Source organism: Aquibium pacificum (assembly GCF_040839445.1).
GTDB classification, from domain to species: Bacteria; Pseudomonadota; Alphaproteobacteria; order Rhizobiales; family Rhizobiaceae; genus Aquibium; species Aquibium pacificus.
Genome location: NZ_JBDPGJ010000006.1, coordinates 1 through 112,481, shown reverse-complemented (window position 1 = coordinate 112,481; position 112,481 = coordinate 1). Strand labels below are relative to the sequence as shown.

Genomic DNA, 112,481 nt, shown 5'->3' with positions numbered 1-112,481 from the left:
GTCTCCGGCGCCTGCCGAATATGTGACCTGGCAGCAATACGCCATGTCCGCCCGCCACGGCATGTGGGCGACCTACGTGTTGGACATGCCGGAATGGCGAGCCAAGGCAGTAGACCGCACGCTGTCACGACGGCCGATCGCCGACTTCAATCTGCTCGCCGAACGCGAGAGCGAGATTTCGCCGCCGTTCAAGGATGCACGCAAGCGTCCGAGACGAACAGATCGATAGGCTCGTTTGAGGAGACATCCCATGAACCCTGTCAGGCGTATCGCGCTTGCAGCGGCCCTGTCCGCAGCCACGTGGTTTTGGCTCGGCGATCGCGCCGAAGCGAGCGAGTGGGGCTGCGAAGTGCTTCTATGCGCGTCGTCCTCCGATCCATCCTGGCGGGGCGTGCCGGCGTGCCACCCACCGATGAATCGGTTGATCTCGGCAATGCGAGGCTGGGGATTTTCGTGGCCGACCTGCCCGGAAGCCGGGACCGGAAAGCCGGGCTATGAAGCGTACGACGAATGCCCTGCTGGATGGAGCGTTGGATCAAGCAACCAGGACCACGGCGCTGGACAACCCGACCTCTGCGTACAGGTTCGAAATACGTGCCCCTTAGGCTTCGGTGGGCGCGATGGTTGCGAGCAGACCCTCACCATGTCTAGGCCAATGCGTGAGGATCCGTATTACTTCGACATCACCCATGACGATGGCAACGTCACGCGGCATTGGTTCAATCTGAAGCGATAGCTCCCGGCGTGCGATGCCTCCTGGATCCGACTACCTGCCAGCGGCCAGTGCTGCGCCTATCTTATGGACGAGGCCGCTGACTTCCTGAGACAGTCGGATAGGCTGTCCCGATGAGGTCGCAGAGTGTCGACAACTTTGGCGACGTCATCCGATTGAATGGGCGTCCCGTCCGCAATCATAGTGGCCATGAGATAGACCAGTTTACAGCGAGCGTCATCCCGGGTTGCGGGAACAACCAGAATCACCTTCGACAAAGCCCGTTGCTCTCGCCATCGCATGAAGATCAAATTCAGATAACGCAGAAGTGACCAGCCTGGCCATGTCAGCCCTTCGAGCGCTGTCCGTTGCGCGCGCGCTCGTCGATGACCGGCGATTGCCGGCGAAATTGCCCTTCTTGACCGATCGAAACGTCCGCTCATCTTCTCTCAACCAAGAAGATTCCGGAATGTGATTCCCGGATCACCAAGCCGCCCTGGGCTCCTCGACAGTTCCTGACATCCTGCGCGATGGTGCGCTAGGGATGGGTGTCTCCCGTTTTTCACCGAGGGGGATGGGACCATCCCTATCAATTTCTGATCGAATGTCGTTTGTTGAGTCACGGCATGGGCAGGGCACAACGAGGATCGAACTCGGAGTTCTCCTATGCGCAAAGCCTTGGTCGTCGAAGATCAGAATCTGATGCGCCAAGCCCTTATGGCCGAACTGCAGGCCGGCTTGGACGATTGCTTCATCTCAGGCGCACAAACGTTCGCGATGGCCCAACGCTTGCTGGCCGAAGATCATTTCGATCTCGTCGTGACCGACCCAGGCCTGCCCGGCTTCGATCCAACGTCACGTCGGGACCGTCTTTTGGTTGTCGAGACGGTGATCCGATCCGCACCGACGGCTATCCATATTGTCGTCACTGGGTCCGACAGCAACGATGAAGCGATCGCGTGTCGTGCCCTTGGGGCTTCAGCCTATGTTGCGAAAACAGGTTTGTCGCCCGGAACGTTGTGCGAGATTCTTGGCGAGGTAGCGCACGATGCGTTCCCGTTGCGCTATTCGGTATCCGACGCCCAAACTCTGGAAGTCAATATTTCAGGGCTTACACCTCGTGAAGGGCGCGTCATCGAGCTGTTGCTCGGGCGAAGGCCAGAGGAAACAAGGCGAGAGATATTTGAGAAGATGGCGAAAGAGTTCAATATCGATCCGTCGAGTGCCGAAAGATATTACAAACAGGCACGTGCAAAGCTCTTGAAGCTTGGTCCCTTGCCGAAGGGGCTTTGATAACATGAGTCTTGACGTACACGGTATTCAACTCCCTATCGACGCGGCGGAAGTATCGTCGGAAATCTGGTCTGCTCTGACGACCGGACAGTACGAGGCCAACGAGGCCCGGAGAGTCCGACGCGCGATCCAACCAAACGACCGCGTCTTGGAACTAGGCGCCGGCTTGGGGGTGATCACGTCAATCATCGCTTCGATAGAAGGCGTTCGGGTTTGGAGCTTTGAAGCAGATCCTCGAACGGCGCGATTGGCACAACGCGTAATCGATTTGAACTGCAGCGACAACGTCACGCTGACAAATGGCATCTTGGCCGCCGGATCGCCAACGAAGGTTGAGTTCTTCCAGCGGAGCGACTTCTGGATGTCCTCTCGGTTTGCCGAGCAGGGCCCATACGAGCAAGTCATCCAGGTCCCCTCTTCCGACATCGACACCTTTCTCCAGGCGCACGGTATCAATGTCCTGGTCATGGATATCGAAGGTTCCGAACTCGAGCTGGTGCAGCATGCAAAGCTCGCCGGCGTCGAACGCATTTTCCTCGAACTACACGATCATCTTTACGGCCTGGCTGGAGTCCAGGCGATCGGCGACGCACTTGCACGCAAAGGGCTCATCTACGACCCGCGAGGATCAAGCGGGCCTTGTGTGCTCTATTCTGTTGACGACGGTGAAAGACAGTTCGATGCGGAGATTGCACATGCGACTTAGAACTCTCGCTGTATCCGCCTGTGGCGCCGTCGCATCCATTACACTGGCTTTCGCCGCCTACACGGATCCAAACGTGCTCACCATCGAGGACGCCACACGCGGACCCGCAGCTCGGCACAACGTCGAGCAGCTGAGGACTGAATACGAAAACGTGGCGATCGAGACGCGCACGCCGTGGACCAAGGAGGGAGAAACCGTCACGTTCCGGGGACCGAGAATCCTCGACGTTCTCCGTAAGCACGAACTTGATGCGAACGCGTCGGTCCAATTCATCGCTTACGACAATTTCACGTCGGAGATCACGCTGGACGAGATCCGCTCCTACGGTCCGATTTTCGCGATCGATCGCGGCTGCACCGATGCGGACCGTGAATCGAAGAGGTGTTCGCAGGACCAGGCTTTCACGCCCCTCGCCCCTGAAGAACAGGGTCCAATTTTCCTGGTATGGCCCTATGAAGAACTTCCGACGGCATACGTGCCGGCCCGCAATTCCATTTGGGTCTGGTTCGTCGTCGCGGTTCGACCGGTGCAATGACACCCCTGACCGGCATCAAAGCTGCCCTACCCTTCATCGCCATAGGTGCAGCGCTACTCCTCTCGGTTTGGGCCTTCTTTCGCTCCGAGCACTACCGAGCAGAGTCAGATCTGAATTATAGCCAGAACTATGAGATCCAATGGCGAACAACTCAAATCAGGGAGCATCTTGCTCGCATCCATGGTGATTTGAAACTATCGGCCGCTACAGGACAACTGGCAAGCGACCTGTCGCGCCAGACCTTCTTGCTCGATGCGAACGTCGGCCAGCTGCTGAAGCTCGACTATGCCCCGAAATTCCTGCGCGATCGCGATATGCAGCTATTGAACGAGCTTCACACGATCGCTCAGACCCACCTCGATCCCTTAGTGAAAGGCTCTACCAATTTCGGCGCTGCACTGAAGGTTATGCCCGGTTTGGAGCAGCGCATGTTCGAGGTCTCGGGCACGGCAGTCGCGCACGCAGAGGCGCTGAACGCGGCCTCGCACATTGGTGCGGCCGCCTCAAGGAACAGGTTCTTATTTGCTGCTGCGCTTACGCTCGCGGCCGCTTGCTACACCGTTCTTCATCTACGAAATGCATTTGCCCGGCGCCGGGACCAGCAACTCAGTTCGTTCTCGACGCTTTTCGCGCACATGACACGGTCACGCGTCACTGCCCTAAGGTTTTTTCTCGACTACCAAAGTGAAGAAACTGTCCGATATCCCGAAATGCTCGCTGCAGCACGCGAGGCCGTCAAGCAGCTCGACACCATTACGACTGGTCTGAACACTGTAGCCTACGCTGACGCTGAGGTGCGTCGCAAAAGGCTTTCGGAAACGCTCGAGGACCTGAAGGCCAGCCGACACACGGCGCTGGAGCTTCGGATCGCGCATGATGCTGGCGCTGCAAGTCTTCCCGCAGCGCAAATGTGGCTTGTCCTCGATGAGATCCTCCAGAACGCCGAAGCCGCACTTGGCGAAAATCCTGATGGGTTGGTCAAGATCGTTGCGAGAATTGCGGACAGGCCGATAAAGCGGCAACGGCGGCTGCTTCTTGATATCATCGACAATGGACCGGGTATGCCGCCAGATGTATTGGCTCGTGCAAAGATGCCGTTCTTCTCGACGAAGGCCGGAAGGCACACTGGGCTCGGTCTGGCGGGGTGCGCGCAGATGGTTTCTGCCTTGCGCGGGACACTCACAATTGCGTCGCGGCCTGGACATGGAACGGCGGTGCAGATTTCACTCCCGATCTAGCACCGCCGGCGCCGAGCACGCCGCTGACTCTTCGAAGAGTCCTCAAGGATGACGATGCGGTCCTCAGGTGCAGGCTCGACGATTTCCGAGATCACCGCGTTGGCGAGCGTGGTCTTGCCCCGATCTCGTCCCGCCGGAGGATCACGATGTTGAGCCGGGATTCAATCGCGTTGCGAATGACGTCGGCTGACGCTCCGTCATGATGTTGGAAGACACATAGTCATCGAGAGGGATCAGCCTCGACGCATGTCCGCGGATCGTGAAGGTCGGCCGAGAGACGATGGGCGGCAGCAATCCCTCAAACCGATGCCCGCCGATCGGCAGTTCGTCCTGATGATGGGCTGCTCGTCATCTGCCCCAGGATTGCAGCTGATGACGATCTCGCCCGCGGCCGAGCTCATCTCGCCAACGGTGACAAGCCCGTGGCCGAGACATTCGATGAACAGCTGGCCATCTGTGGATTGAGCAAGATCTTGACGACACGTGCGTCGTCAAAGCGCAACACAAATCTGATCACCAAGCGTCCGGTTCCGTTGGACGGGGGCAAGGGGCCTGATTTCGGCTAAGGTCGCGACTAGTGAAACTATGAGTGATTCTACGGTGAGAGGGTTCCGAGTCGGCCGATTTCGCCCTTAGCGCGCGACCAGCATGCGCCGAGCAGCCGCTTGAGCCTAGTAGAAGTGTTAGCGACAGCTTGGTACTCTCGCGCCCAAAGCGGATCGGTAACACATTGAAAAGACAGAGAGAAAATGCGGAGCAGCCTCTCCGTCCCTCACTCTGTCGGCGGTTCGTGTTAAGGTATCGTTAACCATTAAGTTCTTGCGCCGGCATGGTTTGTTGGTATCGTCACGGCAAAATGGCGATTGCGTCAAAAAATCCGTGATGAAAGAAACGAAGCGTGAGCTTGGCAACTCGACTTGATAGAACATTTCTTGCAAGCGTGGACGAGACGATCGGCGCGCAGGCGGAATTGCTGAGTTCTCAACTGCAAGCGATGAGCGAGGCGCTCTTCCCCCCGTCATCGCAGAAGGTGTTGCGCAGGTTCACGTCGGGAGAGGCCGCCAAACTCGTCGGCGTGTCAGATTCGACGCTGCGGAAAATGACGTTGGCTGGCGAAGGGCCGCAACCCCAAACGACGAGCAACGGGCGTCGTCTCTATACTCTGTCGGATATCAACGCGATCCGCCGATATCTCGCCCAATCGACGCGCGGACGCGATGCGCTCGAGTTTGTTCCGCACCGCCGTCCGCATGAGCATCTCCAGGTGCTCGCGATAACGAATTTCAAAGGCGGGTCCGGGAAAACGACGACCTCCGCGCACCTCGCTCAGTATCTGGCATTACATGGATATCGGGTCCTGGCGATCGATCTTGATCCGCAGGCGTCGCTTTCGGCCCTGCTGGGTGTGCTGCCGGAGGTTGATGTCGGCGCGAACCAGACACTCTATGCGGCGATCCGATACGATGACGACAAGCGTCCGCTCGCCGAGGTCATTCGTCCAACCTATTTCGACGGGCTTGATCTGGTTCCTGGCAATCTCGAACTGATGGAGTTCGAGCACACCACGCCAAGGGCGCTCACTTCAGCAAACAGCGCGGGAGGAACGATCTTTTTTGCGCGGGTCGCTGCGGCTCTCGACGAGGTGGCGGAGCGGTATGATGTGGTCGTTATCGATTGCCCTCCTCAGCTCGGTTTCCTGACGCTGAGTGGACTGTGCGCGTCGACAAGTATGGTCGTCACAGTACATCCGCAGATGCTGGACGTCTCGTCGATGAGCCAGTTCCTACTTATGACGCGCGATTTGCTTGGCGTGGTGAAAGATGCCGGAGGCGATCTGAAGTTCGACTTCATCCGCTATCTCCTGACACGTTTCGAACCCCAGGACGCGCCGCAGACAAAAGTGGCCGCCCTGCTCCGAAACCTTTTTGATGACCATGTGATGACGAACCCGATGGTGAAATCGGCGGCGGTCTCCGACGCCGGACTGACCAAACAGACGCTCTATGAAATTGGTCGGGAAAACCTCACACGATCGACGTACGACCGGGCGATGGAGTCGCTGGATGCCGTCAATGCAGAGATCGAGGCGCTGGTGAGGCAGGCATGGGGGCGGCGATGACAGCAAGGAGCAGCAATCGCCGAGACGATGCAGCGGCAGCCAGTTTGTTGGGAGCTCCCAACAACCGAACGGCCCGGGCCTTGGCGGCGCCTGAGACTATGCGTGTTGGGAGCTCCCAACAGGCTCGCCGGCCCCTCCCCCTTGCTTCCGCGCGGAGAATGCCATGAGCCGCAAGGACGCAATCAACAACCTCTTCCTGAAGCGGCCGGAAGCTTCCGGCACAGCGACGCCACGGGGCAGCGAGAGAGTGCGCACCGGCGCCATCTCCGCAATGGGGGCATCGCTTCAGGAAATGTCGGAAAACGCAAAACAGGCGGCCCAACTTCAGAAGCAACTCGCCGAAGGGGACGCGATCGTCTCGATCGACCCGAAGAAGATCGATCACTCACGTATCACCGACCGAATTCCGACGGAGGTCGATCTCGCCTTTGATCAGCTCGTAACAAGCATCGCCGAGAATGGCCAGCAAGTGCCGGTTCTCGTTCGGCCAAGCCCGGATACTCCAGGACGCTACCAGATAGCCTACGGGCGTCGCCGGCTTCGTGCCGCCGAGAAGCTGGGTCTCGGGGTCAAGGCAATCGTTCGAAACCTCTCGGACAGCGAGCTCATCGTCGCGCAAGGACGAGAGAACCTAGATCGCAAGGATCTCTCGTTTATCGAAAAGGCGTTCTTCGCGCGAAATCTCGAGGATGACGGCTGCGACCGACATACGATCATCTCGGCGCTAGCGACGGACAAGGCAGACATCAGCCGTTACATCGCAGTAGCGCGTCGCATGCCGGACGTTCTCGTGAAGAAGATCGGACCGGCACCGAAGTCGGGCAGGGCACGTTGGCTTGCCCTGGCCGACAAGCTTGAGCAACAGGCAGCTCTGGCTACGGCCGAGCGCGCGCTGGACGATCCGTCGCTCCGTAGCGCGGACAGCGACACCAGGTTCGATGCGGTCCTCAATGCTCTCCAGAGCCGGAAGCCGAAAGCTCGGCCGAGTATAGGCGTCTGGAAAGCCCCCGGTGGCAAGCGCGGCGCTCGCATCGAGGCGAAGGACGGTCGCACAGCGCTCGTTTTCGAGGAGAAGACCGTTCCCGAGTTCGCGCACTTTGTTGCGGGCAAGCTTGACGATCTCTTCACCGAGTTTCAGGCGAATGGGTCCGGAGGTGAAAAGCCATGAGATAAGCGCCGCGAGATGACCGTCTCATCCGTAAAACCGGCGGCAAAGAAAAAGGCCCCCGAAACAGGTTCCGGAAGCCCTTCTCGTAGTGTGGTAGCTAGAGAATCGCATTTCCCGGAATCACCGTCAAGAGTCTTTGTACTCTGCGCCGTTTCGGCGGGCGGATTTCTTTTGCCTAACAAAAGGTAAAGGGAAATGCAGACCCATATTGCAACGACGCCCTTCGGGCGGCGGCCGATGACGCTCGGCCTGATTTCAAGCCAGGTGACGGCGAGGAATATCGATCAGGGGGCCAAGGTCTCCAAATGGCAGGTGTTCAGGGACATACGCGACGCCAAGGAGGTCCTCGGGGCGACAGATCGCGCTCTCTCGATCCTCGATGCCCTACTGACGTTCCATCGCGGCGAGGAACTCAGCGGGGAAGGCAACTTGGTTGTCTTCCCCTCGAACGAGCAACTCATCCGTCGGGCGAACGGCATGTCCCCGGCGACGCTGCGGCGTCATCTGGCTAATCTGGTGATCTCAGGCCTGATCATCCGCAGGGACAGCCCTAACGGCAAGCGCTTCGCCCGGAAAGGGCAGGGCGGAGCGATCGAGCAGGCTTATGGCTTCGATCTGTCCCCTATCCTGGCACGTGCCGCGGAGTTTCGGGAGCTGGCCGAAGCCGTCGCGGCCGAGCGCAAGGCGTTCCGAGTGGTCAAGGAGCGGCTGACTATCTGCAGGCGCGACGTGTCCAAGATGATCGATGCCGGCATCAACGAGAGCGTGCCCGGCAACTGGCGTGGCTTTCAGCGCCGCTATGAGGCGATCATCGCTCGGCTGCCGCGGACGGCGCCTCGCCAGGTGCTCGAGGTGCTTGCCGACGAACTGGAAGATCTCTGGGCCGATGTCCATCAGACGTTGGAATCATTCGTCAAATCACAAGATTCGAGCGCCAATGAGTCTCATACCGAGCGCCACATACAAAATTCAAACTCAGACTTTAATCCTACCGGTGAAACTGAATATGGCTTAGGAAAAAAAGAGGAACCCAGCGGCACCGCCGAGCATACCGACAACGTGCGGAGCCTGCCAAGACGGGATCTGCCATTGGGGATGGTGCTGAGCGCCTGCCCGGATATTTTGCCCTACGCCGAGGGTGGCCAAATCCGGACCTGGCGAGATCTTGCCGCCGCCGCCGATCGAGCCCGGCCAAGCATGGGGATCAGCCCAAGCGCCTGGCAGGAGGCGGCCGAGGTCATGGGTCCGCAGCATGCGGCGATTGCGCTGGCCGCGATCCTACAAAGGGCCGAGCACATCCGCAGCCGTGGCGGCTATCTGCGCGATCTGGTGGAGCGTGCCCGGCAACAAAAATTCTCGGTCTGGCCGATGATTACAGCGTTGCTCAACGCCAGAATGGGAGCGCTGGAGAAGGCCGCGGCGTCAGGGGTCGCTGGAGGTACGCAGGGAGGGCAGGTCGCTGAAACTAGGGCCGGCGCCAGTTCGCTGGAGATCAGCAGCGCGCTACGTGACAGCATGAAGAAAAAGGGCTGGTGACGATGTCTCGGCTACCCAACGGATGCGCCTACGATCGACTTCGCGACCGCGTCGGCGATGAGCCCAGAGCGGCGAGCTCGGTCGATCAGGTTCTTGATGGAGGAGGGCGACCATTTCGAGCCGCCGCGGGGCGTCCGTTCATGCAAGCGTTCGAGCTGGCCGGCGATCTCGCGCAACGTCAGGTCCGGGTTCGAGGCATGGATGCCGGCCACCAGGGTCATCAGCCGGTCTTCGGGCAGGCGGGGAGGAGACTTTCTGAGCAGGCCGGCATCGGCGAGATGCTCGGCGACGAGCCACTTCACCGCGCGGCGGAGGCGTTCCGGCGTCCAGTCAACACCGCGCTGCTGCAGCACGCGAGCTATGTCGTCCCAGGTGTGGTCGGGGCGCATCCGCCGCACCGTCGGGAGCCACTGGCTGGCCGTGGCCTGGATGCGTGCGCCAAAGGCGGCTTTTTGTGCGGCCGTCACCTTCGCAAGGGCTTCCGGCCGGCGCTCGCGGATTCCAGGGTTGCCGGGCAGCTTGCCTTTGGATTTCGCCGCTTTGATCCCGGCCTTGGTGCGTTCCGAGATCAGCGCGCGCTCGAGTTGCGCGACGGCGCCGAGGACCTGCAGCGAGAACATGCCCTGCGGCGTCGTGGTGTCGATCGGATCCCGTAGCGACCGAAAATGAGCGTTCCTGCAGGTCAGATCCTCGATCACCTCAAGCAGGTGGCTGACCGATCGCGCCAGGCGGTCCAGACGCACAACGACGAGAGTGTCGCCGGCGCCGATCTCGCGGACAAGCTTGGAGAGGGCAGGGCGGACACGAGAAGCGCCGGAGCCGTGCTCCTGGATGACGGTGTCGCAGCCGGCGGCGCGCAGCTCGATCTCCTGCGCTTCGGTTGCCTGCTCGTCTGTTGAGACGCGCGCATAGCCGATTTGCCGTCCCTGTGGTCGACGGGAAGAGCGATATTGGGTGTCGGCGGCCATCCGGAGCGCCTCAGAGTGCGTTTTGAGTGCAGTTTTCCAGATGCAGAGGATAAGGATAACCGATCAGTTGAAGACGTCGCTGCGCCGAGGGCGCCATTGACTTTTTTCGTCTGCATCTCATATATACCCCATTGGGTTATAGGAAGCGCATGCAGACCGTCGCTGAGACACCATTGTTCATCAAGCAGGCGGCGGAGCTGTTCAGCGACGATGAACGGAAGGAACTGATCGACTTTCTCGCGGCCAATCCGCAGGTGGGTGACGAGATTCCAGGCACCGGCGGCGTCCGCAAGATGCGGTTCGGCGCCAAAGGTAGAGGCAAACGCGGCGGTGCGAGGGTCATCTACTACTGGTACAGCGATGACGCACCTATCTATGCGCTGCTGGCGTATGGCAAAAATGAGAAGGTCGATCTGAAACCTGATGAGGCGAAAGCGGTTGCCGCGTTCGCCAAGGCGATCAAGGCTGCGCATAGGAGCAGGACATGAGCGAGATGACAAAATTCGGCACCGATCTGATCCAGGCCATGTCTGAAGCTTTGGCGCATGCACAGGGCAAGGATGTTCCGGGTATTAAGGCCCACACTGTCGATGTCGGTGCGGTCGATGCAAAGGCTATCCGCAAGAAGCTTGATCTGACCCAGGATGAGATGGCGACCGTGCTAGGAACCAGCCCTTCCGGCTACAAAAAGTGGGAGCAGGGTGCGCGGCAGCCAAGCGGTGCAGCACGAACCTTGCTTCGCATCATGGATAGGGAACCTGAGGCGGTGCTACGCGCCTTGTCATCCAAAGACAGCGAGACCAACGAACCGACCTCTGCGATTGCACACTGATTGGGGCAGGGGAGGGCCGCTACAGTCCCGATGCTTTCGTGAGATTTATCCGGAATCGATCGCGGCGGCGCTGGTATTTGCGCGTCATCTCCGCTGAAGCATGGCCGAGCTGCTTCTGCACATAACGCTCGTCGACCTCAGCCGAGGAGGCCAGGCCAGATCGCAACGAGTGTCCGGCAAACAGCTTTCCGCGTTCGCCCTCCGACAAATCGCCACGGACACCGGCGGCGAGTGCCGCGCGCTTGACCAGGCGTGCCACTTCCTGATCCTTCAGCCGCTCGGCGCCGACTTTTTTGCCTTGCCCTGTCACCCTTCGAAACAGCGGGCCGTGGCTGATTTTTGCGAATTTCAGCCAGGTTTCGAGCGCCACGACCGGGCAGGTCGCGTCGGACGAACCGCGGCCGATCTCGACCTCGCGCCAGCCGGTTTTGCCGCGCAGGGTGATCAGAATGCCCTTGTCGGGGAAAAATTCGATCCAACCTGAAGAATCTTCGGTTTGATCGCGCAAAACGTCGAGGCCGACGATTTCGGAGCGGCGCAGGCCGCCGGCGAAGCCGAGCAGCAGCATGGCGCGGTCGCGCAGGCCGCGCAGGGTGCCGCGCTCGAGCGTTTCCAGCATGGCGATCAGGTCTTCGGGGAGAATGGCTTCCTTCTGCACCGGCGGTTTTGCGTGGCTGTTGCGAATGCCGGCCATGACGGTGGCGATGTGGCGGTCCTTCCTGTCCAGGGGTTGGCCGCGCTGGGAAAAATTCCAGGACAGGGAGGAAAGCCGCCGTTCGATGGTCGCCACCGATTTTTTGTCTCCGGAGGCCGTGCCTGCGGCACTGCCGGAGGCGAGGGCGGTGATGTAGAGTCCGACGGTTTGCGGGTCAGGCGGAAACATCTCGACGCCCTGCCGGCGGCACCAGCTCGAAAAATGCTTCCAGTCCGACGCGTAGGCACGCCGCGTGTTGGCCGAACTCGCCGCCTCGACATAGTCACGAGCGCGCCCGGCGAGGTCTTGCAGATGCGCCGGCAGGCGCGGGTCCGAGATGACCGGAAGAGAAGGGGAGGGCGCCTGGGGTCCGGCCGGCGGCTCCTCTGGCATCTTGCCCATCTCCATGACGACGTCGATGATGTCAGGAAGATCCTCCGCGCCAGCCGCCGCGCGCTCGGACGACGGCTGCGCCGCAGAAACATCGTCCGCCGCCGCCGTGCTGTGGGACGGTCCGGAGGGTTGCGCGACGCGATTTTTGGGCTTTTGATCGTCGAAAACGGCCATTTCCTCTATAAAGAGCAAAACGAACGATAATGCAACATTATCATTCGTTTTGTGTTGTCGACAGGCGCGGCGGTTTTTTGCATACCCGGTTGCTAAAAGCGCCGCCATGATTCATCGTGTCCAAGATGATTCTGCGTCCCAACTCCTCTCCGCGCCACCACGCCACGCTTGCCGAAGTCCCTTCGACCGCGTCGATGGCAACGGTGCCGGCGTGGCTGCGCCGCGCCGTCCCAGATGCGCAAAGCCTTGCGGGGAAGGACGTTGCGGACATGGCCCTCGTCGCCGGGGCCGCCATCGCCGCGCTCGATGCGGTGGTCCGCCGGCAGGAGCGGTGGGCCGGCGCCTGGCGGCAGCGCCTGGCGCTTTCGGCGGCCGCAGTCGCGGCACGGCAGGCCGGCCGCGTCGAGGATGAAAGCGCGCTGCGCGATGCCGTGCTGCTCACGCGGCCGAGCGATTTTTTGTCCGTCGGTCCCGCCGGGCTTTTGCTGCTCGCCTGGCGCCGGCTGGCAGCCCGGCCCGGGGACGAATTGCTGACGGAGAAAAACCTCGCTGCGGTGCTGGAAGAGTTCGGCTACGCCCCCGACGATGAGGTGCTCGGCGATCTGGCGAATGATCTCCGGCGACTCGGCGCCGGCGCCGGAATGGTCGCAACGCTAACGGGCGCCATCGCGATCGCCGAACGGCACGGCTTTGGGCGCTCCGTCAGCGCCTGGCTCGCCGACGCTCTTGTCGCGCAGCGCCTGGGCTGGGCACATGCTGTGCCGCTGCTGGGGGCAGAGGTGATTGCGGGTTTCGGTGCCAGTCGGCCGCGCCGATCAGGAACCGTCCTTGCGGTGGTGAGCATCGAGGATGAAGGAACCCGGACGAAAAGTCTGCTTGTCGCGCAGGCGCGCGCCGCGCTGCGGGCGATCGATCTTTCCGCTGAACTCGAGCGCCGCGCGGATCGGCTGCTCGGCGTCGCGCCGAAACTCCGGGCCAAGGCGGCGGACATCGTCGTCGACAAGCTGCTGACCGACGACGCGATCGTCGCCTCGAAAAAGATCGCCGGGATGAGCGACCGTGGTCTGCGCCGTCTGTTCGACCGACTGGTCGAGCTTGGCGCTGTGCGCGAACTGTCCGGTCGCCCGACCTTCCGCATCTACGGGCTATGATCGATGGCGGCGCGTTCGACGAAGGCTCGCCGAGAAGATGGGGATGGGCAACGACCGTTGCTTGATCGCGAGTTGGATCACCTGCCGCCGGAAGCGCGCTGGCGCGAATGGATGAACCGCGTCGAGGCGACCATCTTCGCCGCCAGCGAACCGGTCGACCGGGAGACGCTGGCGCGGATCGTCGGTAAGGGCTGCAGCATCGACCTTTTGATTGACGACATCCGCGAGGAACTGCGCGGCCGGCCGTATGACCTGGTTTCGGTCGCCGGCGGCTGGAAGCACCTGACCCGGCCGGCCTATGCCGATGCCATACGCGTCGCCGTTGGCAGCAATGAAAAGGCTGCGAACCTGACGCAGTCGGACGTGCTGGTGCTGATGTGCATCGCCTATTTCCAGCCCATCACTCGGGCCGAATTGTCGAGCTTCTTCGGCAAGGAGATCAGCCGCGATCTGATCGGCAATATGCGCGGCGCCGGTCTGATCGCCTCCGGTCCACGCAGCCCGACGCCTGGCGCGCCCTACACCTACGTCACGACCAAGAACTTCCTGTTGGAGTTTGGCCTCGACACATTGCGCGACCTGCCGGATTTCGAGGCGCTCGAGGACGCGGGGTTGCTGTCGAAGGAGAAGTTACTGGCCGGGGATATTCCGGTCGGGTTGGCGAGCGGAGAGGACGACGGTGAAGAGGCCGAGGACGGTGTCACTGAGGGCCAATTGTCTTAAGCAGAGATCGTTGCCTCGTTGCGCACTCAGCGACAGTCGCGAACTCACGGCCACGATGACTGGTCCTGCGGCAGCCGGTGATCGGGATCATGAACCGCGACCTTGTCTCCTTCGACAAGGTTGGCCGGAAAGATCACCAGATTGGTACCGCCGGCGTGACGGAGCGACGGAAACAGAATACCGCGCAACCCTGCGGTGATGACTTCGTCCGCCAGCTTCCAGGACGGCGGAATTCTCTTTTCGATACGGGCGATCTGCCGCCAGGCACAATCCCATTGCTGCCAGGAGCCGTCCCAGACATTCGGGTCGAACCCTCGGGAAAGGTCGGTGACGTCGCCAAGCGTGATCTTGTAGGCGGCAAGCGTCGCCGGCGGGACGATGCTGGCGCCCTGCCTGTATTCCTCGAGCGCCGTCTGAGGCGCCCGTGACAGATAGAGCGCTTCGACACCCGGGCGATTGAAGCGTCCGCCGTCGACCGCCGCGCCCGCTCCACTGATTGGCAGGAAAGCCCATTTCGGCGTCAGATAGCGATGGAAGATCTCGTCCGGGCCGACGCGGGCGATCTTCACCCGCGCGCCCCGTTCTCGAGATCCCGGATGAAGGCCAGAACCGCCTCGACCTTGCCGTCGGCGACAAGCTCGGCCGCGGTGCGGTGGCCATAGTCTGCGATCGGCTCGTTGCGATACCAGTAGATCGCCTTGTCGACGTCGCCGGTGAGTTCCGTGGCGGCCGAGATTACCTTGACCATCTCGCGCATCCGGCCCTGCAGGCGCTCCGATGAAGGATTGCGGAGCGTGTTGCGATGGACACCGGTCAACTGCGCCAGATTGGCCACCTTCACGCCCAGCGCCTGCGACAGGCGCTTCGGCGAGATGTAAGGTGTGCGCGGCTCCTGCAGACTATCGACAAAACCTGAGATCGCCGCGGAATGTGCGAGCTGCGCGTGGGTCATGGTAATCTCCGACCTCTCATCCGCACAATATATGCACATTTTGGCGCATAGCAAGGGAGGTCCAACGCCTGCTGGCGGTGCGCTTCCTTTTCATCTTCGGAGGCCAGCGGCAGCAACGCGCCTCATGCGGTCGTTCAGGCGAGCTTGGTCACCGCCTGGAAGCGGACCCTACTCAAATTCCGCTTTTCTGGAGCGACACCTCATGATCGCGCCGGGTGCGTCAGCTTTGGGCCGCCTCGTCATAATCCTGTAATCGTACATGGGTGTACTGACACCGGTCGCGCGGCTCCTTTCGGGCCGGAAGCTGGAGGCGGGAATGGCGGCATTCGTCACAGAAACAGGTGGGGAGGCGATATCTTTTCGCCGCCTGGTGGCGTTCGACGGCGTGGCGAACTTCCGCGACCTTGGCGGTTACATGACCGCGGCCAGCCGATCCGTGCGCTGGGGCCGAGTTTACCGCTCTTCTGCCCTCGACAAGATGACAGAGGACGACGGCAGCCTATTCCTCTCGCTTGGCATTCGTACCATTTGCGACCTGCGCAGCGCACGTGAGCGTGAACAGGCGCCAACAATGCTGCCGCCCGCCTGCAAAGCGGACATTCATCCGATGGAGATCGTCTCATCCGCCGGACACCGTCTCAAGGATCTGGTTGCATCCGAAAGTCCGACCACTGAGGCCTATCGTGCGATCATGGTGGATGGCTACCGGTCTTATGTACGCGAGCACGCGGAACAGTTTCGGCGGCTTTTCGAACTGCTGGGCGACGAGGGGTCCTACCCGCTGCTGTTCCACTGCGCCGCCGGCAAGGATCGCACGGGTGTCGCGGCGGCCCTGCTGCTCGCCGTGCTTGGTGTTGGCCGCGACGAGATTTTCGACGACTATTTGCTTACCAACAGCCACTGGCATGGCAATTCGCCTTTCGCGCGTTCGGCGCCTCCGGACTTGCTCCCGACGATCATCAGCGCCCACCGGTCCTATCTCTCCGCCGCGCTTGACGCGATCGGCGAGGATCATGATTCCATCGAGCAATTCTGTGATGCGCGGCTGGGCCTGGGCGCAGCAGCCGTGGACCGGCTGCGGCAGTTGATGCTGGAGCCGCAAACCCGATCACCCACAATGTCAAACCAAAGAGGCTGAGCATGAAAAGCTGGCTCAAGGCAGCTGCGACGACGGTCCTCCTCTCGCTATCGACGGTTATCGCGTCGGCGCAGGATGAGGTCGTTTTGTACTATTATTCCATCAGCCCGGCGCAGACCGCGGCGATGGACACGCTGATCGGCAAGTTCGAGGCCGAGAATCCCGATATCACGGTCAGGGCGGCGGTGAAGAACTACCGGACCCTGAACGCCGAGATCAAGACGGCGTTGGTGGCCAACCAGCCGCCGGATATCGGCATGATCGTCACCCAGTCGATCGCCGACATGGTCGAAAACGCCAAGGCCGTGCCGTTCGACGCACAGCCGTCGAGCACACAGTTCATGGATGGCTTCTTCCCGACCCTGCGCGTGCTCGGCGACTATAAGGGCAAGACCTATCTCATGCCGTTCGCGCATGGTCTGGCGCTGCTCTATTACAACAAGGACCTGATGACCGAGGCCCGGCTCGACCCGAATGCGCCGCCCAGGAACTGGAACGAGCTGACCGAGGCGGCGCGTGCCATCCAGGACAAGACGGGCAAGTATGGCATGTTCGCGTTCCATTCGGACTCCGACTGGAATGCGCAGACCCTGCTGATCGCGGGCGGCGCGAAGATCTATGACGAGGCCACCAAGCGCTTCGTCTTCGATTCGCCGGAGGGCATCCAGGCGATGCAGGCCTGGCAGGACGGCATCGTGAAGCACAAGCTTCAGCCGGCCCTGACCTCGGGTCAGTCGAACGCCGCATTCGCCAATGGCGAACTCGGCTTCCTGGTCACCACGAGCGGCATGCTGGGCTCGCTGAGCGACGACAACAAGCCGTCCTTCGATCTTGGCGTGACGACCATGCCCACACTTGGCTCCGATCCGCTGCGCGTGCCCAATAGCGGCTCCGGTCTGATGGTCTTCGCGCAGGACCCGGAACGCCAGCAGCGCGCCTTCAAGTTCCTCGAATTCATGTCACGTACCGAAAACAGCAATTTCTGGTCGATGAGCACCGGCTACATGCCGACGGCGCTCGACCCGATGGCCGATCCGGCAATGCAAGAGCATCTGAAGGTCAGTCCGCTCTATGGGGTCCTCATCAAGGCCATGCCCACGATTGTCCCCAAGGCGCCATACCCGGGCGACCGTTCGGCCGATCTGCAGAACCTCATCACCACGCTTCTGGCCGACATCATCGCCAACAAGGGCACGGCTGCGGAGCTGGTGACGGGGACCGTCAAGCAGATGAACGACATCCTCGCGCAGAGCAATATATAAGACTTCGCAAGGCCGGATCGGGCGATGAGCACTTCAACGGAAATCCTTGTTGCCCGACCCGTTTCCGGAATCGGCATCGCCCGCCTGCCGAGAGGGAGGTGGGCGGCGCGGCTGGTGCCGTTCGGCTATCTCATGCCGGCGGCGGCGCTGCTGATCCTCTTCACCTACTGGCCGCTCCTCTACACGATCGTGCTCAGCCTCTTTCGGTGGAACCTGGTCTCGCCGGACATGGAGTTCGTCGGGCTCGGCAATTTCATCGGCCTCACCCAAAGTCCGATGTTCGATGCGGCGATGCGCAACACCGTCATCTATGTCGTCGGCTCGATCCCGCTCAAAGTGCTGCTGCCGCTTCCCATCGCTGCCTTCCTGTGGGCCTTGGGCGGCCGCCGCAGCGCAATCTACAAGGCGATCCTCTTCCTGCCCACGATATTGAGCTTCGTCGTCGTGGCGCTGATCTGGATGTGGATGCTCAATCCCATAGGCGGCATCGTGTCGGCGCTGGCCTCGGGCCTCGGCTACCGCTTGCCGCCGCTTCTCGGCACGAGCGAAACCGCGCTCTGGACAATATTGGGAATTTCCACCTGGAAGATCATCGGCTTCAACACGATGCTCTATCTTGCGGGGCTCTCGGCCATCAATCGCGATCATATCGATGCGATGCGGCTCGACGGCGCTAATGACATCCATCTGCTGCGCTATCTTATCTGGCCGCTGCTGACCCCCACCACGCTGTTCGTGCTGATCGCGACGGTCGTGTTTTCATTGCAGCAGGTGTTCACGCCCATCGACGTGCTGACGCGCGGCGGACCCGCCAACGCCACGACCAACCTGTTCTACATGGTCTATGTCTACACGTTCGAGAGCTTCAATGTCGGGTTCGGGGCTGCCGGGACGACCTTTCTGTTCTTCCTCATCCTCTTCGTGACCGTGGTGAAGCTCAAGCTCCTCGAGCGCTGGGTCCACTATCAATGAGCGCGCCGCTGAAACTTCATCCGCTGGCCCAGTTGGTCGGCGAGCTTGTGGTGCTCCTGCTGTGCATCTCCATCCTGCTGCCGCTGCTGGTGATGGTGGGAACGGCATTTAAACCCGGCCCGGAGATCTATTCCTACGTGCCATGGCCGAAAAATCCGACCTTCGCCAATTTCGAGAAGCTTTTCGACCAACTGCCTTTCGCGATCCAGCTGTGGAATTCGACGGCGACCTCGCTGCTTCGCGTCTTCGGCCAGATCGTTACATCGGTACTCGCCGCCTATGCCTTTGCGCGGTGGAATTTCCCCGGGCGAGACATCCTGTTCATGGCCGTGCTTGGCGCGATGATGGTGCCGCACCAGCTCACTATGGTGCCGATTTATCTGCTGATCGTCGATCTCGGCTGGTACGACACTTTTGCCGCCCTCATCATTCCCAATCTGGTCGCGCCTTTCGGCATCTTCCTGCTGCGTCAGCATTTCCTGTCATTGCCGCGCGAACTGTTCGATGCCGCTGCGGTCGATGGCGCAGGTAGCCTGCAGGCGCTCTGGTACATTGCATTGCCGATCCTGCGTCCGGCGATCGGGGCCTTGTCGATCGTGCTCTTCATCGAGTCCTGGAACGAATATTTCTGGCCGCTGCTGGTCACCGAGACAACCGCCTCCACGACGGTGCAGATGGGGCTTCGCCAGTATATCGACCTTGAATCGAGTTCCGATTTCGGTCCGCTGATGGCCGGCATGATGATCGCCAGCCTGCCGGTGCTGGCCGTGTTCTTCTTCTTCCAGCGCCAAGTCTTCGAAACCTTCGCACAGAGCGGCCTTCGCGGCTGATCCCTATCGGAAAGCTCAATCCCATGTCGTTGCGCATTGCTCTCGTATCCGACCTGCATCTGACCCGCCGCCCGTCGCTATTCCAGTACAATTGGGAAATCGTCGTCGACATGATCCGGGAATGGTCGCCGGATCTCGTGGTCTGCGCCGGCGATATCGCGGTCGACGGACCGCGCAATCCCGATGATCTAATCTATGGCAAGGAGCAGCTCGGCAGGCTCGGCGTCGACGTGCTTTCCATTCCCGGCAACCACGATGTCGGCGATGCGTTCCTCGGCCACGATCCGGTCGAGGAAGCGACGATGGAGCGCTACCGTTTGGTCTTCGGTCCGGACCATTGGGTGGTCGAGCGGGGCGGCTGGATTTTGGTCGGCTTGAATGCGCAATTGATCGGCACCGGCCTTGGCGGTGAGGCGGAACAGATGGCGGCGCTGGAAAGGGTGATCGCCAATGCCGCCGGCAAGCCGGTCGCCGTGTTCGGTCACAAGACGCTGCATCTTGGCGATCCCGAAGCTGAGATCCCGACTGGGTGGACGCTGCCGCGGCCTCAGGGAGACCTGCTGCGGAAAATGATGCAGGACGGCGGCGTGCGTTTTTATGCTTCGGGCCATTTCCATCGCTACCGCGAGATAGACGACAATGGTCTTCGGCTCCTGTGGGCGCCGTCGCCGGCGTTCGTGACCAACCATCCGTCATTTGCCGCCAGGGGCGGCCTGTCGAAAGCAGGCTTCGTGTGCCTGGAGCTCGATCCGGACGGGACATTCACGAGCCGGTTCGCCGAGGACAATGCGATGATCCAGTTCGACATCCAGAATGCCATCACGGATGGCAGCAAATCGAGGAAGCGCTGGAGCGAGAAGCTGTCGATCAATGTCGTGCGCAGGGACCAGCCGGTCGCGGCAGAGGCAGAATAGGCATGGCCTCCCTCGCGATCCGCAATGTCGAGAAATCCTTCGGGTCGGTGCCGGTGCTTCACGGTGTGTCGCTCGATATCGCCGATGGCGCCTTCGTCAGCCTTGTGGGGCCATCGGGCTGTGGGAAATCCACCCTTCTGCGCATGGTCGCGGGGCTGGACGAGATCAGTTCCGGGGAGATTCTCGTCGGCGAGCGCGTCGTCAACAGTATTTCGCCGAAGGACCGCGACGTCGCCATGGTGTTCCAGAACTATGCGCTCTATCCGCACATGACAGTGGCGGAGAATATGAGCTTTTCGCTGAAGCTGCGACGAGCGCCGAAATCCGCAATCGAGCAGCGGGTAAAGAGTGCCGCAGAGATACTCGGCCTGCACGAACTGCTCACACGCTATCCGCGTCAGCTATCGGGCGGGCAGCGCCAGCGCGTCGCCATGGGACGCGCCATCGTGCGTGATCCGCAGGTGTTCCTGTTCGACGAGCCGCTCAGTAATCTCGACGCCAAGCTTCGCGTGCAGATGCGCAGCGAGATCAAGGAACTGCATCGACGCCTTGGCACCACGACGGTCTACGTCACGCATGACCAGATCGAGGCAATGACCATGTCCGACACGATCGTCGTCATGAACAAGGGCCGAATCGAGCAGATCGGATCGCCGCTTCATCTCTACGATAAGCCGCACAATCTCTTCGTCGCCGGATTTATCGGCTCACCGGCCATGAACATGCTCAAGGGCGGGATTGTTATCGACAGGTGTCCATTCTTCGTGACGGATGACGGCGTCCGCCTGCCGATCGAAAGGGCTCCTACGGCCTCGGACGGCAGGCAGGTGACGTTAGGAATCCGGCCCGAACATCTGGAGATATCCGACGAGGGTATCGAGACGACGGTCGCCCTCGTGGAACCTACCGGCTCTTCGACGCAGATCACGGCGAAGCTCGCGACGCAGGAAGTCGTTGGCATTTTCCGAGAGCGCTTGCAGGTTGCGCCTGGCGAGATGTTACGGATGAAGCCCTCGCCCGCGCATATCCATCTCTTCGATCGGGAAACCGGCAAGCGTGTTGACTGCTGAATTATGGACTACTCCGATCGCCAGCATTCTTGGCGGCGGGCCGTGGCGTTGCGCACCCATGGCTTCGGTCCGATTTCTGGCGCCGTTGGTAGCCGTGCGCCCGGCTTGGATTGAGTGGGTAGGTGCAGCATTCCGGGCGGATCGGCTGACTACAGGATATGGGAGCCTCGCCATCGTAGCTAAGCTGTGTTGGATTCAGGCAAACACACGCCTATTTCAGCCGGCGCCGTCCATCAGCCGCGTCTTCACGCGCGTCAGCAGGTCGACCAGTATTTTCTCCTCGCTTTCGGTGAGGTCGGCCAGGACCGATTCATACATTTCGCGGCTCTCGCGTCGCACCTGCTGGAAGGTGGAAGCGATCTCGTCGGTTAGGAAGAGCCGCAGGATCCGGCGATCTTGCGGATCGGCCCGGCGTTCGATCCAACGGCTTTCGAGCATGCGCTCTATCATGGGGCTCAGCGCGGTCTTGCGCATATCGAGTATGGCTGCCAGTCCTGTCTGCGTCAGGCCGGGCTGGCGAACCAGATAGGCTGCTATGCGCCATTGCGCCTGTGTCAGGTTGACCCGCCGCGCGCGACTATCGATTCGAGCCCTCAAGATGCGAGCTATGTCCTGCACCAGGAACCCGAAGTCCCGATGAAGGGCGTAGTTCGGATCGCTCTGCATTTCGTCGTTGAGCTCCCTCAAGCTGGGCCGGGCGGGCGCGCCTTCCAACTGGTCGCCGAACGGAACAAGCTCAAGCGAATCGTCTTCGACTGCTGACGCACTGTCCAGACTCGACATTTCGCAGGCACCGTTCGCGATTGCTTTTGGTCATCAGATGCTTTTCGACCATCCTGAGTCAAGGGAACATCGGGCAAGAGTGCGGATCCGTTCAGCCCGCTCAAGCCTTCATTCGTTCCTCCCAACCAGCTGAACAGCCAATTCGCGTTAGCCCATCGACCCGCTCGCCGACTGTTGCAGAATGTCTTGTCAGGCCAATGACCATGACTCAATTGGAAGAAGCGGCGCCAAGCCCATTCCCAAGGGGCGTCGGAGCTGTTGGCAGTCCTGGCGTGCGGATGAAGAAGACGCGCGCCGGCTATGTCTTCGAGGACAGGCCCGAGCAGATCGAGCGCATGAAGATGCGCGGCGACAATCGAGCCAGATTGTTGTCGCTCCCGTCTCATCTTGATCGTCGCGCTGATGTGGCCACGGAGCCGTACAGCGTCTCCTCACACCCGGTATCTGGTTGCGCCGCTTCGAACGCAACCATCAACGCCGGTCGCTGAACCGCCGTCTGGGGCGGGAGATTGGGTTGTCTGTCAACTGGAACTCCAGGCCATGGCAAAGGAGCGCCTACGGTGCAGTAATTCCTCCCGCTCATGACTGCCGGCGGCTCGGTCATCCTGAACACCGCCACCTCGAGTACACAGAGGCGTCCTTTCGCGAGCGTCTATCTGCTGCGTGCGTCGCCCTGCGGACAGCAGACGGCGAAGCCTCCACGGCCGCGAAAATCTCGCGACGGCGGCTCGACTCCCGGGCCGGCCCGCCACTTTTGGGAAGTCATCAGTGCCGGTGTCTGGCCCGGACTGTGCCCTCTGTCTCCTGACCGCATTAATGCCATCGCCCTCTTTCGGCCGGCGGGCCTCCCGATCGTCGCGTCGATGACGATGATCCCTCTGAAGAATAGTCTCTCTTGAAAGCGCGACGGTCTGCGCCGCCTGCATCGTGTTTCCAGCCTTGGCCATAGCCTGCTGCCATTCCCGGTGCCGCACCTCACGCGGGAAGGATGTCGTCAAACGCTGATCCCGAGGTGCAAACGTCACAGCGGCAAGACAGAACGCAAAGTCGGCACGACGGCATCCCGCCAGCTGGTTTGTCAGGCGAAATGAGAAACTGACATGGTTTTCTGGCCGATTTTTAGTATCGAGCATTTGCTCAGCACGCCGGTTCGATTCCAGCCGGCTCTCTCCGCTCCCACTTGGTGAACCATGGCCGCGAAACCGGACCCCAAAGGAAAAAGCCCGCTGCTGTGTTTCGGCGTGCAAATTTGGCTCTGACGCAGTCTCGATGATCAAGCGGCGCCGATCAGCCTTGCTTGCAGGAGATCGAGCTTCCCGCGACCGTACATCTGGCGCTTCATCAGCTTGAGCCTCGTGATCTGCCCTTCCGTCTGGCCGTTTGACCACGGCTCCGTGATAGCGGCATGGACCGCGACGCGGTCGTGCAGGATGCCGCTGGCGAAAGACGCGGCCAGGCTCTTGCTGGCCTCCGTGATCCAAGCGTCCAAGTCGCTCGCGGACCTCGTCCGGATCATCGCCTGGAACCTGTTCACGAGACTTCGGGCCTCGACCAGCATAGGCACGCCCGCTTCAATGGCGGCTATGGTCACCGTGTCGGATTTGCTGAGGTGATCGCGGGCCGTCGTCATCAAATGCGCGATGGTCCGGGCCGACGGCACCTTCCGAAGATGCTGGTCGGATGCGCCCTCGGCGCGCCGGCGGCGGGTCGCCCACTCGCCGACCACACGCAGCGAGCCGCGAAAGCCCTTGGCCTTCAGGTGTCGCCAGAGTTCGGCACCGTTGCGGCAACCCGCGTTCCACATTTCGTCGAGCACCGGCAGGTGCGCTTCGAGGGAACTCTGCCGGATGCGGAAGACATCCGTTCTCTCGCCGCGGATCACCTGGCGGACCAGTTTGCGGCTTTGGCCGGTGCGGCGCACGATCTCCTTGATGGGAACGCCGTCGTTGGCGAGCCTCGCGATGATGACATTCATCTCCTCGCGTCGCAGGTAGCCTTCGTACTGCAGCTTCTCGGCGCAGGTCAGCAGGTCGGGATTGATCGTGGCCGCCCCGAGCGCGGCTCGGATCGAGCGCATCGACTTGCGCACCGCGTCCAGGAAGGCGGAACTTGCATTCTCCATCAGATGCTAGCGGTCGGCGACCTGCACCGCATCGGGCAGCGCCTTCGTCACCGCCTCGCCATAGCCGCCGCCACGGTCGCGCGACACAACTGCAATATGGGGATGCTCGGCCAGCCAGGCATGGACGGTCGCGATCTCGCGGTCGGGCAGGAGAGCGACGATCCGGCGCCGCTCCAGATCGCACACGATGCTGCCGTAGCGATGATTTCGGCGCCACGCCCAGTCGTCGATGCCGATGACGTTCAGCGGCGCCTCAGGCAGCTTCGACCGTCTGCGGACGACGCGCAGGAGCGTATCATTGCTGACCGGCACCATCAGTCGTTTGGCAAAGCCGGCGGCCGGTCTGCCACCCAGCGCCAGCCCGAGATGATGAACGAGACATTCGAGACGCGAGGTCCGCCGGGAACGCTCGGCCACCACCTTGTCCTCAAACCGCTCCGCGAAGATGCGTCGCCGACAGGACGTCGCCTCGCAGACGAAACGGCGGGCCGTAAGCCGAAGTCGGACTTTCCTGCCGGCACACGGCAGATCGGCGATCGTCCTGACGTATCGGCTGTGGACGCGGCCGGAGGAGCGACCGCAGAGCGGGCACGGCCGACGCTCGGCAGCCGACCGTGCAGAAACGACCATCATCCCATCGTCCTCGGCGGCACTCTCGACAACCAATCCGGCCGGGATCAGGGACGACAAACGCAAGATGTTCGCCATGGCGCTGATTCCCTTCGTGAAACAGCGCCAGTCGGGCACGCAAAATCATCAGATGTGAGTCAGAGCCCAAATTTGACCCCCTAAATCGGGGTGATCGGCGTCCAATATTGACCCCCAATGATTGGTTTGAGCAGACTGCCCGTCCCGGAGTGAGGATGGGAGGCGGGGATGAAGTGCGTGGATACGATTGCGCGGATCCGGCGCGAGTTTTTCGTGGCCGACAAGACGATCAAGCAGATCGTTCGCGAGCTGCATGTGTCGCGCAATACGGTGCGCAAGGTGGTGCGGACGGGCGCCACGGTGTTCGAGTATGAGCGCGAGCACCAGCCGCGGCCGCGGATCGGCCCCTGGAAGATCGAGCTGGATCGGCTGCTGGCGTCGAACGAGAACAAGGCGGCGCGGGAACGGCTGACGTTGATCCGGCTGTTCGAGGAGCTCCGTGGCCTGGGCTACGATGGTGGCTATGATGCGGTCCGTCGTTATGCCCGCACCTGGCGCAAGGCCGATGCCGCGTCATCGGCAGCAGCGTTCGTGCCGCTGAGCTTTGCCCCGGGCGAGACCTACCAGTTCGACTGGAACCACGATGTGGTGCTGATCAACGGCACTACGGTGACGGTCAAGGTTGCCCATGTTCGGCTCTGCCACAGCCGGATGCTGTTCGTGCGGGCCTATCCTCGCGAGACCCAGGAGATGGTGTTCGACGCCCACGACCGGGCCTTCGCCTTCTTCAAGGGCACCTGCATGCGCGGCATCTACGACAACATGAAGACGGCAGTCGATACCATCCTGGTGGGCAAGGTGCGGACCTACAACCGCCGGTTCCTGCAGATGTGCGGGCATTATCTGATCAACCCCGTCGCCTGCACGCCGGCCTCGGGTTGGGAGAAGGGTCAGGTCGAGAACCAGGTCGGGCTGGTGCGGGAGCGCTTCTTCACCCCCCGCCTGCGGGTGACCAGCTATGAGGAGCTCAATGCCCTGCTGCTGGACAAGGCGGTTGCCTATGCCCGGGCGCATCGCCATCCCGAGTTCCGCGACCAGACCATCTGGGAGGCCTTCGAGGCCGAGCGCGGCAGTCTGGTGCCTTATGCCGGCCGGTTCGACGGCTTCCATGCGGTGACGGCCTCGGTCTCCAAGACCTGCCTGGTCCGCTTCGACAACAACAAGTACTCGGTGATGGCTAGTGCCGTGGGGCGCCCGGTCGAGATCCGGGCCTATGCCGATCGGATCGAGCTGCGACAGGACGGCAGGGTGGTCGGAGAGCATCCGCGCAACTTCGGCCGCGACCAGACCGTGTACGCCCCTTGGCACTACGTGCCGGTGCTGGCCCGCAAGCCCGGTGCACTGCGCAATGGGGCTCCCTTCAAGGACTGGGTGCTACCCGCCGGCATCGCCCGCGTCAGGCGCAAGCTTGCCGGGGTCGAAGACGGCGACCGGCAGATGGTGAGCATCCTTGGCGCCGTGCTGCATGATGGACTGCCCGCCGTTGAAGCAGCCTGCAGCCAGGCGGGGACTGTCAGGAATTCTGTGCCTGAGGCCGGTTTCGTCACTGGCTGACGAACCTTTCGCCGAAGAGGACGGCGAACTGGGTCCCTCGAACCACTCTCTAGGCGGTCGCTTCCACTCCTCGGCCACGTGGTTCAGGACCAAATATAGCAGTTTCATGGCGGCATCGTCATTGGGAAAGTGCCCGCGCGTTCGAACTGCGCGGCGCAGTTTTGAGTTCAGCGCTTCAATTTGGTTCGTGGTGTAGATGATCCGGCGCACGCTTTCGGGGAAAGCAAAGAAGGGCACGACGTGATCCCAATTGCGCCGCCAGCACTGCGTGATCGCCGGATATTTCTGGCCCCAGTAGCCGGCTTCGAATTCCTCCAGAGCCTTCATACCTGCTTCGGCGTCCTTGGCACGATAGATCGCACGCAGCGCCGGCACGACGAGTTTGCGGTCCTTCCAGGAGACGAACTCTAGGGAATGGCGGATCAGGTGCACGATGCAGGTCTGTACGACGGTCTGGGGAAAGACGGCGCTGATCGAGACTGCGTCGAGCGGCCCGTTCTGCCACTCGGCCACTTCCTCCAGGACGGCGTCGGTGACGGCCGAAATCAGGTCCGGCGACACGTCGATGCCGTAGAGCTCCTCCAGATGGCCGCGGGTCTCGCGCACCGTCATGCCGCGCGCGTACATGGAGATGATCTTGTCGTCGAAATCGGGAAAGCGCCGCTGGTATTTGGCGATCAGCTTCGGATCGAAGGTCCCGGCCCGGTCGCGCGGGATCGAAAGCGTCATCTTCGACGTACCCGTCAGAACCGATTTCTTCGAATGGCCGTTGCGGCGATTGGCAGCGCCGCCGGCGCGTTCGTCCTCGAGATGCTGGTCGAGTTCGGCGTCCAGAATGCGCTCCGAAAGCGCCTTCTTCAGGTCGTCGAGCAGCCCGTCCTTGGCGAACACCTCGTTGGGATCACGCCCCGCAAGCAGCTGGTCCAGAAGTTCCTTGTCGATAGCCATGTGATGATTCTCTCCTTTCCATCATCATGGCCTCAGGCACAGAATTCCGGACAGTCCCCGGGTGACAGGCTGTCTATGATGAAACCGGGCAAAATGCCCGTGAGGAGACACAGAACGGCGAGGCTGGCAATCGCCGCCAAAGAGTAGCGATCCACCTCACGCGCGCTGTTCACGACTTCTGTCTGCGGGCGGCCGAGAAAGGTTATTCCGAACGCCTTGACAAAACAGGCCGCGGCCAGTGCCGCCGACAGCGCCAAAAGCCCCCCAATACCCGGCACCATCACCTTCAGCCCCCATTGCGGCAGATCGGGGCTTTGCAATATGGCCTGGAAAGCCAGCCACTCGGAGACGAAGCCGTTGAAGGGTGGCAGCGCGGAAATCGCAACGCAGCCGGCGAGGAAGACAAAGCTGGTGACGGGCATGCGGTGGATCAGTCCACCGAGTTTTTCCATGTCCCGTTCGCCGGTAGCCGTGAGGACGGCGCCGGCGCCAAAAAACAGCAGGCTCTTGAAAAAGGAGTGGTTGAGAACGTGAAAGAGCGCCGCGGCCCACCCCATCCCGTTCGCCTTGAAGGCAAGCGCGAGCCCGAGGCTGACAAAGACGACGCCGATGTTCTCGATCGTGCTGTAGGCAAGGAGGCGCTTTAGATCCTTTTCCATCAATGCATGGAGGATGCCCAAGACGGCCGTCAGGCCTCCGAGGAAGAGCACGACAACGCTCGACCACCAAGTAGGCTCGCCGAGCAGGTCGAACATGACACGTATGAAGCCGTAGACGGCGACCTTCGTCATCACGCCACTCATCAGGGCGGAGACATGGCTCGGCGCCGCCGGATGTGCGAGGGGCAGCCAGACGTGCAAAGGGACGGGGCCCGCTTTCGAGCCCGCCCCGAGCAGCATGAGGATCAGGACAACCGTTGCGATCAAGGGCGCGGCCTCGGTCGACCTGTCGCTTGGCACTTAAACGCAAGAATGCGGCGGTTTTGTCCGGATTGGGCACCTAATCGTGAGAATCCTCGCAGCCAGATTCTCAAATTAACTGCATTTGCCCAGAAGCTCGCAACTTGCCGGCCCGAGCGATCATGTTCTCGGCGGCGTCGGTGAATCGGACCTTGTTGTCACCCATCATGTGACCACGCAGCATCCGGAGCATTTCCGGACCGGCACGCTCGACGATGGCAACGCCTGCAAGCAGAGCCGGCCGCAAGTGAAGCGGCAGGATGGGCTTTGCAGGGGTCGGCAGGTTCACCTGTTCTGCGGCAACGACATGGTCGAGATCGGGAACGATTGCACCGAGCACCCTGTAGCGCCAAAGCTCATGCTCGCGCGGAAGGGGCCAGATCACTCGCCGCATCAGGAGAAGCCGGGCGATTTCGGCTGGCGATGTCCACGTTCGGATGCCACGTTCGGCTTCATCGTCGAGCAGCTTTTCGCCGCGCAGTGCCGCAACGCGATATTGCGGGAAGGGGGAGGGGAGTTCGCGCCGGTTTTCAGCTCGAAGCAGGTCACCGCACAGCGGACATGTGATGCGCCATCCCAGCAGTTGGCTTCGCAGGACCGGCGACGGTCCCGGGCCACCAGGGCTGCAGCTCGTGCAGAACTGCGCTGGTCTCGCGGCGAGGAGCCGATGCGACGACTTCGGCACATCGATGAAGGTCATTCGACGCAAGACGGCCGGTTCGATGGCGAACATGCTGGCGAGGCGGATTTCCTGATCACTGCTCAGATGGAGATCGGCTGATCGCAATGAGGAAACCTCCGGTAGGAAGTGCCGAAGCATGACGAGGGGTGGAACCACGTAAAAGGCAGCGTGCCGGCTAATCCAGGACGACAACAACTCGTCGGTATAGGGCGGCAACCACACCGGCAACTGCCGGGGCGGCGTGTTCTCCGTCATGCGAATGCCGCCTCGGCATCGAATTCCGGCTCCCAGTTCTCGATCGCTGCGTCGGTGATGTGCTCGCGGCCGCTTTCGACGGCCTCGATGGCGAGGCTATTGATCATGTGGAAGATGTTGGCGGTGATCCCCTCGGTGATCTGTAGGATCCGGCGTAAGGATTTCGGCGTGAGCACCGAGGGCCGACGCAGCGGTGTGTTGCGCAGGATCGACACCACCAACGTCTCGAACTGCTCGTTCGCAGCCCATCTGCTCAGTGTGAGTTGGTCGAATCGCCGCGCAAGCTGAACGTCGCCGCTGATCGCCTCGCGCGCATCGTTGACGCCGAAGCAGACCAGCGAGATCTGCAGACGATTGCTGAGGAAGCGAAGAGTGTTCAGAACAATGCGCTGCTCGCGATAGGATCCAGCGAGAATGTTGTGCACCTCGTCGATGACCAGCACCTGCACGCCGATGGCCTCCATGATACGCAGCGCAGCCTGTTCCATCTGGGCGATGTCGGCGCGCGGCCGCTGCGGCGCGCCGAGAAGGGTGAGCAGCTCGGCGTAGAAGCGCCGTTCACCGGGGCGGCTGGTCATTTCCATAGCAAGGACCGGCGTCTTCAGGGTGCCCGTCGCCGGATTGAAGCTCGGCGGGTGTTCGTCCCGGAACCGCTTCATGATCATAGTCTTCCCCATGCCGCTGTCGCCATAGATCGCGACCGAGGGCATGCGCGTGCCTCGCGGATGGTCGAGGAGCGCGCTCAGCCGGTCGAGCGCCTGTTTGGCGCGAGGGTAAAGCACCCAGCGGCGCGATCGTATCGCGCGAATGCGCCGCTCGTCGGTTTCGGCAAGCAGCGCGGCGGCGCCGGTGGTCAGGTGGGAGATTTCATCGCTCATGTTCACTCCAGCTCAATCTGTATCCTCAACAAAGGGTACAGGTTTGCTGGAGTCGACGCCGCGGAGCGAGCCCAATCCCCGATCATCCACCTTCGATTTCGAAGGTGCCTTCCCGCGTCGCGCAGCCGCCGTCTTATTGGTTGCCACCTCGACCAATTCTCGCTGTGCGACGGCGGTGCGGACGATGGCGCGCGTGTCCACTTCACGGCGGCCTTTGGCCAGCAAGCTGCGTCGGGCGGTCACCGCCTCGTGCAGGGTGATCGAAGGCAACGTCACGTCGGCATAGCGGGCTTCCACGAAGTTTCCTGAAGGCCGCCGGACGAAGATGCGCGCCATGTCACGCGGATCGTATTTGACAAGCAAGCGCCGTTCAGAACGCCCGACGTCGGCGCTGAGCGCCGCGGACCAATAACGCAGGCCAAACAGGTGAATACCGGTCGGCCGCAAGGTGCGCTCCTGCTCCGGCAGGAACGCCAGCCAGAAGCGCATTCGATCTTGTGGCAACCGAAGCGGGATTTCGCCCTCGTGCTCCCGCCATATCGCGATCGGCGGTCGACCCAGACTGCCGTGGATCGATTGATGGTAGGCGCCGACGATGTCGAGAGCGATGTAGCGCTCGAGCTCCCTCAGAGTCAGGGCCGCATGGCGCTTGGAGTTGTAGTCGCCCAACTCCTGTTCGTTGCTGAACGTTGTTCCGGGCAGGAGATGCAGCCTCCCCATCTGCGTGCCGATCAGGCGCTCGATATGACCGCCGAAACGCGGCTCACCCGGTGGCCGCCACTCGATCGCGATGCCGGCGTCCTGGCATCCTCGCTTGAAGGCCCGGCTGCGGAAGTCAGGGCCATTGTCGACGTGCACCGTGTCCGGCAGGCCGGCGACGGGCCAAGGCTCCGTTATCTCGCGTTCCCGCAGCCATGCCGATTTGTCGAACACGGAGTGTAGCAGGCACAGGCTGGTCGACAGGCGGGACGGCGCCTCCATCGTGAGATAGAAGCCGGTCACCATCCGGCTGCAGACATCCATCGCTAGCGTCAGCCATGGTCGTCCGATCGGCTGCCGCGTCTCTTCGTCAACGACGAAGATGTCGGCCTTGGTATGGTCGATCTGCACCACTGCCAGGGGACGAGAGGCCTCAAACGATCCGGGAACGGCCGTTGTCGCCTTGAAGATCTTCTGTTCGCCGCGGCGCTTGGCTCGTTTCTGGAGGTCGATGTCCTTGAGGCGGGTCACTATCGTTCGGCGATGCGGCGGCTTCAGTCCAACCGAGATGCAGTTTGTCTGCACGTCCCGCACCAACTGCGAGATCGTCGGTCGGGTCCGCTTCAGGTAGAACCTTTTGATAGTCTTGCTAACGATCTCCTCCCGCTTCTCGTCCAGCGTACGATGACCCTCAGGCCGTCCGCGCTTACGATCGACAAGAGACAGAACGGTCCCGCCGGCGCGGAACAGCTTGATCAGCCGGTAGGCCGTCGCCTGGCTGACATTCATCTCGGCAGCGAGCCCGGAAACGTCTGCCGCGGTCGCACCGTCAGGATTGCGCTTCAGGAATTCACGGATCGCATCCGCCCGCCGGCAAGCTTCATCCCAAAGCGCTTCGTCAATCTCGTCAGGAAATGGATCGTTCATGGCAGGCTCGCGAGGAAACATCGCGAACCTCATTCTCACATTAAGTGACAAAAACCAATGCGCATTATCGAATTAACTGCCCATTCGCAAATTAAGTGCCAGCGTAAGCATCTGAAATCATTGAGGCATGATTCTCATAATTAAGTGCCAAGCGACACGACCGCATCGCATCGAAGGTATAATTCCCCACTGGGCCTGACATCAGACCGAAGGCGAGCAGCAGTGCGAGCGTTCCGGAGCTCGCCATGACTAGGTAGATGTATCCCGCTCGAGCACTGTCCTGCTCGCGATGATGCGCCATGACGAGCGCCCAGGAGGCAAGCGACCTGAATTCCCAGGGAAGCAGGAACGCGAAGGCGTCATCCGCCAGCACAACAAGATTCATGCCGGCGAGAAAAGCTGCGAAGAACGGCAACACGCGGTGCGGCGCAGGCTCGTGACGACCGTAGCCAAGTCCATAGAGGCTGGCTACGGCACCCCCGAAATTCACGACGATAAGGAAAAACGTCGAGAGCGCGTCCAACCGGAAGTGGGCCCCGATCCAGGGTAGCCCAAGCGGCAAGACGGTAGCGGACACTTGGGGCGGATTGGCCATCAGGCGGCCCGCGACAAGCACGAATATGGCAGATGAAATGCCGAGCGTTATGGCATAGACCAGACGAGTTGCCGAGCCACGCCGACTGACGGCAATGCTCAGCACAGACGCTCCCAAAAGCGCGGCGACGCCCCAAAGTACGATCGCAAGATCCGAAATCACGCGACGTTCCTCACTCCAAACCTTGCCTCTGTACTTTCACCCCCAGAAATCCTGGCAGGGTTGAAGTCCGCCTTCAAACGCACGCCGCGCCCGCCGGCCTGGCTCGGAGCGCCTCCAGCGATCAATTCGATCCCTGCAGCTTCGAGGGCGCCGATCAGCTTCATCAGGGAATCGACGTTGCCCCGGATCATCGCCTCGCTGGCTTCCATCCGCTGGATCGTTGGCACCGAAAGCCCGGATAGTTCGGCGAGCTTTCGCTGATCAATGCCGAGGAGAAGAGGTGGTTGTCGCCGCCGCTCGCTCTGGCATATCGGCGCGCGCCTGTCCGCTTTGCCGCAGGAAGTCGGACCGCGTCCACAGTCGCTATGTCCGGCGGGTTGCGGATCTGCCCTGCAGCGGACGGAAGGTCGAGCTTCGCCTTTGTGCTCTTGCGCGTTCTTGGCCGTGCGCTGGCGCGAACCGCCAGTTTGAGCGCGCTCCGTAGGCCTGGCGCGTTGAATCTTCCGCGTAGTCCGCGCCATCTGGTCAGCGTCGACCAGCTCGACAACCGCCGGCGAACGGTGGACGGCGCATGCGGGCGATTTGCGCGCAGCAGTCCGTCTGCTCGGAGTACCGCGGCCACCTTATCGGGCATGCCGTGCGAAGAATCGGTCTCCCGATTTGCCGGAGGCCCGCGAGCCCCGCAAAATTTCCGGCTATCCGGTTCAGTGCGATATCAGCACTGGAACCGTCGTATTTTTCAGAACCGCCCGTGTCACGCTTCCGAAGAGCAACTGCCTGGAGCGACCGTGACTGTAAACACCCATGACAATCAGGTCGGCATTGTGACGAATGGCGGCATTCACGACGGCGTCGGCGATAGATGCGCCGTCGGACTCAAGTTGTTCAACGTCCACCGGGGCTCCATGGCGTGCCAGATGGAGAGCGATGTTGGCCCCGGGTTCTTCTCCATGCCGGCCGGGATTTCTGTTCGGATCGACAACGAGGATTTTGACGAGTTCGGCCTCTGAGAGGAGCGGCAACGCATCTGTGGCGGCCCTGCGCGCTTCCTTGCTGGCATTCCAGGCAATCAGGATTCGGGTGCCAACGCTGTCCGACGTCCAGTTGTTCGGCACAATCAGCATCGGAACGCCGGTTGCAAGCAGAAGATGCTCGGGAAGCCAATGTTCTGGCAACCCACGCGGCTCCGTCTGACCTACGATCACCAGATCAGCATAAAAAGAATTGAGAAGAACATTCCGGTCACTCTCAGTATTCCATACCAGCCGCAACTCTGCCTGAATGCCTTTATCACCCACCAGATCGGCAAATTGCCGCCCCGCTTGCAAAATGGCCCGTTCCTGCGACGAACGGTGACGTTCGAGTACCTGCCGGACAGCGCGCTGGCCACGGGCAAAGCCGTCGTGTGAATGATGATCGATGTTGTCCGGGACGACGTAGATGCCGATCAGATGAGCCATGCTCCGCCGCGCGAGATCAGCCGCAATGCGCAGCCGGTGCATGCTTGCTGATGGTGCATCGACGAAGACGATAATATCCTTGTATGCCATGTGGCTTCCGCTTTGGAGATTTTGGTCAAACCGAAATGATGCTGAACGGCGCCTAGAGACGCTTCTCTATGCTCCCCTATGTTGCCGTAACATTGCGTCGAGGTTGTTTATGACGGCGGCCGTGATCATTGCTGACTCGCGGGGACCGACCGCCTGCCAGTTCATCCGCCGCATCACCACCTCGCGACCGATACGAAAATAGAGCACCTGGCCTATCAGCGTGAAGACTGTGATGCGTGTTGTCTCTTCCTCGGCGGGCTCGCCCGTCGCCGCTTCCCACAACTGGCACAGGTGGCGGTGAACCGGTTCTACGACGCCTGTATAGATCCGGTCCAGCGCGGAGGTCGGATGCGCCATCTCGCGGAGTATGAACTGGACAATCGACAACATTTCCGGCCGGCTCGTTACGAAAATGGCCATGGTTTCCAGCGCCACGCGCAATTCCTCAGCTGCACTGTCCGGGTCAGCGGCAGTGACCGGATCATGACCGTCGAAGGAGAATGCGCGTGCGGCTGCGCCTCGGATCGTCTCGACGATGAAGTCCGCGCAGGCATTCCGGAGGCCTTCCTTGCCGCCGAAATGATAGGCGATGCTGGCGATATTGGCTTTCGCTTTCGCGGCGATTTCACGGGTCGAGGTACCGTCAAAACCCTTGCCGCCGAACAGCTCAAGTGCGGCGCGGATCAACGCCTGCCGGGTCTGCTCGGAAGAGCCGGCGTGATGGGGTCGGGTTTGCATGGGTTCGTTTCCAAGTCACTGACGCCCGAATTCGCGCGAGGCACGGCTCGATGCCGCCGCGTTGATGCGGCTGGCCGCCCGACCGAAGAGGGCCGTGCCCGACATCGTCAGTCGGTCGCGCCGACAGGGGCGCTGTGCGCGTCGAGTCTGTGACGGGTTTCGGCGCGATACAGCAGCCATGTCGGCAACAGCGCAATCGCAAAGACGATCGCCACAACAATGAAGCCATCGCCGAACGCGGCCGTATTCGCCTGAATGACGATGCTTTGCGCGAGAAAGGACATCGCCGCCGGCAGTTGTTGGAAATCCGGTATGCCGGCCGCCTTGACCATTCCGGCAACCTGATTCAGCAGCGAAATTGTCGCGGTGTTGTCGCTGGTCTGGGTCGCGGCGAACGCGTCGGCGTGCATCACGGTCCGTCGCTCGAGGAAGACGGCAAGCAGGTTGACGCCGAAGGCGCCGCCGAGCTGTCGTATGAAATTTATTGCTCCCGACCCCTGGGCGACCAGCTTCGCGGGAAGCACCTTCAGCGAACTCGCGGTCAGCGACGGGAAAATGAGGCCCAGACCAACCCGCGACAGCACGGTGAGCCAAGCAAGCACCCAGAAGCTTGTATTGATGTCGATGTCCGCCGTGAGATAGGAGGAATAGGCGAAGATCGCGAGACCGGAGCCGATCAGCCAGCCTGACGGGAGGCGATCGGACATGCGCCCGGCGATGGGGAACACGAGCACCAGAACAAAGCCCGAGGGCATCAGCAGCAGGCCCGCCTGTGTCGGCGTCAATCCCTGGATCGTCTGCACGAACAGCGGGACCAGATAGGTCGAGCCGAAGAGGCCCGCGCCCATGATGAAGCCGACCAGGCAGGCGGAAGCGAAGGGCAACTGCGCGAAGAGCCGCATGTCGAGCATCGGCTTTTCGGTCCTGATCTCCCAAAGGACGAACCCCGACGCTGCAAGCGCGGCAATCGCGAACTGTGCCAGGATCGGATCCGAGGTCCAGCCCTCGCGCTGGGCGTTGGTCAGTGCGTTCAACAGAAAACCGAGAAAGACGCAAAGAAGGATCATGCCGGTCCAGTCGAATCCCGGGCGCGGCCCACTTTCGGCCCGCGACGGCAGAAAAAGGTTCGACAGGACAATGGCTAGCGCGGCGAAGGGAAGACCGAGATAAAAGACATACCGCCAGTTGAACGCGTCGATCAGGATACCGCCGATCCACGGGCCGAGCGCCGGTGCGAGCACGACGCCAATGCCGAATATCCCCATGGCGGCGCCGCGCTGGTTTGCAGGAAAGACCTGGAAGAGCAAAACCATTGCAAGTGGCTGTATTATTCCGGCTGCCGCCCCCTGGATCACCCGCGCAATGGTCAGCACGGTTTCGTTGGGAGCAAGCCCGCCCAGGACCGATCCTGCAGCGAACAGGACGAGCGCGGTGATCATGCTTAGCCGTTGGCCGAAGGCCCTGTTGGCCCAGTCGGCCAGCAGCATCGTGGCGGTCATCGCAGCGAGGAATCCGGTCGAAATCCATTGCGCCTCGACCTGGCTGATGCCGAACGTCCCCATGACCCCGGGAATTGCAACGTTGACGATCGTGGTCGAGAGCACGACCGCAATCGCGGCGATCATCACGGTTCCCGTCGCCAGCCAACGGTAGGCCGGACCATAACGGTCGAAGAGATTATCGATCGACGACATCGATGCTGACTTCCACCATCATTCCGGGACGCAGCAGGCCATCCTGCCTTCCGATGGAAACCCGCACCGGCAGGCGTTGGGTCACCTTGGTGAAATTGCCGCTCGGATTGGGGCTGGGCAGCAGGGCGAACTGGCTTGTAGCCGCTGCGCCGAGCCGCACGACCTCGCCGTGGAATTCCCGTCCGGGATAGGCGTCGACGGTGATCCGAGCGGGTGCGCCAATTTGAACATTCCGGAAATCCGTCTCCTTTACGTTCGCATCGACCCATACGTTCTCGGGATCGTGATAGATAAGCAGCCTGGCGCCGGGCGAGACGTATTCACCGGCGTCAACAAAGGTGCTGTCGATCACCCCGTCGAACTCCGCTCGGATTTCGCGCTTCGTCAGGTCGATACGCTTCTGTTCGATCTGCGCGGCCAATGCTTCGATCTGTGTGTCAAGCGTGGCGATCTGCCGTTCAAGCACGCCGATCTGGGCCTTCTCCGCCTCGACCACCTGCAGATTTGCCTTGGCGGTCTCAATGCCTGCCGCGGTCGAACGCTCCTGTTGCGTAGCGGCCGAGAGCTGGGCTTCTGCATCCTCGAGCTGCTGGATTGACAGAACATTTCGCCCCGCAAGAGCCGTGACCCGGTCGAACTGGGACTGCGCGTTCTCGAGCGTCGCCTCGGCAGATGCGTGCGCGGCTTCCGCAGCGGTAATTTGGGCGCGGGCCGCGTCAAGCTTGGCGGCGACCTGGGTTCGTATAAAGTCCTGCTGCGCGCGCAACTGGTTCTGCTGGGACTTGACGCCGGATACTTGAGCCTCCAAGCCTTTCAACTCTTGCGTGACGGAGGCCGAATCCAGCGTCGCAAGAACCTGGCCCCTTGCGACCCTGTCGCCCGCAATGACGGAAAGCGTCGCGATCCTGCCGGAGACCTCGCTGCTGACGGCTACCAGATTGCCGGCGATGCGGGCATCGTCGAGGAAGACATGGGTCCACCGCGCCTCCAGCCAAGGATAGGTGAAATAGGCTGCAACACCAAGCGCCGCCAGTATCACCACCGTTCGGACGAGCCGGCGGACTCTTCCGTCCCGCCGCCCTGGTGAGGCGGTTGTTTCGACGGCGTCCCCCGAAGGCTCGGCTTCGGCGATGTCCAGCTCCCTCGCCTTCACGTAGTGCGAGGGCTTTGCTTCCATATTCATTCTAAAATCCTTCAAGTCGGCTGCCGATGAGACGCAGCACCCGATGCGCGGTCGCCAGATCGTCCGGGTGAATGCCTTCCATCACTTCTTTCCTGAAGGCATCCGCAATGCGATCTATCTCGTCGATGACCGGCCTGGCGCTCTCGGTGAGGTGGATTTTCTTGACGCGCCTGTCATCGCCAGCCTCGAGGCGCTCGATCAGTCCCCGCTCCTGGAGTGCGTCCAGCAGACGCACCAAGGTCGGCCCCTCCACGCCGATCTTGTCGGCAAGGTCCCTTTGCGCAAGGCAGCCTGAGTGACGCAGATGCAGAAGTGCAATCCATCGCGCCTGCGTCAGCCCCAGATGCTTCACGCGCGCGTTAAGGAGCGTTCGCCAACGGCGTGCGACCCGGCCAAGTTCCACGGCAAACTCTTTGCTTGGATCCAAGTCTTAGCTTTCTTATTGATAGTGTGCTATTGAATAGCTTAGTCTCGATCATGAGGCAAGGGCTACTGATATGTACCGCAAGATGCTGCTGGCATATGATGGGTCTGTCGACGGGCGTCTTGCCCTTCGCGAGGGAGCGCGACTCGCGCAGCTATGCGGATCGCAGGTCTGCCTGCTGGCGGTGGTGCAGATTTCCACGGGCATCGTGTTTGCGGAGGGCGTGCATCCGGGAATTGTCGGCGACCAGAGCGAGGTCTACCGAAACATCCTGGCCGAAGGCGAGCGGCGCCTGCGCGACATGGGCCTCCGACCCGAAGCCCGCCTCAATATGGGTGACCCCGGACCCGAGATTTGCGCCGTCGCAAGGGAGATCGATGCCGATCTCGTTGTCATTGGACACCGCCAGCATGGAATCCTGGCAAGGTGGTGGTCAGGGTCGGTGGCCACATATCTCGCCGACCATCTGGCCTGCAGCCTGCTGATCGGGCGGATGGAGATGTCCAACCCGCACTCCGACAGGCCCAAGGTCCGATCAAAGGCTCTTTGACAATCCATGCCCGACAGAGTCCCGAGAAACCAAGTCGCTGTCCAAATGGATCAAGTCCGTGTTTGCTTGCCGGCAGAGGTCGCCCTTGCCCTTGAAGGGCTCGCCTTTGCCAAGTCGTTCCACCGACAGCTTTCGTTCGAATTCGAGGTCGCGGGGCTTGCAGTGACGCGTGCCGAGGCGCGCGTGCTCTTGACCGTGGCGCAAAATGAAGGCCTCCGCCAGACGCAGTTGGCCCAATTGCTTTCCTGCGAGGCGATGACCCTCGTCGGCGCGCTCGATCGCTTGCAGGCTGCGGGCCTGGTCAAGCGGGAGCCCGACGAAAGCGACCGCCGAGCGAAGCGGGTTCTATTGCGGCCCGCGGCGATTCCGCTCGTCAGAAGAATCAAGAAAGTCTTCACCGAACTCTGCGTTGCCACTTGCAACGGATTGGACGATGAAGCGGCGAAACAATCACGGGATACCCTTTCGCGAATGCGTGGGAATCTGGCGGAGCTGGCGGCAGGCGCGTATCCGGCGAGCAGAATTGATCAGCCGGCGGAGGAGAGTTCCGGCCACGACCGGGAATGCACGATGGAGCACAACCAAAATGGTCGTCTTTCTCCGTCTCAGTGCCGGATGGCCAGAGCGGGGCTGGGACTTTCCGTCCGTGAGCTTGCGAAACAGGCAAAAGTCTCTGGACTTGCGGTTACCCGCTTCGAGAACGGCAACGTCTCGTGCCCGGACGAAGTGGTAGACGCTCTGAAACAGGTCTTGGAATCAAGCGGCGCGGAGTTCATCAACGAGAATGGAGGCGGTCCGGGTGTGCGGATCCAAGGGAAAAATTGCCGGTAGAGACGGCGTGTCTCTTGGCATGAAGAGAAATTGGGTATCAAAGGCCATGCGGTCAGCGCGATCGGTGTCATTCAGTTCACCTGTGGTGAAGCATGTTCATGGAAGGCGAGAGGGAGAACGGGCAGCTCCGGAGTTCACCTGAGCCCCACTTCCCTCCAGCTATAGGAGAGTCCTGGATTTCGTTGGACCGCTCTCCGATGCGCCCTCAGCTGTCGCTAGAGTTTTCCGGCCCTTGATCAGCAACACGGGCTGGCTGCGTGTGCCGATTTCATGAGCGCGGCCGGGACCTTTCCCGATCGCGCCGTGTGGCCGTTGCTCATTATATAACCCGACGACGGAACGCCCACCGGTTTTGAGCGCGAGCTTCTTTACCCATGGCATCCCTGGACTGGACGGCAGTCTTTATCCCACGAGGTGATCGAGAAGGAGGATGCAGCGGTTTTCCGCTACACCCTTTGACCCTTTCTGGATAGTCGTTGCATCGTTGGCTGGAGATTCCGGCATGTGTCATTATGCATGAGAAGATTAGGCCGCATCATTTGGAGCGGAAGGCAATCCTGCATGTGCGCCAGTCGTCCGCCCATCAGGTGCTGCACAATCACGAGAGCGGCACACTTCAATATGCCCGTCCACGGTCGTCTGACGGCGCTCGGTTGGTTTCGCATCGACACGATCGACGACGATCTCGGCCGCTCTGCCGCCGGCGGCGTCGCACGCGCTGGGTTCGACCGGATGGTCGCGGAAGTCTGCCTCGGCAAGGTTGGAGCGGTGCGGCACGAGGGGTGTCGCGGTTTGCCCGCAACAGTCGTGACTGGCAGCAGCTCATCGAGATGTGCCGCGTCGTCGGCACCGTGCTGATCGACCAGGAGACGATCTATGCGCCGCGCCAGGGCAACGACCGGCTGCTGTTGGAGCTGAAGGGAAGTCTCAATGAGTACGAGCTCGAACTTTTGCGCCGGCGTTTGCTCTCGGCCCGCTATGAGAAGGCCCGCCGTGGCGAATTCGTGAAGGTCGGGGACCGGATTGAGAAGGACCCCAACCACCGCGTGCAGGAGGCGATCATCACAGTGTTCGACAAGGTCGCGGAACTCGGTAGCGCCCGCCAGGCCCTGATGTGGTTCCTCGAGTATGGACTGGATTTGCCTGCCAAGCGCAACAATGGCGATGTCGTCTGGCGCAGGCCGAACTGTGCAACCATCCACCGAATGATCGAGAACCCGATCTACGGCGGCGCCTACGCCTATGGGAAGTCTGGTGTCGCACCGGGATTTGGCCCGTCTCACATTCGGCCGGGCGCTCGCCGCAAGCCGCGCGAGGAATGGCTGGCGCTGATCCCGGGCAGCCATGAAGGCTGTCAGTTGGGAAGGGCAGAGGCGATCCACACGATGTGAGCGACAATGTGCCACAGGCAGGCATCACGGGGCGCCCAAGCATGGAGATCTGTTGCTGGCGGGCCTTGTTCGCTGCCGGCGCTGCGGCCGCAAGCTCACGGTGCGATACACGGGCGCAAAGCACAACATCCCACGCTATTCCTGCTGGCGCGGGCTGCTCGACAATGGTGAGCCGCGTTGCATCGCTTTCGGCGGACTGCGCGTCGACGATGCGATCGAGGAAGCGCTTCTGCGTGTCGTGCAGCCGGGGGCGATTGTTGCGGCTGCAGAACCTGAGGCGCAGGCTGCCAGCGAAGTGGCGTTTGATACGCCGGCGGTCGCGCTCGGCCAATTCATCTTCGGCAAGGGCGGCGAGGAAGCGGGCGGCCCGCCAACCTTCTTGTCGGCCTGTTCGGCGAATTGCGGCCAGATCACCTTGGTAGCGGGAAGACGCAGTTCGTTGAGCAGCAGGCTGAGCTTGGCGTGGTCGATTGTCTTGTCCTTCATGCCGCATCTCCCGTCACGCCGGCGCTAATCTAATCGGGGCTTCATCGGTGTCCAGGGACGCAAGCTGCCCGACGATGTTCGGCATCTTTGCCGGGTCGGGCGCGAAACGCGCTCGAATGGCGGCCATGTCGGGCAGCTTGTGCTTCCTGAGGTGGGCAGCCAGTTCATCGGCCAGTTCACTCTCGCAACAGCGCTCATGAGCAATGGTGAGAACTTCAACCATGGTGCGGCAGGCCTGGCGCTCCGGCAGCCGCGCGACAAGAAGATCGAACATTTGCTTGTAGGCCTGTGTAGGCCTCACGCGGAAACGGAAACAGCTCGATCGCGGTAAACGACGTTCATCAGCGCCATGGGCCAATTGGAAAGCGACAGCGGACATTACGGTCTAATGCTCGTCACCGTTAAGGGCGGGTCGCTTCGCAAATGGCCTGCGGCTCACTTGACCGTCACTGCGCGCGGCGGCGATGTCCGAAGTCAGGTCGGGACGAGGAGATGGCCGCCAGTTGGCCAAGCAGGGAGATGAAAGATGATAGCAGATCAAACCTTGGCAATCATCGCCCCTACAAGTGCCAAGCGACACAGACCTTTGTGTCTTGTTCCGGTTAAGCCACCCGGCGCGTGACAAGTCCTGACCGAATCACCCGACCGTATAATTCACGGCCGAGCGCGTTCTCCACGCCCTGCGCCGTCTCGATCAGGCGGTCCAAATCAATTCCCGTGTCGTAACCCATCTGTTCGAGGACTGCGACCAAATCCTCGGTCACCACATTTCCTGTATGGCCTTCGGCATATTTGATTGCTGCCGGGTGTCCACCCAGTCCTCCGAAGGATGAATCGAGATAGTCCACGCCGGTCTCCACCGCGGCAAGCGCATTTGCCAGCCCGGTGCCGCGCGTGTCGTGAAAATGTGCGATCCACACGATGTCCGGAAATCGATCCAGCAACGCTCCAAACCGCTCACGTACGAGTTTTGGGTCCGCCATTCCCGTAGTGTCGCCGAGAGTAATCATTTCGATTCCCATCTCCGAGAAGAAGGTCGCCCATTCTTCGACCGCGGACAGCGGCACGTCACCGGTAAACGGGCAGCCGAACGCGGTGCCGATCGTGCCGACGATCCGCAGCCCGCTCTCTTGCGCGGCTTCGACCATGCCCCCGAATCCGCTTCGAACTTCGGCGTGGTTACGGCGGGTGTTTCTCAGTTGATGCGTTTCGCTCGCCGAAACGACCATGCTGATTTCGGACGGTCCGGCGCCGTCGACGACTGCCTGGACCGCGCGCTCCACGGCGCGGGCGTTTACGCAGGTCGCCTTGTACGAAACGCCAGCGCGCCGGCTGATGCGCTTCAGAACATCCTCGGCGTCGGCAAATTGTGGAACGTATTTGGGATGGGAGAACGACGTTGCTTCGATGCGCCGAAAGCCGAGCTCCGTGAAGCTGTTGATCAGAGCCACCTTCGTATTCGTGGGCAGGAACTCCGTCTCGTGCTGCAGACCGTCCCTGGCTGCACACTCGCAAATCGTGATCTGGCGTGACATGCGACTGTATCCCTAGAGCAACTGAAGCGTTTCCTTGCCAGACCGCAGCGTGCTCGCATCATAGGTCTGGCTGATCGTTCCAAGCCTTACGACCAGCACCCGGTCGGCGATGCGGATACCCGCATTCACGTTCTGCTCCACGAGCAGAATCGTTGTGTTCCAGTTGTCGCGAAGCGTCTGCAATTGGTCCAGCACCTGGGTCGTGAGACTGGGCGCCAGGCCCGCCGATGGTTCGTCGACGAGCAGCACGCGAGGTTCGAGCATCAGAGCTATTCCCATCGACAGCATTTTCTGCTCGCCGCCGCTCAGCAGTCTCGCCGCCGAATCGCGTCGTTCCGCCAGCTGCGGAAAGAACTCCAGTATGCGTGCCATTCGCTCGTCAACGAGCGATGCCGACTCCAGCAGATAGCCTCCGAGGCGGAGATTGTTGCTCACTGAGAAGTTCGGGAAAAACCCCTGGTGTTGCAGTACGATGCTGAGGCCGGTCTCTACGTTGAGCCGGACGTTTGGAGTGCCTATCGGCTCGCCGTCCACCGATATCTCGCCCTCGCACCACGGAAGCAGTCCCGTGATAGCACGCAGGATGGTTGATTTGCCCGCTCCGTTGTGCCCGACGAACAGCACGATCTCCCCCGGAGCCACGGCGAAATTTATGTCGTGCAGAATGCGATTATTGGCGTACCCGCCGTCGAGATTTTTCACCTCGAGAATTGGCGCCTGTCCGCTTTGTGCGCTCATGACTCATACTCCCAGGTACAGGCGGTTGAGGTCTTTGTCCGCCATGATCTCGTCGAAGCCGGCAACCTTCGCCACCGTGCCTTCCGCCATGAAAACCACGCGGTCAACCAGACCTTCGAGGAAGTCCATATTATGTTCGACGATCAGCATGGTGACCCCGAGATCCTCGCGCACGCGAAGGATCGTGCGGCGGATGTCCTGGCGCATCTGCGGGTCGATGCCCGCGGCGGGCTCGTCAAGCAGCCAGACGGAAGCGCCTTGCGCCAGCAGCCGTGCGAAGCCGACCAGCTTCTGCTGGCCGAAACTCAACTCGCCCACCTTTTCGTTCGCGTGCCCCTCAAGGCCCATGTAGCGCAGAAGATCGAACGCCTTTTCACGGCGCGCCGCCTCACCTGAGCGGTCTATGGGAAGCCAGGCGAACAAGGGGTTTTCGCGCAGTGATCGCGGGAACGACACCAGCACGTTGTCGAGCGCCGTCATGTTGCTGAACGGGCGCACATGTTGAAACAGACGTCCGATCCCGGCTTGCGCGATCCGGTGCGGTTTCAGCGTCGAGAGGTTTTGTCCGCGATAGCTTATCTTGCCCGCGTTCGGCCGGATGCTGCCACCTATGAGGTCGAATAGTGTCGTCTTGCCCGCACCGTTGGGTCCGACGATGCCAATGATGTCACCGGCGTCGACAGAGATGCTGGTGTCATGTACCGCAACAAGCCCGCCATAGGATTTGGTGACATTGTCGATCCTCAGCAATGGTCCTTGCGCGTCCGCGGCGAACGCATTTGGATTGACATGTTCCAGCTTTACCGCCTGACGCTGTCCGCGCCCCTCCAGTCCCGCGCTGTCGGCTACAAGAGTGCTCGTTGCATGTTCCGGCAGCAGTCCCTGCGGTCTCCGCATGATGACGCCGACCAGGATCAGGCCGAACAGGACCATGGCGAGATGCGCTCCCGCCGCCGTCGGCATGATGACGCGGAGCGCCTCCTCCAGCGTGATCAGGACGGCCGCGCCGGCGATCCCCCCGAACGGATTTGCGAGTCCGCCCAGCAGCACCATAATCACGACCGTGAATGAGACATAGATGACGAAGCTGTCGGGGTTGATGAAAGTGATTACGGTGGCGAACAGGCCGCCGGCGACTCCGGCAAATCCACATCCGATGAAGAAGACCGCGATCTTGAACCAGAGCGTGTTCTTGCCGAGCGCGGCGATGCCGATCTCGTCTTCGCGGATTGCCTTCATGACACGGCCGAACGGAGATCGCGTCGTCTCATACATCATCCACCAGCACAGAGTCGAAACGGCCAGCGTGATCAGAAAGACCTGTCCGTTTGTCTGAAACACATAGCCGAACAGGTCTGCATGCGGGATGTCGCGTATTCCGGCTGGGCCGCCGGTGATGTCGAGATTGAGGAACAGCGACGTGCCGAGGACCTGTACCGCGAAGGTGGCGAGAAGCAGATATTCGCCAGACACCCGCAGTGACGGGATCGACAACGCGAGGCTCGCGGCGGCCGCTGTTGCAAAGGCAACGACCAGGGCGAGCGGAAACGGCACGCCATACTCGATCCGCACGATCGTGAACGCGTAGGCGCCGATGCCGAAGAAGACTGCATGGGCGACCGAGAACAGGCCCCCGTAACCCTTGATGAGGTTCAGCGACGTCGCCAGAAGCGCGTATACGCAGATGAGCGTGAGCACGAGAAACAGATAGTCCATCGTCAGCCACCGTCCGCTGTGTGCATGGCTTGCAGGGTTTTCGCGAAATCGGTCATCTGGCGGCTCTTGCGGCGCCGATGTTGCCGAGCAGTCCGCTTGGTCGCCACACCACCACCACCATCATGATGAGGAACGCGATCGTGTCGGACCAGAAGGCCGGCAGCTGCAGACTGATCATCGCCGCGAGCAGGCCGAGCATGAAAGCGCCCAGGAAGGCGCCGACCGTGCTGCCGATGCCGCCTACGACGACCGCGGCGACAGCGTAAAGCAGTGGCGTAAGGCCCATCGTCGGCACGAGGCTTGAATACCAGCCGGTGGCGATGGCAGCGGGAACCACAAGCAGCGAGGCGATGGAAATGGCGACGGCGCTAACGAGCGTCGGATTGATCCCGACGACCTCCGCCATCGTTGGATTGTCCGCATAAGCCATCATGGCGCGGCCGATCCGCGTGGCTTTCAGAAAGAGCATTGTCGCGCCGAAGCCTGCGATCGCCACGGTGAGCGTCACGATATCGGTCAACGATATGATCACCGTGCCAATCTGGTAGAAAACGCCACCGAAGGGATTTTCGAGATACCGTCCGCCGGTGCCCCATCCCAGCGCAATGAGATTTTCGATCGCAAACTGCATGCCGATCGATGCGAGCACGAGCGCGAAAGTGCCGGAGTTCCGTCGCTTCAAGGGGGCGTATATGTAGAGCTGTATCAGGAGCCCAGCCGCCACGGTCAGGATAGCTGTCAAGACGAATCCCAGCCAGAACGGCAGGCCCAGTTGCATGATGAACGCGTAGGCGAGAAAGCCCGCCAGGGCGAAGATCGCAGCGTGAGCGAAATGAAAGATGTGCGATACCGCAAGCACGAGGCCGAACCCGGTCGCCACCATCGAATATATGGCGGCTTGTGAAAGTCCGACCACCAGTAGCTGCAAGGCGAGATCCATTCCGAGCTCCGCTTGGATTTACTTGAGATGCTTGCCGAACGAATAGGGATGGTGGGCAAACAGCATGCGCAAATGCGCGGCCGCCGCTTCATCGGCCGCCGCCGCTGTGATTTGCCGATCATTTATCGGGCATGAGCTGATTTATTTCGCGCACCTGGTCAGCCGTATAGACGGTGACAGGAGAGAATTCCCCATTTTTGAGCTGATAGATGGCGATCGAGGTAAGTGCGTTGCGCTGTTCATCGAACGACATTCCGCCAGTCACCGTATCCTCGAACACGGCATCATCCATCAGATCGCGCATGTTGGCCGGAGTAACCTCCTCGCCCGCCTCCTTGAGACGTTTGATCAGCTCTGCATAGAGGCGCGTTCCCATGTAGAATTGCGAAGCGACATAGTCGAGGTCGTCGGTCGAGCCGTATTCCGCTTCCCATGCCTCCATCATTCTTTGATAGGCCGGAAACGGCTCCAGGTCCGGTCCAAAATTCGACGGGTTCGTGTAGACGCCGCCGTTGGCGGCTTGGCCGCCCAATTCGATGGTCGATTTGTGGTTGTAGGCGCCGTAACTTGCCCAGCGCGGCGTAAGGCCAAGGCTGGTGCCCTGAGCGATGATGGCGCCCACTTCGGTCGCGACGCCGCCGATATAGACGACATCCGGATCGGCCGCGCGGATGCGGGAAAGCTGGAGCCGGAAATCGTGAGCACCGGGCAGGAACGCTTCTTCGGCTACCACTTCGCCGCCGAAGGCTTCCATCGCTGGCGCGAGCACTTGCTGAAGACCCCGGCCAAGGTCGTCATCACGGTAGATGAGAGCGGCTTTCCTCTCGCCAAGGTCCTCGACGAGGTAGCGCGCAAGCACCGGTGCCTGGAGATGCGTCAGGGGAATGGCGTTGAAGAACCACGGCGACAGGTCCGACAGAGCAGGCGAGGCGCCGCCGACATTGACCAGTAGCCGCTCGTTCCTCTCGGCAACCGGCGCCTGGGCACGCGATACGCCGCTGTAGCCTGTAAGAGCATACGGCACGTCCTCGATCGAAATCGCTTGCTGCAGGGCGCGAACGCCAGTATCCGGCTTTGCCTGCGAATCGAAGAAGAACGGCTCCATACGGGCGCCATCGCCCAGCATTCCACTCTCGTTGATTTCCTTCACGGCAAGATTGACTGCCTTGGATGCGACCTCACCCTGCGAGGCGGCGATGCCCGTGAGTGGAAAGGTGATTGCGATCTTGTGCACGGTCTCTTGCGCTACCGCAAAATTCGAAACCGCCATCGCGGCGGCGAAGACCGCGCCTGCCACCACTCCCTGTGCTTTTCGTCTTTCGAAGAACATGATGCCTTCCTCCGGTTCGTCCCGATTGCTTGTCATCCGGCCGCAGGGACGGGCGTCGGCCGGATGCCGGTTCGCAGCGGTATCCGTCAGTCGGCCGACGCCGCCAGCACGTAGCGCCCCCGCGAAGCACCCGCTTCCATCAGCGCATGCGCTTCCGATCCCTTTTCGAGGGGAAGCATTCTGTCCACATGCACCCGCACCGCACCGGACACGAGAAGATCGTAAACCTCTTGCAATTCGGCCTTGGTGCAGGTGCGCGTCCCGATGAGGCTTATTTCCTTGAGTATGAAATGGGCGGGCGTGATCTGCGCCTTCTTACCTGTTATGTTTCCCGCGAGCACGGCCCGGCCGCCCTTTCGGAGCGCGCGAACAGACTGATCCAGGGTCCGCTCTCCAACGACCTCGATGACGAGGTCGCAACCACGCCCGCCAGTAAGCGCCTTCACTTGATCGGCGAAAACCAGATTGTCCGAGACGATAACTTCGTCGGCGCCTGCCTGGCGAAGCAGCTCTGATTTTTCATCGCTGGAGGTCACAGCAATGCATCTGCAACCGAAATGGCGCAACAGTTCGAGCGCATGCAGTCCGGCGCCGCCGCTGGCGCCGGTCACGACGACGGTTTCACCAGGTTGCGCCTGACCGCGCGTCCGGATTGCGTGATAGGCGGTTCCGAAGGTGCAGCTTGCAACGGCAGCGGTTTCCAGTGGCAACCCGTCGGGAAGCGGTATCACCGCGTGATCGGGAACCTTCACGAATTCAGCGTAACCTCCGTCCAGATCCTCACCGAGGAATCGGGCGCGAAAGGTTTCGCAGTATGCCTCGTTGCCGGCGCGGCATTGTTCGCAGTCTCCGCAGCCGATGCGTATGAGGGAGGATACACGCTGACCCGTCTCGACGCCGGTAACGTCCGGACCAAGCGAAACGACCGTCCCACCTATCTGGTGACCGGGAATGACCGGAAGCGGCGTCTTTGCGAATGCGCCGGAGCGCGTCAGCAGATCATGCCGGCAGATGCCGCAATAGGCGACGCGGATCAGGACTTCGCCCGGCCCCGGTGTCGGCACGGGGCGAACGCTCGGCACCAATTGCTCGGGCCCGCCGAAACGGCTCAGCAACAGCGCATTCATCGATTCCGGTATGGCGGGGCGCGGGCTCACGACCCTCTCCCGGACGGCAGACGGATGGTCGACGCGGATATACCTGAAACCCGCTCGTAACCGACCGTCGCAACAGTGAATTCGGATAGGAAATTCGCCACAACAAGCCTCGCAATTCCAACATGATTGGAATTCTCACGAGCCTTGTGTCCTCCGTAAAGACCAGCTGCTTTTCCGCAGCTCTTTCCGGATTTTGGCTAGTCGCGTACGCAAACAGGCCAGAAAACTGTACCCTGTCGCGTAATTAAATCCTATTGACGGCCGGTAGGCCTGTCAAGCTTGCCGCGCCACTTGCGGCTGAAACGCAGAGCGCAATTCTCTAACGCGCGTAGTCGTTTGCGGTCCGCGCAACGAGGCGGTTCGGGGGTCTCCGCAAGCCAGGCGCTTGAGCCCCTCTTCGTAGCGCTGACCGATCATCTTCAAGCAGGCGATCAGAGAGTCGGTAGACGATGTCCAGTAGCGCGCGCGCACCTTCTCGCACAGCTTCTCGACACCGTTGGAGAGTTCGTAGCCGACGGCGACACGCCTAAAAAAATCCTTCGACAGGTCGGTGACGCCCGGAACGTCCGCGCCGACGATCCTGCCGTTGCGCATTTCGACTTCCAGCACCACGCCGAACAGGCGCTGCTTCTCCTGCATTACCGTTCCCTTGGGTGCTGGCGCATATCCGGTCAGCAGAATGGTCGGTTCTTTATTGGCCATTGGCTTTCCACCCTTTTCGGATTTTTGTCGTTTCGCTACATGTTAGTCGCAACCGGGCGCGGCGCAATATGTGACGTCATCGCCGCCGGCGGATCGAGATCGTGCCCATTGCCGTGGCTACGTGCTTGCCATTCTCGTCATAGGCGTCGCCAAGGGCGACACCGAGGCTACCGCCGACACGCACGGCGCGTCCTTTGAAAACCAGCCGGGGCGGGTGTGCGCCTTCGAGAAAATTCACTTTCAGTTCCACGGTGGTCAACCGGTCTCCGTCAGAGCAGCGCGAGCGCACCGATTGAAGGATCGCTGAATCGAGACCCGCGGTTATCACGCCGCCATGAATGACCCCGATGCCGTTGACGAACTCGGGCTTGGCCGCCAGCACCACCGTGACCTCGCCATCGCCGACTTCCTCCATGGTGAAGCCCATATAAGCGTGGATCGGGGAGGCGCCATAGAGTTGCCGCATCTTGTCCGGCCAGGAGCCACCTATTGAGCTAGCTGTCATTCCCGTCATTGCTCCCTTGGTTGAATCACATCGCCCAGCGCGGCTTTCGCTTGTCCCGGAACGCGGCGAAACCTTCCTTCGCGTCTTCGGTCTGGCGGCCGACAAGGACTGCGTCGACGCCCGCCGCAATTCGGGATTTCGGCGTTAGCGATAGCATTTCGCGCAGGAGTCTCTTGGATGCGCGCATGGCCATCGGACTGCCGCGGCTCAGGCGTTGAGTCCAGTCATCCAGCATGCTCTGCCCGTCGCTGGCCGGAACCACTTGGTTCACAAGCCCGTATTGCATGGCTTTGCTCGCGTCGAACCGCTCGCCAAATAGGATGATTTCACCTGCTGTGAGGATGTTCACACGCTCTGCAAGCAGCGCCATCGTCACCCCCGGCACAAGTCCATGATGGACCTCCGGAAATCCGAACTGGGCTTCGTCCGTGGCAAGGACCAGATCCGCGGCCATCGCGAGTGAAGCGCCCAGGCCAAGTGCATATCCATGGACATAGGAAACGAGCGGGCAGGGCAGCTGCTGCACTCCTTCCAACAGGGTGACGATGCGGTCGATCCAGGCTTCGGCAGCGGCGGGGTCGTCCTTGTTGCCGCCGCCGAGATCGGCGCCGACGCAGAAGGCCCGCCCGCGGCCCCGAATGACTGCGCAGCGCGCGCCCTGTGTAGCGATTTCTTCGACGGCCGCTTCCAGCGCGTCGGCGAGTTCCTGACCGACAGCGTTGAGCTTTTCCGGACGGTTGAGTTCAACGGTGGCGACATCGTTCGAAAATTTAAGGACGACTTGCTTGCTCATGACCGCCTCAGCCGGTTTTCTTGACTACGACATCCACCGCGACCACAGCGTCGGCGGTGGCGATAACTGGATTGAGGTCCACGCCGGCAATCTCCGGTGTCTCGGCCACGAGCCGTGACACCGTCTCGACCAATGCAGCGAATGGCTCGAGATTGACAGGCTTCCTGCCCCTGAAACCCGCCAGCAGCGGCCAGCCCTTCAACCTGCGCATGGCGTCCAGGGCGTTGTCCCTGCTGCATGGCGCCAGCAGAGTAACCGTGTCCTCGAAAACCTCTACGAAGATGCCGCCGAGACCGAACGTAACGGTGGGGCCGAACACCGCGTCCCGGCTCGCTCCCACAAAGAGTTCAAGTCCCGCATGGTGGCGCTGCGCCAGGATTTCGCCGGCCATCCCCGCCTTTTCCAGGGCCGACAGCAGGGCCTCATATGCATCCTCGGCCTCCGCTTTCGACCGGATGCCCAGCCGCACCAGCCCGAGGTCGGACTTGTGCGCCAGCCCCGGCACCTCGGCCTTGAAAACCGCGGGCGCTTCGACGGTACGCAGTATATCTCCTGCCGCTTCGCGATCAGCGACTACATATTGTTGGGCGAATGGGACGCCCGGAAGCAAGACTTCCGCTTCGGAGCCGGTGACGACCTGCTCCTCGCCCGCCGCCATGGGGGCGAAGGCAGCTCGACACGGCTCTTGGGGAAGGGGCTGCCGGAGGCAATCCGCGAGTACCTCGACGACCGCCGTCGGGTAAGGCGCCAGCGCCACGCTGGACTTGGTCAGCTGCTCGGTCAGTTCGGGCGTCGCCATGCCGCATACGATGACCGGCTTGTCAGACCGTGACGCAGCGTTGGTCACGCCCTTCGCCATGACCGGCCCCAGCACATCCGACAGCAGGGCGTAGGCCAGCCAGACCACAACGACATCTACGCTGTCTTGCCCGAGCATATAGTCGATCAGCGGCTCGAGGGCGTCGGGCGTATTTGCCATCTGCCCGGAGGCGTCGAGCGGATTGGAAAATCCGACCAGCGGCAACCGTGCCTTCAGATCGGGGGGCGGAGGACCGACCGGCGGAACCGCGATGTCACAACGCTCGGCTGCGTCGAGCAGAACGGTGGCAACACCGCCCGACAACGTGACGATGCCCAAGTTGGAACCAGCCGGTTTCTTCGGCATGTCGAGGACCCGCACGAGATCGATGAAATGTGCCTCGTCGCGCGCCCGTATCGCGCCGGCGGTGGCAAGCGCCGCGTCCCATACGGCGTCCCGACCCGACAGTGCGCCGGTGTGAAGCTGGACCGACTGTGCTCCGGCTTCCGAACGGCCGATTTTCAGCACCACCACAGGAATCCCGCGATGGCGGGCGGTAGCGACGGATTCCAGCAACAGGGTGGAGTCGCGGCAGCCTTCGATGATGAGCCCGATCACGCTTATTCCGGGCTCGCGGGAAAGAAACTCCACGCATTCCGCGCAATCGATGTCGGCCTCGTTGCCGGTATCGATCATCCAGCGGGTTCCGATTCCCAGATCCCGGAGCTGTGCTGCGCCCAGATATCCGCCCAGCCCGCCGCTTTGCGCGACGACGGCCACGTTTCCGGGTCGCACGCCGCTGTCGATATCGGTACCGAACGTGGCGTAAACGGAAGTGTTGTGATTGCGAAAACCGATCGTGTTCGGGCCTATAAGGCGTACGCCGCATTCTGCGGCAACGCTGGCAAGCTCCTCCTGCCGTAGGCGCCCTTCAGGTCCCGCCTCGGCGAAGCCCGCCGCTGTCACGACGCAACCGGCTATGCCCTTCGCGCCGCATGCGCGGACCGCGTCGATTACATGGGCGCTCGCCAGCATCAGCACCGCGAGATCGATACCGTCGGGCAGACTTGCAATGTCCGGGAAACAGGGGCGCCCCTGTACCTCGTCATACTTTGGATTGACACCGTAGACGTCGCCGTCGAAACCATGGTCACGCAAATAGCGGAGTGGGCGACCGCCGATCCGGCGCGGATCATTGCTTGCGCCAACCACGACGATCGATTTCGGGGCGAAGATACGGTCCAGACTGCGGCTGGCGTTCAGCATGCGATTATTCCTCAAGCCGGTGCGACGTCACCGGTGACGTTTCGGAGTACGGCCACGGCATTGTCTGCCCTGCCGATGACGGTCAGCGCTTCGAGCCTGGCGACCGCCAGATCCTCGCGGAGCCCGGCGATGCCGCAGCACCGAATGAATTTGTCGCGCAGGATGCGATCGATGTTCGGGTCGCCAGATCCGCCGCTCGGGCGGTCCACCGTCCTGGTGATTTCGCGGCCGTCCGCGGTCAGCAGCGTCAACCTCGCGGGCGACACCGAGCGGGTCTGATCGCTGGACCAGTCGTCGCCGATGTCGACCGACACCTTGGCCGCCACGTCCAGCAGGTCCGCCCGCGCGATCGCGGTTTCCGTGAAATGCTCCAGACCTACCTGTCCGTCGACCAGTGCGGCGGCAACTGCGAACGGAATGGAAAATTGCGCGTCCACAACGTTGCGCGGCTTCCGTTTCACCGCGATCGGGTCTCCGGTGCTGTTATAGGCCTGTCGGTTCACCGAGACGTGGATCGATTCCAAATTGGCGGGCGATGCGTTTTCGGCGCGTGCCGCGAGCGCGGCTTCCAATGCGGCGTGTGTCCAGCGGCAACATGGATAGGGCTTGAAGCTCAGCTTCTCGATCTCGAATTGCTCTCCGAGACCGCGGGCGATTTTCGAACGGTCGTAGTCACTCGCCTGATAGACCGCGTAGAACCCGCGCTTGCCCTCGAACACCTGCCGCGCTCCCGTTATGCCGGCGGCGGCCATGATTGCGGCAAGCGTGCCCGCCTTTGCCGCCAGCCCCGCCTGCAGGCGTTTGGCAAGCGCGCCATCAATCGTCGCCTGGCCGTTACCCGCGGCCTGCGCATAGGCCAGCCCGAGCGCGTTGAGCGTCTGCTCCGCATCGAGTCCGAGCGCGCGAGCCGCGCCTGCCGCGGCCCCGAAGGTGCCGCACAGGGGTGTAAGCAGCCAGCCGGTCTCGCCCGGTCCGCAGTTTGTGGCGAGCGCCAGCCGGCAGGCGACATCGACCCCGACGGCAATGCTTGCGATCAGTTCCGAACCCGGAATGTTGCCGCGCCTTTCGGCGGCGGCTGCCACTGCCGGAATGACGGTGATGCCCGCGTGAAGAATCGCGCGGTCATGTGTATCGTCGAACTCAACGGCATGAGAGGCGATACCGTTATAGAGCGCCGCCCAGGGGGCGGGGGCCGCCTCGGCGTTGAACCACAGTCGCGCTTCAGGCTTGCCTGACCAATCCGATAAGATGCCGCGGATTTCACCAACGCCGCCGGAGCCCAGTCCCGCCGCGGCGCAGGCCAGCGTATCGATGAGATCGTTCAAGGTCGACGCTTGCGCCTGAACCGGAAGGTCCGCTGCGCCAGACGCAAACTCGGCGAGGTCTTCGGCAACATCCCGTGTCATTCTTCACTCGCCCGTGTAGCGGGGTTTCCGCTTTTCCCGGAACGCGGCGAGACCCTCGTCGCGATCCTTCGAGGCAAGACATGCCTGGTACGCTTCCGCTTCGAACTGAAGGCCTATGTCGAGACCGATGTTCATGGAGGCGTTGACCGCCTTCTTTGCCTGGGTGAGCGCCATCGGCGCGCTCTGTTTCATCTCCTCGGCGATCTCGCGTGCCACCCGCTCCGCTTCGCCCTCGGGCGTCAGCCTGTTGAGGATGCCAAGATCGAAGATCTGCCGCGCCGTCATCTTGCGGCCGGTCAGAATGACCTCCTTCGCCTTGTGGACGCCGATCATTCGCGAAAGACGCTGGGTCGCGCCGCCGGCGGGTATCACACCAAGCCTCGTCTCCGGTAATGAGAATTCCGCGTTTTCGGACGCCACCAGGACATCGCAGGCGAGGGCGAGTTCAAAACCGCCGCCGAACGCAAAGCCGTTGATTGCGGCAATGACCGGGCAGCGGGCCGCGCTCATCGCGCCGAACATCAGGGGGGCCAGCCGACGTCGGCGCTGGACGTCGGCTTTCGTCATCGTCTGGCGCTCCTTCAGGTCGGCGCCGACAGAAAACGCCCTGCCGTTGCCGGTCAGGATGGCCACCCACGCGGAGGTGTCGTCATTGATGTTTCGGAAGGCCTGAAAGATATCCTCGTAGAGCACGATGTTGATCGCGTTGAGATTATCCGGACGATTGATGGCGACGCGGGCGATATGGTCCTCGACAGTGACGTCGAGGGTTTCAAAACTGCCGTAGGATTGGGCCATGCCTATTTCCCCTTGCCGTCTTTTTCGAAGAAAGCCGCCGCGCCGCGCATGCCGGCGTCGGTCATGCGCATTCTCAGGTTGACGTCACGCGCCCGCGCCAGCGCGGAGTCGAAAGGAAGCTCGGCCACCTCGTAGAACAGGCTCTTTGTGAAGCTGACTGCAGTCGTCGGATGGCCGCCGATTTCGGCCGCGAGTGCAAGTGCCCGCGCCATCAGCTCCGCCTTCCCCACGACTTCGTTGATCATCCCCAATTCCCGTGCGCGATCGGCGGTGGTCCGACGGCCGGTAAGCAGAAGTTCGAGCGCGGTGCGCCGGCCGACGAGCCGCGTCAGGTTCACCATCACCAGTGCCGCGACCAGACCGCGGGGCGTCTCCGGATAGCCGAATTGTGCGGTGTCGGCGGCCACGACCAGGTCGCACGCCAGTGCCAGGCCGCAACCGCCGGCCAGGGCGTGCCCGTTGACGGCTGCGATTACCGGTTTGCGGAGCCGAGGCAGCAGGCGATGCAATTCCATCGACGCTTCGGCTCGCGCGAACGCCGCTTCCACGCCGACCGGGGCGATTTCCTTCAGGTCCGCGCCGGCGCAGAAAACGGGATCAGCGCCGGTAATGACGATCGCCTTGATGGCTGGGTCACTATCGAGCCGTCGCAGACGCCTCTTCAGATCATCTACAAGCGCGCGGTTGAGCGCGTTGCGCGCGTCGGGCCGATTGAGCGTCAGGACAGCGGTGCCGCCTTCGACGCGTTCAAGCACCGGTTCACCCATTGCTCCGATTTTCCTCTTTCATGCTACACCACCCCGGATTCGCGCATTCGCAGGATGTCTTCCGGACTGCGCCCAAGGCTTTTGAGAATCTCGTCGGTATGTTCACCAAGGTCGGGGGGCACGCGGTTCATCCGGACCGGTGAGGCGCTCATGCGAAACGGAAGGTTGAGGGCCTTCACCGGGCCGCCGGTCGGGTGGTCGTATTTGAAGACCATTTCGCGCGCGACGACCTGGGGATTCTGGAACAGTTCGTCGAGCAGCAGGATGGGTCCGGCCGGTATGCCGGCTGCCAGAAGCTTGTCTTCCCATTCTGCCGATGTGCGGGTGCGGAAAATCGCGCACAGGCGCGAGTAAAGCGCGTCTTGGTTGTCGATCCTCGCCAAATTGTCGATGAACCGCGGATCGTCGGCGAGTTCCGGCGCGCCCACGACGTCGCAGAAGGATTTCCATTGGCGCTGGTTGGGAACGAGTTGCAGGTACTTTCCGTCGCTGCACTCGAACGCCGCAGACGGTACCCGCACCGGGTTTTCCGTTCCCGAGCGGGGCGGCACGCGCCCTCCGTTGAGGACTGCCGTGCCCAGAATGGTCGTGAGCGAAACCATCACGTCCATCATCGATATGTCGAGATACTGGCCTTCGCCGGTCTTTTCGCGATGAACGATTGCGGCGAATATCGCATTCGATGCCGCGAGCCCCGCGGCGATGTCGGCGACGGGAATCATGGACTTGATCGGCCCGCCGCCTTTCTCTCCGGTGACGCCCATCAGGCCGCCCATCGCCTGCAGGATGGGGTCGTAGCCTTTGCGGTCGCGGTAGGGGCCGTTCTGGCCGAAGCCGGAGATCGAACAGTAGATCACGTCGGGCCGCTTGCTGCGGATGGCTTCGTAGCCGACACCGAGGCGGTCCGCGACGCCGGGCGTGAAGTTCTCTACGAAGATGCCGCTGCGCCCGGCAAGTTCCAGCGCTACGGCACGGCCCTCATCTGACTTCAGATTGAGCGTGACAGACTGCTTGTTGCGATTGAGCGTCGCGAAATAGGTGCTGAGGCCCGCTCCCAGTTTCACCGGCCACGTGCGTGTTTCATCGCCGGAGGAGGGTTCTTCCACCTTGATGACTTCGGCGCCCATCTCGCCCAGCATCATTGTGCATAAAGGCCCCCCAAACGCGCGTGTGAGGTCCAGAACGCTTTCGCCGAACAGCGGGCCATGCGCGCTCATGCTGGCAGGCTCCGGCCGCTGGGGTGCGGGAAAATCTGGAAAACGCCGCAAGACAATGCCAACGCTCGCTCCGTGGACATACGGTTTGGAGAGTGTCAGCTTGGGCTTCCGGCGGAACTGAGCGCTTGAAGGCGCTCCACCTGATCCGGTGCGGCTTTGACAATGACCAGTGATGCTTCGCAGACGATTGGCACCCGGTCGTCATGAAAAGGCTAGACCGCCTCTCCAACATTGTCAAACCCGACATCCTGTCCGGGCTCCCTGCGCCCGCGACGAGCGTTTAGCCGCTACCAGGCCTCTTCGAGAATGGCGAGCACGGGCTCGACCGTATCGGTTCGGCTGGGATTGAAATAGAGGCTGCGGTCGCCCATGACATGTCGTGCGATGGCTGGAAACAGTTCCTTGGAAAGACCAACCTCACGCAGGCGCGTCGGTACGCCGAGCTCGACCTGCAGCGCCTTTACCGCGTCGATCGAAGCAGCCGCTTTCGCAATGTTCATCTCCCCGGTGGCTGCGCCATCGGTGGCGCATTTGCCGGGCCAGCTTCTGATACTCGCGCTGGAAGGTCGGCAGATTGAGGGTTTTGAGATAGTGGGAAAGCAGGATGTCGGGTGCTTCAGTGCTCATGCCGCTTCCTCCCCTTCAGTGCCGGCAAGCAGGCGCATGTAGGCCTTGACCGGGGTCTTCTCGACATTCGCCCTTGGCAGGTACGGGTAGATGGACAGGTCCAGTCTGGTGGCCGGCGCTCCACCCGGCACAGGATGAGATGTTTGACCGCGTCGAAGCCGATCGCCCCGATCTGAATGGGCTGCTTCACCGCCGCATGCAGATCGGCGAGCCCGAAGCTTTCCAGCAGACGCAACACGTGCACATACTCGCGCCGGCCATGCTTTGCCATGGGCGCCTCCATCAGGCGACGCAGCGTGGCGAATTCCCCGGGCAGGTCCCAGCCTTGTAATGGTGCGGCCTGGTCCAACGCGTTGATCCTCTGCTCGATCAGCGGCAGGTAATGCAGCGGGTCGAAGATGACATCTTGTCGCTTGGCAGTTAATTGTAAGAATGCGCCGGTTTGGTTCAGGCGTGGCATTTAAGTGCCAAGTGACAGTTCCCGACAACGCCAAGGTGGCGGTGATCAAGGCCTGCCTCTACGACCCGCAGGTCAACCGCTCCTATGCCGAGATGGCGGCGCATTACGGCAGCTCGGTGCTGCCGACGCGCCCGCGGCGGCCGCGCGACGAGGCCAAGGTCGAGGCTGCGGTGCGGATTGTGGAGCGCTGGCTTCTGGGCCGGCTGCGCCACCGCGTCTTCTACAGCCTGGCCGAAGTCAACGCCGCGATCGGCGCGCTGATGGCCGATCTGAACGATCGCCGGGTGCTGCGCCGCGTCGGCCGGACCCGGCGGCAATTGTTCGAGGAGGTCGACCGCCCGGCATTACGTGCACTGCCGGCCGAGCGCTATGTCTACGCCGAATGGCGCGTCCGCCGGGCCGGCCTCGACTATCATGTCGAGATTGACCGCCACTATCACTCGGTCCCCTGGCGCTTCGCGCGCGAACAGGTCGAAGCGCGCATCACAGCCAATACCATCGAGCTGTTCCGCAAGGGCGAGCGGATCGCTGTCCACCGGCGCTCCAGCGGCAACGGAAAGCACAGCACCGTGCCCGAGCACATGCCGTCCGCGCATCGGCGCTTCGCCGACTGGACGATCGAGCGGATCAGCCGGGAAGCCTCGGCAATCGGCTCCGACGCGGCACTGCTCGTCGAGAAGATCCTGGCCGATCGACCGCATCCCGAGCAAGGCTTCCGCGCCTGTCTGGGCATCATCCGCCTGGCTAGGGGCTTTGGCCGAGAAAGGGTCAACGCCGCCTGCGGCCGCGCGCTCGCGATCGGCGCGCGGACCTACGGCTCCGTGCGCTCCGTCCTCGACAACGGTCTCGACCAGGCGTCGGCGAAGTCCACGGCGTCGGCGAAGCCGATCGACCACCCCAACATCCGAGGTCCCCGCTACTACCACTGAGAAGGAGAACGACATGCTTACCCATCCCACCCTCGACCGGCTAAACGCTATGGGCTTGACCGGCATGGCCCGGGCATTCGACGAACTGGCCGCCAATGGCGAGGCCGAACAGCTCAGTCACGCCGAATGGCTCGGCCTGCTCATCGACCGGGAATGGAGCTCGCGCTACGCGCAAGCTCGCCGTCCGCCTGCGCTTTGCCAAGCTGCGCCATCAGGCAGCCCCCGAGGATGTCGACTATCGCTCAGAGCGCGGCCTCGACCGCGCTCTGTTCCTCAAGCTCATCGCCGGTGACTGGATCGACGCCCACGACAATCTGGCCATTTGCGGGCCGTCAGGCGTCGGCAAAAGTTGGCTGGCCTGCGCGCTTGGCCACAAGGCCTGCCGCGACGATCGCTCGGTTCTCTATCAGCGCGTGCCGCGCCTGTTCGCCAATCTGGCGTGCAAAACCCGCACTGAAATCGCTGCCGTTGTTGGTTGACAAATGGCGTGAGATCACTAGCATTAATATTCGCACAATGTTCAGATTTTCGAACAAAGATGCAAGCTGAAGCTGTTCGGCTGCGCCAAGAAGGAGGATGCGATGGACTACCGAATGACGGACGACCATCGCACGATCCGCGCCTCCGTCATGGACCTGTGTCAGAAGTTCCCGCCGGAGTACTGGCGGGAGAGGGACGCCAAGGGTGGCTTTCCCGAAGACTTCTACCGTGCCGTCGCCGAGAATGGCTGGCTGGGCATCGCCATGCCGGTGGAATACGGGGGCTCGGGGCTCGGGATCACCGAGGCGGCAGTGATGATGCAGGCGATCGCCGAATGCGGCGGCGGGCTCAGCGCCACCTCGGCTGTGCACATGAACATCTTCGGCCTCTCGCCGGTCGTCGCCTTCGGCACCAAGGACCAGAAGAAGCGCATGTTGACGCCACTTATCAAGGGCGAGACCAAGGCGTGCTTCGCGGTGACTGAGCCAACCACCGGCCTCAATACCACCAAGCTCAAGACCCGGGCGGTGCGCAAGGGTGACACCTATTACGTGAGCGGCCAGAAGGTGTGGATTTCGACGGCGCAGGTCGCCGACTACATGCTTCTTCTCGCCCGGACCACACCGCTCGAGGAGTGCAAGAGCCCCACCGACGGGCTAAGCCTGTTCTACACCAAGCTCGACCGCAACTACGTGCAGGTGCGCGAGATCGACAAGATGGGCCGCAACGCCGTCGATTCCAACGAGCTCTTCATCGACGATATGCCGGTGCCGGCGGCCGACCTGATCGGGGAGGAGGGGAAGGGCTTCCGCCACATCCTGCACGGGATGAACGCCGAACGGGTGCTGGTCTCAGCCGAATGCGTGGGCATCGGGCGCTACGCGCTCACCCGGGCGACGAAATACGCCAACGAGCGGATCGTCTTCGACCGGCCGATCGGGCAGAATCAGGGCATCCAGCACCCGCTGGCCCGTGCCTGGGCGCAACTCGAAGCGGCCAACCACATGGTCTTCCAGGCCGCAACGCAATACGACCGCGGCGAATCCTGCGGGATCGAGGCCAACGCGGCGAAGCTTCTGGCCTCGGAGGCCGCCTTCTTCGCCTGCGAGCGGGCGATCCTCACCCATGGCGGGTTCGGCTATGCCAAGGAATACGATGTCGAGCGGCTCTTGCGCGAGGTGATGATCCTGCGCATCGCCCCGATCTCGACCGAGCTCGTCCTCAGCAACATCGCCGAGAAGCAGCTTGGCCTGCCCAAATCCTACTGAACCGCCAAATGTGATCGCAGCTCCGATGGAGGAGGGCGGCGGTGCGCCCGGCTCAAATGCCGAAGGACCGAGGAAAGTCACAACAGTATGCGAGGGGAGGAACCCCCGCAGAAGGGAGGACCACATGAAATTCTCAATCAAGAACTTCTCGATCAGAGCCGCGGCTGTGGGCGTCGCGCTCGCCGCGGCTCTGACGTCCGCCGCCCGCGCGCAAGACACGATCGAGCTTAAGATCGCCCATCCCTTTCCTACCACCCACTACCTGGTCGAGCACGGTCTCGACGTCTGGGTAGCTGCCTTGGAGAAAGAACTGGGCGAGCGCGTGAACTTTACGATTTACCCCGCGCAGCAGCTCGGCAAGGCGGCCGAAGCGCTTAACCTCGCCGCGAGCGGGGTGGCTGACCTGGTGCTCACCGCCACCTCCTACCATCCCGCGCAGCTCACCGTCTCGGCGGTCGCCGAGCTTCCGGGAATGTACGATGACATCTGCGTGGCCAGCCGCGCCTCGATGGAACTGTCCGCGGAGGGCTCGTTCTTCGACGAGGTCGACTTCGCGCCGAACGGTGTGCGCGCGATCTACAATGTCAGCCTGCCGATCTACAAGGTCATCACCGCGAGCCGCAAGATCGAGACGCTCGAGGATCTCGAGGGCGTGAAGCTGCGCACCACCGGCTCGGCGATGGACGCGACGGCGCGGTCGCTCGGCGCGGCGGCGACGCGGATGCCTTCGGCCGAGCTGTTCCAGGCGGCGCAGCGCGGCACCGTGGACGGGGCCCTCTATCTCTACAACGGGATGCCGCCCTACGACCTGCAGACGGTGTTCAAGCACAGCACCGAGGGCGTCAGCATGGGCAGCACCCATCTCGTGCTGCTGATGAACCGCGAGAAGTTCGACGCCCTGCCGGCCGACATTCAGGAGACTTTCCTCCGCCACGGCGTCGCCGCCGCTGAGAAAAACTGCGCCTGGATGGCCGAGAGCGAGACCGCCGTGCGCGACAAGATGGTGGCGGAATCCGGGCTTCAGGTGGTCACCCTCAGCGCGGACGAGCAGGCCCGCTGGGAGGAGCGGACCGCCAAGGTCGCCGACGAGTGGGCGCAGTCGATCGGCGCAGAGGGCCAGCAGGCACTCGACGCCTATCGCGACGCGGTGGAGCGGCTTGCGGCGCAGAACTGAGGCCAGACCCGCCGGGTGTGATCCCCGGCGGGAAAATCCCGCACGCCCGTCTGTCCTGTTGTGTCTGGGGCGCCCCCCCGGCGCAGCCCAGTTGGAGATCCCGCCATGACACATCTTCCCAGATCCGCGATGCGGCCGATCCGCTCGTTCCTGTTCGTTCCCGGGCACCGCGAGAGCTGGATCGACCGCGTCGCCGGCCACGGCGCCGACGCGGTGATCCTCGATCTGGAAGACAGCGTGCCCACCGACCACAAGGAGGCGGCGCGGGCGCTGGTCGCCGACAAGATCGCCGGGCTCGCCGCGGCGGGCCAGCGCGTCTATGTGCGCATCAACCGCTCGCCCGCGCTTTATGATTTCGACGACATCCTCGCCGTGACCCGCGAGGGGCTCGAGGGGCTGGTGCTGTCGAAGCCGGGCGGGCCGGAAGACATCCAGATCGCCGCCGCGCTGGTCAGCGAGGCCGAGATGCGGAACGGCCTGGAGCTTGGCCGCATCGCGCTTACCCCCACGCTGGAGACGGCACGCTCGATGCAAGTGGCCTATGAGATCGCGCTGAACCCTCGGGTCAATGCGATCTGTGGCGCCAGCGCCAAGAACGGCGACTCCGCCCGCGCGCTCGGCATCGAATGGAGTCCGGAGGGCACGGAGACGCTCTACATGTCGCAGCGCACCGTCATGGCCGCGCGGGCAACCGGGAAGATGCCGCTCGGCGGGCTCTGGCAGGACGTGCACGATCTCGAGGGGCTCGAACGCTACGCCCGCCGCAACCACGCGCACGGCTTCGTGGGCGAGATGATCCTGCACCCGTCGAACGTCGCCGTGGTCAACCGCGCCTACACCCCGACGCCCGAGGAGATCCGCTATTTCAAGGGCATGATCGAGGCCTACGAGAAAGCTGTCGCGCAGGGTATCGGCGCGGTGATCTACGACGGCGACCACGTCGATCTTGCTCATGTCCAGACCGCCCACGCGGTCGTCGCCCTGGCCGAAGGGGCCGGCGGCGAGGACTGAGCACATCACCGACACGACAGAGGGAGGACCCTGCAATGCAAGCCACCGTATCCGGCAAGTACTACGAAGAACTCGAACCCGGCCAGATCTACCGCCACGCGATCACCCGCACGGTGACCGAAACCGACAACCTGCTGTTCTCCGCGCTCACCTACAACTCGCAGCCGCTGCACCTCGACGACGAGTTCTGCAAGAACACCGTGTATGGCCGGCGGCTAGTCAACAGCATCTTCACGCTGGGTCTCGTGGTCGGGGTGGGCGTGGGCGAGCTGACGCTGGGGACGACGCTCGGCAATCTCGGCTTCGGTGAGATCACCTTCCCCAAGCCCGTGTTCATCGGCGACACGTTGCGCGCCGAGACCGAGATCATCGCCAGACGCGAGTCGCGCAAGAACCCGAATGCCGGCATCGTCACGTTCGAGACCCGCGGCTTCAACCAGCGCGACGAGATGGTGGTGAAGGTCAATCGCGTCGGCCTGATGATGAAGCGCCCTGCCAGCGCCTGAGGCACAGGGGCGGACACACGGATGCTGTCCAGGAACAGGGAGGTGCAGATGAGGTGGCTGTCTTGGGCGGGCCGCGGGGTCGACGGGCTGGAACGGCTCGCGATCACAGGGGCCAGCCTGTGCATCCTGGCAATCATGGTCGTCGTCGCGCTCGACGTGGTGATGCGCTATGCGTTCCATGCCCCCCTGGGCTGGGTTTATGATCTGGTCTCCAACTACCTGATGGTCGGGGCCTTCTTCCTCGCCGTGTCCGAGACCTTCCGGCGCGGCGGACACGTGGCCGTCGACCTCTTCCGAAACATGCTGCGTCCCCGCGTGCGGCGCTGGATCGACGCTGGGAGTGCGCTGATGGTGCTGCCGGTGCTGCTGGCCATGGTGGTGACCGGCTGGCAGTCCACCGCCCGGAGCCTGGCGCGAGACGAGGCGATTCCCGGGGTGATCGCCTGGCCGATGTGGGCCAGCTACGTCTTCGTGCCGCTGGGTGTCGGGCTTCTGCTCTTGCGCGTGGCGCTCCATCTCGCCGACCTGCTGTGGGGCGGGCGCGGCCACGTGCCCGAGGTCGTGGACCATCTCCATGCCAAGCCCGCCGCCGCAGCCGGGTCACCGTCGCAGGGAGAGGACCGGTGATCGCGGTCATGGGAAGCATTCTTCTCGTGCTCCTCCTTGCAATGGGGATGCCGGTGGCCTTCGCCATGGCGGTGTCGGGCACGGCGGGCCTCTTTGCCGTGGGCGGATTCGATCTGGTGATGGGGATGATTAAGTCCTCCACGATCTCGTCGGTCAACTCCTACGAGCTCATCACCATTCCCATGTTCATCCTGATGGCCGAGTTCATCATCATCTCGCGCATCGCCGACGAGCTGTTCGACGCCACCGCGGTCTGGATAGGACGGCTGCCGGGCGGGCTCGGGGTGGCGACGCTCCTGGCGGGGGCGCTCTTCGGCGCGATCTCAGGGTCGAGTACCGCATCGGCGGCCACGCTGTCGTCCACTGCACTGCCGGCAATGATGCGACAGGGCTATTCGCTACGCACTGCCGGGGCGCTGGTGGCTATCACCGGCACGCTCGCGATCCTGATCCCGCCCTCGATCGCGCTGGTGCTCTACGGTATTATCGCCGACGAGAGCGTGGGCAAGCTCCTGATCGCGGGCGTGGTGCCCGGCTTGCTGTCGGTGCTGGCCCTGATGACGCTGATCACCGCCATGTCGCTTCTGCGACCGCAGGTGATGCCGTCGGGACGCCCGCGCCGCTGGTCCGAGAAGATTTCGGTGCTGCGGGTCACGCTGCCGATGGTGGTTCTTCTCGGGGCGGTGACGGGGACTCTCTATGCGGGAATCGCCACGCCCACCGAGGCCGCGGCGGTGGGTGCCTTTGCGGCGCTGGTGCTGACGGCGGTGCAGCGCAGGCTCACGCTGCGCGGCGCCGGCCAGGCACTCTTCAATGCCGCACGCATCAGCTGCATGATCGCCTTCATCATCCTCGGCGCGCACATATTCGGCTATTTCTTCACCCTCACCCAGACGACCACCGCCATCGTCGGCTGGGTCGGCGGGCTCGATATGCCGGCCTACGGGGTGTTGCTGGTCATCCTGGTGATCTACCTGATCCTCGGTTGCTTTCTCGACCAGGTCGCGATCCTGATCCTCACCGTGCCGGTAATCCTTCCGATCGTGAAGGAGCTCGGCTTCGATCCGGTGTGGTTCGGGGTGCTGGTCGTCATGACGGCCGAGATCGGCATGATCACGCCGCCGATGGGCCTCAACGTCTTCGTCGTGGCGCGCTACACGGGCCGACCGGTGCACGAGATCTTCGCGGGCATCCTGCCGTTCTTCCTGTGCATGCTCGCCATGGTGATGCTTCTCGGTCTCGTTCCAGAGATCATCCTCTGGCTGCCCGGACGGATGTCGAACTGACCCCGCGAAGGGGATGTCCCGGCGGCCGTCCGGCGCCGGGGCCGCGAAGGAAGGAAAGAAGAAGGCCATGAACGACACCGCCGCCGCCGCGCCGCAGCCCAGCCCGGACACCCCGTGGCAGCCGCTCGCCGGGGTGCGCGTGGTCGATTTCTCGGCGTTACTGCCCGGGCCCTTGGCGGGGGCGATCCTCGCCGATCTTGGCGCCGAAGTGGTCAAGATCGAGCCGACGGGGGGCGAGGGTGTGCGCCATCGCGCGGTGCTGGCGCCGATTCTCCACGCGGCCAACCGCAGCAAGGCGAGCCTGACGATCGACCTCAAGCGCGAAGGCGCCGCAGCGGTGGTGGAGCGGCTGGCCCGCTGGGGCGACGTGGCGCTGGAGAGCTTCCGCCCCGGCGTTGCCGCGCGGCTGGGGATCGACCATGCCAGCCTCTCGGCGGCCAATCCGCGGATCATCAGCTGCTCGGTCTCGGGCTACGGCCAGAACGGGCCGTGGCGGGACATGCCGGGGCACGACCTCAACTTCCTCGCCGCGGGCGGGGCCTTCGCCTTCTCGGGCCACTGGACGGGCCGGCCGCGGCGGTCGGGGATGCCGGTGGCCGACCTCCTGGGCGCGGGAAACGCCGCCATCGCGATTCTCGCCGCGCTCAACGAGCGCCAGCGCACGGGGCGGGGCATGGCGCTGGACGTTTCGCTCATGGATGCGGTGCTGTTCGGTGTCTCGATGCGCCACGGGCTTGATCGCGACCACTGGGCGCCCGATTCGCCGTATCCGACCAACGACATCTTCACCACGGCCGACGATCGCGAGATCGCGCTCGGCGTGGGCTCCGAGGAGCATCTGTGGGAGAATTTCCGCAAGGTCATGGCGCCCGACATGCCGATGATCCTGGAATCCCGCTTCGACACCGATGCGGGCCGGCGCGAGCATGGCGACGCGCTTTTCGCCGCACTGACCGAGACCATCGCCCGGCGCGACGCGGCCGACTGGATGGCGCGGTTCGAGGCCGCCGACGTGCCCGCCAATCTGTGTCTCTTTCCCCCCGAGGCGGTGGCGAGCGACCATGTCCGCGCCCGCGGCTTCGTCACCGAGGTGGGGGGGCAAGTGCTCTCGGCCTTCCCGGTCGCGGCCGACGGGCGGCACCCGCAGATCCGCCGGCCCGCGCCCGAGCTCGGGTCGGGGACACGGGAGATCCTCGCGATGCTGGACTTCGCGCCGGCATCGGTGGAAGAACTGCTGCGCGACGGAGTCGTGGCGGACGGTCCGAAAGGGAGGGGCTGAACATGGCGGGGCTGCTGGAAGGGATCAGGGTGCTCGATCTGACGACGATGGGGACGGGCCCCTACGCCACCCAGATCCTCGGCGAATACGGGGCCGAGATCATCAAGCTGGAAAGCCCCGAGGGCGACCCGATCCGCAATGTCGGGCCGGCGCGGCACCCGAAGATGAGTGCGATCTTCCTCGCCATCGGCGCCGGCAAGCGCAGCGTCGTGCTCGACCTGCGCAAGCCGGAGGCGCGGCCGGTCTTCGAGCGGCTGGTGAACCGTGCCGACGTGGTGATCCACAACATGCGCGATCCGGCGGCGAGGAAGCTGGGGCTGACCTTCGAGGACCTGCGGCAGATCAACGAGGGCATCGTGCTCTGCGCGATCCTCGGCTTCGACCGCGGCGGGCCCTATTCCGACCGCCCGGCCTATGACGATCTGATCCAGGGCCTGGTGGCGCTGCCCGACCTGATGCGCCGCTCGGGCGGCGAAAATCAGTATGTGCCGCTGGCCGTCGCCGACCGGATCACCGGGCTCTATGCCGCCGAGGCGGTGCTGGCGGCAATCGTCGCGCGTCTGCGCAGCGGCCAGGCGCAAAGCGTGGTGGTGCCGATGTTCGAGGCCCTGGCGGGCTTCGTACTCGGCGATCACATCTACGGCCACAGCTTCGTACCGCCGGAGGGGCCGATAGGGTATCCGCGCCACCTCAACCCCTACCGCCGGCCGTTCGCCACCTCCGACGGGCATATCGGCGTGCTCCCTTACACCGACCAGCAGTGGCAATCGCTGTTCCGGGTGATCGGTGCGCCCGAACTGGGCGAGGATCCGCGCTTCGCCGGGCTCTACACCCGCACCGCCAACATCGCCGCGCTCTACGAGATCGTCGGGCAACACATCGCCACCCGGCCGTCCGCCGAATGGCTCGATCTTTTCCAGGCGGCCGACGTGCCGGCGATGCGCACCAACACGCTGGATAACGTCCTCGACGACCCGCAGCTTCAGGCCACCGGCTTCGCCCGCGAGGAAGACCATCCCACCGAGGGCCGAATCCTGCGCCTGCGCGGCGCCGTCCGCTGGCAGGGGGAGGCCGACGCGCCGCAGCCGCGCCCGGCACCGCGGCTTGGCGAGCACGGGGCCGAGGTGCTGCGCGAGGCCGGCCTCGACGAGGAGTCGATCGCCGCGCTCGTCCGGGCCGGCGCGCTGCGCCTGCCCGAATACGCGGACGCGGTGGGCGACAGCGCAGGCGGGGGGCGGGCGAAATGACGACAGCGTTGGACCAGGCCGGCGACGGCTTCGTGTGGCATCCGCCGGAAGAGCTTCGCGAGAAGAGCAACCTTCACGCTTTCCTCAAAGAGCACGCTCTTCCGGATTACGCGGCGCTGCTCGAACGCGCCGAGACGGATCCCGAGTGGTTCTGGAATGCGGTCGCGCAGCGGCTCCATTTCTTCCGTCCTTACGAGCGGGTGCTCGACACCTCGCGGGGGGCGCCCTTCGCGCGGTGGTGCGTGGGCGGCACCACCAATGTGGTGACCAGCTGCATCGAGCGCTTTCGCGGCACGCCCACCTGGGAGAAGGAGGTGCTCGTCTGGGAGGGCGAAGGCGGCGAGGTGCGGCGGCTTAGCTATTCCCGGCTCTCGGCGCAGATCGACGCGCTGGCCGCGGGGCTCAGGCGCGAAGGCTGCGGGCGGGGCGACGTGGTGGGGCTGTTCCTGCCCAACATCCCCGAGGCGATCGTCGCTTTCTTCGCCGTGGCCAAGATCGGGGCGATCGCGCTGCCGATGTTCTCGGGCTTCGGCGCGGGGGCGCTGATCGACCGGCTGGGCGATGCCGGCGCGCGCTTCGTCATCACCGCCGACGGCACCTGGCGCCGCGGCGCGGTGGTGCCGCTCAAGGCCACGCTCGACGAGGCCGCGCCCGCGCTGCCACAGCTTTCTCGGGTGATCGTGGCGCGCCACGCGGGCACGCCGGTCACGATGCAGGCGCCATGCGACCTCTGGCTCGACAAGCTGGCGGTTCCGCCCGAGGGGCCGTCCGTCACGGAGAAGATGGACGCCGAAGACCCGCTGATGATCATGTACACCTCGGGTACCACGGGCAGGCCCAAGGGCACGGTGCACAGTCATTGCGGCTTCGCCGCCAAGATGGCGCTGGACCTGGGCCTGATCATGGACGTCAAGCCCTGCGACCGGCTGCTCTGGCTCAGCGACATGGGCTGGCTCGTGGGCCCGCTGCTCGCCGTGGGCACGACCTTGCACGGGGCGACGATGCTGATCGCCGAAGGGGGCCCCGACTATCCCGATGCGGGGCGCATGTGGCGGCTCGTCGACGAACACGCGATCAGCTTTCTCGGCCTCGCGCCTACGATGGCGCGCAGCTTCATCCGCAACGGCGGCGGCGGGGTCGAGGGCTACGGGCTCGGATCGCTGCGTGTCTGCGCCTCGACCGGCGAGCCCTGGACGCCCGAGGCTTGGTGGTGGACCTTCGACAAGGTCTGTCGGCGGCGGGTGCCGATCCTGAACTACTCAGGCGGAACCGAGATCGGAGGCGGCATCCTCTCAGGCAACGTGCTGACGCCGATGAAGCCCTGCGCCTTCAGCGGCCCGATCCCCGGGATGGGGGCCGATATAGTGGATGCCGCGGGCAATCCCGTGGCGCAGGGCGAAGCCGGCGAGCTGGTGCTGCGCCGGCCGTCGATCGGGCTCACCCGCAGCCTGTGGAAGAACGACGACGAGCGCTATCTCGACGCTTACTGGCGCGAGATTCCCGGCCTCTGGCGCCAGGGCGACCGGGCGCGGATCGACGCCGACGGCACCTGGTACATCCTTGGGCGCTCGGACGACACGCTGAAGATCGCGGGCAAGCGCACCGGCCCCTCCGAGATCGAGGGGCTCCTGAGCGCGACTGGAAAGGTGGCCGAGGCCGCAGCCATCGGCTTGCCCGATCCGGTCAAGGGGCAGGCGGTCGGCTGCTTCGTGACGCTGGTGGCGGGGCAGGGGTGGAGCCGCGAACTTGCGCACGAACTGGAAGAAGCGGTGGTGGCCGGGCTTGGGGCGCCGTTCCGGCCGCGCTTCATCCTTCCCGTCTCTGATCTGCCAAAGACGCGGAACATGAAGATCATGCGCCGCGTGGTCCGGGCCGCGTGCCTGGACGAGCCGGCGGGCGACCTCTCGTCGCTCGTCAACCCCGAGGTGGTCGAGGAGATCCGCGCCGCTGCGCGGGGTCTGCGAGAACGGAGAGACCGCGAGAACGGAGAGGCAAAGTGACCGACAACACGAGGGTTGCTGCGAAAGCGGGTCGAAGGGCGCCGGCGGCCCGCTTCGACGCGCTGCAGGGAGTCACGGTGCTCGACCTGTCGAAGGTACTGGCCGGACCGATATGTGCGCAGTACCTGGGCGATCTGGGCGCCGAGGTCATCAAGATAGAGCCGGTGGGGGTGGGCGACGATACCCGCAGCTGGCCACCCTTCGTTGCCGGGGAAAGCGCAATCTTCCTCAGCGTCAACAAGAACAAGCGCAGCATCGCGCTGGACCTGAAGCGCCCGGAGGGGCTGGCGGTTCTGCACCGGATGGTGGCGCAGAGCGATGTGGTGATCGAGAGCTACCGCACCGGCGTGGCGGCGCGGCTGGGGATCGACTACGAGACGTTGCGCAAGCTACAGCCCCGGCTGGTCCATGCCAGCATCTCGGGGTTCGGCCGCAGCGGGCCCCTGGCCGAGATCCCGGGCTACGATGCGATGGTGCAGGCCTTCAGCGGGATCATGAGCATCACCGGCGAGAAGGGCGGATCGCCGGTGCGCATCCCGATCTCGCCGCTCGACCAGACGACCGGCATCCACACCGCGCTCGGCATCGTCGCGGCGCTGCGCCGGCGCGACCTGACGGGCGAGGGCACGGCGATCGAGACCTCGCTTTATGAGACGGCGCTCGGATTCCTCGGCTACGTCGCGCAGACCTACTGGGCCACCGGCAAGGCGCCCGAACCGGCGGGCTCGGGCCATGAATCGCTTTGCCCCTACCAGGCCTTCGCCGCCGCCGACGGTCAAATCCTGATCGCGGTCGGCAGCGACAAGGTCTGGCGCGCCTTCGCCCCGGCAGTGGGGCTTGAAGCAGTGCGCGACGATCCGCGCTTCGCCACCAATCAGGCGCGGGTCGCGCATTTCGACGAGACGGTCGGCATGGTCGCCGAGGTGATCGCGCGGCGCAGCGTGGCCGAGTGGTGCGACATCCTGCGCCAGGCGGGCGTGCCGCATTCGCCGATCAACACCGTCGACGCGAGCCTCGACCAGCCGCAGGCGCGCGAGCGCGGGATGGTGACGCGCATCGCCCATTCGGCGGCGGGCGAGATGCCGGCGATCGCGATTCCGATCCTCTTCGCGGGTTGCGAGCGTTCGCCCCGCTCGGCGGCGCCGACGCTGGGCGAGCACAGCGCCGAGATCCTGCGCCGCTTCCAGCTCAGCGACGAAGAGGTTTCGACGCTGGTGGCGGCCGGGGTCGTTGGCACGGAGCAGAAGGGCACGGGCGACTAGCCCGCCGGTTGCGTCGCGTCACGACGCCCCGCGGGCACGCTCATATGACCGGGGAATCAGGTATGTGGTACAAACTCCGTTGACGGCGGAGGAGGAGCAGAGCCAGCACGGAGAGGCGCCATGGAGACACACGAGGAAGACGACGCCACGCCCGAGCGGAGCCACCATAGCCCGAGGTCGCTTCTGCGCACGCTGAATATCCTCGAGCACGTAGCGAGGCAGCCCGATGCAGTGTCGCTGACGCAACTGAGTCAGGATCTGGGCCTGCCGAAGAGCAGCGTTCTCGGCATGCTGCGGACGCTGACCGAGTACCGCTACCTCGAGAACGCCAGCGGCCGCTATGCGCTCGGCCCCTCGGCACATCGCCTAGCGGTAGCGATCCTGCCGGGCTTCTCGCTGGTGCGGATAGCGCGGCCCGTGCTGCACGAGCTGGCCGACCGCTCGGGCGAGACGGCGCTGCTGGCCATCCTCGACGAGGAGAGCGGGCGCCTAGTCTACATGGACATCTGCGAATCCGAACGGGTGGTGCGCTACACCGTTCCGGTGGGTACGACGCGGCCGCTCTACTGCACCGCGGCGGGCCGGGTCCTTTTGGCCTGGCAGCCGAAGGAGTGGGTCGAGCGCTACCTCGAGGCGCTAGCGGCTGGACCCGAGCCGCTTGAGCCACCGCTGCGGCCGGACGAGTTCTGGGCCTCTCTGGAGAAGGTGCGACGCGAGATGGTATCGATCACGCAGGGCGAGTACATACCGGAGGTAGCCGGGATCGCGGCTCCCATCTTCGACCGCGAAGGCGGGATTGTCGGCGCCCTGGCCCTGGGCATCCCGATCGAGCGCAGCAAGGCGAGCGGTGCCCGCCTGATCAAGATGACCCTCGATGCGGCGCGCGGGCTTTCGGCGGATTACGGCCACACCAGAGCGCGGTGGTGTGGGAAGTAAGAAGAAAAGCCGGTCAATCAGCGAAGCAGCGATCCGATCTCCTCGAGTGAAGCAATCGACCAAAGTTTGCGGGAGACGCGGGTCCACCCACCGCCATCGAGGGCGCCACCATACTCTGCCAGGGTGCGCGCTTTTTTTTCGATCTCGCCGCGCGTCAAGGTATTGCCGGGGTCTCCTTTCGGTTCTTCGATACGGTCTGTCAAAACCGTTCCGCCTTTTGTAGTCACCGATACTTTCCCCATCCAGGTTGCCGGGTAGTTATGCTCCACTTCCGGGTCGAAGACCATATTGACCCGTCGCATGAACTCTCGTACCACTTCATCCTTCAGGACCGTATCGAATTCGTCCAACCCGGCGCGCCGATGCACGGCAATGAGCCCGAGCGTAGCAGGCATCGAGAATTTCGCCTGATGCACTGTGGCAGGCCGCACGACCGACCCCAGCACGTCGATTGCCGCCTGGTGAACATGAGCGGTGACATGCTCGATATCTTCGGCGCGCAAGTCGTGCTCCTGCACAATTTTGAGCAGTGCGTCGGCGGCAGGGTGCGTATGACGGCACGAAGCATGAAACTTGAAGGAGGTCTCGGCGAGCGCCCATCTCGCACCGAGACCAGCGGTGATTTTTGCCGGGTCGCAGTTTTGTGACATTCCTGCGCCCATGCCTTGTTCGCCCTCCAGGATGCGACGTGCGCCAGTAAACCCCCTTGCTGCGAGACTTGCTGCAGTCAGCCCGTTGGCTGCAGCCTTCCCGGTGTGGAGCTGCTTGGAATCGGCGGCGTCTCTGAGAAACTCCCATACACCCGCGGCCTGGGTTCCGGCCGAGCCGAAAGCATTGAGCATCTGCTCAGAGCCCAACCCGAGCAGCCGGCCCGCAGCAGCGGCCGCAGCGAGAGTGCCCGCGGTTCCCGTGGTGTGAAAGATCTTGTAGTGCGGAAGGCCCAGATATTCGCCGGCGCGAATGCCTGTCTCATAGCCGGCGACGCATGCCGTAAGGAAGTCGCGGCCACTTGCGCCGATATTCTGGGCCACGGCCAGTGCGGCGGGAAATACCACCGCGCCCGGATGGAACACTGAACCATTGTGCACATCGTCCTGTTCAGAAACGTGCGAAGCGGCGGCGTTCACCATCGCGGCGAATAGCGGCGAGGTCGTGCGGCCCGAGATCAGCACCTCCGACCGGCCGTTCTCACGGCCCATTTCCTTTGCGAAATCGTCAATCGCAAGGATCGCCCGATGGCGTGCGCCTGAAAGCGCCGATCCGGCCCAGTCGACAAAGAGGTCTAGACACCGTTCGACGACATGTTCGGGAATATCCCGAATGGTCAGCGTTGACGCGAATTCAGCCAGTTCGGCAGTGCCATGTTCGGCAGAGCGCTTCCGGCTCGTCTCCGTTCCGCTCAACATCTTCTCCCGTGAATTCGATCGTTCGTTAAAGCGATCAGGTCTGATATGTGCCTTGCATTGTTCTCAGTCCGTCGGCTGTCTCGCACCACACCGTGCCTTCGGTCGGCGTCCCCTGTTGGCACAGCATCAACATCTTGCCGCTATAGCATGGCGCCAAGCCCCGATAGCTGAAAACCGCCGGTATGCCGCCACATGCCTTCGCGGCCAGGTTGACAAGTAATGTAGCCTGCAGCGGCCCATGAACCACCAGGTCTGGATAGCCCTCGATCTCGCAGGCATAGGGACGGTCGTAGTGGATACGATGGCCGTTGAATGTGATCGCTGAATAGCGGAACAGCAAAACGGGGTCTGGCGTCAGGATCTCCTGCACGCGCTCTGCCGCGTCGGGCTGAACAGCGGGCGCGGGCCCGGGCACCGTGCTTGCCCGATAAACAATGTTCTGGGTCTCGACAACCGCGGTTTCGCCCTCGGCGACATATTCATGCTTGACCGTAACCAACACCAGCGGGCCACTGCGCCCCTTTTTCAGGGTCACATCGGCGATGACTGACCGGCGCTTGACGGTTCCCACCGCAGGCAGCGGCCTCAGATGCCGCAACTCGCCGCCGGCCCACATGCGCGAAGGCAGAGGCACAGGAGGCATAAAGCCGCCCCGGGCCGGGTGTCCGTCCGCTCCAAGCGTCTCGAGCTCGGCTGGAGGCAGTGTGAGGCACCAGTGGAGGCCCAGTGGTGCGTGCCCTGCCTCGGCGGGCGCGAGCCACCGGCCCAAGGTCGCGCGGTACCGTGCCAGCAGTACGTCGCAAATGGTTTCCGAAGCGCTCTCCTCGGTGCCGATCCAGCCTCGCAGATGATCGATGTCGACTTCGGTTGTCATCCGCGCTCTTCCCGTTCCGGATTGCGGCGTCAGCACGAGGCGCCTCAAAACGACCTTGGCATGCCGAGGATGTGTTCCGCGACATAGGACAGGATCAGGTTGGTCGATATCGGCGCCACCTGGTACAGGCGGGTTTCGCGAAACTTGCGTTCCACATCGTACTCCCGGGCAAATCCGAACCCGCCATGGGTCTGGATGCATGCGTTGGCCGCCTCCCAGGACGCATCGGCGGCAAGCAGCTTGGCCATATTGGCCTGCGCCCCGCAATCGCTGCCGGAATCGAAGCGGCGGCAGGCTTCGAAACGCATCAGATTGGCTGCCTCGAGGTTGACGAAAGCCTTGGCGATTGGGAACTGCACTCCCTGGTTCTGGCCGATGGGCCGGTCGAACACGATCCGCTCTCCCGCATAGGCGCGGGCTTTATCAATGAACCAGTAGCCGTCGCCGATACATTCCGCAGCGATCAGGGTGCGCTCGGCATTCAATCCATCCAGGATATGATAAAAGCCGCGCCCTTCCTCACCGATCAGGTTCTCTTCTGGGATCTCGAGCTCATCGAAGAAAACCTCGTAGGTTTCGTGCCCCGGCATATTCGCGATCGGGCTCACTCTCATGCCGTTGCCAATGGCCTTTTTCAGATCGACCATGAAGATCGACAGGCCCTGCGCCTTGCGCTTGACCTCATTGATCGGCGTCGTGCGGGCCAGCAGGATCATCAGGTCAGAATGCCGGATTCGGCTGATCCAGACCTTCTGACCGTTGACCACATAGCGGTCGCCCGTCTTGACCGCAGTGGTCTTGAGCTTGGTGGTGTCGGTGCCGGTGGTGGGTTCGGTCACGGCCATTGATTGCAGCCGCAGTTCGCCGCTGGCAACGCCAGGCAGGTATTTCCGCTTCTGCTCCTCCGATCCGTGCCGCAGGAGCGTGCCCATGTTGTACATCTGGCCGTGGCAATGGCCAGCGTTGCCGCCCGAGCGGTTGATCTCCTCCATGATGATCGAGGCCTCGGTTAGCCCTAGCCCCGAGCCGCCATATTCCTCGGGGATCATCGCGGCAAGCCAGCCCGCGCGGGTCAGCGCCTCAACAAACTCTTCGGGGTAGGTCTCATCCGCACCATGCTGGCGGTGGTATTCGGGTGGGAATTGCGCGCAGAGCGCGCGCAGCGCCACGCGCAGATCGTCATGGTTTTCAGGGGCGGAGGTCTGCATCCGTCACCTCGCCCTGTGCACGTCAGGGCCGCTGGTCTCGAGGATCTCCTCTTCGGCGCGCTGCCATATTTCGTAGGAAATCGGATTTTCGCTCTCCTCGAGGATATGGCCCACCAGCCCGATCGCGCGTGCCATCACCCCGAAGCCACGCACGATCTTCCATGGGAAGCCGAACTCGCAGCAGATAGCGCCGATTGCGCCGGTGGCGTTGATCGGCAGCATCTTGCCTGACTTATCTTCGGCCACGGCCTGAATTTTCTGGATCAGCGCGACATATTCGCCGGACTTGCCGTTCTCGGCCGCAATCTGGAAAAGCCGCGGCGCGCGGGGATCGACCGGCTTGTGCACCGGATGGCCCAGCCCCGGCACGATCGCCTTGCGGGCGCGGAATTTTTCGACCGTTTCAGCGGCGATAGCATCCAGATCTGCGCCGGTGCCCAGCTTGTCCTGCGGCAGTGCCTCGTACAGCATCTTTGAGGCGCCTTCCATCGAGCCGACGAACACCGTGCCCAACCCACAGAGCCCCGCCGCGACTGCGGCCTGAAGCGATTCCGGCGCGCCCATATAGGTCATGCGCGCGGCCAGGGCGGACGGCGTGATACCATGTTCCACGAGCGTGATGACGATGGCGTTGAACACCCGGCTCTCCTCGGGCGGGGCCTTGCGGCCCGTCAACTGGAGAAACGCCAGATCGCCGAGGTTCATGTGGCCCAGGATCTCGTTCGGCAGGTCGAGTCCGCGCACGCAGATCTTATCGGGTGTGCTCCAGCCGATATTCGACGTAATTTTTTGTTTGCGCTTGCTCATCAAACCGGATCCCAGGAAAAGACGTCCGCCGACACTTCAAGCGGCGTGAAATGCGACTTGAGCGCGGGAATGGCATGCTCGGCGATCGTTTCGGCGGTCCAGCCGTCGCCGGAATGCACCGAACGCACCGGTCGCGGCTGGCTCATCAGGAAGATCTCGTTCATCCGAACGGCAAAGATCTGGCCCGAGATATCTGCGGCCTGATCGCTCATCAGATAGCAGGCCATCGGTGCGACCTTGGCGGGCGTCATCTTCTTGATCTTCTCGACCCGCGCCTCCTGTTCCGGCGTGTCGGTCTTGATCGAGGAAATCATCCGGCTCCAGGCGAAGGGCGCGATGCAGTTGGACCGCACGTTCCAGCGTTTGAGGTCGAGCGCGACGGATCTCGAAAAGGCCGCAATGCCCAGTTTGGCCGCCGAATAGTTCACCTGGGCGTAATTGCCGATCAGGCCCGAGGTCGAGGTCATGTGCACCAGCGCGCCGCCTTCCTGCTGGCGGAAATGGTCGGCGGCGGCGCGCGAGGTATTGAAGGCGCCATAGAGATGTACCTTCACCACCGCGTCGAAATCGTCATATGTCATCTTGTGAAAGAAGCCGTCGCGCAGGATTCCGGCGTTGTTCACGACTGCGTCGATGTGGCCGAATTCCTTCACGGCGGCCTCGATCATGGCTTGGGCAGCGTCGGGGTCGGTTACGCTGCCGCCATCGGCGATGGCGTCGCCGCCGGCCGCCTTGATCTCGTCCACCACCGTTTGCGCAGCGGTGATAGCTTGTCCGATGCCCTTGAGCGTCGCGCCCAAATCATTGACCACGACCGCCGCTCCCTCGACTGCCGCCATCAGCGCGATCTCGCGGCCGATCCCGCCGCCCGCGCCCGTGACCAGCACCACCTTCCCATCCAGCGTCTTTCCCATATTAATCCTCCTCATTTCGCCTTGCGAAATTTGTCGAGCCCGCCGGAATGCATCACCCGGCCCATCAGAGGCGCGCCGATGATCTCTTCGGCCTTGACCGCGGCGGCGATCAGCTTGTCCAGGTCGATGCCCGTCTCGATGCCCAGCTCGTGGCACAGAAAAACCGCGTCCTCGGTGCAGACATTGCCTGCGGCGCGGGCGTTGCCGTGGCCGGCGAAGGGGCAGCCGCCAAGGCCGGCGACCGAGCTTTCGAACATATCCACCCCCATCGACAACGCCGCATGGATGTTGGCGATGCCCAGCCCGCGCGTGTCGTGAAGATGCATTCCGATGCGCGCCCCGGGCGCAAGCTCGCGCAGGGCGCCGACCATGCGCTTGACCGCCTCTGGGTTGCCCCAGCCCATCGTGTCGGCGATCACGAGGATAGGTACCGGAATATCCTCTTCCTCGCAAAGTTGGAGGACAAAGCGGAAGTCGTTCAGGACCTGCTCCTGCGGAATCGGTCCCTGCAGGTTGCAGCCGAACGCGGTCATCACATAGGCCGCATCGACGGTGTAGCCCGCTTCCTTGTAGAGCCGCACCCACTCGCGCTGCCGCTCGCGCATCTCCGCTGAGGAGCAGTTGTTGTTTGCCTGTGCGAAAGCTTCAGACGGATAGAACAAAAGACGCGGGTCGATATCGACTTCATGCGCGGTCAACGCCTTGCGGAACCCCTTCTCGTTCAGCCAGAGCGAGGTGTATTTCACACCGGGCTTGCGCTTGATGCGCTGGAACAGCTCGCCCGTGTCGGCCATCTGCGGCACGTATCTGGGGCTCACGAAGCTACCCACTTGGATGCGCTTCAGCCCTGTATCGCTGAGCATGTCGATCAGTTCGATCCGCTGTTCGATCGGGTAGGTCTTGCTTTCGATCTGAAAGCCCTCGCGCGGGCCTTCTTCACGAAACTCTACGAACTTGGGAAAGTCGGTCATGCCTGTTCCTTTTCGAATGGTATGATCTCGGCGATCATCTGGCCGCGATCCACCATCATGCCTTTGGAAACCGCAACATTCGCGGCGATCCCGGAGGCAGATGCCTTGATGGAGATCTCGAGCTTCATTGATTCCAGGACCGCTACGACATCGCCTTCCGCTACCGCGTCGCCCCCGGACACTTTGACGTCGACGATCATTCCGGTAAGCGGCGAGGCAACGGTCCGTTCGGCAGCGCTGTCGCCGCCGGCCGAGGCCAAAGGTGGTGCCGGGCGGAAGACAAGCCGCCCCGGCCCGGCGTCGATCTCGATCACCTCGGCATGAAGGCGCGCGGTTGCCACGTCTACCGTCTCGCCCTGCGCCACGCGCCACCGGCCCGGCGCGATCTCACGGCAGGAGAAAGTGAGGGCGGCACCATCACTGCCGTAGACCGTGTAGGTGTCGCCGGAGCGGACCGGACCGACGCAGAGCTCCTCACACCTTCCCGCTGCGTCGGTCAGCATCACGCGCTGGCCCGCCTCCATCGCGTCGCCGCCAAGGCCGAGCCGCCAGTTGGTGAAGAGGTCGCGGTTCGACCAAGGTTCGGCGGCGCCGTCTGAGCGCCCGCGGGTGACGAAAAGCACCGCTGCCATGGCCTTCCAGAGCCGGGCGCCCGGCACTTTCGCCGCCGCGGTCAGATCGTCCAGCCGCTCGTCGATCCAGTGGGTGTGGACGTTCATTTTCTCGAAATCGGCGTTGCGGGCGAGCGCGGCGAGGAAGGCGCGGTTGGTCTCGACGCCTTCGACCGCGACATGATCCAGCGACAGCGCGAGCCGCGCCAGCGCCGTCTCGCGGTCGGGCGCGTGGATGATCAGCTTGGCGATCATCGGATCGTAGTAGGGGGTGACGGCATCGCCTACCTCGACGCCGCTGTCGATGCGCAGACCGTCGGGCAGGCTCAACGTGGTCAGCGTGCCGGTGGAAGGAGCGAATTGCATCGACGGGTCCTCGGCATAGAGGCGTGCCTCAACGGCGTGACCGTTGATTGTCAGATCGTCCTGCTCCAGGCCAAGGCCCGCACCCTCGGCAATACGCAGATGCAGCGCCACGAGGTCGAGCCCGGTGATCACCTCGGTCACGGGATGTTCCACCTGGATGCGCGGGTTCACCTCGAGGAAAAAATATTCCTCGCCCGCCACCAGGAACTCCACCGTGCCGAGCCCGCGGTAGTCGAGCGTCTCCCCCAGCCGCACGGCGTCCTGGGCGATCCGTTCGAGCAGGTCGCGGGGCAGCCCCCAGGCGGGGGCTTCCTCGATCACCTTCTGATGCCGGCGCTGCAGCGTGCAATCGCGCTCGAAAAGATGCACGACGTGGCCCTTGCCATCGCCGGCGATCTGCACCTCCACATGGCGGGCCTCGGGGAGGAACCGTTCCAGCAGGAGACCTTCCGAGCCGAAGGTAGACTTCGCCTCGCGCAGCGCACCCTCGATGTCGGTCATCAGGGTCTTTTCGTCTGCCACCAACCGCTGTCCACGTCCGCCGCCGCCGCCCACGGCCTTGAGCAGCACGGGCAGCCCCATCCGGCGCACTTCGGCGGCGATTTGATCGGGATCGGACAGGGCGCCCGCAGCGCCCGAGATCACCGGCAGGCCGGCCGCGATGGCGGCATCCTTGGCGCTGGCCTTGTCGCCGAACCGTTCCAGGGTTTCCGGCGTCGGTCCCATGAAGATCAGACCGGCGGCCTCGACCGCGCGGGCGAATTCGGGGTTCTCGGCGAGGAAACCGTAGCCGGGATGGACGGCGTCGGCCCCGGTGGCCTTCGCCGCGGCCAGCACGGCGTCGATGCGTAGATAGCTTTCCGAGGCCGGCCCGCCGCCGATGCAGATCGAGTGGCCGATCTCGCGCACGTGGAGCGCGTCGACGTCGGCTTCGGAATGTACGGCGACAGGCCGGACGCCCCGTGTCCGCGCCGTGCGGGCGATCCGGCAGGCGATTTCGCCGCGGTTGGCGATGAGAAGCGTCTTAATCTTCACTGTCACCGCCTCACATCCTGAACACGCCGAAATGGGTTTCGACCTTTGGCCGCCGTGAGGTGATGTCGAGCAGCAGCGCCATGACGTCACGGGTCTCGCAGGGCTCGATCACGCTGTCGACCCAAAGGTTCGAAGCGAAGTTGTAGGCGCCCTGGAAATCCTCGTATTCCTTGCGGATAGGCGCCTTGAAGGCCTCTTCCTCCTCCTTCGTCCAGGTCTTGCCCTCGCGCTCGTTGATCTGGGCGCGCACCTGGGCCAATACGCTCGCCGCCTGTTCCGGCCCCATGATAGCAGCGCGGCCGGTGGGCCAGGCCAACATCGCGTCGGGCTGGAAGGGGCGGCCCAACATGGCCAGATATCCTGCTCCGTAAGAACCCCCGGTGATGATGGTGAACTTCGGCACCCGCGCCGAGGACATGGCGGTGATCATCTTGGCGCCCGCCTTGGCGATTCCCATCTGCTCGACCTCGCGGCCCACCATGAAGCCGTTGACATCGGCCAGGAACAGCAGCGGAATATCGCGCTGCACGCAGAGATTGATGAAATGCGTGGCCTTCAGCGCCGCTTCGACGAACAGCACGCCGGTATTGGCGAGAATCCCCACCTCGTGCCCGTGAATGCGGCCCCAGCCGGTCATCAAAGTGTCGCCGTAGAGCGGTTTGAACTCGTGGAAATCGCTGCCGTCGACCAGCCGCGCCACGATCTCGCGGTTCTCGGTGGGTACTTTGTGGTCCCGGCTGACGATGCCGTAGATCTCTTCTACCGCGTAGGCCGGGTCGCGCGGCGACGCCGGCGTCTTGCGCGGGGAGAGCTTCTCGCCCAGGTGCTTGACGATCTCTCGCGTAATGGCGAGCGCGTGGGCGTCGTCCTCGGCGAGATGGTCGGTCACGCCCGAGACCGAGCAGTGCATCTTGCCGCCGCCGAGGGTCTCGTTGTCGACCTTCTCCCCAGTGGCGGCGAAGGTGAGTTCCGGCCCGCCGAGATACATGAAGCCCTGGCCGCGCACGATGACCACCTCGTCGCAAAGCGCCGGGATATAGGCGCCGCCGGCGGTGCAGGGGCCCATGACCACGGCGATCTGCGGCACGCCGTCGCCCGACATCCCGACCTGGTTGTGAAATATCGAGCCGAACTGGCCCTCGTCGGGAAAGATGTTCTCCTGGTCAGGCAAAAACGCGCCGCCGGAATCGACCAGTGTGACGACCGGCAGGCGATTGGCCCAGGCGATCCGCTGGGCGCGCACGTGCTTACGGCAGGTCATGCCGAAATAGGTGCCGCCCTTCACCGTGGCGTCGTTGGCGATGATCATGCAGTGGCGGCCCTCAATCACGCCGATGCCAGTGATGATTCCCGCGCCGGGCGGCACGCCGTCGTACTTGTCGAGCCCGGCGAGTTCGCCGAGCTCGAGGAACGGCGTGCCCGGGTCGATCAGCCGCTCGACGCGCTCGCGCGGCAGGAACTTGCCCTTCTTCACGTGGCGCGCCCGTGCGCTTTCCGGCCCGCCGACGCGTTGGCTGAGCCGCAGCGCGTGCAGCTCGGCCAATTTGGCGCGGTAATGCGTGTCATTGGCCCGGAAGTCTTCCGACCCGGTGTCGACCAAGGATTTCAGCTTCGTCATGGCAGATCGGGGTACTTTCTCAACACGAAGGCCACTTTGGCCGCGCCCGGCTTTTCGAAGGTGTCGGCATCGACGATCCGGACATCGGCCCGGAACACCAGGGCGTCGCGCAGGCGCTGCTCGATCTTCTTCTTCAGGTTCGCGTCACCGTCTCGGTCGCGGTCGGGACCGCGTTCGACGATGATCTTCAGTGGTTCCTGCGTGGTGTGGCCCTCGAAATCGGCCACAACACGCATCACGCCGTTCGTTTGCGGCACCATCTCGTTGACGATGCTGTTGATCGCCGAGGGAAACACGTTGGCCCCGCGCACGATCAGCATGTCGTCGGTGCGCCCTGTGCAGCGGATCTTGGGACCCGTCCGGCCGCAGGCGCAGGTCGTGCCCAAGACCTCGATGAAATCGCCAGAGCGGAAGCGCACCAGCGGGCTCGCCCGGCGGCCGAGGGCGGTGTAGATCATCTCACCACTGGCGCCCTCCGCCCAAGGGATGATCTTGCCGGTCTCGGGGTCGAGCAGTTCAGTCAAAACGTAGTCCATGTTGACCATGTGCATGCCCGACTGCTGGTCACACTCGGCCCAGTAGGTCACGCCCAGGTCGGTACCGCCCAGCATCTCGGTGCACTTGGCGCCCCACAGTTTTTCGATCTTGGCGCGGATCGCCGGAATGCCGCCGCCCGGCTCCCCGCCGACGACGACTCGTTCCACGCCCAGTCTGCTCGCTGGAACGCCCAGCACCTCTTCGGCCTTTTCGGCCAGGTGGATCACGAAATTCGGCGCCCCGACGACGCAGCGCGGGCGCGTGTCGGCGCAGGCGCGCAGGAGCCGGTCGGCGCCGCCGTCGGCTCCCACCGGCACGTCGATGGAGCCCATATATTGCAGGCCTTGCATCACCGGGATGCCGCCCACGAAGCCCTTGGCGAGCGAGAAGGCGTGCAGCACCATGTCGCCGGGCCGCACGCCGTTGGCGAAGAAGCAGCGCGCCGTCATCTCGTGCCACATCTCGGCATCGGATTCTGTCAACGCCACGTAGGAGGGGCTGCCGGTCGTCCCCGAGGACGCCTGCATCTGGATGATGTCTTCCATGGGCGCGGCGCGGTGGCGGCCGAAAGGCGGCTCGGCCGACAGGCTTTCGCGTATCTCAGTCTTGTAGGTGAAGGGCAGCCTCTGCAGATCCTCAATGGTGCGGATCTCATCGAAATCGATGCCGGCCGCAGCGAACTTGTCTTGGTAGAAGGGCGAGTTGGCCTTGAGATAGGCCATCTGCTCGACCAGCCGCTCCTCCTGGATGCGGCGCACCTCGTCGAGCGGCATGCCCTCGATCTCGTGCCAGAACCGGTCGTTGGCCTTCGCGCCGGCATCGGCCCGCCGGAAGCGCATTCCGTGTTGCATGCTTTCCTCCCTGGGCTTTCGCGATCAATACGACCGCGGCAGACCCATTACCTTCTCGCCAATAAAGCTGAGGCACAGTTCACGGTTCACCGGCGCGGTGCGTAGCAGGCGCACCAACGGATAAAGCTCGTACAGCCCGGTATCTTCCGTGAAACCCGACCCGCCATGCGCCTGAAGGGCGGCGTCCACGGCTTCGATCCCGGCCTCGGCGGCGGCATATTTCGCCATGTTCGACGAGGCACCGGCGGGAAACTTGTTGTCGAATTCCCAGGCCGCACGGCGGGTCATCAGGCTCGCCATTTCCACGGCCGTGTGGGCCTTGGCCAGCGGATGCTGCACGCCCTGGTGCGCGCCGATCGGCTGACCAAAGACGTTGCGCTCGCAAGCATAGGCCACTGCCTTCCGTAAGGCGAACCGGCCAATGCCGCAGCAAAGCGCCGCCAGGATGATGCGTTCGGGATTGAGCGAATCGAACAGGATCGAAAAGCCGTCTTCCACCTCGCCCACGATATCCTCGGGACCGAGATCCACCTCGTCGAAGAACAACGTCCATTGTTCTTCCGGCAGTGGGATCGAGACCTTCACCCGCTGCATTTCTACGCCGTTCTTCTTCAGGTCCACGGCGAACAGCGTGAAGCCGTCGGTCTTGCGGGAGACCTCGGTGTGAGGCTTGGTGCGCGCCACCACGAGGCAGTAGTCGGAGACGTCGGCGCCGGTGATGAAGGTCTTTTCCCCCGTTAGCGCAAAACGGTTGCCCTTGCGCCTGGCAAGCGTCGTGGCCTTGATCGTGTTGGACCCGGCGCCCGGTTCAGTGATCGCGAAGCAGAACTGGATCTCGCCCCGGCACGCGGCCGGCAGGAGTTCCCTGCGGTGGAACTCGGTCCCGTGGCTGGCGATATGCGACAGCGACATGGTGGGGCCGACCACCATCATCAGGAGCGGGATGCCGTGGTTCGCCGTGCCCTCCATGAACAGCGCCATCTCGGTCATGCCGAGACCGGCGCCGCCATATTCCTCGGGCACCATGATGCCGAGAAAGCCGTCCTCGGCGATCTGCTGGAACATCTCTTTGGGAAAGGTGTGCCGGCGGGCGTGATCCAGCCAGTAGGCGTTGTCGAATTTCTGCGCGAGCTGGGCGCCGTAATCGTAGATCTGGCGCTGCTCATCGTTGAGCGTGAAGTCCATTCCCGCACCTCTTGTCAGGCTTTGAAGGCCGGCGCGCGCCGGCTTTCGAATGCGTCCAGCCCTTCGGCCACGTCGTCGCTTCGTAGCGCACGCACGGCAGCGTCGCGCTCCAGCCGCATCTGCTGGTCGAGGCCCATGTCGGCGCCTTCGCGCGCCAGGCGCTTCATCTCGGCAATGCCGGGCCGTGAGCGGGTGGCGATCGTCACGCAGTAGTTTAACGCCTCCTGGCGCAGCTCTTGGTCCAGTACGACGTAATTCACCAGTCCGGCTTGCTTCGCCTCTTCCGCCGTCAGCCAGCGGGCCGAGAACATCAGATCGAGCGCCCGGCGCAAGCCAATCAGCCGGGTCAGCCGCTGGCTGCCGCCCCAGCCAGGGATCAGCCCGAACTGCGCGTGCTGGTCGCCGAACTGAGCGCTTTCCGCAGCGAAACAGACATCGCAGGACAGCATCAGCTCGAGCCCGCCGGCCAGGCAAAGGCCCTGCACCGCGACGACCACGGGGAGACGGCTCTGTTCCAGCCTGCGAAGCCCTTCCATCCCAAAGGCGATGAAGTGGTCCAGCGTCTGCGCATCGCTCATCTTGCCTTTCACCTCGGTCAGGTCGGCGCCGGTGCAGAAGTGCTTTCCCTGTGCGCAGATCAGGATCGAGCGGATGTCGCGGTCGGCCTCAAAGCTTTCGCGGGCCCTGGAGATACACTCGTGGACCTCCAGCGAAAGGCAGTTGAACTTGTCGGGGCGGGCGAGCTCGATAATGCCGACGCTGCCCTCAGCGCTGACATTGACGGGAACGCTCATCTCGCGCCTCCCTTGGCCTTCTTGTCGTATTGCAGCGCCATGCGGCCGACCTTCTCGCGCGCGATGACGAGCTTCTGGATTTGCGCGGTACCGTCGCCGATCTGCAGGCCCAGAACATCGTTGTAGCGCTGATGGTGAGGCAGGTCGGTGGTGTAGCCGTAGTGGCCATGCAGGATCAGGCACTGATGGATGATCTCGCACGCGGTTTTCGGCACGTACCACTTGCACATCGCCGCCTCCTTGGTGTGCGGCAGGCCGCGGTCGCGCAGATCGAGCGTGTAGTAGCAAAGCTGTCGCATCATGGTAAGCTGCGTTTCGGCCTCGGCCAGCGGGAAGCTGACCCCCTGATACTGCGCCAGCGGCGCACCAAAGGCTTCGCGTTCCTGCACATAGGTCCAGGTCTCGTCTACCGAGGCCCGCGCCGCGCCCAGACATTCCAGCCCGATCAGCGCTCGGGAATAGTCGAAGCCAGCCATGATCGTGCCGAAGGCACGATCCTGCTCGGCCATCAGGCATTGGGAGGGGACGAAGACGTCGTCAAAGAAGACCGAACCGCGCCCCACGGGCTTGGTCCCGATGTCGTCGAAATGCGTGCGGTTGATGCCATTTTCATTCAGGTCCACGAGGAACGCACTGACGCCCCGCGATCCGCCCTCGGGATCGCCGGTACGGGCAAAGACCACCGCCGCGTCGGCCTGCGCGGCAAAGCTCATCGACGTCTTCTCGCCGTTCAGCCGCCAGCCGTTGCCGGATTTGGCGGCCCTGAGTTGCAGGTTCGCCGCGTCCGATCCGCCGCGCGGCTCGGTCAATCCCAACCCTATCACCGCCTCACCCGCCGTGACGCGGGGCACCCATTCCTTGGCGATGTCGGGCAAGGCGTGTTTCGCGACCATGCCGCCCATCAGCGACCCCAGAAGCTGGATGTAGCTGACATTGAAATCGGCGCGCGCGATTTCCTCGACGATCAATCCGGCCGTGACGGAGCTCTCGCCCAACCCGCCGAACTCCTCGGGCAGATCGGCGCCGATCAGCCCAAGCGCCCCCATCTCCCTGATGAGCCCGCGATCCATCACGTGCTCGGTTGCCCGCTTCTGATAGCTCTCGGCCAGCTTTTCACGTGCGAAACGCTGTGCTGTCTCTCGAAAGGCCTGCTGGTCATCTGTCGGTTGAAACTGCACGTGATAGCCCTCCCGAGCCTGTGAATCTCACTTCCCAAAAAACCTAACAAACGTTAGAATGCTTGGCAAGATGCAATGGGAGGTAACGTGGATATGTCCGACAGGCGCGGAAGAACCTTCGAGAAATTGCTGTCCCCGATCCGGGCAGGCGTCCACGATCTGCGAAACCGGGTCATTATGGGCTCGATGCACACGCGGCTTGAAACCGAACCCAACGGTATCGAAAAACAGGTCGCGTTCTATCGTGAACGCGCGCACGGCGAAGCGGCAGTCATCGTGACTGGCGGTTTTTCGCCCAACGCCGAAGGCATGTTCGATCCGGAAGGTCCGCGGCTCGACGATCCGCAGCAGGCGCTGAGCCTCAAGCCGATTTGCGATGCAGTCCATCAGGAAGGCAGCCTGATTTGCGCGCAGATCTGCCACGCGGGGCGTTATGCCAAGTTTGAAGGTTGCGTGGCACCTTCGCCGATTCGGGCGCCGATAAACCGGTATTCCCCGCGCGAGATGAGCGAGCAGGATATTCTGCACACCATTGAAGATTTCGCCCAGGCAGCGCTCAACGCGCAATCTGCCGGTTTCGATGGCGTCGAAATCATGGGCTCCGAAGGCTATCTCATTAATGAATTCACCGTGACCCACACCAACAAACGCGAGGACGAGTGGGGTGGCAGCGCCGACAACCGGCACCGCTTCGCGGTCGAAATCGTGCGCGCGGTGCGCGACCGCTGCGGACCGGATTTGCTGGTCATCTACCGTATTTCGGCGGCCGATCTTGTCGAGGGCGGCGCGCCCGCCGAAGAGATCGCCGCGCTCGCCCGCAAGATTGAGGCCGCCGGCGCCGACATTCTGAACACCGGAATCGGCTGGCACGAGGCGCGCGTGCCAACCATCGCTTATCCGGTGCCGCGTGGCGCCTGGCGGAAGGCGGCGGCCAACGTGAAGGCGGCGGTGTCGATCCCGGTGGTGGCCTCGAACCGAATCAATACCCCCGAGGTCGCCGAGGACATCCTGGCCTCGGGAGATGCCGACATGGTCTCGATGGCGCGGCCCTTCCTCGCCGACCCTCATTTCGTGAAGAAGGTGCGCGAGGGTCGGGCCCATGAGATCAACACCTGCATCGCCTGCAATCAGGCATGTCTGGATTTCATCTTCTCGGACCGTCCGGCAAGCTGCCTTGTCAATCCGCGCGCCGGCCGCGAGACGGAATTCCGTGACACGCCGAGCGAGACCCCGAAGAAGGTGGCGATCGTCGGCGGCGGGGCGGCGGGTATGGCCACGGCCGCCGAGGCCGCGCGGCTTGGGCACGCGGTCACGCTTTTCGAGGCAGAGAACCGGCTGGGCGGGCAGCTCAACCTGGCACGTGCGGCCCCGGGCAAGCACGAGTTCGACGAAACGCTGCGTTATTACACCGCTCAGATGGACAGGCACGGCGTCACCCTGCGGCTGGGCTGTCGCGCCACTGCCGACGATCTTGCCGGGTTCGACCATGTGGTGATCGCCTCAGGCGTGACCCCTCGCATTCCGGGCATTCCGGGCATAGATCATCCCAAGGTCGCCACCTATGCCGAGATCCTCTGCGGCGCACGGGAGGCGGGACAGACCGTGGCCATCATGGGCGCCGGCGGGATCGGCCATGACGTGGCCGAATTCCTTGTCACCCATCCGGCTGAGGCTAACGAGAACGCGGCCTTTTTCGACACGTGGGGTGTGGACGGACAGTTCAGGAACGCCGGCGCGCTGGCGGGCGATCCACTGGCCGCGGTGCCTGCAAAGCGCAAAGTGGTGATGCTGCAGCGAAAGACGAGCAAGCTGGGACAGGGACTTGGCATTTCGACCGGCTGGATCCTGCGCAACGCGTTACGCAAACACGGAGTCGAGACCTTAGCGGGCGTGGTTTACCAGCGTATCGACGATGGGGGGCTCCACGTCCTTTTGAACGGCGAGACAAAAGTTATCGCCGCCGATACGATCGTTCTCTGTACGGGACAGGAACCTGTACGGACGCTGATCGAGGCGCTTGCGGCCCGCGGCATTTCCGCCACGATGATCGGCGGTGCGGCCGAGGCGGCTGAACTCGATGCGCTGCGTGCGATCGATGAAGGAGTGCGCCTCGCCCAGTCTTTGTGAACAACGAGGATCGATTGCCAGGGAGGAGCATCATGCTGCCGGAGGTGGCCCGCGCCGGGCGGGCAGATGTCTATTCGATGTTTCGCACGAGAGCGCGCGAGCAACAAGATGCGCTTGCGCTCGAGAACGGAGAGATAAGACACAGCTACGGCACCCTTCTGGGCCGTGTGGACCGTCTCGCTGCGGTGCTTCTGGCGCGGGGGGTAAAGACCGGGGACCGGCTGGTGATCCTGTCGCACAATCGCGCCGAGTACCTTGAACTGCAACTGGCCGCCGCCGGGATCGGGGCGATCGTCGCCTGTTTGAACTGGAGGCTGGCCGCGCCGGAGCTCAAGCACTGCATCGACCTGGTTGAACCGGTTCTGGCCGTGGTCGAGCCAGAGTTGCGCGCGGCCTTGGACGCGGTCTCGCACCTGCCGGTTCTGGAAATCGGCCCCGACTGGGAGGCCGCACTGGCTGGAGCAGAGCCCGATCCGCGCATCGACGCGCTGGTGAATGACGTGGAGGCGGGGCTGACCATCCTCTACACCTCCGGCACCACGGGGCTGCCCAAGGGCGCACTCATCAGTCATCGCGCCCATATCGCGCGTGCCATGGTTTTTGCGGCGCAGCTCGCGCTCCAGCCTGATGACGCCTTCATCGCCTGGGCGCCGATGTTCCATATGGCGTCGACCGACCATGCGCTAGCCACGATCTTGCGCGGTGGCCCCGTGGTGATGGTCGATGGGCTGCAGCCGGCGGTCATCAATGAGGCGCTGAGCCGCCACAAGGTCGGCTGGTTCATAATGATGCCGGGCGCGATCGACGCCTTCATCGCGGAACGTCGCGCCAATCCTCTGCCGATCAGAGGCGTCAGGGTCTGCGGCGCTATGGCCGATCTGGTGCCGCCGCATCAGATTGCAGAACTCACGTCGCTGATCGGCGCGCCCTATCTCAACTCCTTCGGCGCGACCGAAACGGGGCTGCCGCCGGCCACGGCCGAGCTGATCCCGGTGGGCGTCGCGCCGAAACGTCTGTCGAAGCGCGCCAGCGCCTTCTGCGAGGTGCGGCTGGTCGATCCGGAGGGGCGCGAGGTGGCGGATGGAACGCCCGGAGAAATGGCCGTGCGCGGCCCCACGCTATTTTCCGGGTACTGGAATGCCGACGAGACCAACGCCCGCGACTTTCGCGGTGGCTTTTTTCATATGGGCGATGTCTTCCGCCGCAATGCGGACGGCACCATCGACTTCGTGGACCGCGCCAAGTATCTCATCAAGTCGGGTGGGGAAAACGTCTATCCAACCGAGATCGAGCGGGTGCTGCTGGCGCATCCGCAGGTGATCGATGCCGCCGTCGTAAAAGCCGGGGAACCTGCGCTGGGGCGAACGCCCGGTGGCCTTCGTGGCACGGCACGTCGACGGCCCCGATGCCGACGAGCTGATGCGGCTTTGCCGCGATCAACTGGCCGGCTATAAGCGGCCGCGCGAGATCCGCTTCATCGCTTCCGAAGACTTCCCGCGCTCGACCAGCGGCAAGATACAGCGCCACGTCCTGGAGACCTGGATCGAGCGCGAGGCCAACTGAGGCCTGCCTCGACTGCGCCTATCCGCTGACACCCGTCCGTCCGAACAGCGCCATCAGCGTACCGGTCATCGTGGCAGCCAGCTTATCGGTCCTGCGCTTCAGCGCATATGCGTATCCCCCGGATGCCGTCTTTGCCCCAGCCGGTCACCTATCCAAGCGCAAAGAAGGCAAGTCCACAGGTCGGACGACAGTAAAGAGAGGGCAGTTGATTCGAATTCTAACGTCTGTTAGATTGTTCAATGGGGTTTGCTGAAGCCCTGCACAAACGACAGGGTCGACGGGAGGAAGATCGTTGATCGGTAGCGAACGGACCTGTGGCCGGTGTGATGACTCACGTTCCCTGCGCCCGCCGCCAGGAATTCGTGACGGCATCGCGTGCTCATGACCGCCGCGCGAAAAGAGCGACAGGCACCGCCGCTTGCCGTCCGCAGCGCCACCCTTCGGTTCGGCGGAGTGACGGCGCTGGATGACGTCTCTATCGAGGTGCGCGAGGACGAGCTTCTGGCGATCATCGGCCCCAATGGTGCAGGAAAGACATCGTTTCTGAACGTCACTGCCGGTTTTTACCGCCCCCAGCAGGGGTGCGTCGAACTCATCGGGCAGGACGTGACCGGCCTCCGCGTGGACCAGATCGCCCGCCGAGGCTTGGCACGCACCTTTCAGGGAACGCACCTCTTCGGGGGGTTGACCGTGGTCGAGAACATCCTGATTGGCCGCCACACCCTTATGCGTTCGAATGTAGTCCAGGCCTTCTTCCACTACGGGCCGATGATGCGCGAGGAAACCGAACATCGCGAGGCTGTCGAGGAAATCGTGGACTTTCTTGAGATCGAGGCGATCCGAAACCGGCAGGTGGGCACGCTGGGCTACGGGTTGCGCAAGCGCGTCGATCTGGGCCGCGCCTTGGCGCAAGAGCCCTCCATCCTGCTTTTGGACGAGCCGATGGCCGGAATGAACTCCGAGGAGAAAGAAGATCTCGCGCGCTTCATCCTCGACGTGCGCGAGGCGCGGAAGATCCCGGTGGTGCTTGTGGAACACGACATGGGCGTCGTGATGGACCTGGCCGACCGGGTCGTGGTGCTGGATTTCGGCCGGGTGATCGCTGAAGGGACGCCGGCTGAAATCCAGAGGGATCCGGCCGTGATCAAAGCCTATCTGGGGTAGAACAGTGGAGCGCACAACAGCAGCGAAGGTCTTCAGCGATCCTGCGGTGACGCAAAGCCAAACGCTGCCGCAGGTGTTGCTGGCGCGGGCCAAGGCCACGCCGGCTGCCTTGGCCCAGCGGCACAAGCGCCTCGGCATCTGGCGCGAGTTCACCTGGGCCGACGTGCTCCAGCGGGTCCGCGCCTTGGCGCTTGGCCTTGACGATCTGGGATTCGGCTCGGGCGACTCAATGATGGTAATCGGCGAGAACGAACCCGAACATTTCTGGGCCGAGTACGCCGCCCAATCGTTGGGCGGAAAGGTGATCTCGGTCTACCCTGATCAACCCTCCGCCGAGATTCACTATCTGGCGCGGGATTCGGAGACGCGGATCTTCCTTGTGCAGGACCAGGAGCAGGTGGACAAGTGCCTCGAGATCGCCGGGGACCTCGAGGGCATCATCGCCATTGTCTACTGGGACGATGCCGGGCTGTGGACTTACGCACACCCGCTCTTGCGCTCGTATCAGGCGGTGAGCGATGCCGGAGCCCGCCGTCACGACCAGGACCCGAAGTTATTCGAGGCTCGTGTCGCGCGCGGTAGACCCGGCGACATCGCGGTTCTGTCCTATACCTCGGGCACGACCAGCAAGCCGAAAGGCGTTATGATCTCGCAGCGCTATCTTTTCGACAACTCCGCCCGGGTGATGGGCGCGGTCGAAATCGCGCCGGGCACCGAGTACCTCACCTATATTTCCCCGGCTTGGGTTACCGAGCAGATCTTCGGGCTGTCGATCGGGCTGCTTGCACCGATGGTGGTGAACTTCCCCGAGGGGCCGGAAGAGATACTCGACAACATCCGTGAGCTGGCCGTCGATGCGCTGGTCTTCAGCCCGCGTCAGTGGGAGAACCTTGCCTCGATTGTACAGGCGCGGATGCTGAGCGCGGGGCCGATCCGGCGGGCGCTCTACAACTGGGCCATGAGGGTGGGCCGCGACGTCTATGTCGAGCGGCTTGAAGGGCGCGGGCCTTCGCTTGCAGCGCGCCTGCAGCTGCCGCTGGCCGAGGCTCTCGTGCTTTGGCACCTGCGCGACAATCTGGGCCTGGGAAAGGCCAGGAACGCCATGTCCGGGGGCGCGCTCATGGCGCCCGACGTCTTCCGCATGTTCCACGCCATGGGCGTGAAGCTGCGCAACGTATACGGGGCAACGGAAGTCGGACTTCTCACAGCGCATATGGGCGAAAGCTATAAGCTGGAGACCAGCGGGCGCTGGATGCAGGTCAATCCTGTCTATGGCGATCCGCTCGAATTTCGCATCGCCGAGGACGGCGAGCTCCATGTGCGGGGCGGCTCGGGGTTCGGCGGCTATTTCCGCAAGCCTGACAAGACCGCTGAGGCCCAGACCAGGGACGGCTGGTACGCGACCGGCGACGCCGTCTCGATGACCGATGATGGAGAGCTCGTGTTCTTCGACCGCGTAAAGGACATGCGGCATCTCTGCAACGGTCACAGCTATCCGCCGCAGTTCATCGAGACCCGTCTGCGCTACAGCCCCTTCATCAAGGACCTGATGATCCTTGGAGACCAGACGCGCCCCTTCGTGGCGGCGTTGATCAATATCGATATGGAGGTGCTGAGCCGCTGGGTCGAGGAGAACCAGCTCAGCTTCTCAACCTATACCGACCTGTCGCAGAAACCCGAGATCCTCGAACTGATCAGAGCGGAGGTGGAGCGCATCAACATGCTTCTGCCGGAAGGCTCGCGGGTCCGGCGTTTCGCGAACTTCCCCAAGGAGCTCGACCCCGACGAGGGCGAGCTGACCCGCAGCCGCAAGCTGCGCCGAGCCTTTCTGGAGGAGCGCTACGCCGATCTAGTGGAGGCGATCTACGGCGGGGACCACAGTGTCGATCTGGAAATCGCTGTCACCTATCAAGACGGCCGCCGGGGCGTTCTAAGAGTCCACGTCGCCGTTACCGATGTAGAGGGCGCTCCGCGCACCGCCCGGAAGCAACACGCCGCGTGAAGGAGTTCACGAAACGATGATCTACGTTATCAACGACATCATCACTGGCGCCCTGATCGGGCTGCTCTATGCTCTGGTCGCGATGGGGTTCGTGGTGATCTATCGCGCCAGCAAAGTGTTCAACTTCGCCCAGGGCGAACTGGTGATCCTGGGCGGCTTCATCGTGTGGTACACGACCTTCGAGCTGGGTCTCGACCTCTGGCTGGCGATCCCGCTCTCGCTGCTGCTTTCGGCGCTGGCAGGCTACCTGATCGAGCGGATCTTCCTGACCAAACTGATCGGAGAAAGTGTATTCTCCATGGTCATGGTCACCGTGGGGCTGTTGATATTGCTGCGCGGGATTGTGCTGCTGCTTTTCGGACCCGCGGTGCGGCCCTTCCCGGTGATCTTCCCTCTGAAGCCGCTGTTCCTGGGAGAGATGCTGATTCCGATGAACCTCCTGATCGGCGGTCTCATCACCGTGGTCGCGGCGGTCGGGCTCTCCTGGTTCTTCAATCGGACCCGCGCCGGGCTGCGCATGACGGCGGTGGCCGAGGATCATGTGGTGGCTTCGTCTATGGGGATCTCGGTCAAGGGCTCGATCGCCTTCGCCTGGGTCCTGGGCGCGGTTCTCTCCACGGTGGGTGCGATGATCTTCCTGAGCGGCAAGTCGCTCACTTTCCTTGCCTCCGAGATCGGCTTCGCCGCGCTTCCTGTTGCGCTGTTTGCCGGGCTCGAATCCATCGGCGGACTAATCCTTGCCGGCGTAATCGTGGGCGTGGCACAAAGCTTGGCCACCAACTATCTCGATCCGCTGGTGGGCGGTGCGCTCGGTACTGTCGTGCCCTACCTCATCATGCTGGGCATCCTGCTGATCCGGCCAACCGGACTGTTCGGCTGGCGCACCATCGAGAGGGTCTGAGCGATGGATCCTTCCGGCATCTTCGCCACCAGCTACCGCGCCGACCGGCGGCTGGTCCGCACCCGCTGGCAAGCGCTCTCGCTCATCCTATTCATCGCGGTGCTGCTGGCGGCGCCCTATCTGGTAGGGCCGCGGATCGTCGCCATCCTCAACATCATGTACATCAGCGCCGTGGTCGCCGTGGGGCTTCAGATCTGCACCGGCTATGCCGGTCAGATCAACCTCGGTCAGGCGGCATTCATGGGAGTTGGCGCCTATACGGCTGCGATCCTGGCCGAGAAGACCGGGCTAACCTTCCTTCTGACAATCCCCATCGCCGGTTTCGCAGCGGCTGTCTTCGGCTTCCTCTTCGGGCTGACGGCGGCGCGGATCAAGGGCTTCTACTTGGCGCTCACCACCATCGCGGCACAATTCATCTTCCACTTCGCGGTACTCAATCTGCCCTCGTCCTGGCTTGGGGGATCGAACGGGGTGACCGTGCCGCCGGCCACGCTTTTCGGATTGCGGATCGTGAGCGAAGGCGCGCAGTACTACCTTATGCTGTTCGTTGCCGCGATCATGGTGGCCGGCGCCTTCGGAATCGTCCGCTCGCGCTTCGGGCGTGCCTTCGTGGCGGTCCGCGACGACGACGTGGCCGCCGGCATCATGGGCATCAATGTCGCCGCCACCAAGGCCAACGCCTTCCTGATCGGCGCATTCTACGCCGGGGTGGGCGGCGGGCTCTGGGCCTACCTGATCCGCTTCGTCGGCGTGGATCAGTTCACCCTGTTCAACTCGGTGTTCTTCATAGCGATGATTATCGTTGGCGGCATGGGCTCTGTCGTCGGTGCGCTTATCGGCGTCTTCGTGATCCGCGTGATTCAGGAGATCATCGCAACCGTTGGGCCGAACATTGCCGACAGCGTAACCTTCCTCGGCGGCGACATCGTCTTCGCGGGAATGAACGTGATCCTGGGCGGGGTCATTGCCCTCTTCATGATCCTCGAGCCCAAGGGACTGATGCATCGCTGGACCATCCTGAAGTCGTCTTACCGCATCTGGCCGTTCCCCTATTGACCAGGGCCGGCCCTCAACTGGGAGAAAGAAAATGACAATGTCGTTGAAATCGCGGTGCCGCACTCTTCTTGCGGCGGGCGCAATGGCGCTGGCCTCGGCACTGCCGCTGAAGGCGCAGGAGGAAACCCGCTACAACGTGGCGCTCCTGTCGGACTTCTCGGGGCCTTATGCCGACATCATGCCGATCCTCGCGGCGGGGCGCGAGAAGGTGATCGACTGGTGGAACGCCACCCGCGGCGCGCAACTGGGTGTGACGCTGAACTATAAGAACTACGAGACCCGCTATGACGCCGCCCAGGTGGCAAGCCTGTGGCCCGGCATCAAGTCCGAACTCGAGCCCATCGCGGTAATCGGCCTCGGCGGCCCCGACGTCGCAGCACTGTCCGAGCGCCTTCCCGAGGACAAGATCCCGATGTTCATGGCCACCGCCGCGTACGGCTATGCGTGGAAACCGGACTCCTGGATTTTCAATCCCCGTCCCACCTACTCACACGAGAGCGCGGGCTTCCTGTACTGGCTGCGCCAGAAGCGGGGCGGTGATGGCCCCATCAAGGCAGCGATTATGGCCTCGGAGGCCTCGCCGGCCTATGTGGACATGGCCAAGGGCCTGGAGAAATACGCCGAAGAGCACCCCGACGAGATCGAACTAGTTGAGGTGATCTATACGGAAGTGCAGCCGACCGATCTGACGGCGCAGATGCGCCGCGTGGCACGCTCGGGCGCCGACGCCCTGATCATCCAGACCAACACTTCGATCGTAGTTGCCGCAAAGCGCGGCCTGCAGGCCAATGGCGCCGATGTGCCGATCATGATGAGTTCGCACAATGGCCTTCCCGCCTCGGGCAAAGCCCTGGGCGGCCTCGAACAGCTTGAAGGCGACTACGAAGCCTACGGCATGGCCATCGCGGCCGACGAGGATACGCCGCCCCGCCAGTTCTACCAGACCCTGTCCGACAGTTACGGCCTGAAGGCGCCTTGGAACGTAGTGACTGCCATGGGCATCTCCCAAGGGCTTTTTGCCGTTACGGTGATCGAACATGCGATAGAAGCCAACGGTCCGGAGGGCCTGACCGGCGAGAAGGTGCGCGAGGCGCTTTTTGCAGAACCGATCACTACAGAAGAAACCCACGGTTTCCTTCCCACGCTGTCCTTCACGCCTGAGGCACCCTTCCCCCTGAAGGGACTTCAGGTCAACGTCGGCAGCGTGCGCGACGGCAAGATCGTGGTCGAGGCCACCGGAGCCGCCATCCCCAACGTCGAGAAGTGGTGAGACCTGCCGGGCACCGCCCGCTCGTGGTGCCCGGCCCTATCCTAAGAACGGGGCAAGCGGCCGATGCTGGAACTTCACAATGTAGAGGTTACCTATTCCGATGTCATCCTTGCGCTGAAGGGCGTTTCCCTGAGCCTTCGGGAAGGGCAGTGCGTTGCGCTCCTTGGCGGCAACGGCGCCGGCAAGAGCACGACCCTCAAGGCAATCTCGGGCACGCTGAAATCCGAAGACGGAAAGGTGTCGGCCGGAGCGATCACCCTCGAGGGCACTCCGATCCATAACCTGGAAGCTTCGGAGGTTGTGCGGCGCGGCCTCATCCACGTGATGGAAGGCCGCCGCGTGCTGCGCCACATGACAGCGGAGCAGAACCTGATTGTCGGGGGACACATGGTGCCTGACCGGACCGAGCTGAAGCGACGGCTCGATCACGTCTACACGCTGATGCCGCGCCTCGCTGACCTGAAGTCCCGCACGGCGGGCTTCATGTCGGGCGGCGAACAGCAGCTCCTTCTGATCGGCCGCGCAATGATGGCCCGGCCTAAGATCATCGCCATCGATGAGCCTTCGCTCGGCCTCGCTCCGCTGATGATCCGCGACGTCTACGAGGTGCTGAGCCGGCTGAAGGAGGAGGGCACGACCTTCTTTTTGGTTGAGCAGAACAGCGCCGCGGGGCTGGGACTGGCCGATTACGCCTATGTGCTGGAGAACGGCCGGGTGGTTCTCGACGGGCGCGCCGACAAGCTGGCCCAGAACGAGGACGTGAAGGAATTCTACCTCGGCGTGACCGCCTCAGGCGAACGCAAGAGTTATCGCGAGGTCAAGCACTACCGCCGGCGCAAGCGCTGGCTCGGATGATGAACAGGGGGAGGCATGCAACACATTCTCGACCTCAAGGAACGGACAGCGCTGGTGACCGGCGGTGGACAAGGCGTGGGGCGCCAGGTCGCCCTCTATCTGGCGCAGTACGGCGCCGGCGCCGTTGTGATCAACGATTTCCACGCCGACCGCGCCGAAGCGGTGGCATCCGAGGTAGCGGCGCTCGGTGCGAAGGCGCTGCCCCTGGCCTTCGACGTCTCCGATTTCGAGGCCGTCGGCGGCGCGTTCGCCAGGGCGCGTGAGGCGCTGGGCGGGGTCGACATCCTGGTGAACAACGCCGGCAATGCAGGCCCGACCTCGCGCCTCGACGATTTGGTTCCTTTCTGGGAATCCGGTCCCGACGAGTGGCGACGCTGGTTGGCCACCAACTTAGACGGCGTGCTCAACTGCACCCGCCACGCCATGCCCGGCATGATCAAGGGCGGTTACGGTCGGATTGTCACCGTGATCTCGGACGCCGGCCGCGTCGGCGAGCCGCACCTGGCTGTCTATTCCGGTGCCAAGGCCGGCGCTGCGGGCTTCATGCGCGCCATCGCCAAAGCCGGCGGCCGCTTCGGGATCACCGCCAACTGCGTTGCCCTCGGCGGCACACGGACCCCCGCGGTGACTGATCTGATCCCCGACGAGGCCGCTGAGAAAAAGGTCCTTTCGCAATACCTGATCCGTCGCCTCGGTGAACCGGAGGATCCGGCGGGCCTGATCCTCTTCCTCTGCTCGGACGCGGCGAGCTGGATCACCGGCCAGACCTATCCGGTCAACGGGGGATACTCGTTTGCGGTCTGACCTAGGGAAGGCGGGCCACTATCCGCGGCCCCGCCCCAGAACGCCGTCGGTATCGGCCCCAAGCTCCGGAGCCGGGCTACTCGGGCTGCTCTCGAACCCGTCGAACTTCAGAGGTTGAACCAGATGTGTCTCGCTCCCCCCGTCCGGCAGCGCCAGGGTCCGCAGCAGTCCGCGGGCGCGAACGTGCGGATCGGCAAGGGTCTCGGTCAGGCTGTTGACCGGGCCCCAGGGCACGCCGGCCTTGTCGAACAGGAGGCCCCACGCGTCGCGCGCCCGGGTGACGATCACCGCGGCGATATCCTCGCGCAGCGCGTCTTTTCGTGCTGCGCGGTCGCGGCCCTTCAGGCCGGCAAGCTTCGGCCTGCCGATCACCTCGCAGAAGGGGCGCCAGAACCAATCCTCATGCGCGATCGAAAGCGTTATGAGCTTGCCGTCGCCGCAGGTGAAGACGCCATAGGCCGGCTCGGCGATGAAGTTGCCCAGGGGAGTGCCGTTGGCCTCGGGTACCAGGAAGGCGGTGAGCATCGAAACCACGGCATCCGACATCGAAACGTCCACGTAGCGCCCCCGCCCCGTCCGCCGGGCCGAGATCGTGGCCGAGAGGACCGCGATGGCCGCGAACAGTGCCGCGCCTATATCGGCCAGGGGAACTCGCGGCACTTCGCCTGGCAGGCCCGCGTTGGCCTGCCCGGCCAGAAGCCCGCCCACGCCCTCGTAGCTCAGATCGTGGCCGGCCCGGTCGCGATAGGGCCCGTCCTGCCCGTATCCCGAGATCGACACGTAGACGAGGCGCGGATTGACCTTGCGCATCTCCTCGAACCCTGCCCCGAGAGCGGCGAGCTTACCGGGGCGAAACCCCTCAACGATAACGTCCGTCTCCGCGGCCAATTCGCGGAACCGCGCCAGCTCTTGGGGTACCTTAAGGTCCAGGGCCACGCTCTTCTTGCCCCGGTTCAGCGCCTTGAACAGCGGCGCGAACTGCCGCGCCGGGTCGCCCATGCCCGGCCGCTCCACCATGATCACCTCGGCGCCCATGTCCGACAGCAGCATCGTGGCATAGGGGCCCGGAAACTGCTCGGCCAGACTCAGGATCCTCAGCCCTTCGAGCGGTGCGTTGCTCATCGCCGCCTCCCATCCTTGTTCCGCCCGCGTGCGGGCCCCTTATTCCACCGCGCGCGGCGCCGGAGATCAACCCCAAAAATCACCATTTTTTGCAATGTCTTCAGGAGGTTATGTTGACTGAAGATCGAAAGACCGTGTCGGTCGAACGCGTTGGGCAAACCCAGTGGATCACCTTTCGGCGCAGCGAGCAGATGAACGCGATGTCGATGCAGATGCTCGACGAGATGGCCGGGGCGCTTGTCCAGGCGATGACCGACGACGAGGTGCGCGCGGTGGCGCTCACCGGTTCGGGCCGCGCCTTCTGCGCCGGAGCCGATCTCAAGGAGGTGAGCGAGGCCGAGTTGAAGCCAGGCGAGCCGGATCTGCTCGATCGCGTTGATCACGCTTTCGGACTCATCCGCAGCGGCCCCAAGCCGGTGATCGCCGCGGTTAACGGCCTGACCCTGGCGGGCGGCCTGGAAATGGTGATGGCCTGCGATCTGGTGTTCGCAGCCGAAAGCGCGAAGCTCGGCGACGCCCATTCCAACTTCGGCGTCTTCCCCGGAGCCGGCGGCGCCGCCATTCTGCCGCGCCGGATCGGGCTCAATCGCGCAAAGTACCTCTTGTTCTCGGGCGAACACGTCTCGGCCCGCGAGATGATGGACTGGGGGCTTGTGAACAAGGTCGTGCCCGATGACGAGCTACGCGACACGGTGCAGGCCTTCACCGACAAGCTTGCCGAGAAGAGCCCCGCCGTGCTGCGGCGGATGAAGGCCGTGGCGAACCGGGCGATGAACGTGGACGAGCCCGCCGCCCTGGCCGAGGAAATGCTGAACCTGCGTGCGCACATGCGCTCGTGGGACATCCGGGAAGGGCTCGCGGCCTTTGCCGAGAAACGCAAACCGCAATTCAGGGGCTACTGAGCCCGGAGGGAAGTACGATGCAGGATATTTACGTAGTTGGCGTCGGAATGACGCCGTTCGGAAAGTTCCGCGACAAGTCGGTCAAGGACATGGCGCGCGAGGCCCTCAACGCCGCGCTCGAAGACGCCGGGCTTGCGGCCAACCGGATCGAGGGCGCCTTCTTCTCCAACGCCGTCCAAGGCCACATGGAAGGCCAGCACATGATCCGCGGCGAGATCGCGCTACGCGAGATGGGTATCCAGGGTATCCCGGTCGTTAACGTCGAGAATGCCTGTGCCAGCGCCTCGACCGCGTTCAAGCTGGCGATCGACTTCCTCAAGGCGGCCAATGGCGATTGCTGCCTCGCGGTCGGCGCCGAGAAGATGTATTCCGACGACCGGGCGCTGATGTTCTCGGCCTTCGACAGCGGCTGGGATGTTAGCAACGGCGAACAGGTCGCGCAGCGCCTGGCCGATCTGGGCGCTGGGGTCGAGGAACCCGAAGGCTCGAAATCGCCCAAGCCTTACAGCGTGTTCATGGATGTCTATGCCGGCTTCGCGCGGCTGCACATGAAGACCTTCGGCACAACGCAGGAACAATTCGCCGCCGTCGCCGCAAAGAACCATGCGCATTCCGCGCATAACCCGCTGGCCCAGTACCGTGATTCAATGAGCATTGAACAGGTTCTGGCCGCGCCGCCCATTTCCTACCCGCTGACCCTGCCGATGTGCGCCCCGATCTCCGATGGCGCGGCGGCAGCCCTGCTGTGCACCGGCGAGGGACTCAAGCGGCTGGGTCTCGATCCAGCGCGTGCGATCAAGGTCAAGGCGGCGATCCTGCGGTCCGGCACCGACCGTCCACCCGAGGACTTCAAGAACCACCTGACCCGCCTTGCCGCGCTTCAGGCCTATGAACAGGCCGGACTTGGCCCGGAGGACATGTCCGTTGCCGAGGTGCATGACGCAACCGCCGTTGGCGAAGTTATCCAGATCGAGAACCTCGGGTTTGTCGAATTCGGAGAGGGTGGCCCGGCCAGCCTGCGCGGCGAGACGAAGATCGGCGGGCGCATCCCGGTGAACCCCTCGGGCGGGCTCGAATCCAAGGGCCACCCGGTCGGGGCCACCGGGATCGGGCAGATTTTCGAACTGGTCACGCAGCTGCGCGGGGAGGCCGGCGCGCGTCAGGTCGAGGGCGCGCAGAACGCAATCGCCGAGAACGGTGGCGGATTGCACGGAGTCGAGGAAGCCACCGCCTGCGTCACCATTCTGGGCCGCTAACACAGGTAGACAACAATGGAAAACGTGATCGCCGCCGCTCAGGCAATCTATACCGACGACCAGCGCATGTTGCTGGAGAACTTCCGCAAGATGGCCGAGGCCGAATTCGCCCCGCTGACGGAGAAATACGAAGCTCTGGGCCATCCGCCCGACGCGGACACGCTGAAAGGCTTGTTCGCCAAGGTCGAGGAGTTCGGACTGATCAGCGGCTTGATCCCCGAGGAAGATGGCGGCGCAGGCATGGACCGGATGAGCTACGGCATTCTGTATGAGGAACTGGCGCGCATCTGGCCCGACCTGGCGATCGCCGTTCTGATCCAGGGCCATGCCGCCTTCGCCCTCAGCCTTCTGGGCAGTCCCGCGCAGAAGGAGATTTATCTAAAGCCGCTTCTGCGCAGCGAGCGTATCGCCTGCACCTGCATCTCCGAGCCAGAGGTGGGCTCGAACGTACGCGAGGTGAAGTGTCGGGCCGCGCGCGAGGGCGAAAAAATCTTCATCAGTGGTCAAAAGTTGTGGATCTCGAATGGTGCACAGTCGGATTTCGCCATCGTGGTCTGCAATCTGGACGGCGGTATATCGATGGTGATCGTCGACCGCGACGCCGGCAAGTACGAAAGCCGCGAACTGCGCAAGCTGGGCCTTGTGGGCGCCTCGACTTGCGAACTCTTCTTCGACCGCGCCGAAACCACTTCGGACCACGTGCTGGGCCAGCCCGGCGGTGGGCTCTTCCAAACACTGAAGTTGTTCGAGAGCGCGCGGGTCTTCGTGGGCCTCACCAGCATCGGGATCGGCCAGGCGGCTCTGGAATGCGCGGTGACCTATGCGAAGGACCGCCACCAGCACGGCAAGCCGATCGCCGGGCATCAGTTGATCCAGGGCTACCTGGCCGACATGGCCACCCAGCTCGACGCTGCTCGGCTTCTCTGCCAGCGCGGGTTGCAGCTTCTTGAGCTTGGCGTCCGCTGCGACACTCAGACCTCGATGGCAAAGTGGTACGCCACAGAGATGGCTGTTGAGATCACCGGCAAGGCGGTGCAAATCCACGGCGGTAACGGGATCACCAAGGAATTCCCGGTAGAACGGCACTTCCGCAATGCCAAGGTGATGCCGATCCCCGATGGCACCACGGAAATCCAGAAGCTAGTGATCGGACGCAACCTCACCGGCGTCGGTGCGTTCTGATCCGGTGCCTGACAGGGGGCTGCTGCTGCCCCTCAAGCGCCATTCCAACGGCGGTCATGAGACCGGCAAATCTCTGGGGTCAGGCGGGCGCTCGGATTGATTATCGGAGCCGACGGTCGGTTCACGCTGCCGAAAAAATGCGGTGCCGTAGCGGATTGCGAAGTCCGCCATCGATGTTCGCCTCTCGGCGAGACTGTTGGCGGCCCGGAGCCCAGCCGAATAGCGCTTTCGGGTATCGGCTATCGCACTGCGGTTTGAGCGGACAAAATCCGGGGGTTTCAATCCGAGGCTATGTAGCCGTAAGTCGAGAACTCGGCCACTCCAGGCGGGTGTCCTCATAAGAGCCTCTCGCCGTGGACGGCGAGAACGTCTATCCGGCCGAGATCGAGCGGGTGCTGCTGGCGCATCCGCAGGTGATCGATGCCGCCGTCGTAAAGGCCGGGGACCTGCGCTGGGGCGAACGCCCGGTGGCCTCCGTGGCACGGGCACGTCGGCAGCCCTGACGCCGACGAGCTGAAGCGGCTTTGCCGCGATCAACTGGCCGGCTAAAAACGGCCGCGCGAGATACGCTTCATCGCTTGCGAAGACTTCCCGCGCTCGACCAGCGGCAAGATCCAGCGCCACGTCCTGGAGACCTGGATCGAGCGCGAGGCCAGCCGAGGCCTGCCTCGACTGCGCCTATCCGCTGACACCCGTCCGTCCGAACAGCGCCATCAGCGTACCGGTCATCGTGGCGACCAGCTTCTCCGCCCCGCCCTTCAGCGCATGGGCGCGCGCCTCGCAGATGGTGAGGGTGCGACCCGGTTTGACCACCTCGGCCTGGAAGCGGAAGCACTCGCCGTCGGCTGGGTTGAGGAGGTTGATTTTGAACTCGACGGTCAGCACCGCCGCTTCGGCCGGCATCAGCGAGAAGGCGGCGTAGCCGCAAGCGCTGTCGAGCGCTGTCGAGACGATGCCGGCGTGAACGAAGCCGTGCTGCTGGGTCAGCGCGTCGTGGTGCGCCATCTCCAGAACGATGCGCCCGGGCGACAGGTCGGCAATGGTGATGCCCAGCGTGTGCATCACCTTCTGGCGTCCGAAACTGTCGCACACGCGTGCGTCGAAATCGGGGTTCTTCGGTTCGAAACCGGGCATGGCCTGTCTGCTCCTCGTCAGGGATCGATGAGCAGTCTTAGGCGGGTTTCGAGTCCCTGATCTTGGAAGAAACGGCCAGAGGGCCGCGCGCGGGCAAGGCGGCGGAGCACGCCCGGTGGGGCGTCGGCGAAGGCGCGGCAGGCGGCCGACATGTGCGACTGGTCGTAGTACCCTGCATCGAGCGCCAGTTCGCTTAACGCCTGATCGCGCGCCGCAAGCCCGTCCAGCAGGGTCCGGAAACGCCGGGTGGCGGCGAGCCGCCGTCGCGACATGCCGGTGGTCGCGCGGACGCAACGCCGTTCACTTCGCGCGCTGGCGGGGGCGGAGTGGCTGCCGGAGAAGGTCAGGTCGCAGGCGAGCTGGTCGAGTGCCGCAACAAGCGGCGCCCAGGCCTCACCGTTCCCCGCCACTGCCAGAAGAGCAAGGGTCAGCGCGTCCAGATTACCTTCGGAGGGGAGAAGGTGGGGCGCGGCGTCGAGGCGCATTCCGGCGATCGCGCCCTCGAAGGGCGCGCGGCGCGGGCTGAAGGCGGGGCGGGGCGGTGCAAGGTCGAGGCGCGGGCGGGGGCCGCGATCGGCTCCGCCGCGCAGCGTCAGGGAAAGCGTAAAGAGATCGGTGGCGAAGCGGCCAGTGCCGGGACCCGACAAGAGGCCGCAATCGCAGTAGACGAAGAAATGGTCAATCTGGGCGGGGGCCCCGGCCGGCGGCGCGAGCTCGAGATAAAGCGGCGCGGGCGCCGCCTTATCCGACGTAGGCATGCCTGTTCCCGGCCACAAAGTCGCGGAAGCGGCGCGCCGGGCGGCCGAGCACCTCGCTGACCGTGGTCTCAATGCCGGCGAGATAGCCCTTGGCTGCGAGCGAGGCCAACTCCACCATGGCGGCGGCGACGTCGGGGTGCATGCCGTTCGCAATCATGTGCGCCTTGGCCTGATTCGGCGGCAAGGAGGCGCATGTCACCGCGCGGCCTGTCGCCTCGCTGAGGAGAGAGGCGATCTCCTCGCCGGTCAACGCCTCAGCGCCCGTCAGGCCATAGGCCTTGCCAGCATGGCCCGCGCCAAGCAGCGCCTCGACCGCCACATCGGCGATGTCACGGGCGTCGACCCACGCCACCGGCCCACCCAGATCGTCATAATAGACGCCATCGGAGACGATGTTTTCAGCCTGCCACAGAAGGTTTTGCATGAAATAGGTGGGCTGAACCAAGGTCCAGTCCATGCCGCTGTCCTTCAGCAGTTCCTGGCTTTCGGAATGCCACATGCCGAAGGTCAGCCGCGCCCTGGGCGAAGCACCGAGTCCGGTGGACATGACCACATGGCGCACGCCCGCCGCCTTGGCCGCGGCGATGGCATTGGCCTTCCAGCGGCGCATGTCCTGATGCGGCGGCGTCACGAGATAGGCCTTCTCCGCTCCTTGGCAGGCGCGTTCCAAAGCGTCGCGGTCGCCGAAATCCGCCACGGCGGCATCGCAACCCTTCGCCACCAGCGCCGCAGCCTTCGCAGGCTGGCCGGTGACGGCACGCAGCTTTGCGCCCCTGGTGAGAAGCGCTTCCACCAGTGGCGCGCCGGTGGTGCCCGTGGCTCCGAAGACCGTGATCATGGCTTGTCCTTTCTCAGGGCCGCGATGGCCTCCATCGTTTCGGGATTGCTGATCGAGGAGAGGTCGCCCGGATCCTCGTCCAGGAAGGCGGCGCGCACGATCCGGCGCATCGTCTTCATGCTGCGGGTCTTGGGCAGCGCCTCGACGAAATGGATCTCGCTCGGGCGGAAGGGCCTCGAAACCACCTCGCCGACGCGGTCCTTGAGCTGCTCGACGAGCCTGTCATCGGGCGTCACACCGGGCGCCGTGACGCAGATGCAAATCACCGTTGTACCCTTTATGGGGTCGGGGACGGGTATCGCCGCTGCATCCACAACTTTCCCCGTTTCGGTCAGCGCCGCCTCGATCTCCGGTGGCCCGATGCGCTTGCCGGCAATGTTCAGCGTGTCGTCGGAACGGCCGAGGATAAACCAGGTGCCGTCCGGATCGCGCCGCGCCCAGTCGCCATGGCGCCAGATGCCGGGAAACGTGGACCAGTAGGTGTCGAGATAGCGCTTTTTGTCGCCCCAGATCGTCGGCGTCAGCCCCATCGGCGGCCGGGTGACGACCAATTCGCCGACCTCGCCCGGCGCAGCCTCGCTGCCGTCCACGCGCAGCACCTTGGCACCGACGCCCAGCGCCTGACCCGAAAAGCCACCCGGCTTCACCTCGTGAAGTACGGTCGAGGTAAGAATTGCGCCAAAGAGCTCGGTCCCACCCGAAATGTTGAGCGGTACCGCGTGGTGCCGGCAGATATGCTCCAGGTGCCAAAGCCAGGCATCTTCGGTCCAGGGCTCTCCGGTCGAGGCGACGATACGCAGTGCGGAAAGATCGTACCCCCGCAGCGGCGCGGAATCCTGCGTCATGAATTGCCGCACCAGCGTTGGGGCAACGCCCATATGAGTAACTTTGTTCTCGGCGGCCAGCCGCAGTAGGCGGAAGGGATCGCCCGGCATCGAGGGCGCTCCTTCGGCGAGCACCAACGTGGCGCCCGCAAGCAGCACCGAAATCAGCGTGAGGGGCCCCATCACCCAACCCATGTCCGTCATCCAAAGATGCCGATCATCGGGCTTTAGATCGAGACACAGCAGAAAATCGGCCGTGGCCTTGGCCTGTACGCCCAAATGCGTGTGAACCACCCCCTTGGGCTTGCCGGTGGTGCCCGAGGTGTAGGCGATGACCAGCGGTGCGTCGGTCTCCACCGGATGCGCCCGCCGCGTCGCGTCGGCCTTAGCGACGGTTTCCTGCCAGTCGAGATCGCGGGCCGGATCGGCCACTGGGCCGCCGAAGCGCCGCAGGCTGAACACGGTATGCACCGAGGGCACCTCCGCCAGTGCCTCGGCCAGGATGGCTTCCATCCAGACCGGCTTGCCCCGCCGGGGCGTCGCATCCGCAGTCAGCACGGCAACGGCACGGGCGTCGTTCAGGCGGGTGACGATGGCATGCGGCGCAAACCCGGAAAATAGCGGGACCGCTACGGCGCCCAGCCGCGCGATGCCCAGAAGCGCGGCCTCGATTTCGGGGATCATCGGCATGTAGATGCCGACGCCCTGGCTGGGCCTCACTCCACGCGCCGAGAGGGCGGAGGCAACGCGCGCGGCTTCCTCGGCAAGCCGGGAATAGCTCCATTGCTGGCGGCTGCCGTCTTCGCCCACCCAGTCGATCGCTGTCTTATCGCCGAGCCCCTTCTCGATGTGCGCGTCGAGACAGGTTTCGGTGAGATTCAGTGCGCCGCCGATTCCCCAGCGGATGTTCTCCGGTCCGTCGCCGATCTCGCGCAGACGGTCGTACGGGCGGGCGAATCGAATGCGGGTGAGGCCGAGAATCTGCGTCCAGAACCAATCTGGGTCTCTGTCTGCGCGTTCGACCAATTCCTCGTAGTTCGCAACGCCACAACGGTCAATGAATGCCGCGAGCGTACTTGTTTCCTTGATGGTTTGGTCGGCCTCGAACATTACGGATCTTCTGACCTAAAAAAGGGGCCGCACAGAATGCGGCCAGGTGGGGAGGAAACCTTGACATCGTTTGGAACCGGAAAGCACCGCCGGGCTGTCAACCGTGCATTGACAGCCCGCCCGATACGGAAATGACTTGTCCGGTTATGAATCCGGCATCGTCCGAGGCGAGGAAACACACAATCCCGGGATAGTCCGTCGGCTGGGCGAGACGTCTCATGGGGATTGCCCGTTTAAGGCCTTCCGCAATCTTCTCTCCGGCTTCGCCCTTGGCGACTTCTGCGAATAGCGGGGTGTCTGTCGGACCGGGCGCGACCGCGTTGAGCTGAATGCCCTTGCGGGCCAGTTCCCGCGCGACGGTTTTGGTAAAGGAAATGATGCCGCCTTTGCAGGCCGAATAGACCGCCTCGCCCGAGGAGCCGACGCGGCCCGCATCCGAACTGATGTTCACGACGCGGCCGGACCCATTCCTTACCATGCCCGGAAGAACAGCATGATGCATGTGAAGAGGGCCGTAGAGGTTGATGTCTATGATCTTCTTCCACAGATCAAGATCGGTCTCGAGGAACGGCTTGATCTCATCCCATCCGGCGTTGTTGACCAGAACGTCGATCGGCCCGCCGGCCTCGAACTCGGCCACTGCGGCGTCCACTGCCTTGCGGTCGGTGATGTCGACGGTGTAAGCACGCGCCTTGCCGCCTGCATCTTCGATCGTTCCGACGGTTTGCCGGGCACCTTCTTCATTGAGGTCGAAAACCGCAACCTCGGCTCCTTCCTCGGCGAAGCGGGTGCAGATCGCCCGCCCGATTCCGCTTCCGCCACCCGTGACGATTACTCTCTTGCCTTTCAGTCCGCGCATTCCCGTTTCTCCTTTTGCCGGTGTCGCAGGCACCGTGGAATGACCGCGCATTCTAACACTTGTTCGAATTACCTCAACTGATAAACTGATGTCCAGCGTCGAAAGAGAGATCCATGGAAGAAATCCTCCCCCACAGCCCCGGCGACGAGCCATACGGGAAATCGGTGCAGACACGTCGCGCGATCCTCCTGGCGGCGGCGAAGCTGTTTAGCAAAGAGGGATACAACGCGACCACCATGCGGCGGATCGCCGAGGCGGCGAACCTGGAAGCCGGTAGCATCTACTATCATTTCGGCTCGAAGGATCAGATCCTGGACGAGGTCCTCGATATTGGGGTTAGACAACTCTACGAGCAAATTCGGGGGATCGTCGAACGGTCGGCGGCGGAAGGTGACCCATTCCGGAAAACGTTCGCGCAGCTTGTCGACACTCACCTTTGTTTCCTTTTGAAAGAGAGTGATTTCACTTCGGCGAATATCAGGAACTTCCCTATGCTGTCGGACAAGCGCCGCAGAGCGCATCGTCCCTTGCGAGAGGCCTATGCGCAGCTCTGGCGATCATTCTTGCAGCACCATCAGGACGATCTGCGTGGTGACATCTCGGTCACCCTGGTCAGCCAGTTCATCCTCGGAGCTATGAACTGGACAGCGGAATGGTACGACAGCGAACGTTATCCGGTCAGTCTGCTATCGGAACGCTTGTCGAAACTGCTGCTCGACGGCATGTGCACCAAACGTGGCGGAACGGTCAGAGAATCGCTCGAATCTCTTGACTTGACAGATGGACTCGAACCAGCGGGGAAGGCCGAACGAACCCGCCATCAAATCCTTCGCACGGCCGCGCGAATCTTGCGAGAGAGCGGCTACAAGGCCGCGACGATACGACGTGTCGCATCGGAAGCGGGCCTTGAGGCAGGCAGCGTCTACTACCATTTCGGCTCGAAGGAGGAAATTCTCGATGAGGTGCTCGACCTGGGCCTGCGTGATCTCTTGAACGGCGTCAGCCATGCGGCCGCCATATGGCCGAACAAGGAAGATCATAGAAACCGGATCGCGACCGCGATCGCGACGCACATGGCATATTTGTTCCGTGCCAGCGAGTTTACCTCCGCCAACATCCGCATCTATGGGATGCTGCCGGAAGGGATCCGCTCGCGCCATCGGCCTGTTCGACACCAATACGCGAAGGTCTGGGATCGGCTGTTGCGCGAGGCGCAGACGGCCGGAGCCTTGCGCTCCGACATCAAGGTGGTTCCGCTACGGCAGGCCATGCTGGGCGCGCTGAATTGGACGGTCGAATGGTTCGATCCCGGCAAGGGCGACCAACGCGGATACTATACGCTTTCAGCTTTCACGGATCTGCTCATCAAAATGCTGCTGGACGGTATTTCGGCCAACGGCTCAGCCCCGAAGATCACATAATCGGGGCGCGAAGAATAGCATGCCTCAGACCAATAGAAAATGATACAACCCTTCGGCCACCGGCCGGGAGGCGTCATCCTGCCAACAGGCCGTCCGCACGCTTGCCATGCGCTTGCCCTTCCGCGTCACTGTGGCTTCGGCCATCAGGGCCCCTTTGACCGCCGGGCGCAAGTAGTCAACCGTCAGATTGATCGGCTTGGGTGGCTGCAGATCGGGACCATGGCTTACGCTGATCGCGGCGACCGCCTCCATGAAGCTCGCGATGATTCCGCCATGGTAGTATTCCATGATCGGATTTCCGATCAGTCGTTCGGCGAACGGCATCGTCGCGGCCGCATGCGTTTCAGCAAGCTCGGTGATCATGAAGTCGAGAAACTGGAAGAACGGTACTTTCCTGAGCTGCTGAGTTGCGAGATCCGGCGTCATTTGGAGGACCTGCTTTGCGTCATCGCATCGAAAATGCTGACCTCGCCCCGTGTGAGCGCAAAACTGGCGGCGCCACGGGCCACTTCGGCCTGATCCGGCTCATCGAACCAGATCCTGCCCGAATTGAACGCGATATGCCGGGTCTGCCGAATGCATTCTGCGCGCACCATGACGTCGGCCCGCGATTTCGCCGGGCGCAGATAGTCGACGCGGAGGTCGAGTGTCGCCATGCTGCTGATCCCGTCGATCGCCACGAAATTCGCTAGTCCGAACACGCTGTCCAGAAGGGCCGTTAACACCCCGCCATGCAGCAGGGTTTTGACCTCGTCGGCGCAGAAAGAGGGGTTGAACGGCATCCTGACCAGAACGCCATCAATCGCCACCTTTTCAATCTTCAGGTTCATCTCGGTAATCAGACCACGTCCGCGATGGTTCCACATCCTGGCGATCTGATCTAGTTTCTTCTGGTCCGGATGGGTCAACTGTAAGGCCGATCTGTCAGTCGCCAAAGAATGCAGGTTTTCGTTTCTCGAGGAACGCGGCAAGAGCTTCGTGGTGGTCCTTGGTCTGGTGCATCAGTGCCTGGTAGGCGGCGGCGGTATTCAGGAAATCCGGCAGGTCCATGCGTTCGGCATTGCGCATCAGCCGCTTGGCGACGCGCAGTGCGCGGGGCGGCTTGGCCGCAATTACGGCCGCTCGCTCCCGCGCCCGCGCCATGAGATCGCCATGCGGCACCACCTCAAGCACCATTCCTAGCTCCACCGCCTCCTCGGCCCCGACCATCCGTCCAGTGAATGTCAGTTCGGCCGCTTTCTGGTGACCGAGCCGCCGCAGTAGGAACCAGGTACCTGCGTCGCCAGGAATGATTCCGAGGTTCAAGAACACCTCGCCGAATTTTGCCTTCTCCGATGCGATGCGCATGTCGCACATCATCGTCAGGTCGCAGCCCGCGCCCACGGCCGGGCCGTTGACAGCCGCGATCGTAGGTATGTCGAGATTGTAGAGCGCGAGCGGTATCCGCTGAATGCCGGTGATGTAGCTGTCCGCCGCGGCCAGCGGATTCTTGCGGAACACGCTTTCGGGGTCAGACATTTCCTTGATATCGCCGCCGGCGCAGAAGGCCGGGTCTGCGCCGGTCAGGATCATGACACTTACCCCGGGATCGCGCTGCGCCTGGTCGAACGCGTCGAGCAGCCCCGCGATCATCTCATTGCCGGTGACGGGATTGCGCCTGTCGGGGTCATTGAGCGTCACCGTTGCGATGCGATCGGCAATCTCGAGCAGGACGACGGATTCACTCATTCTTTCCGTCCCCCCGCTGACGCTCCTGGAACATGTCAGGATGGATCATGTCGCGGGCGTCGTGGCCCATGTGCAGGGTTTCTCCCCCGTCCACATACACATCCTCGCCGGTAATGAAGGAACCGAGCCTGGAGGCAAGAAAAATGATCGTCCCTGCGACGTCTTCCGCCGCCCCCATGCGGTTAAGAACTGACCGGTTTAGCTCGTGCCATTTTTCCGGCGGTATCGGGTAGCGGCCGAGCGCCTCTGTCTTGATCGTACCGGGAGCTACGCAGTTCAGGCGGATGCCGTATTCACCCCATTCGGCGGCGAGCGTCTTCATCAAGCCTGTGACGCCTGCGCGCGCGGCAACGGTATGGGCGAAGCCCGTCAGTGCGGTGCGGGTCGAGATCGCGGTTACGAATACGATCGAGCCGCCGTTCTCGAACATGAAGTGGTCGGCGGCGGCGCGCGTCATCTGCCACGAGCCGATCAGATTGTTTCGGATAACCGCCTCGAATCCTTTGTTGGTGATGTCGCGGGCGGCGGCGATATACTGGCCGCCGGCATTGTTCACAAGCACGTCGAGCCGACCGTAGTGATCTTTGATCTTCAGCATTGCCGACTCGACGCTCTTCTCGTCGCGAGTGTCGCCCGGCACGATGAAGGCTTCGCCCCCCATCGCGCGGATCATCTCGGCGGTTTCCTGAAGCGGCTCCTCGCGACGGGCGAATAGCGCCAGTCTGGCCCCGCAGGAAGCCATTTCGAGCGCTGTGGCGCGGCCCATGCCGGAGCCCGAGCCGGTCACGAGAGCCACCTGGCCTGCCATGAGGTCGGGGGCGTAACGGCTCTGCAGATGTTTTTCTGCCATGTACCAGGCCTCAGTTCTTCAGAAGTTCGCCGGAGATGATGAGCTTGCGCACCTCCTGCGTGCCTGCACCCACCTCGAGCACCCGCCCCGTCCGATAGAGGCGGTTGACCTCGGTGTCGCGCATGTAGCCCGATCCGCCG

103 protein-coding genes and 12 pseudogenes (1 of these 115 running past the window's edge) are annotated in these 112,481 nt (G+C 63.2%); 54 read left to right on the top strand and 61 right to left on the bottom strand.

All coding sequences use genetic code 11. From position 1 onward, the window contains the following. From ABGN05_RS23940 to ABGN05_RS23915, 6 genes are all read left to right on the top strand, one after another. Positions 1–229 carry the end of a thermonuclease family protein gene (locus ABGN05_RS23940; RefSeq protein WP_367956559.1) on the top strand. The gene continues 467 nt to the left of window position 1, outside the view, so the window shows 229 of its 696 coding nt (coding positions 468–696); its start codon lies off the left edge, out of view; the stop codon is at positions 227–229. Positions 230–250: 21 nt separating this feature from the next. Next, a complete protein-coding gene (locus ABGN05_RS23935; RefSeq protein WP_367956558.1) occupies positions 251–736 on the top strand; it encodes a hypothetical protein in 486 nt (161 codons plus the stop codon). A gap of 642 nt (positions 737–1,378) precedes the next feature. Then, positions 1,379–2,005 carry a response regulator transcription factor gene (locus ABGN05_RS23930; RefSeq protein ID WP_367956557.1) on the top strand — a complete coding sequence of 209 codons (627 nt, stop codon included), beginning with the start codon at positions 1,379–1,381 and terminating at the stop codon, positions 2,003–2,005. Positions 2,006–2,009: 4 nt separating this feature from the next. Then, positions 2,010–2,711: an FkbM family methyltransferase gene (locus ABGN05_RS23925; RefSeq protein ID WP_367956556.1), complete on the top strand. Its 702-nt coding sequence runs from the start codon at positions 2,010–2,012 to the stop codon at positions 2,709–2,711. Between the two features lie 151 nt (positions 2,712–2,862). Continuing rightward, the gene (locus tag ABGN05_RS23920) at positions 2,863–3,246 is read left to right on the top strand and encodes a hypothetical protein (protein WP_367956555.1); all 384 of its coding nucleotides are present in this window, start codon (positions 2,863–2,865) and stop codon (positions 3,244–3,246) included. Continuing rightward, positions 3,243–4,484, top strand: a complete 1,242-nt coding sequence (locus ABGN05_RS23915; protein WP_367956554.1) for a sensor histidine kinase — start codon at positions 3,243–3,245, stop codon at positions 4,482–4,484. Before ABGN05_RS23920 ends, ABGN05_RS23915 begins: the two co-directional genes overlap by 4 nt. Positions 4,485–4,507: 23 nt before the next feature. Here the strand turns inward: ABGN05_RS23915 and ABGN05_RS23910 are convergent. Next, positions 4,508–5,041: pseudogene (locus tag ABGN05_RS23910) on the bottom strand (P-loop NTPase family protein); the annotation flags it as partial. A 341-nt stretch (positions 5,042–5,382) separates the two neighbouring features. On the opposite strand from ABGN05_RS23910, the gene repA reads away from it, so the two are divergent. The 3 genes from repA to repC all read left to right on the top strand — a co-directional run bounded on the left by repA (position 5,383) and on the right by repC (position 9,307). Then, on the top strand, positions 5,383–6,603 hold the full coding sequence (repA, locus tag ABGN05_RS23905; protein ID WP_367956553.1) for a plasmid partitioning protein RepA: 1,221 nt from the start codon (positions 5,383–5,385) through the stop codon (positions 6,601–6,603). Positions 6,604–6,766: 163 nt separating this feature from the next. Continuing rightward, on the top strand, positions 6,767–7,771 hold the full coding sequence (gene repB / locus ABGN05_RS23900) for a plasmid partitioning protein RepB (protein ID WP_367956552.1): 1,005 nt from the start codon (positions 6,767–6,769) through the stop codon (positions 7,769–7,771). A 195-nt stretch (positions 7,772–7,966) separates the two neighbouring features. Further along, positions 7,967–9,307 (top strand): plasmid replication protein RepC, encoded by a 1,341-nt coding sequence (gene repC / locus ABGN05_RS23895; protein ID WP_367956551.1) that lies wholly within the window; start codon positions 7,967–7,969, stop codon positions 9,305–9,307. Between the two features lie 11 nt (positions 9,308–9,318). Here repC and ABGN05_RS23890 read toward each other — a convergent pair whose 3' ends face one another. Then, the gene (locus tag ABGN05_RS23890; RefSeq protein ID WP_367956550.1) at positions 9,319–10,275 is read right to left on the bottom strand and encodes a recombinase family protein; all 957 of its coding nucleotides are present in this window, start codon (positions 10,273–10,275) and stop codon (positions 9,319–9,321) included. A 149-nt stretch (positions 10,276–10,424) separates the two neighbouring features. Between ABGN05_RS23890 and ABGN05_RS23885 the strand changes: the two genes are divergently transcribed. Both ABGN05_RS23885 and ABGN05_RS23880 read left to right on the top strand, forming a co-directional pair. Next, positions 10,425–10,763, top strand: coding sequence for a type II toxin-antitoxin system RelE/ParE family toxin (locus ABGN05_RS23885; RefSeq protein ID WP_367956549.1), 339 nt, complete (start codon positions 10,425–10,427; stop codon positions 10,761–10,763). Then, complete coding sequence (locus ABGN05_RS23880; protein WP_367956548.1) at positions 10,760–11,107, top strand: helix-turn-helix domain-containing protein; 348 nt, start codon at positions 10,760–10,762, stop codon at positions 11,105–11,107. Before ABGN05_RS23885 ends, ABGN05_RS23880 begins: the two co-directional genes overlap by 4 nt. Positions 11,108–11,126: 19 nt before the next feature. On the opposite strand, the gene ABGN05_RS23875 is transcribed toward ABGN05_RS23880, so the two are convergent. Then, entirely contained in the window at positions 11,127–12,368 is a 1,242-nt protein-coding gene (locus ABGN05_RS23875) for a site-specific integrase (RefSeq protein WP_367956741.1), read from the bottom strand. A 194-nt stretch (positions 12,369–12,562) separates the two neighbouring features. Here ABGN05_RS23875 and ABGN05_RS23870 point away from each other — a divergent pair, with 194 nt between their 5' ends. Together ABGN05_RS23870 and scpB are read left to right on the top strand one after the other, a co-directional pair. After that, complete coding sequence (locus tag ABGN05_RS23870) at positions 12,563–13,519, top strand: DUF1403 family protein (protein ID WP_367956547.1); 957 nt, start codon at positions 12,563–12,565, stop codon at positions 13,517–13,519. Positions 13,520–13,522: 3 nt separating this feature from the next. Beyond that, on the top strand, positions 13,523–14,242 hold the full coding sequence (gene scpB / locus ABGN05_RS23865; protein WP_367956546.1) for an SMC-Scp complex subunit ScpB: 720 nt from the start codon (positions 13,523–13,525) through the stop codon (positions 14,240–14,242). Between the two features lie 44 nt (positions 14,243–14,286). On the opposite strand, the gene ABGN05_RS23860 is transcribed toward scpB, so the two are convergent. Further along, complete coding sequence (locus ABGN05_RS23860) at positions 14,287–14,811, bottom strand: RES family NAD+ phosphorylase (protein ID WP_367956545.1); 525 nt, start codon at positions 14,809–14,811, stop codon at positions 14,287–14,289. After that, positions 14,808–15,194, bottom strand: a complete 387-nt coding sequence (locus tag ABGN05_RS23855; RefSeq protein WP_367956544.1) for a hypothetical protein — start codon at positions 15,192–15,194, stop codon at positions 14,808–14,810. The genes ABGN05_RS23860 and ABGN05_RS23855 overlap by 4 nt, the downstream gene beginning before the upstream one ends. 316 nt (positions 15,195–15,510) lie before the next feature. On the opposite strand from ABGN05_RS23855, the gene ABGN05_RS23850 reads away from it, so the two are divergent. The 6 genes from ABGN05_RS23850 to ABGN05_RS23825 are packed head-to-tail and all read left to right on the top strand — an operon-like array spanning position 15,511 to position 21,380. After that, positions 15,511–16,332 carry a tyrosine-protein phosphatase gene (locus ABGN05_RS23850; protein WP_367956543.1) on the top strand — a complete coding sequence of 274 codons (822 nt, stop codon included), beginning with the start codon at positions 15,511–15,513 and terminating at the stop codon, positions 16,330–16,332. Between the two features lie 2 nt (positions 16,333–16,334). Then, positions 16,335–17,594, top strand: coding sequence for an ABC transporter substrate-binding protein (locus ABGN05_RS23845; protein WP_367956542.1), 1,260 nt, complete (start codon positions 16,335–16,337; stop codon positions 17,592–17,594). 24 nt (positions 17,595–17,618) lie between these two features. After that, positions 17,619–18,566, top strand: coding sequence for a carbohydrate ABC transporter permease (locus tag ABGN05_RS23840; protein WP_367956541.1), 948 nt, complete (start codon positions 17,619–17,621; stop codon positions 18,564–18,566). Continuing rightward, entirely contained in the window at positions 18,563–19,396 is an 834-nt protein-coding gene (locus ABGN05_RS23835; RefSeq protein WP_367956540.1) for a carbohydrate ABC transporter permease, read from the top strand. The genes ABGN05_RS23840 and ABGN05_RS23835 overlap by 4 nt, the downstream gene beginning before the upstream one ends. A 23-nt stretch (positions 19,397–19,419) precedes the next feature. Then, positions 19,420–20,310 carry a metallophosphoesterase family protein gene (locus tag ABGN05_RS23830; RefSeq protein ID WP_367956539.1) on the top strand — a complete coding sequence of 297 codons (891 nt, stop codon included), beginning with the start codon at positions 19,420–19,422 and terminating at the stop codon, positions 20,308–20,310. Between the two features lie 2 nt (positions 20,311–20,312). After that, complete coding sequence (locus ABGN05_RS23825) at positions 20,313–21,380, top strand: ABC transporter ATP-binding protein (RefSeq protein ID WP_367956538.1); 1,068 nt, start codon at positions 20,313–20,315, stop codon at positions 21,378–21,380. A 216-nt stretch (positions 21,381–21,596) separates the two neighbouring features. Here ABGN05_RS23825 and ABGN05_RS23820 read toward each other — a convergent pair whose 3' ends face one another. After that, positions 21,597–22,046, bottom strand: a complete 450-nt coding sequence (locus ABGN05_RS23820; RefSeq protein WP_367956537.1) for a MarR family winged helix-turn-helix transcriptional regulator — start codon at positions 22,044–22,046, stop codon at positions 21,597–21,599. Between the two features lie 395 nt (positions 22,047–22,441). On the opposite strand from ABGN05_RS23820, the gene ABGN05_RS23815 reads away from it, so the two are divergent. Then, positions 22,442–22,651: a hypothetical protein gene (locus tag ABGN05_RS23815; protein ID WP_367956536.1), complete on the top strand. Its 210-nt coding sequence runs from the start codon at positions 22,442–22,444 to the stop codon at positions 22,649–22,651. 785 nt (positions 22,652–23,436) lie between these two features. On the opposite strand, the pseudogene ABGN05_RS23810 reads toward ABGN05_RS23815, so the two are convergent. Continuing rightward, positions 23,437–24,993: pseudogene (locus ABGN05_RS23810) on the bottom strand (ISL3 family transposase). Positions 24,994–25,161: 168 nt separating this feature from the next. On the opposite strand from ABGN05_RS23810, the pseudogene istA reads away from it, so the two are divergent. Continuing rightward, positions 25,162–26,538, top strand: a pseudogene (gene istA, locus ABGN05_RS23805) (IS21 family transposase); the annotation flags it as partial. Here the strand turns inward: istA and ABGN05_RS23800 are convergent. From ABGN05_RS23800 to ABGN05_RS23770, 7 genes and pseudogenes are all read right to left on the bottom strand, one after another. Next, positions 26,537–27,495 (bottom strand): annotated as a pseudogene (locus tag ABGN05_RS23800) (transposase). The pseudogenes istA and ABGN05_RS23800 overlap by 2 nt on opposite strands. A gap of 59 nt (positions 27,496–27,554) precedes the next feature. Continuing rightward, positions 27,555–28,415 (bottom strand): annotated as a pseudogene (locus ABGN05_RS23795) (proton-conducting transporter transmembrane domain-containing protein); the annotation flags it as partial. Between the two features lie 109 nt (positions 28,416–28,524). Continuing rightward, a complete protein-coding gene (locus tag ABGN05_RS23790) occupies positions 28,525–29,391 on the bottom strand; it encodes a TniQ family protein (RefSeq protein WP_367956535.1) in 867 nt (288 codons plus the stop codon). Continuing rightward, complete coding sequence (locus tag ABGN05_RS23785; protein ID WP_277367624.1) at positions 29,388–30,269, bottom strand: TniB family NTP-binding protein; 882 nt, start codon at positions 30,267–30,269, stop codon at positions 29,388–29,390. Before ABGN05_RS23785 ends, ABGN05_RS23790 begins: the two co-directional genes overlap by 4 nt. Positions 30,270–30,281: 12 nt before the next feature. Further along, the gene (locus ABGN05_RS23780) at positions 30,282–31,895 is read right to left on the bottom strand and encodes a TnsB C-terminal domain-containing protein (RefSeq protein ID WP_367956534.1); all 1,614 of its coding nucleotides are present in this window, start codon (positions 31,893–31,895) and stop codon (positions 30,282–30,284) included. Between the two features lie 157 nt (positions 31,896–32,052). Next, positions 32,053–32,649 (bottom strand): annotated as a pseudogene (locus tag ABGN05_RS23775) (proton-conducting transporter transmembrane domain-containing protein); the annotation flags it as partial. Continuing rightward, positions 32,649–32,963, bottom strand: coding sequence for a helix-turn-helix domain-containing protein (locus ABGN05_RS23770; protein WP_367956740.1), 315 nt, complete (start codon positions 32,961–32,963; stop codon positions 32,649–32,651). The pseudogene ABGN05_RS23775 and the gene ABGN05_RS23770, both read right to left, overlap by 1 nt. On the opposite strand from ABGN05_RS23770, the gene ABGN05_RS30210 reads away from it, so the two are divergent. Beyond that, on the top strand, positions 32,933–33,136 hold the full coding sequence (locus ABGN05_RS30210; protein WP_373695979.1) for a transposase family protein: 204 nt from the start codon (positions 32,933–32,935) through the stop codon (positions 33,134–33,136). The genes ABGN05_RS23770 and ABGN05_RS30210 overlap by 31 nt on opposite strands. Here the strand turns inward: ABGN05_RS30210 and ABGN05_RS23760 are convergent. The 6 genes and pseudogenes from ABGN05_RS23760 to ABGN05_RS23735 all read right to left on the bottom strand — a co-directional run. After that, a pseudogene (locus ABGN05_RS23760) lies at positions 33,068–33,319 on the bottom strand (integrase); the annotation flags it as partial. The gene ABGN05_RS30210 and the pseudogene ABGN05_RS23760 overlap by 69 nt on opposite strands. Before the next feature lie 37 nt (positions 33,320–33,356). Further along, positions 33,357–34,202: a universal stress protein gene (locus ABGN05_RS23755; RefSeq protein WP_367956533.1), complete on the bottom strand. Its 846-nt coding sequence runs from the start codon at positions 34,200–34,202 to the stop codon at positions 33,357–33,359. Positions 34,203–34,268: 66 nt separating this feature from the next. After that, positions 34,269–34,940 (bottom strand): CerR family C-terminal domain-containing protein, encoded by a 672-nt coding sequence (locus ABGN05_RS23750; RefSeq protein WP_367956532.1) that lies wholly within the window; start codon positions 34,938–34,940, stop codon positions 34,269–34,271. 107 nt (positions 34,941–35,047) lie between these two features. After that, a complete protein-coding gene (locus ABGN05_RS23745) occupies positions 35,048–36,634 on the bottom strand; it encodes a DHA2 family efflux MFS transporter permease subunit (protein WP_367956531.1) in 1,587 nt (528 codons plus the stop codon). Next, positions 36,618–37,817 carry an HlyD family secretion protein gene (locus ABGN05_RS23740; protein WP_367956530.1) on the bottom strand — a complete coding sequence of 400 codons (1,200 nt, stop codon included), beginning with the start codon at positions 37,815–37,817 and terminating at the stop codon, positions 36,618–36,620. Before ABGN05_RS23740 ends, ABGN05_RS23745 begins: the two co-directional genes overlap by 17 nt. Position 37,818: 1 nt before the next feature. After that, a complete protein-coding gene (locus ABGN05_RS23735) occupies positions 37,819–38,244 on the bottom strand; it encodes a MarR family transcriptional regulator (protein WP_367956529.1) in 426 nt (141 codons plus the stop codon). Between the two features lie 70 nt (positions 38,245–38,314). Here ABGN05_RS23735 and ABGN05_RS23730 point away from each other — a divergent pair, with 70 nt between their 5' ends. The 4 genes and pseudogenes from ABGN05_RS23730 to ABGN05_RS23715 form a co-directional block, all read left to right on the top strand. Beyond that, positions 38,315–38,791 carry a universal stress protein gene (locus tag ABGN05_RS23730; protein ID WP_367956528.1) on the top strand — a complete coding sequence of 159 codons (477 nt, stop codon included), beginning with the start codon at positions 38,315–38,317 and terminating at the stop codon, positions 38,789–38,791. 66 nt (positions 38,792–38,857) lie between these two features. After that, complete coding sequence (locus ABGN05_RS23725) at positions 38,858–39,622, top strand: MarR family transcriptional regulator (protein WP_367956527.1); 765 nt, start codon at positions 38,858–38,860, stop codon at positions 39,620–39,622. Positions 39,623–40,404: 782 nt separating this feature from the next. Next, on the top strand, positions 40,405–41,013 hold the full coding sequence (locus ABGN05_RS23720) for a recombinase family protein (RefSeq protein ID WP_367956526.1): 609 nt from the start codon (positions 40,405–40,407) through the stop codon (positions 41,011–41,013). After that, a pseudogene (locus tag ABGN05_RS23715) lies at positions 40,967–41,188 on the top strand (recombinase zinc ribbon domain-containing protein); the annotation flags it as partial. The gene ABGN05_RS23720 and the pseudogene ABGN05_RS23715, both read left to right, overlap by 47 nt. A gap of 114 nt (positions 41,189–41,302) precedes the next feature. Here ABGN05_RS23715 and ABGN05_RS23710 read toward each other — a convergent pair. From ABGN05_RS23710 to ABGN05_RS23620, 18 genes and pseudogenes are all read right to left on the bottom strand, one after another. Then, positions 41,303–41,499: pseudogene (locus tag ABGN05_RS23710) on the bottom strand (hypothetical protein); the annotation flags it as partial. A 13-nt stretch (positions 41,500–41,512) separates the two neighbouring features. Next, positions 41,513–41,773, bottom strand: a complete 261-nt coding sequence (locus ABGN05_RS23705) for a hypothetical protein (RefSeq protein WP_367956525.1) — start codon at positions 41,771–41,773, stop codon at positions 41,513–41,515. A 328-nt stretch (positions 41,774–42,101) separates the two neighbouring features. Further along, complete coding sequence (locus ABGN05_RS23700) at positions 42,102–43,034, bottom strand: hydroxymethylglutaryl-CoA lyase (RefSeq protein ID WP_367956524.1); 933 nt, start codon at positions 43,032–43,034, stop codon at positions 42,102–42,104. A 12-nt stretch (positions 43,035–43,046) separates the two neighbouring features. Beyond that, positions 43,047–43,772, bottom strand: a complete 726-nt coding sequence (locus tag ABGN05_RS23695) for an ABC transporter ATP-binding protein (RefSeq protein WP_367956523.1) — start codon at positions 43,770–43,772, stop codon at positions 43,047–43,049. Between the two features lie 3 nt (positions 43,773–43,775). Continuing rightward, positions 43,776–45,488 carry a branched-chain amino acid ABC transporter ATP-binding protein/permease gene (locus tag ABGN05_RS23690; RefSeq protein WP_367956522.1) on the bottom strand — a complete coding sequence of 571 codons (1,713 nt, stop codon included), beginning with the start codon at positions 45,486–45,488 and terminating at the stop codon, positions 43,776–43,778. A 52-nt stretch (positions 45,489–45,540) separates the two neighbouring features. Further along, entirely contained in the window at positions 45,541–46,428 is an 888-nt protein-coding gene (locus tag ABGN05_RS23685; protein ID WP_367956521.1) for a branched-chain amino acid ABC transporter permease, read from the bottom strand. Between the two features lie 118 nt (positions 46,429–46,546). Continuing rightward, positions 46,547–47,758, bottom strand: coding sequence for an ABC transporter substrate-binding protein (locus ABGN05_RS23680; RefSeq protein WP_367956520.1), 1,212 nt, complete (start codon positions 47,756–47,758; stop codon positions 46,547–46,549). A gap of 86 nt (positions 47,759–47,844) precedes the next feature. Next, positions 47,845–48,885, bottom strand: a complete 1,041-nt coding sequence (locus ABGN05_RS23675) for an alcohol dehydrogenase catalytic domain-containing protein (protein ID WP_367956519.1) — start codon at positions 48,883–48,885, stop codon at positions 47,845–47,847. A 303-nt stretch (positions 48,886–49,188) separates the two neighbouring features. Further along, positions 49,189–49,617: a DUF3870 domain-containing protein gene (locus ABGN05_RS23670; RefSeq protein WP_367956518.1), complete on the bottom strand. Its 429-nt coding sequence runs from the start codon at positions 49,615–49,617 to the stop codon at positions 49,189–49,191. 76 nt (positions 49,618–49,693) lie between these two features. Then, positions 49,694–50,122: a PaaI family thioesterase gene (locus ABGN05_RS23665; RefSeq protein ID WP_367956517.1), complete on the bottom strand. Its 429-nt coding sequence runs from the start codon at positions 50,120–50,122 to the stop codon at positions 49,694–49,696. A 25-nt stretch (positions 50,123–50,147) separates the two neighbouring features. Next, positions 50,148–50,915: an enoyl-CoA hydratase/isomerase family protein gene (locus ABGN05_RS23660; RefSeq protein ID WP_367956516.1), complete on the bottom strand. Its 768-nt coding sequence runs from the start codon at positions 50,913–50,915 to the stop codon at positions 50,148–50,150. Between the two features lie 7 nt (positions 50,916–50,922). After that, complete coding sequence (locus tag ABGN05_RS23655; protein WP_367956515.1) at positions 50,923–52,980, bottom strand: acetate--CoA ligase family protein; 2,058 nt, start codon at positions 52,978–52,980, stop codon at positions 50,923–50,925. Positions 52,981–52,991: 11 nt separating this feature from the next. Further along, the gene (locus tag ABGN05_RS23650; protein ID WP_367956514.1) at positions 52,992–54,386 is read right to left on the bottom strand and encodes an MmgE/PrpD family protein; all 1,395 of its coding nucleotides are present in this window, start codon (positions 54,384–54,386) and stop codon (positions 52,992–52,994) included. 3 nt (positions 54,387–54,389) lie between these two features. Then, positions 54,390–55,184 (bottom strand): enoyl-CoA hydratase/isomerase family protein, encoded by a 795-nt coding sequence (locus tag ABGN05_RS23645; RefSeq protein ID WP_367956513.1) that lies wholly within the window; start codon positions 55,182–55,184, stop codon positions 54,390–54,392. Between the two features lie 2 nt (positions 55,185–55,186). Beyond that, positions 55,187–55,951, bottom strand: a complete 765-nt coding sequence (locus ABGN05_RS23640) for an enoyl-CoA hydratase/isomerase family protein (RefSeq protein ID WP_367956512.1) — start codon at positions 55,949–55,951, stop codon at positions 55,187–55,189. Between the two features lie 23 nt (positions 55,952–55,974). Next, positions 55,975–57,168 (bottom strand): CaiB/BaiF CoA transferase family protein, encoded by a 1,194-nt coding sequence (locus ABGN05_RS23635; RefSeq protein ID WP_367956511.1) that lies wholly within the window; start codon positions 57,166–57,168, stop codon positions 55,975–55,977. A 287-nt stretch (positions 57,169–57,455) separates the two neighbouring features. Continuing rightward, positions 57,456–57,668, bottom strand: a complete 213-nt coding sequence (locus ABGN05_RS23630) for an iron-containing alcohol dehydrogenase (protein ID WP_367956510.1) — start codon at positions 57,666–57,668, stop codon at positions 57,456–57,458. A 123-nt stretch (positions 57,669–57,791) separates the two neighbouring features. Then, a pseudogene (locus tag ABGN05_RS23620) lies at positions 57,792–58,207 on the bottom strand (IS21 family transposase); the annotation flags it as partial. A 62-nt stretch (positions 58,208–58,269) separates the two neighbouring features. Here ABGN05_RS23620 and ABGN05_RS23615 point away from each other — a divergent pair. The 13 genes and pseudogenes from ABGN05_RS23615 to ABGN05_RS23555 form a co-directional block, all read left to right on the top strand. After that, a pseudogene (locus ABGN05_RS23615) lies at positions 58,270–59,184 on the top strand (Mu transposase domain-containing protein); the annotation flags it as partial. A 13-nt stretch (positions 59,185–59,197) separates the two neighbouring features. After that, positions 59,198–59,624 (top strand): annotated as a pseudogene (locus tag ABGN05_RS23610) (ATP-binding protein); the annotation flags it as partial. Between the two features lie 141 nt (positions 59,625–59,765). Next, complete coding sequence (locus ABGN05_RS23605) at positions 59,766–60,932, top strand: acyl-CoA dehydrogenase family protein (RefSeq protein ID WP_367956509.1); 1,167 nt, start codon at positions 59,766–59,768, stop codon at positions 60,930–60,932. A gap of 124 nt (positions 60,933–61,056) precedes the next feature. Continuing rightward, entirely contained in the window at positions 61,057–62,106 is a 1,050-nt protein-coding gene (dctP, locus tag ABGN05_RS23600) for a TRAP transporter substrate-binding protein DctP (protein ID WP_367956508.1), read from the top strand. A 105-nt stretch (positions 62,107–62,211) separates the two neighbouring features. After that, entirely contained in the window at positions 62,212–63,117 is a 906-nt protein-coding gene (locus ABGN05_RS23595; protein ID WP_367956507.1) for an HpcH/HpaI aldolase/citrate lyase family protein, read from the top strand. Positions 63,118–63,152: 35 nt separating this feature from the next. Next, positions 63,153–63,623 carry a MaoC family dehydratase gene (locus tag ABGN05_RS23590; protein WP_367956506.1) on the top strand — a complete coding sequence of 157 codons (471 nt, stop codon included), beginning with the start codon at positions 63,153–63,155 and terminating at the stop codon, positions 63,621–63,623. A 48-nt stretch (positions 63,624–63,671) separates the two neighbouring features. Then, positions 63,672–64,250, top strand: coding sequence for a TRAP transporter small permease subunit (locus ABGN05_RS23585; protein ID WP_367956505.1), 579 nt, complete (start codon positions 63,672–63,674; stop codon positions 64,248–64,250). Between the two features lie 8 nt (positions 64,251–64,258). Then, the gene (locus ABGN05_RS23580; protein ID WP_444876178.1) at positions 64,259–65,536 is read left to right on the top strand and encodes a TRAP transporter large permease subunit; all 1,278 of its coding nucleotides are present in this window, start codon (positions 64,259–64,261) and stop codon (positions 65,534–65,536) included. A 67-nt stretch (positions 65,537–65,603) separates the two neighbouring features. After that, positions 65,604–66,815 (top strand): CaiB/BaiF CoA transferase family protein, encoded by a 1,212-nt coding sequence (locus tag ABGN05_RS23575; RefSeq protein WP_367956503.1) that lies wholly within the window; start codon positions 65,604–65,606, stop codon positions 66,813–66,815. Between the two features lie 2 nt (positions 66,816–66,817). Then, on the top strand, positions 66,818–68,062 hold the full coding sequence (locus ABGN05_RS23570; RefSeq protein WP_367956502.1) for a CaiB/BaiF CoA transferase family protein: 1,245 nt from the start codon (positions 66,818–66,820) through the stop codon (positions 68,060–68,062). Next, positions 68,059–70,062, top strand: coding sequence for an AMP-binding protein (locus ABGN05_RS23565; RefSeq protein WP_367956501.1), 2,004 nt, complete (start codon positions 68,059–68,061; stop codon positions 70,060–70,062). Before ABGN05_RS23570 ends, ABGN05_RS23565 begins: the two co-directional genes overlap by 4 nt. Then, positions 70,059–71,324, top strand: a complete 1,266-nt coding sequence (locus tag ABGN05_RS23560) for a CaiB/BaiF CoA transferase family protein (protein ID WP_367956500.1) — start codon at positions 70,059–70,061, stop codon at positions 71,322–71,324. Before ABGN05_RS23565 ends, ABGN05_RS23560 begins: the two co-directional genes overlap by 4 nt. Before the next feature lie 120 nt (positions 71,325–71,444). Next, on the top strand, positions 71,445–72,260 hold the full coding sequence (locus tag ABGN05_RS23555) for an IclR family transcriptional regulator (RefSeq protein ID WP_367956499.1): 816 nt from the start codon (positions 71,445–71,447) through the stop codon (positions 72,258–72,260). A gap of 17 nt (positions 72,261–72,277) precedes the next feature. On the opposite strand, the gene ABGN05_RS23550 is transcribed toward ABGN05_RS23555, so the two are convergent. Genes ABGN05_RS23550 through ABGN05_RS23495 form a run of 12 tightly spaced genes read right to left on the bottom strand, consistent with a single transcriptional unit; the run spans position 72,278 to position 86,615 of the window. Further along, positions 72,278–73,666, bottom strand: a complete 1,389-nt coding sequence (locus ABGN05_RS23550) for an MmgE/PrpD family protein (protein ID WP_367956498.1) — start codon at positions 73,664–73,666, stop codon at positions 72,278–72,280. 34 nt (positions 73,667–73,700) lie between these two features. Then, positions 73,701–74,540 carry an HTD2 family dehydratase gene (locus ABGN05_RS23545; RefSeq protein ID WP_367956497.1) on the bottom strand — a complete coding sequence of 280 codons (840 nt, stop codon included), beginning with the start codon at positions 74,538–74,540 and terminating at the stop codon, positions 73,701–73,703. Between the two features lie 44 nt (positions 74,541–74,584). Further along, the gene (locus ABGN05_RS23540; RefSeq protein WP_367956496.1) at positions 74,585–75,748 is read right to left on the bottom strand and encodes an acyl-CoA dehydrogenase family protein; all 1,164 of its coding nucleotides are present in this window, start codon (positions 75,746–75,748) and stop codon (positions 74,585–74,587) included. 3 nt (positions 75,749–75,751) lie between these two features. Then, the gene (locus ABGN05_RS23535; protein ID WP_367956495.1) at positions 75,752–76,555 is read right to left on the bottom strand and encodes a citryl-CoA lyase; all 804 of its coding nucleotides are present in this window, start codon (positions 76,553–76,555) and stop codon (positions 75,752–75,754) included. Then, positions 76,555–77,469 carry an SDR family NAD(P)-dependent oxidoreductase gene (locus tag ABGN05_RS23530; RefSeq protein WP_367956494.1) on the bottom strand — a complete coding sequence of 305 codons (915 nt, stop codon included), beginning with the start codon at positions 77,467–77,469 and terminating at the stop codon, positions 76,555–76,557. Before ABGN05_RS23530 ends, ABGN05_RS23535 begins: the two co-directional genes overlap by 1 nt. Before the next feature lie 11 nt (positions 77,470–77,480). Beyond that, positions 77,481–78,440 carry a hydroxymethylglutaryl-CoA lyase gene (locus tag ABGN05_RS23525; RefSeq protein WP_367956493.1) on the bottom strand — a complete coding sequence of 320 codons (960 nt, stop codon included), beginning with the start codon at positions 78,438–78,440 and terminating at the stop codon, positions 77,481–77,483. Then, on the bottom strand, positions 78,437–80,458 hold the full coding sequence (locus tag ABGN05_RS23520; protein WP_367956492.1) for an acetyl/propionyl/methylcrotonyl-CoA carboxylase subunit alpha: 2,022 nt from the start codon (positions 80,456–80,458) through the stop codon (positions 78,437–78,439). The genes ABGN05_RS23525 and ABGN05_RS23520 overlap by 4 nt, the downstream gene beginning before the upstream one ends. A gap of 4 nt (positions 80,459–80,462) precedes the next feature. Beyond that, positions 80,463–82,070 (bottom strand): acyl-CoA carboxylase subunit beta, encoded by a 1,608-nt coding sequence (locus tag ABGN05_RS23515; protein ID WP_367956491.1) that lies wholly within the window; start codon positions 82,068–82,070, stop codon positions 80,463–80,465. Next, positions 82,067–83,458, bottom strand: coding sequence for a phenylacetate--CoA ligase family protein (locus ABGN05_RS23510; protein WP_367956490.1), 1,392 nt, complete (start codon positions 83,456–83,458; stop codon positions 82,067–82,069). Before ABGN05_RS23510 ends, ABGN05_RS23515 begins: the two co-directional genes overlap by 4 nt. 24 nt (positions 83,459–83,482) lie before the next feature. Then, entirely contained in the window at positions 83,483–84,643 is a 1,161-nt protein-coding gene (locus ABGN05_RS23505; protein WP_367956489.1) for an acyl-CoA dehydrogenase family protein, read from the bottom strand. A gap of 14 nt (positions 84,644–84,657) precedes the next feature. Beyond that, positions 84,658–85,437 carry an enoyl-CoA hydratase/isomerase family protein gene (locus tag ABGN05_RS23500; protein ID WP_367956488.1) on the bottom strand — a complete coding sequence of 260 codons (780 nt, stop codon included), beginning with the start codon at positions 85,435–85,437 and terminating at the stop codon, positions 84,658–84,660. Next, complete coding sequence (locus ABGN05_RS23495) at positions 85,434–86,615, bottom strand: acyl-CoA dehydrogenase family protein (RefSeq protein ID WP_367956487.1); 1,182 nt, start codon at positions 86,613–86,615, stop codon at positions 85,434–85,436. The genes ABGN05_RS23500 and ABGN05_RS23495 overlap by 4 nt, the downstream gene beginning before the upstream one ends. Before the next feature lie 93 nt (positions 86,616–86,708). Between ABGN05_RS23495 and ABGN05_RS23490 the strand changes: the two genes are divergently transcribed. From ABGN05_RS23490 to ABGN05_RS23445, 10 genes are all read left to right on the top strand, one after another. Further along, entirely contained in the window at positions 86,709–88,742 is a 2,034-nt protein-coding gene (locus ABGN05_RS23490) for an FAD-dependent oxidoreductase (protein ID WP_367956739.1), read from the top strand. 32 nt (positions 88,743–88,774) lie between these two features. Beyond that, positions 88,775–90,196 (top strand): class I adenylate-forming enzyme family protein, encoded by a 1,422-nt coding sequence (locus ABGN05_RS23485; RefSeq protein WP_367956486.1) that lies wholly within the window; start codon positions 88,775–88,777, stop codon positions 90,194–90,196. Next, on the top strand, positions 90,114–90,305 hold the full coding sequence (locus ABGN05_RS23480; protein ID WP_367956485.1) for an AMP-binding enzyme: 192 nt from the start codon (positions 90,114–90,116) through the stop codon (positions 90,303–90,305). Before ABGN05_RS23485 ends, ABGN05_RS23480 begins: the two co-directional genes overlap by 83 nt. Before the next feature lie 381 nt (positions 90,306–90,686). Continuing rightward, positions 90,687–91,469, top strand: a complete 783-nt coding sequence (locus tag ABGN05_RS23475; RefSeq protein WP_367956484.1) for an ABC transporter ATP-binding protein — start codon at positions 90,687–90,689, stop codon at positions 91,467–91,469. Positions 91,470–91,515: 46 nt separating this feature from the next. Then, positions 91,516–93,471 carry an AMP-dependent synthetase/ligase gene (locus ABGN05_RS23470; protein ID WP_367956483.1) on the top strand — a complete coding sequence of 652 codons (1,956 nt, stop codon included), beginning with the start codon at positions 91,516–91,518 and terminating at the stop codon, positions 93,469–93,471. A 16-nt stretch (positions 93,472–93,487) separates the two neighbouring features. Next, on the top strand, positions 93,488–94,372 hold the full coding sequence (locus tag ABGN05_RS23465) for a branched-chain amino acid ABC transporter permease (RefSeq protein WP_173194967.1): 885 nt from the start codon (positions 93,488–93,490) through the stop codon (positions 94,370–94,372). Positions 94,373–94,375: 3 nt separating this feature from the next. Next, positions 94,376–95,428, top strand: coding sequence for a branched-chain amino acid ABC transporter permease (locus ABGN05_RS23460; protein ID WP_173194966.1), 1,053 nt, complete (start codon positions 94,376–94,378; stop codon positions 95,426–95,428). Positions 95,429–95,510: 82 nt separating this feature from the next. Then, complete coding sequence (locus tag ABGN05_RS23455) at positions 95,511–96,698, top strand: ABC transporter substrate-binding protein (RefSeq protein ID WP_367956482.1); 1,188 nt, start codon at positions 95,511–95,513, stop codon at positions 96,696–96,698. A gap of 63 nt (positions 96,699–96,761) precedes the next feature. Beyond that, positions 96,762–97,553, top strand: coding sequence for an ABC transporter ATP-binding protein (locus ABGN05_RS23450; RefSeq protein ID WP_367956481.1), 792 nt, complete (start codon positions 96,762–96,764; stop codon positions 97,551–97,553). Positions 97,554–97,568: 15 nt separating this feature from the next. Beyond that, on the top strand, positions 97,569–98,357 hold the full coding sequence (locus ABGN05_RS23445; protein WP_367956480.1) for an SDR family NAD(P)-dependent oxidoreductase: 789 nt from the start codon (positions 97,569–97,571) through the stop codon (positions 98,355–98,357). 18 nt (positions 98,358–98,375) lie between these two features. Here the strand turns inward: ABGN05_RS23445 and ABGN05_RS23440 are convergent, their stop codons facing one another. Continuing rightward, on the bottom strand, positions 98,376–99,479 hold the full coding sequence (locus ABGN05_RS23440; RefSeq protein ID WP_257810406.1) for a CaiB/BaiF CoA transferase family protein: 1,104 nt from the start codon (positions 99,477–99,479) through the stop codon (positions 98,376–98,378). On the opposite strand from ABGN05_RS23440, the gene ABGN05_RS23435 reads away from it, so the two are divergent. From ABGN05_RS23435 to ABGN05_RS23420, 4 genes are all read left to right on the top strand, one after another. Continuing rightward, positions 99,467–100,381, top strand: a complete 915-nt coding sequence (locus ABGN05_RS23435; RefSeq protein ID WP_367956479.1) for an enoyl-CoA hydratase/isomerase family protein — start codon at positions 99,467–99,469, stop codon at positions 100,379–100,381. The two genes, ABGN05_RS23440 and ABGN05_RS23435, sit on opposite strands and share 13 nt — an antisense overlap. 17 nt (positions 100,382–100,398) lie before the next feature. Continuing rightward, entirely contained in the window at positions 100,399–101,637 is a 1,239-nt protein-coding gene (locus tag ABGN05_RS23430) for a thiolase family protein (protein ID WP_367956478.1), read from the top strand. A 15-nt stretch (positions 101,638–101,652) separates the two neighbouring features. Continuing rightward, a complete protein-coding gene (locus ABGN05_RS23425) occupies positions 101,653–102,819 on the top strand; it encodes an acyl-CoA dehydrogenase family protein (RefSeq protein WP_367956477.1) in 1,167 nt (388 codons plus the stop codon). 353 nt (positions 102,820–103,172) lie between these two features. Next, entirely contained in the window at positions 103,173–103,322 is a 150-nt protein-coding gene (locus ABGN05_RS23420) for an AMP-binding enzyme (RefSeq protein WP_367956476.1), read from the top strand. Positions 103,323–103,497: 175 nt separating this feature from the next. Here ABGN05_RS23420 and ABGN05_RS23415 read toward each other — a convergent pair whose 3' ends face one another. The 5 genes from ABGN05_RS23415 to ABGN05_RS23395 form a co-directional block, all read right to left on the bottom strand. Further along, positions 103,498–103,953, bottom strand: a complete 456-nt coding sequence (locus ABGN05_RS23415) for a PaaI family thioesterase (protein ID WP_367956475.1) — start codon at positions 103,951–103,953, stop codon at positions 103,498–103,500. A 17-nt stretch (positions 103,954–103,970) separates the two neighbouring features. Next, positions 103,971–104,711 (bottom strand): helix-turn-helix domain-containing protein, encoded by a 741-nt coding sequence (locus tag ABGN05_RS23410; protein WP_367956474.1) that lies wholly within the window; start codon positions 104,709–104,711, stop codon positions 103,971–103,973. Then, positions 104,695–105,549 (bottom strand): SDR family oxidoreductase, encoded by an 855-nt coding sequence (locus ABGN05_RS23405; RefSeq protein WP_367956473.1) that lies wholly within the window; start codon positions 105,547–105,549, stop codon positions 104,695–104,697. The genes ABGN05_RS23410 and ABGN05_RS23405 overlap by 17 nt, the downstream gene beginning before the upstream one ends. Then, positions 105,546–107,483 (bottom strand): AMP-binding protein, encoded by a 1,938-nt coding sequence (locus ABGN05_RS23400; protein WP_367956472.1) that lies wholly within the window; start codon positions 107,481–107,483, stop codon positions 105,546–105,548. The genes ABGN05_RS23405 and ABGN05_RS23400 overlap by 4 nt, the downstream gene beginning before the upstream one ends. A 97-nt stretch (positions 107,484–107,580) precedes the next feature. After that, entirely contained in the window at positions 107,581–108,495 is a 915-nt protein-coding gene (locus ABGN05_RS23395) for a glucose 1-dehydrogenase (protein WP_444876176.1), read from the bottom strand. On the opposite strand from ABGN05_RS23395, the gene ABGN05_RS23390 reads away from it, so the two are divergent. Further along, entirely contained in the window at positions 108,456–109,763 is a 1,308-nt protein-coding gene (locus ABGN05_RS23390) for a TetR/AcrR family transcriptional regulator (RefSeq protein WP_367956471.1), read from the top strand. The genes ABGN05_RS23395 and ABGN05_RS23390 overlap by 40 nt on opposite strands. A gap of 24 nt (positions 109,764–109,787) precedes the next feature. Here the strand turns inward: ABGN05_RS23390 and ABGN05_RS23385 are convergent, their stop codons facing one another. The 5 genes from ABGN05_RS23385 to ABGN05_RS23365 all read right to left on the bottom strand — a co-directional run. Beyond that, on the bottom strand, positions 109,788–110,189 hold the full coding sequence (locus tag ABGN05_RS23385; protein WP_173194955.1) for a PaaI family thioesterase: 402 nt from the start codon (positions 110,187–110,189) through the stop codon (positions 109,788–109,790). Continuing rightward, the gene (locus ABGN05_RS23380) at positions 110,186–110,671 is read right to left on the bottom strand and encodes a PaaI family thioesterase (protein ID WP_206680633.1); all 486 of its coding nucleotides are present in this window, start codon (positions 110,669–110,671) and stop codon (positions 110,186–110,188) included. The genes ABGN05_RS23385 and ABGN05_RS23380 overlap by 4 nt, the downstream gene beginning before the upstream one ends. Before the next feature lie 16 nt (positions 110,672–110,687). Then, positions 110,688–111,491, bottom strand: coding sequence for an enoyl-CoA hydratase-related protein (locus tag ABGN05_RS23375; protein WP_173195034.1), 804 nt, complete (start codon positions 111,489–111,491; stop codon positions 110,688–110,690). Beyond that, positions 111,484–112,287 carry an SDR family NAD(P)-dependent oxidoreductase gene (locus ABGN05_RS23370; RefSeq protein ID WP_367956470.1) on the bottom strand — a complete coding sequence of 268 codons (804 nt, stop codon included), beginning with the start codon at positions 112,285–112,287 and terminating at the stop codon, positions 111,484–111,486. Before ABGN05_RS23370 ends, ABGN05_RS23375 begins: the two co-directional genes overlap by 8 nt. A gap of 64 nt (positions 112,288–112,351) precedes the next feature. Beyond that, a partial coding sequence (locus tag ABGN05_RS23365; RefSeq protein WP_367956738.1) for an acyl-CoA dehydrogenase family protein occupies positions 112,352–112,481 on the bottom strand: 130 nt, incomplete at its 5' end.

Excerpts from the sequence above, each read along its gene's own strand:
- ABGN05_RS23935 (WP_367956558.1), top strand. The coding sequence starts at position 251 with ATGAACCCTGTCAGGCGTATCGCGCTTGCAGCGGCCCTGTCCGCAGCC.
- ABGN05_RS23930 (WP_367956557.1), top strand. The coding sequence starts at position 1,379 with ATGCGCAAAGCCTTGGTCGTCGAAGATCAGAATCTGATGCGCCAAGCC.
- ABGN05_RS23925 (WP_367956556.1), top strand. The coding sequence starts at position 2,010 with ATGAGTCTTGACGTACACGGTATTCAACTCCCTATCGACGCGGCGGAA.
- ABGN05_RS23915 (WP_367956554.1), top strand. The coding sequence starts at position 3,243 with ATGACACCCCTGACCGGCATCAAAGCTGCCCTACCCTTCATCGCCATA.
- repB (WP_367956552.1), top strand. The coding sequence starts at position 6,767 with ATGAGCCGCAAGGACGCAATCAACAACCTCTTCCTGAAGCGGCCGGAA.
- repC (WP_367956551.1), top strand. The coding sequence starts at position 7,967 with ATGCAGACCCATATTGCAACGACGCCCTTCGGGCGGCGGCCGATGACG.
- ABGN05_RS23890 (WP_367956550.1), bottom strand. The coding sequence starts at position 10,275 with ATGGCCGCCGACACCCAATATCGCTCTTCCCGTCGACCACAGGGACGG.
- ABGN05_RS23885 (WP_367956549.1), top strand. The coding sequence starts at position 10,425 with ATGCAGACCGTCGCTGAGACACCATTGTTCATCAAGCAGGCGGCGGAG.
- ABGN05_RS23880 (WP_367956548.1), top strand. The coding sequence starts at position 10,760 with ATGAGCGAGATGACAAAATTCGGCACCGATCTGATCCAGGCCATGTCT.
- ABGN05_RS23875 (WP_367956741.1), bottom strand. The coding sequence starts at position 12,368 with ATGGCCGTTTTCGACGATCAAAAGCCCAAAAATCGCGTCGCGCAACCC.
- ABGN05_RS23870 (WP_367956547.1), top strand. The coding sequence starts at position 12,563 with ATGGCAACGGTGCCGGCGTGGCTGCGCCGCGCCGTCCCAGATGCGCAA.
- scpB (WP_367956546.1), top strand. The coding sequence starts at position 13,523 with ATGGCGGCGCGTTCGACGAAGGCTCGCCGAGAAGATGGGGATGGGCAA.
- ABGN05_RS23855 (WP_367956544.1), bottom strand. The coding sequence starts at position 15,194 with ATGACCCACGCGCAGCTCGCACATTCCGCGGCGATCTCAGGTTTTGTC.
- ABGN05_RS23850 (WP_367956543.1), top strand. The coding sequence starts at position 15,511 with ATGGCGGCATTCGTCACAGAAACAGGTGGGGAGGCGATATCTTTTCGC.
- ABGN05_RS23845 (WP_367956542.1), top strand. The coding sequence starts at position 16,335 with ATGAAAAGCTGGCTCAAGGCAGCTGCGACGACGGTCCTCCTCTCGCTA.
- ABGN05_RS23840 (WP_367956541.1), top strand. The coding sequence starts at position 17,619 with ATGAGCACTTCAACGGAAATCCTTGTTGCCCGACCCGTTTCCGGAATC.
- ABGN05_RS23835 (WP_367956540.1), top strand. The coding sequence starts at position 18,563 with ATGAGCGCGCCGCTGAAACTTCATCCGCTGGCCCAGTTGGTCGGCGAG.
- ABGN05_RS23830 (WP_367956539.1), top strand. The coding sequence starts at position 19,420 with ATGTCGTTGCGCATTGCTCTCGTATCCGACCTGCATCTGACCCGCCGC.
- ABGN05_RS23825 (WP_367956538.1), top strand. The coding sequence starts at position 20,313 with ATGGCCTCCCTCGCGATCCGCAATGTCGAGAAATCCTTCGGGTCGGTG.
- ABGN05_RS23820 (WP_367956537.1), bottom strand. The coding sequence starts at position 22,046 with ATGCAGAGCGATCCGAACTACGCCCTTCATCGGGACTTCGGGTTCCTG.
- ABGN05_RS23815 (WP_367956536.1), top strand. The coding sequence starts at position 22,442 with ATGAAGAAGACGCGCGCCGGCTATGTCTTCGAGGACAGGCCCGAGCAG.
- ABGN05_RS23790 (WP_367956535.1), bottom strand. The coding sequence starts at position 29,391 with ATGACGGAGAACACGCCGCCCCGGCAGTTGCCGGTGTGGTTGCCGCCC.
- ABGN05_RS23785 (WP_277367624.1), bottom strand. The coding sequence starts at position 30,269 with ATGAGCGATGAAATCTCCCACCTGACCACCGGCGCCGCCGCGCTGCTT.
- ABGN05_RS23780 (WP_367956534.1), bottom strand. The coding sequence starts at position 31,895 with ATGAACGATCCATTTCCTGACGAGATTGACGAAGCGCTTTGGGATGAA.
- ABGN05_RS23755 (WP_367956533.1), bottom strand. The coding sequence starts at position 34,202 with ATGGCATACAAGGATATTATCGTCTTCGTCGATGCACCATCAGCAAGC.
- ABGN05_RS23750 (WP_367956532.1), bottom strand. The coding sequence starts at position 34,940 with ATGCAAACCCGACCCCATCACGCCGGCTCTTCCGAGCAGACCCGGCAG.
- ABGN05_RS23745 (WP_367956531.1), bottom strand. The coding sequence starts at position 36,634 with ATGTCGTCGATCGATAATCTCTTCGACCGTTATGGTCCGGCCTACCGT.
- ABGN05_RS23740 (WP_367956530.1), bottom strand. The coding sequence starts at position 37,817 with ATGAATATGGAAGCAAAGCCCTCGCACTACGTGAAGGCGAGGGAGCTG.
- ABGN05_RS23730 (WP_367956528.1), top strand. The coding sequence starts at position 38,315 with ATGTACCGCAAGATGCTGCTGGCATATGATGGGTCTGTCGACGGGCGT.
- ABGN05_RS23705 (WP_367956525.1), bottom strand. The coding sequence starts at position 41,773 with ATGTTCGATCTTCTTGTCGCGCGGCTGCCGGAGCGCCAGGCCTGCCGC.
- ABGN05_RS23700 (WP_367956524.1), bottom strand. The coding sequence starts at position 43,034 with ATGTCACGCCAGATCACGATTTGCGAGTGTGCAGCCAGGGACGGTCTG.
- ABGN05_RS23695 (WP_367956523.1), bottom strand. The coding sequence starts at position 43,772 with ATGAGCGCACAAAGCGGACAGGCGCCAATTCTCGAGGTGAAAAATCTC.
- ABGN05_RS23690 (WP_367956522.1), bottom strand. The coding sequence starts at position 45,488 with ATGGACTATCTGTTTCTCGTGCTCACGCTCATCTGCGTATACGCGCTT.
- ABGN05_RS23685 (WP_367956521.1), bottom strand. The coding sequence starts at position 46,428 with ATGGATCTCGCCTTGCAGCTACTGGTGGTCGGACTTTCACAAGCCGCC.
- ABGN05_RS23680 (WP_367956520.1), bottom strand. The coding sequence starts at position 47,758 with ATGTTCTTCGAAAGACGAAAAGCACAGGGAGTGGTGGCAGGCGCGGTC.
- ABGN05_RS23675 (WP_367956519.1), bottom strand. The coding sequence starts at position 48,885 with ATGAATGCGCTGTTGCTGAGCCGTTTCGGCGGGCCCGAGCAATTGGTG.
- ABGN05_RS23670 (WP_367956518.1), bottom strand. The coding sequence starts at position 49,617 with ATGGCCAATAAAGAACCGACCATTCTGCTGACCGGATATGCGCCAGCA.
- ABGN05_RS23665 (WP_367956517.1), bottom strand. The coding sequence starts at position 50,122 with ATGACAGCTAGCTCAATAGGTGGCTCCTGGCCGGACAAGATGCGGCAA.
- ABGN05_RS23660 (WP_367956516.1), bottom strand. The coding sequence starts at position 50,915 with ATGAGCAAGCAAGTCGTCCTTAAATTTTCGAACGATGTCGCCACCGTT.
- ABGN05_RS23655 (WP_367956515.1), bottom strand. The coding sequence starts at position 52,980 with ATGCTGAACGCCAGCCGCAGTCTGGACCGTATCTTCGCCCCGAAATCG.
- ABGN05_RS23650 (WP_367956514.1), bottom strand. The coding sequence starts at position 54,386 with ATGACACGGGATGTTGCCGAAGACCTCGCCGAGTTTGCGTCTGGCGCA.
- ABGN05_RS23645 (WP_367956513.1), bottom strand. The coding sequence starts at position 55,184 with ATGGCCCAATCCTACGGCAGTTTTGAAACCCTCGACGTCACTGTCGAG.
- ABGN05_RS23640 (WP_367956512.1), bottom strand. The coding sequence starts at position 55,951 with ATGGGTGAACCGGTGCTTGAACGCGTCGAAGGCGGCACCGCTGTCCTG.
- ABGN05_RS23635 (WP_367956511.1), bottom strand. The coding sequence starts at position 57,168 with ATGAGCGCGCATGGCCCGCTGTTCGGCGAAAGCGTTCTGGACCTCACA.
- ABGN05_RS23630 (WP_367956510.1), bottom strand. The coding sequence starts at position 57,668 with ATGAACATTGCGAAAGCGGCTGCTTCGATCGACGCGGTAAAGGCGCTG.
- ABGN05_RS23605 (WP_367956509.1), top strand. The coding sequence starts at position 59,766 with ATGGACTACCGAATGACGGACGACCATCGCACGATCCGCGCCTCCGTC.
- dctP (WP_367956508.1), top strand. The coding sequence starts at position 61,057 with ATGAAATTCTCAATCAAGAACTTCTCGATCAGAGCCGCGGCTGTGGGC.
- ABGN05_RS23595 (WP_367956507.1), top strand. The coding sequence starts at position 62,212 with ATGACACATCTTCCCAGATCCGCGATGCGGCCGATCCGCTCGTTCCTG.
- ABGN05_RS23590 (WP_367956506.1), top strand. The coding sequence starts at position 63,153 with ATGCAAGCCACCGTATCCGGCAAGTACTACGAAGAACTCGAACCCGGC.
- ABGN05_RS23585 (WP_367956505.1), top strand. The coding sequence starts at position 63,672 with ATGAGGTGGCTGTCTTGGGCGGGCCGCGGGGTCGACGGGCTGGAACGG.
- ABGN05_RS23580 (WP_444876178.1), top strand. The coding sequence starts at position 64,259 with ATGGGAAGCATTCTTCTCGTGCTCCTCCTTGCAATGGGGATGCCGGTG.
- ABGN05_RS23575 (WP_367956503.1), top strand. The coding sequence starts at position 65,604 with ATGAACGACACCGCCGCCGCCGCGCCGCAGCCCAGCCCGGACACCCCG.
- ABGN05_RS23570 (WP_367956502.1), top strand. The coding sequence starts at position 66,818 with ATGGCGGGGCTGCTGGAAGGGATCAGGGTGCTCGATCTGACGACGATG.
- ABGN05_RS23565 (WP_367956501.1), top strand. The coding sequence starts at position 68,059 with ATGACGACAGCGTTGGACCAGGCCGGCGACGGCTTCGTGTGGCATCCG.
- ABGN05_RS23555 (WP_367956499.1), top strand. The coding sequence starts at position 71,445 with ATGGAGACACACGAGGAAGACGACGCCACGCCCGAGCGGAGCCACCAT.
- ABGN05_RS23550 (WP_367956498.1), bottom strand. The coding sequence starts at position 73,666 with ATGTTGAGCGGAACGGAGACGAGCCGGAAGCGCTCTGCCGAACATGGC.
- ABGN05_RS23545 (WP_367956497.1), bottom strand. The coding sequence starts at position 74,540 with ATGACAACCGAAGTCGACATCGATCATCTGCGAGGCTGGATCGGCACC.
- ABGN05_RS23540 (WP_367956496.1), bottom strand. The coding sequence starts at position 75,748 with ATGCAGACCTCCGCCCCTGAAAACCATGACGATCTGCGCGTGGCGCTG.
- ABGN05_RS23535 (WP_367956495.1), bottom strand. The coding sequence starts at position 76,555 with ATGAGCAAGCGCAAACAAAAAATTACGTCGAATATCGGCTGGAGCACA.
- ABGN05_RS23530 (WP_367956494.1), bottom strand. The coding sequence starts at position 77,469 with ATGGGAAAGACGCTGGATGGGAAGGTGGTGCTGGTCACGGGCGCGGGC.
- ABGN05_RS23525 (WP_367956493.1), bottom strand. The coding sequence starts at position 78,440 with ATGACCGACTTTCCCAAGTTCGTAGAGTTTCGTGAAGAAGGCCCGCGC.
- ABGN05_RS23515 (WP_367956491.1), bottom strand. The coding sequence starts at position 82,070 with ATGACGAAGCTGAAATCCTTGGTCGACACCGGGTCGGAAGACTTCCGG.
- ABGN05_RS23510 (WP_367956490.1), bottom strand. The coding sequence starts at position 83,458 with ATGCAACACGGAATGCGCTTCCGGCGGGCCGATGCCGGCGCGAAGGCC.
- ABGN05_RS23505 (WP_367956489.1), bottom strand. The coding sequence starts at position 84,643 with ATGGACTTCACGCTCAACGATGAGCAGCGCCAGATCTACGATTACGGC.
- ABGN05_RS23500 (WP_367956488.1), bottom strand. The coding sequence starts at position 85,437 with ATGAGCGTTCCCGTCAATGTCAGCGCTGAGGGCAGCGTCGGCATTATC.
- ABGN05_RS23490 (WP_367956739.1), top strand. The coding sequence starts at position 86,709 with ATGTCCGACAGGCGCGGAAGAACCTTCGAGAAATTGCTGTCCCCGATC.
- ABGN05_RS23485 (WP_367956486.1), top strand. The coding sequence starts at position 88,775 with ATGCTGCCGGAGGTGGCCCGCGCCGGGCGGGCAGATGTCTATTCGATG.
- ABGN05_RS23475 (WP_367956484.1), top strand. The coding sequence starts at position 90,687 with ATGACCGCCGCGCGAAAAGAGCGACAGGCACCGCCGCTTGCCGTCCGC.
- ABGN05_RS23465 (WP_173194967.1), top strand. The coding sequence starts at position 93,488 with ATGATCTACGTTATCAACGACATCATCACTGGCGCCCTGATCGGGCTG.
- ABGN05_RS23460 (WP_173194966.1), top strand. The coding sequence starts at position 94,376 with ATGGATCCTTCCGGCATCTTCGCCACCAGCTACCGCGCCGACCGGCGG.
- ABGN05_RS23455 (WP_367956482.1), top strand. The coding sequence starts at position 95,511 with ATGGCGCTGGCCTCGGCACTGCCGCTGAAGGCGCAGGAGGAAACCCGC.
- ABGN05_RS23450 (WP_367956481.1), top strand. The coding sequence starts at position 96,762 with ATGCTGGAACTTCACAATGTAGAGGTTACCTATTCCGATGTCATCCTT.
- ABGN05_RS23445 (WP_367956480.1), top strand. The coding sequence starts at position 97,569 with ATGCAACACATTCTCGACCTCAAGGAACGGACAGCGCTGGTGACCGGC.
- ABGN05_RS23440 (WP_257810406.1), bottom strand. The coding sequence starts at position 99,479 with ATGAGCAACGCACCGCTCGAAGGGCTGAGGATCCTGAGTCTGGCCGAG.
- ABGN05_RS23430 (WP_367956478.1), top strand. The coding sequence starts at position 100,399 with ATGCAGGATATTTACGTAGTTGGCGTCGGAATGACGCCGTTCGGAAAG.
- ABGN05_RS23425 (WP_367956477.1), top strand. The coding sequence starts at position 101,653 with ATGGAAAACGTGATCGCCGCCGCTCAGGCAATCTATACCGACGACCAG.
- ABGN05_RS23415 (WP_367956475.1), bottom strand. The coding sequence starts at position 103,953 with ATGCCCGGTTTCGAACCGAAGAACCCCGATTTCGACGCACGCGTGTGC.
- ABGN05_RS23410 (WP_367956474.1), bottom strand. The coding sequence starts at position 104,711 with ATGCCTACGTCGGATAAGGCGGCGCCCGCGCCGCTTTATCTCGAGCTC.
- ABGN05_RS23405 (WP_367956473.1), bottom strand. The coding sequence starts at position 105,549 with ATGATCACGGTCTTCGGAGCCACGGGCACCACCGGCGCGCCACTGGTG.
- ABGN05_RS23400 (WP_367956472.1), bottom strand. The coding sequence starts at position 107,483 with ATGTTCGAGGCCGACCAAACCATCAAGGAAACAAGTACGCTCGCGGCA.
- ABGN05_RS23390 (WP_367956471.1), top strand. The coding sequence starts at position 108,456 with ATGGAAGAAATCCTCCCCCACAGCCCCGGCGACGAGCCATACGGGAAA.
- ABGN05_RS23395 (WP_444876176.1), bottom strand. The coding sequence starts at position 108,495 with ATGGCTCGTCGCCGGGGCTGTGGGGGAGGATTTCTTCCATGGATCTCT.
- ABGN05_RS23385 (WP_173194955.1), bottom strand. The coding sequence starts at position 110,189 with ATGACGCCGGATCTCGCAACTCAGCAGCTCAGGAAAGTACCGTTCTTC.
- ABGN05_RS23375 (WP_173195034.1), bottom strand. The coding sequence starts at position 111,491 with ATGAGTGAATCCGTCGTCCTGCTCGAGATTGCCGATCGCATCGCAACG.